The sequence below is a fragment of the Novosphingobium sp. AAP93 genome (assembly GCF_001296055.1).
Classification (GTDB): domain Bacteria; phylum Pseudomonadota; class Alphaproteobacteria; order Sphingomonadales; family Sphingomonadaceae; genus Novosphingobium.
In genome coordinates this window covers 1-94,256 of the sequence record NZ_LJHZ01000057.1, presented here as the reverse complement: position 1 = coordinate 94,256, position 94,256 = coordinate 1, and the positions used below count along the sequence as shown (strand labels likewise).

The 94,256-nt window shown below is 64.2% G+C and carries 93 protein-coding genes; 46 read left to right on the top strand and 47 right to left on the bottom strand.

What is annotated here, in order from left to right; genetic code table 11:
- Window positions 1–247 precede the first annotated feature (247 nt).
- The gene (locus tag IP83_RS09975; protein WP_054122061.1) at window positions 248–823 is read left to right on the top strand and encodes a malonic semialdehyde reductase; all 576 of its coding nucleotides are present in this window, start codon (window positions 248–250) and stop codon (window positions 821–823) included.
- A 16-nt stretch (window positions 824–839) separates the two neighbouring features.
- The gene (locus IP83_RS09970; RefSeq protein WP_054122060.1) at window positions 840–1,646 is read left to right on the top strand and encodes a dienelactone hydrolase family protein; all 807 of its coding nucleotides are present in this window, start codon (window positions 840–842) and stop codon (window positions 1,644–1,646) included.
- On the opposite strand, the gene IP83_RS09965 is transcribed toward IP83_RS09970, so the two are convergent.
- Genes IP83_RS09965 through IP83_RS09940 form a run of 6 tightly spaced genes read right to left on the bottom strand, consistent with a single transcriptional unit; the run spans window position 1,640 to window position 7,494 of the window.
- Entirely contained in the window at window positions 1,640–2,869 is a 1,230-nt protein-coding gene (locus IP83_RS09965) for an acyl-CoA dehydrogenase (protein WP_054122059.1), read from the bottom strand. The genes IP83_RS09970 and IP83_RS09965 overlap by 7 nt on opposite strands.
- A gap of 19 nt (window positions 2,870–2,888) precedes the next feature.
- Entirely contained in the window at window positions 2,889–3,509 is a 621-nt protein-coding gene (locus IP83_RS09960; protein WP_054122058.1) for a TetR/AcrR family transcriptional regulator, read from the bottom strand.
- Window positions 3,506–4,321: an SDR family NAD(P)-dependent oxidoreductase gene (locus IP83_RS09955; RefSeq protein WP_054122057.1), complete on the bottom strand. Its 816-nt coding sequence runs from the start codon at window positions 4,319–4,321 to the stop codon at window positions 3,506–3,508. The genes IP83_RS09960 and IP83_RS09955 overlap by 4 nt, the downstream gene beginning before the upstream one ends.
- Window positions 4,318–5,484 (bottom strand): FAD-dependent oxidoreductase, encoded by a 1,167-nt coding sequence (locus IP83_RS09950; protein WP_054122056.1) that lies wholly within the window; start codon window positions 5,482–5,484, stop codon window positions 4,318–4,320. The genes IP83_RS09955 and IP83_RS09950 overlap by 4 nt, the downstream gene beginning before the upstream one ends.
- Before the next feature lie 5 nt (window positions 5,485–5,489).
- Entirely contained in the window at window positions 5,490–6,071 is a 582-nt protein-coding gene (locus tag IP83_RS09945; RefSeq protein ID WP_054122055.1) for a 3-phenylpropionate/cinnamic acid dioxygenase subunit beta, read from the bottom strand.
- Window positions 6,072–6,105: 34 nt separating this feature from the next.
- On the bottom strand, window positions 6,106–7,494 hold the full coding sequence (locus tag IP83_RS09940) for an aromatic ring-hydroxylating dioxygenase subunit alpha (protein WP_054122054.1): 1,389 nt from the start codon (window positions 7,492–7,494) through the stop codon (window positions 6,106–6,108).
- Between the two features lie 108 nt (window positions 7,495–7,602).
- Here IP83_RS09940 and IP83_RS09935 point away from each other — a divergent pair, with 108 nt between their 5' ends.
- Window positions 7,603–7,815, top strand: a complete 213-nt coding sequence (locus tag IP83_RS09935) for a ferredoxin (RefSeq protein WP_054122072.1) — start codon at window positions 7,603–7,605, stop codon at window positions 7,813–7,815.
- A 108-nt stretch (window positions 7,816–7,923) separates the two neighbouring features.
- Window positions 7,924–9,069: a 12-oxophytodienoate reductase gene (locus IP83_RS09930; protein WP_054122053.1), complete on the top strand. Its 1,146-nt coding sequence runs from the start codon at window positions 7,924–7,926 to the stop codon at window positions 9,067–9,069.
- Here the strand turns inward: IP83_RS09930 and IP83_RS09925 are convergent, their stop codons facing one another.
- The gene (locus IP83_RS09925; RefSeq protein WP_231624996.1) at window positions 9,070–9,798 is read right to left on the bottom strand and encodes an SDR family oxidoreductase; all 729 of its coding nucleotides are present in this window, start codon (window positions 9,796–9,798) and stop codon (window positions 9,070–9,072) included. It abuts the gene before it with no gap.
- A gap of 46 nt (window positions 9,799–9,844) precedes the next feature.
- On the bottom strand, window positions 9,845–10,273 hold the full coding sequence (locus IP83_RS09920; RefSeq protein WP_054122052.1) for a nuclear transport factor 2 family protein: 429 nt from the start codon (window positions 10,271–10,273) through the stop codon (window positions 9,845–9,847).
- Window positions 10,274–10,397: 124 nt separating this feature from the next.
- Here IP83_RS09920 and IP83_RS09915 point away from each other — a divergent pair, with 124 nt between their 5' ends.
- The gene (locus IP83_RS09915; RefSeq protein ID WP_082364626.1) at window positions 10,398–11,429 is read left to right on the top strand and encodes an LLM class flavin-dependent oxidoreductase; all 1,032 of its coding nucleotides are present in this window, start codon (window positions 10,398–10,400) and stop codon (window positions 11,427–11,429) included.
- 13 nt (window positions 11,430–11,442) lie between these two features.
- On the opposite strand, the gene IP83_RS09910 is transcribed toward IP83_RS09915, so the two are convergent.
- The 3 genes from IP83_RS09910 to IP83_RS09900 are packed head-to-tail and all read right to left on the bottom strand — an operon-like array spanning window position 11,443 to window position 15,315.
- A complete protein-coding gene (locus IP83_RS09910; protein ID WP_054122050.1) occupies window positions 11,443–12,933 on the bottom strand; it encodes an aldehyde dehydrogenase family protein in 1,491 nt (496 codons plus the stop codon).
- Window positions 12,933–14,531: a GMC family oxidoreductase gene (locus IP83_RS09905; protein WP_054122049.1), complete on the bottom strand. Its 1,599-nt coding sequence runs from the start codon at window positions 14,529–14,531 to the stop codon at window positions 12,933–12,935. Before IP83_RS09905 ends, IP83_RS09910 begins: the two co-directional genes overlap by 1 nt.
- Before the next feature lie 10 nt (window positions 14,532–14,541).
- Window positions 14,542–15,315, bottom strand: a complete 774-nt coding sequence (locus tag IP83_RS09900; protein WP_054122048.1) for an SDR family NAD(P)-dependent oxidoreductase — start codon at window positions 15,313–15,315, stop codon at window positions 14,542–14,544.
- 97 nt (window positions 15,316–15,412) lie between these two features.
- Between IP83_RS09900 and IP83_RS09895 the strand changes: the two genes are divergently transcribed.
- Genes IP83_RS09895 through IP83_RS09885 form a run of 3 tightly spaced genes read left to right on the top strand, consistent with a single transcriptional unit; the run spans window position 15,413 to window position 18,970 of the window.
- Window positions 15,413–16,546, top strand: coding sequence for a sulfotransferase (locus IP83_RS09895; protein WP_054122047.1), 1,134 nt, complete (start codon window positions 15,413–15,415; stop codon window positions 16,544–16,546).
- Window positions 16,543–17,706: a hypothetical protein gene (locus IP83_RS09890; RefSeq protein WP_197274333.1), complete on the top strand. Its 1,164-nt coding sequence runs from the start codon at window positions 16,543–16,545 to the stop codon at window positions 17,704–17,706. Before IP83_RS09895 ends, IP83_RS09890 begins: the two co-directional genes overlap by 4 nt.
- 49 nt (window positions 17,707–17,755) lie before the next feature.
- Window positions 17,756–18,970, top strand: a complete 1,215-nt coding sequence (locus IP83_RS09885) for a cytochrome P450 (RefSeq protein ID WP_054122046.1) — start codon at window positions 17,756–17,758, stop codon at window positions 18,968–18,970.
- An 11-nt stretch (window positions 18,971–18,981) separates the two neighbouring features.
- Here the strand turns inward: IP83_RS09885 and IP83_RS09880 are convergent, their stop codons facing one another.
- From IP83_RS09880 to IP83_RS09865, 4 genes are read right to left on the bottom strand one after another with little or no spacing between them, the layout of a single operon-like run.
- Window positions 18,982–19,761 (bottom strand): hypothetical protein, encoded by a 780-nt coding sequence (locus IP83_RS09880; RefSeq protein WP_054122045.1) that lies wholly within the window; start codon window positions 19,759–19,761, stop codon window positions 18,982–18,984.
- Complete coding sequence (locus tag IP83_RS09875; protein WP_054122044.1) at window positions 19,758–20,600, bottom strand: SDR family NAD(P)-dependent oxidoreductase; 843 nt, start codon at window positions 20,598–20,600, stop codon at window positions 19,758–19,760. Before IP83_RS09875 ends, IP83_RS09880 begins: the two co-directional genes overlap by 4 nt.
- A gap of 11 nt (window positions 20,601–20,611) precedes the next feature.
- The gene (locus IP83_RS09870) at window positions 20,612–22,960 is read right to left on the bottom strand and encodes a membrane-bound PQQ-dependent dehydrogenase, glucose/quinate/shikimate family (RefSeq protein WP_054122043.1); all 2,349 of its coding nucleotides are present in this window, start codon (window positions 22,958–22,960) and stop codon (window positions 20,612–20,614) included.
- A gap of 31 nt (window positions 22,961–22,991) precedes the next feature.
- Complete coding sequence (locus tag IP83_RS09865) at window positions 22,992–23,447, bottom strand: nuclear transport factor 2 family protein (protein ID WP_054122042.1); 456 nt, start codon at window positions 23,445–23,447, stop codon at window positions 22,992–22,994.
- Window positions 23,448–23,634: 187 nt separating this feature from the next.
- Here IP83_RS09865 and IP83_RS09860 point away from each other — a divergent pair, with 187 nt between their 5' ends.
- Window positions 23,635–24,165, top strand: a complete 531-nt coding sequence (locus tag IP83_RS09860; protein WP_054122041.1) for an ester cyclase — start codon at window positions 23,635–23,637, stop codon at window positions 24,163–24,165.
- 57 nt (window positions 24,166–24,222) lie between these two features.
- Here the strand turns inward: IP83_RS09860 and IP83_RS09855 are convergent, their stop codons facing one another.
- The 17 genes from IP83_RS09855 to IP83_RS09775 all read right to left on the bottom strand — a co-directional run bounded on the left by IP83_RS09855 (window position 24,223) and on the right by IP83_RS09775 (window position 38,453).
- The gene (locus IP83_RS09855) at window positions 24,223–24,861 is read right to left on the bottom strand and encodes a glutathione S-transferase family protein (protein WP_054122040.1); all 639 of its coding nucleotides are present in this window, start codon (window positions 24,859–24,861) and stop codon (window positions 24,223–24,225) included.
- 4 nt (window positions 24,862–24,865) lie between these two features.
- Window positions 24,866–25,291: a limonene-1,2-epoxide hydrolase family protein gene (locus IP83_RS09850; RefSeq protein WP_054122039.1), complete on the bottom strand. Its 426-nt coding sequence runs from the start codon at window positions 25,289–25,291 to the stop codon at window positions 24,866–24,868.
- A complete protein-coding gene (locus IP83_RS09845) occupies window positions 25,288–26,064 on the bottom strand; it encodes an SDR family NAD(P)-dependent oxidoreductase (protein WP_231624995.1) in 777 nt (258 codons plus the stop codon). The genes IP83_RS09850 and IP83_RS09845 overlap by 4 nt, the downstream gene beginning before the upstream one ends.
- Window positions 26,061–26,909 carry an alpha/beta fold hydrolase gene (locus IP83_RS09840; protein ID WP_231624994.1) on the bottom strand — a complete coding sequence of 283 codons (849 nt, stop codon included), beginning with the start codon at window positions 26,907–26,909 and terminating at the stop codon, window positions 26,061–26,063. The genes IP83_RS09845 and IP83_RS09840 overlap by 4 nt, the downstream gene beginning before the upstream one ends.
- A gap of 1 nt (window position 26,910) precedes the next feature.
- Window positions 26,911–27,432: a VOC family protein gene (locus tag IP83_RS09835; protein ID WP_054122037.1), complete on the bottom strand. Its 522-nt coding sequence runs from the start codon at window positions 27,430–27,432 to the stop codon at window positions 26,911–26,913.
- 47 nt (window positions 27,433–27,479) lie between these two features.
- The gene (locus tag IP83_RS09830; RefSeq protein ID WP_054122036.1) at window positions 27,480–27,869 is read right to left on the bottom strand and encodes a MaoC family dehydratase; all 390 of its coding nucleotides are present in this window, start codon (window positions 27,867–27,869) and stop codon (window positions 27,480–27,482) included.
- Entirely contained in the window at window positions 27,866–28,318 is a 453-nt protein-coding gene (locus tag IP83_RS09825; protein WP_054122035.1) for a hypothetical protein, read from the bottom strand. The genes IP83_RS09830 and IP83_RS09825 overlap by 4 nt, the downstream gene beginning before the upstream one ends.
- A 14-nt stretch (window positions 28,319–28,332) precedes the next feature.
- Window positions 28,333–29,496 carry an acyl-CoA dehydrogenase family protein gene (locus IP83_RS09820; protein WP_054122034.1) on the bottom strand — a complete coding sequence of 388 codons (1,164 nt, stop codon included), beginning with the start codon at window positions 29,494–29,496 and terminating at the stop codon, window positions 28,333–28,335.
- 54 nt (window positions 29,497–29,550) lie between these two features.
- Entirely contained in the window at window positions 29,551–30,315 is a 765-nt protein-coding gene (locus IP83_RS09815; protein ID WP_054122033.1) for an SDR family oxidoreductase, read from the bottom strand.
- Window positions 30,315–31,040 (bottom strand): alpha/beta fold hydrolase, encoded by a 726-nt coding sequence (locus tag IP83_RS09810; protein ID WP_082364622.1) that lies wholly within the window; start codon window positions 31,038–31,040, stop codon window positions 30,315–30,317. The genes IP83_RS09815 and IP83_RS09810 overlap by 1 nt, the downstream gene beginning before the upstream one ends.
- 3 nt (window positions 31,041–31,043) lie before the next feature.
- Complete coding sequence (locus tag IP83_RS09805; protein ID WP_054122032.1) at window positions 31,044–31,979, bottom strand: VOC family protein; 936 nt, start codon at window positions 31,977–31,979, stop codon at window positions 31,044–31,046.
- Between the two features lie 51 nt (window positions 31,980–32,030).
- Complete coding sequence (locus IP83_RS09800; protein WP_054122031.1) at window positions 32,031–32,870, bottom strand: fumarylacetoacetate hydrolase family protein; 840 nt, start codon at window positions 32,868–32,870, stop codon at window positions 32,031–32,033.
- A 23-nt stretch (window positions 32,871–32,893) separates the two neighbouring features.
- Window positions 32,894–33,676 carry an SDR family NAD(P)-dependent oxidoreductase gene (locus tag IP83_RS09795; RefSeq protein WP_054122030.1) on the bottom strand — a complete coding sequence of 261 codons (783 nt, stop codon included), beginning with the start codon at window positions 33,674–33,676 and terminating at the stop codon, window positions 32,894–32,896.
- Window positions 33,677–33,686: 10 nt separating this feature from the next.
- On the bottom strand, window positions 33,687–35,348 hold the full coding sequence (locus tag IP83_RS09790) for a class I adenylate-forming enzyme family protein (RefSeq protein ID WP_054122029.1): 1,662 nt from the start codon (window positions 35,346–35,348) through the stop codon (window positions 33,687–33,689).
- A 118-nt stretch (window positions 35,349–35,466) separates the two neighbouring features.
- Window positions 35,467–36,246 (bottom strand): SDR family oxidoreductase, encoded by a 780-nt coding sequence (locus tag IP83_RS09785; protein WP_054122028.1) that lies wholly within the window; start codon window positions 36,244–36,246, stop codon window positions 35,467–35,469.
- The gene (locus IP83_RS09780) at window positions 36,243–37,244 is read right to left on the bottom strand and encodes a zinc-binding dehydrogenase (protein ID WP_054122027.1); all 1,002 of its coding nucleotides are present in this window, start codon (window positions 37,242–37,244) and stop codon (window positions 36,243–36,245) included. Before IP83_RS09780 ends, IP83_RS09785 begins: the two co-directional genes overlap by 4 nt.
- Before the next feature lie 36 nt (window positions 37,245–37,280).
- The gene (locus tag IP83_RS09775) at window positions 37,281–38,453 is read right to left on the bottom strand and encodes an acyl-CoA dehydrogenase family protein (RefSeq protein WP_231624993.1); all 1,173 of its coding nucleotides are present in this window, start codon (window positions 38,451–38,453) and stop codon (window positions 37,281–37,283) included.
- A 185-nt stretch (window positions 38,454–38,638) separates the two neighbouring features.
- On the opposite strand from IP83_RS09775, the gene IP83_RS09770 reads away from it, so the two are divergent.
- From IP83_RS09770 to IP83_RS09750, 5 genes are all read left to right on the top strand, one after another.
- Window positions 38,639–41,320: a LuxR C-terminal-related transcriptional regulator gene (locus IP83_RS09770; RefSeq protein ID WP_197274332.1), complete on the top strand. Its 2,682-nt coding sequence runs from the start codon at window positions 38,639–38,641 to the stop codon at window positions 41,318–41,320.
- An 82-nt stretch (window positions 41,321–41,402) separates the two neighbouring features.
- Window positions 41,403–42,332, top strand: a complete 930-nt coding sequence (locus tag IP83_RS09765) for a 3-keto-5-aminohexanoate cleavage protein (RefSeq protein WP_054122025.1) — start codon at window positions 41,403–41,405, stop codon at window positions 42,330–42,332.
- A gap of 59 nt (window positions 42,333–42,391) precedes the next feature.
- A complete protein-coding gene (gene cofH, locus IP83_RS09760) occupies window positions 42,392–44,704 on the top strand; it encodes a 5-amino-6-(D-ribitylamino)uracil--L-tyrosine 4-hydroxyphenyl transferase CofH (RefSeq protein ID WP_054122066.1) in 2,313 nt (770 codons plus the stop codon).
- A 12-nt stretch (window positions 44,705–44,716) separates the two neighbouring features.
- The gene (gene cofC, locus IP83_RS09755) at window positions 44,717–45,367 is read left to right on the top strand and encodes a 2-phospho-L-lactate guanylyltransferase (RefSeq protein WP_054122024.1); all 651 of its coding nucleotides are present in this window, start codon (window positions 44,717–44,719) and stop codon (window positions 45,365–45,367) included.
- Window positions 45,364–46,284 carry a TIGR03619 family F420-dependent LLM class oxidoreductase gene (locus IP83_RS09750; protein ID WP_054122023.1) on the top strand — a complete coding sequence of 307 codons (921 nt, stop codon included), beginning with the start codon at window positions 45,364–45,366 and terminating at the stop codon, window positions 46,282–46,284. The genes cofC and IP83_RS09750 overlap by 4 nt, the downstream gene beginning before the upstream one ends.
- Before the next feature lie 48 nt (window positions 46,285–46,332).
- Here the strand turns inward: IP83_RS09750 and IP83_RS09745 are convergent, their stop codons facing one another.
- From IP83_RS09745 to IP83_RS09735, 3 genes are read right to left on the bottom strand one after another with little or no spacing between them, the layout of a single operon-like run.
- Entirely contained in the window at window positions 46,333–47,127 is a 795-nt protein-coding gene (locus tag IP83_RS09745) for an SDR family NAD(P)-dependent oxidoreductase (RefSeq protein WP_231624992.1), read from the bottom strand.
- A gap of 32 nt (window positions 47,128–47,159) precedes the next feature.
- On the bottom strand, window positions 47,160–48,311 hold the full coding sequence (locus IP83_RS09740) for an oxidoreductase family protein (RefSeq protein WP_054122021.1): 1,152 nt from the start codon (window positions 48,309–48,311) through the stop codon (window positions 47,160–47,162).
- 2 nt (window positions 48,312–48,313) lie between these two features.
- Entirely contained in the window at window positions 48,314–49,597 is a 1,284-nt protein-coding gene (locus IP83_RS09735) for an MFS transporter (RefSeq protein WP_231624991.1), read from the bottom strand.
- A 127-nt stretch (window positions 49,598–49,724) separates the two neighbouring features.
- Between IP83_RS09735 and IP83_RS09730 the strand changes: the two genes are divergently transcribed.
- The 4 genes from IP83_RS09730 to IP83_RS09715 are packed head-to-tail and all read left to right on the top strand — an operon-like array spanning window position 49,725 to window position 53,040.
- A complete protein-coding gene (locus IP83_RS09730) occupies window positions 49,725–50,111 on the top strand; it encodes a nuclear transport factor 2 family protein (RefSeq protein ID WP_054122019.1) in 387 nt (128 codons plus the stop codon).
- 4 nt (window positions 50,112–50,115) lie between these two features.
- The gene (locus IP83_RS09725; RefSeq protein ID WP_054122018.1) at window positions 50,116–50,544 is read left to right on the top strand and encodes a limonene-1,2-epoxide hydrolase family protein; all 429 of its coding nucleotides are present in this window, start codon (window positions 50,116–50,118) and stop codon (window positions 50,542–50,544) included.
- A 4-nt stretch (window positions 50,545–50,548) separates the two neighbouring features.
- The gene (locus IP83_RS09720; RefSeq protein WP_054122017.1) at window positions 50,549–52,198 is read left to right on the top strand and encodes an FAD-dependent oxidoreductase; all 1,650 of its coding nucleotides are present in this window, start codon (window positions 50,549–50,551) and stop codon (window positions 52,196–52,198) included.
- Window positions 52,195–53,040, top strand: a complete 846-nt coding sequence (locus tag IP83_RS09715; protein ID WP_054122016.1) for an SDR family NAD(P)-dependent oxidoreductase — start codon at window positions 52,195–52,197, stop codon at window positions 53,038–53,040. The genes IP83_RS09720 and IP83_RS09715 overlap by 4 nt, the downstream gene beginning before the upstream one ends.
- A 57-nt stretch (window positions 53,041–53,097) precedes the next feature.
- On the opposite strand, the gene IP83_RS09710 is transcribed toward IP83_RS09715, so the two are convergent.
- The 7 genes from IP83_RS09710 to IP83_RS09680 are packed head-to-tail and all read right to left on the bottom strand — an operon-like array spanning window position 53,098 to window position 59,340.
- Window positions 53,098–54,162 carry an LLM class flavin-dependent oxidoreductase gene (locus IP83_RS09710; protein WP_054122015.1) on the bottom strand — a complete coding sequence of 355 codons (1,065 nt, stop codon included), beginning with the start codon at window positions 54,160–54,162 and terminating at the stop codon, window positions 53,098–53,100.
- On the bottom strand, window positions 54,159–55,232 hold the full coding sequence (locus IP83_RS09705; protein WP_231624990.1) for an aromatic ring-hydroxylating dioxygenase subunit alpha: 1,074 nt from the start codon (window positions 55,230–55,232) through the stop codon (window positions 54,159–54,161). The genes IP83_RS09710 and IP83_RS09705 overlap by 4 nt, the downstream gene beginning before the upstream one ends.
- A 30-nt stretch (window positions 55,233–55,262) precedes the next feature.
- Entirely contained in the window at window positions 55,263–56,186 is a 924-nt protein-coding gene (locus tag IP83_RS09700) for a Rieske (2Fe-2S) protein (RefSeq protein WP_054122014.1), read from the bottom strand.
- Entirely contained in the window at window positions 56,179–57,213 is a 1,035-nt protein-coding gene (locus IP83_RS09695) for an LLM class flavin-dependent oxidoreductase (RefSeq protein ID WP_054122013.1), read from the bottom strand. The genes IP83_RS09700 and IP83_RS09695 overlap by 8 nt, the downstream gene beginning before the upstream one ends.
- Window positions 57,214–57,215: 2 nt before the next feature.
- Entirely contained in the window at window positions 57,216–57,593 is a 378-nt protein-coding gene (locus tag IP83_RS09690; protein WP_054122012.1) for a limonene-1,2-epoxide hydrolase family protein, read from the bottom strand.
- A gap of 2 nt (window positions 57,594–57,595) precedes the next feature.
- On the bottom strand, window positions 57,596–57,913 hold the full coding sequence (locus IP83_RS09685; protein ID WP_054122011.1) for a 2Fe-2S iron-sulfur cluster-binding protein: 318 nt from the start codon (window positions 57,911–57,913) through the stop codon (window positions 57,596–57,598).
- A 20-nt stretch (window positions 57,914–57,933) separates the two neighbouring features.
- Entirely contained in the window at window positions 57,934–59,340 is a 1,407-nt protein-coding gene (locus tag IP83_RS09680; protein WP_231624989.1) for a sulfotransferase, read from the bottom strand.
- Window positions 59,341–59,345: 5 nt separating this feature from the next.
- Between IP83_RS09680 and IP83_RS09675 the strand changes: the two genes are divergently transcribed.
- From IP83_RS09675 to cofD, 15 genes are all read left to right on the top strand, one after another.
- Window positions 59,346–60,119, top strand: a complete 774-nt coding sequence (locus IP83_RS09675; RefSeq protein ID WP_054122009.1) for an SDR family NAD(P)-dependent oxidoreductase — start codon at window positions 59,346–59,348, stop codon at window positions 60,117–60,119.
- A gap of 33 nt (window positions 60,120–60,152) precedes the next feature.
- Window positions 60,153–60,926 carry a hypothetical protein gene (locus tag IP83_RS09670; protein ID WP_156309656.1) on the top strand — a complete coding sequence of 258 codons (774 nt, stop codon included), beginning with the start codon at window positions 60,153–60,155 and terminating at the stop codon, window positions 60,924–60,926.
- Between the two features lie 10 nt (window positions 60,927–60,936).
- Window positions 60,937–61,443, top strand: coding sequence for a VOC family protein (locus IP83_RS09665; protein WP_054122007.1), 507 nt, complete (start codon window positions 60,937–60,939; stop codon window positions 61,441–61,443).
- 4 nt (window positions 61,444–61,447) lie between these two features.
- Window positions 61,448–62,200: a tyrosine-protein phosphatase gene (locus IP83_RS09660; protein WP_054122006.1), complete on the top strand. Its 753-nt coding sequence runs from the start codon at window positions 61,448–61,450 to the stop codon at window positions 62,198–62,200.
- 27 nt (window positions 62,201–62,227) lie between these two features.
- Window positions 62,228–63,097, top strand: coding sequence for an NAD(P)-dependent oxidoreductase (locus tag IP83_RS09655; protein WP_231624988.1), 870 nt, complete (start codon window positions 62,228–62,230; stop codon window positions 63,095–63,097).
- A 24-nt stretch (window positions 63,098–63,121) separates the two neighbouring features.
- On the top strand, window positions 63,122–63,508 hold the full coding sequence (locus IP83_RS09650; protein WP_054122005.1) for a carboxymuconolactone decarboxylase family protein: 387 nt from the start codon (window positions 63,122–63,124) through the stop codon (window positions 63,506–63,508).
- A 2-nt stretch (window positions 63,509–63,510) separates the two neighbouring features.
- Complete coding sequence (locus IP83_RS09645) at window positions 63,511–64,365, top strand: SDR family oxidoreductase (RefSeq protein ID WP_054122004.1); 855 nt, start codon at window positions 63,511–63,513, stop codon at window positions 64,363–64,365.
- A gap of 5 nt (window positions 64,366–64,370) precedes the next feature.
- The gene (locus IP83_RS09640; protein WP_054122064.1) at window positions 64,371–65,174 is read left to right on the top strand and encodes an SDR family NAD(P)-dependent oxidoreductase; all 804 of its coding nucleotides are present in this window, start codon (window positions 64,371–64,373) and stop codon (window positions 65,172–65,174) included.
- A 13-nt stretch (window positions 65,175–65,187) separates the two neighbouring features.
- Complete coding sequence (locus IP83_RS09635) at window positions 65,188–66,372, top strand: sulfotransferase (protein ID WP_054122003.1); 1,185 nt, start codon at window positions 65,188–65,190, stop codon at window positions 66,370–66,372.
- Entirely contained in the window at window positions 66,369–67,145 is a 777-nt protein-coding gene (locus tag IP83_RS09630) for an SDR family NAD(P)-dependent oxidoreductase (protein ID WP_054122002.1), read from the top strand. The genes IP83_RS09635 and IP83_RS09630 overlap by 4 nt, the downstream gene beginning before the upstream one ends.
- Window positions 67,142–68,410: a hypothetical protein gene (locus IP83_RS09625; protein ID WP_054122001.1), complete on the top strand. Its 1,269-nt coding sequence runs from the start codon at window positions 67,142–67,144 to the stop codon at window positions 68,408–68,410. The genes IP83_RS09630 and IP83_RS09625 overlap by 4 nt, the downstream gene beginning before the upstream one ends.
- Window positions 68,411–68,574: 164 nt before the next feature.
- Window positions 68,575–69,237: an NADPH-dependent F420 reductase gene (gene npdG / locus IP83_RS09620; protein ID WP_054122000.1), complete on the top strand. Its 663-nt coding sequence runs from the start codon at window positions 68,575–68,577 to the stop codon at window positions 69,235–69,237.
- The gene (gene cofE, locus IP83_RS09615) at window positions 69,234–70,007 is read left to right on the top strand and encodes a coenzyme F420-0:L-glutamate ligase (RefSeq protein WP_197274331.1); all 774 of its coding nucleotides are present in this window, start codon (window positions 69,234–69,236) and stop codon (window positions 70,005–70,007) included. Before npdG ends, cofE begins: the two co-directional genes overlap by 4 nt.
- On the top strand, window positions 70,004–70,579 hold the full coding sequence (locus IP83_RS09610; protein WP_231624987.1) for a VOC family protein: 576 nt from the start codon (window positions 70,004–70,006) through the stop codon (window positions 70,577–70,579). The genes cofE and IP83_RS09610 overlap by 4 nt, the downstream gene beginning before the upstream one ends.
- Before the next feature lie 78 nt (window positions 70,580–70,657).
- The gene (gene cofD, locus IP83_RS09605) at window positions 70,658–71,593 is read left to right on the top strand and encodes a 2-phospho-L-lactate transferase (protein WP_054121998.1); all 936 of its coding nucleotides are present in this window, start codon (window positions 70,658–70,660) and stop codon (window positions 71,591–71,593) included.
- A 44-nt stretch (window positions 71,594–71,637) separates the two neighbouring features.
- Here the strand turns inward: cofD and IP83_RS09600 are convergent, their stop codons facing one another.
- Window positions 71,638–72,453: an SDR family NAD(P)-dependent oxidoreductase gene (locus IP83_RS09600; RefSeq protein ID WP_054121997.1), complete on the bottom strand. Its 816-nt coding sequence runs from the start codon at window positions 72,451–72,453 to the stop codon at window positions 71,638–71,640.
- Between the two features lie 189 nt (window positions 72,454–72,642).
- Between IP83_RS09600 and IP83_RS09595 the strand changes: the two genes are divergently transcribed.
- Complete coding sequence (locus IP83_RS09595; RefSeq protein ID WP_054121996.1) at window positions 72,643–73,974, top strand: MFS transporter; 1,332 nt, start codon at window positions 72,643–72,645, stop codon at window positions 73,972–73,974.
- On the opposite strand, the gene IP83_RS09590 is transcribed toward IP83_RS09595, so the two are convergent.
- Window positions 73,969–74,844: an alpha/beta hydrolase gene (locus IP83_RS09590; RefSeq protein ID WP_082364620.1), complete on the bottom strand. Its 876-nt coding sequence runs from the start codon at window positions 74,842–74,844 to the stop codon at window positions 73,969–73,971. The two genes, IP83_RS09595 and IP83_RS09590, sit on opposite strands and share 6 nt — an antisense overlap.
- A gap of 34 nt (window positions 74,845–74,878) precedes the next feature.
- Between IP83_RS09590 and IP83_RS09585 the strand changes: the two genes are divergently transcribed.
- Together IP83_RS09585 and IP83_RS09580 are read left to right on the top strand one after the other, a co-directional pair.
- Window positions 74,879–76,156 (top strand): DUF1214 domain-containing protein, encoded by a 1,278-nt coding sequence (locus tag IP83_RS09585; RefSeq protein ID WP_231624986.1) that lies wholly within the window; start codon window positions 74,879–74,881, stop codon window positions 76,154–76,156.
- A 12-nt stretch (window positions 76,157–76,168) separates the two neighbouring features.
- Complete coding sequence (locus IP83_RS09580) at window positions 76,169–77,383, top strand: cytochrome P450 (RefSeq protein WP_054121994.1); 1,215 nt, start codon at window positions 76,169–76,171, stop codon at window positions 77,381–77,383.
- 4 nt (window positions 77,384–77,387) lie between these two features.
- Here IP83_RS09580 and IP83_RS09575 read toward each other — a convergent pair whose 3' ends face one another.
- Window positions 77,388–77,834, bottom strand: coding sequence for a nuclear transport factor 2 family protein (locus IP83_RS09575; protein ID WP_054121993.1), 447 nt, complete (start codon window positions 77,832–77,834; stop codon window positions 77,388–77,390).
- 126 nt (window positions 77,835–77,960) lie between these two features.
- Here IP83_RS09575 and IP83_RS09570 point away from each other — a divergent pair, with 126 nt between their 5' ends.
- The gene (locus IP83_RS09570) at window positions 77,961–79,037 is read left to right on the top strand and encodes a TIGR03857 family LLM class F420-dependent oxidoreductase (protein ID WP_054121992.1); all 1,077 of its coding nucleotides are present in this window, start codon (window positions 77,961–77,963) and stop codon (window positions 79,035–79,037) included.
- A 1-nt stretch (window position 79,038) separates the two neighbouring features.
- Window positions 79,039–80,169, top strand: a complete 1,131-nt coding sequence (locus tag IP83_RS09565) for a phosphotransferase family protein (RefSeq protein ID WP_054121991.1) — start codon at window positions 79,039–79,041, stop codon at window positions 80,167–80,169.
- Between the two features lie 8 nt (window positions 80,170–80,177).
- On the opposite strand, the gene IP83_RS09560 is transcribed toward IP83_RS09565, so the two are convergent.
- Both IP83_RS09560 and IP83_RS09555 read right to left on the bottom strand, forming a co-directional pair.
- Entirely contained in the window at window positions 80,178–81,053 is an 876-nt protein-coding gene (locus IP83_RS09560; protein WP_054121990.1) for a MaoC family dehydratase, read from the bottom strand.
- Window positions 81,050–81,979 carry an alpha/beta hydrolase gene (locus tag IP83_RS09555; protein WP_054121989.1) on the bottom strand — a complete coding sequence of 310 codons (930 nt, stop codon included), beginning with the start codon at window positions 81,977–81,979 and terminating at the stop codon, window positions 81,050–81,052. The genes IP83_RS09560 and IP83_RS09555 overlap by 4 nt, the downstream gene beginning before the upstream one ends.
- Before the next feature lie 148 nt (window positions 81,980–82,127).
- On the opposite strand from IP83_RS09555, the gene IP83_RS09550 reads away from it, so the two are divergent.
- The 8 genes from IP83_RS09550 (at window position 82,128) to IP83_RS09515 (ending at window position 93,833) form a co-directional block, all read left to right on the top strand.
- Entirely contained in the window at window positions 82,128–82,775 is a 648-nt protein-coding gene (locus IP83_RS09550) for a TetR/AcrR family transcriptional regulator (protein ID WP_054121988.1), read from the top strand.
- A 79-nt stretch (window positions 82,776–82,854) separates the two neighbouring features.
- A complete protein-coding gene (locus tag IP83_RS09545; RefSeq protein ID WP_054121987.1) occupies window positions 82,855–83,139 on the top strand; it encodes a DUF1330 domain-containing protein in 285 nt (94 codons plus the stop codon).
- An 11-nt stretch (window positions 83,140–83,150) separates the two neighbouring features.
- Window positions 83,151–85,127, top strand: coding sequence for an FAD-dependent oxidoreductase (locus IP83_RS09540; RefSeq protein WP_054121986.1), 1,977 nt, complete (start codon window positions 83,151–83,153; stop codon window positions 85,125–85,127).
- A 222-nt stretch (window positions 85,128–85,349) separates the two neighbouring features.
- Entirely contained in the window at window positions 85,350–87,905 is a 2,556-nt protein-coding gene (locus IP83_RS09535) for a TonB-dependent receptor (RefSeq protein ID WP_082364618.1), read from the top strand.
- 121 nt (window positions 87,906–88,026) lie between these two features.
- Complete coding sequence (locus IP83_RS09530; RefSeq protein ID WP_054121984.1) at window positions 88,027–89,115, top strand: CaiB/BaiF CoA-transferase family protein; 1,089 nt, start codon at window positions 88,027–88,029, stop codon at window positions 89,113–89,115.
- A gap of 181 nt (window positions 89,116–89,296) precedes the next feature.
- A complete protein-coding gene (locus tag IP83_RS09525; RefSeq protein ID WP_054121983.1) occupies window positions 89,297–90,502 on the top strand; it encodes an acetyl-CoA C-acetyltransferase in 1,206 nt (401 codons plus the stop codon).
- A 5-nt stretch (window positions 90,503–90,507) separates the two neighbouring features.
- A complete protein-coding gene (locus tag IP83_RS09520; RefSeq protein WP_156309654.1) occupies window positions 90,508–92,679 on the top strand; it encodes a 3-hydroxyacyl-CoA dehydrogenase NAD-binding domain-containing protein in 2,172 nt (723 codons plus the stop codon).
- Complete coding sequence (locus tag IP83_RS09515; protein ID WP_054121981.1) at window positions 92,676–93,833, top strand: acyl-CoA dehydrogenase family protein; 1,158 nt, start codon at window positions 92,676–92,678, stop codon at window positions 93,831–93,833. The genes IP83_RS09520 and IP83_RS09515 overlap by 4 nt, the downstream gene beginning before the upstream one ends.
- The last annotated feature ends 423 nt before the right edge of the window (window positions 93,834–94,256 follow it).

Here is a 94,256-nt window from a genome sequence, read left to right as displayed (position 1 = left end):
CGGAATACACCATCGCCTACACCGGAAATTACACCACGAGCGCGGACGCTAGCTTCGTTTGACCCGTGTAAAGCGGCACCTGACCCAGCGGAGTAACCTATCCTTGAGCAGGTCAGCTCTGGGGGAGAGGCTTCTAATCTGGCATGGGCAGTGGTGAGTGGAGCGACGATGTTATGGCGAACATGCAGGTCAGTGAGGTTCCGGCGCAGGTTCTCGAAGACCTGGCGTTAGACCGGCTACCACCAGTATGGTGATCGAGATCGGCCGCCTGTTTGCTGGCGCGCGCACATATAACGGCTACGAGGACAGGCCGGTCGCGCCGGACCTGCTGCGCGAGCTTTATGATCACGTCAAATGGGGCCCGACAGCCGCCAACACCTGTCCGGCGCGGTTTGTCTTCGTGGCTTCGGATGAGGGCCGGGCCCGGCTTAGCGAATGCGTCAGTCCCGGCAATGTCGCCAAGGTTGGAGAAGCGCCGGTTACGGTGATTGTCGCCGGGGACAGCCGCTTTTATGAGGAAATGCCCAAACTCTTCCCCTCGCGCGATTATCAGTCGGTCTTTGCCGGCAATGATGCCCTGATCGCCGACATGCTGACGCGCAATGTGCCGCTGCAGGGGGCCTATCTGATCATTGCGGCGCGGGCGCTGGGGCTGGACTGTGGGCCGATGTCGGGCTTCGATTCGGCGAAGGTCAACGCAGCCTTTCTGCCCGACGGGCGCTGGCTGGCCAATTTCCTCTGCACTCTGGGCTATGGCCGCGAGGACAGCCTGTTTCCGCGCAACCCGCGTCTGGATTTCGACGATGCTTGTCGCATCGTCTGAGTGAGGGAAAGCCTGGATGGCCGTGATCGATCCTGCCTATCGTGACCGCCTTGATGATTTTGAGCCGCGGCAGATCACGTTGCTGGGTAAGACCAAGCGCGTGCACGTCTCTGGCGGTGGCCCGGCGGTGATCGTGATGTCCGAAATCCCCGGGATCAGCCCCTATGTGGCGCGTTTCGCACGCTGGGTGCGTGATGCCGGGTTCACCGTGTTCATGCCATCGCTGTTCGGTGAAGACGGGGTCCTGCCCGGCAAGGGCAAGGCCATGATGACCTTGGCGCGCGCTTGCATCAGCCAGGAATTCCGCGCCTTTGCCAGCAATGCCTCAAGCCCGGTGACCCAGTGGCTGCGGGCGCTGGCGGCGCAGGCGCACCAGGACTGTGGTGGGCAGGGCGTAGGCGCGATCGGGATGTGCTTCACCGGCAATTTTGCCCTGGCAATGATGCTGGAAAAGGCGGTGATTGCGCCAGTGCTGTCACAACCGTCGTTGCCGATGCACAACCCGGCGGGGCTGGCAATCGATCCGGTGGAATTGGAGCTGGTGAAGGCACGGATGGAGGCGGACGATTTGACCGTGCTAGCCTACCGCTTTGCCGGTGACAGCTACTGCCGGGCCGAACGCTTTGCCGCCTATAGCGAGGCGCTGGGGGATCGTTTCGTCGGCAAGGTGCTGCCCGATTCCGCCGCCAATCCCGATGCCCCGCTCAAGACCCCGCACAGCGTGGTCACGCTGCATCTGATCGATGAAGCCGGCCAGCCGACGGTGCAGGCGCGCGACGAAATCCTCGATTTCTTTCGCGCGCGCCTGCAGCCAGGTCAGTAAGCGCCCGGGGGCGAGATCATGTCGCCGCCTGCGATATTGCGGCCATAGATTTCATAGCCGATCGTCGGGATGTTCTGGATGTGGCGCAGCCCCATCGAGACGTCCTTCCAATAGCGGCTGATCGGCTTTTCAAGCGAGAACGCCGAAGACCCGGCCTGGAACATCAGCGATTCCGACGCCGTGTGGACCAGCTTGACCATCTGAGCACATTGCGCGCGATGCCGCGCCTTGTCCTCAATCGTCAGCTCGCCGTCGGTCAGCCCCACACGGTCAAACTCGCCAACCAGGTGGAACAGGATCAGCTTGGCGGTGTCGAGCATCGCCGCAGCTTCGCCCAGATCGCGCATATAGGCTCCAGAACTGGTGCGCGGGCCGATGATCGTGGTCAGGACCGGCTTCTTGCCGGACTCATCTCGCACGATTTCCAGCATCGCTTCCACTGCGCCGATCAGCTGGGCGATGCCGGTGGTGCGAACCACCGGAACCACGGGCAACAGATCGGACGGCGCGCCGAAGTGGCGCTTGGTCCGGTCGATCTGCCCGGCGCGCTCGTTCATCAGGACCATCTGGCCTTCGGGAATGAACACGTCCTTGGCCACGCTGGTGTCCGATCCGGTGCCCTGCATACCGGTGACGTACCAGCTGTCGGTGATCGTCAGGTCGCTGAAGGGGATATAGCACATCGAGATGCCGGGCACGACGGGGCCATCATAGCCTTCCAGCACCACGCCCTGCTGCGCCCACTTGGACTGGCGTGAACCCGAGGTGTAAGGCCAGGCGCCGTTGATGATCCAGCCGCCATCAACTTTGCGGGCTTTGCCCGGAGGATTGTAGGCTCCGCAAACCGTCGTCGGGCCATTGGCGAATACGGCATCCTGCACGCTATCGGGCGCAAGGCTCGTCACCCAGCTGGTGCCATTGATGATCTGCATGACCCAGCTGATCGCCGGGTCGCCCTTGGCGATCTCGATCTGCATCCGGCAGAAATCGGTGAACGAAAGCCCCACGCCGCCAAGCCGTTTGGGCAAGAGAGCGCTGAGCATCCGGTTATCGAACAGGGCCTTTTCGACCGCCTTGGTTGGCGAGCGTTGGGCCTCGCCGGCAGCCGCCTCGGCCATCAGCAAGGGGCGCATTTCTTTGGCCTTCGCGATCATCGCCTCGGCGGTTGCCTTGTCGGCAAAGCCCGAGAAGTCACTCGTGTCGATTACTGCCGCAGTGGCCATGATTATGTTCCTTTCCTGCTCAATTGCGCGCGGCAGCGATCACCAACGCCCACTTCTGGATGTTGTCTGCCGTATCGTTCCAAAGCTGCTTCCATTCGTCGCTGGCGGGCACCAGCAAGGTGCTGAGCTGATTGCGCACCAGGGTTTCGACAAACCCTTCGCGGTGCATCGGCTCGCCCAGCAGGCCGTCGAGATAGTCAAAGGTCGGCTCTAGGGCCTCGAGCACCGCCTGTTTGTACCGGGCGAAGCGGCTGCGAAAGAAGGCGAGGTGGAACGCGGGTTCCACTTCGAAGACCCGGCCGGGTGAATTCTCCGCAGTGTAACGGTCGTAGAACTGCATCACCGTCCTTAGGCGCAGGATCGGGTCGTCGATGCCCTTGCCGGACTCCCGGATACCGTTTTCAAAGCCGGTGCAGACAAATTCAGCCACGGCGGCCAGCACCTGATCCTTGTTCGAGAAATAGCGGTACAGCGTGCCGCGCGAAACGCCGCTGGCGTCGATGATATCGCTCATCGACAGGCGTTTCACACCCCGGGCCGCGATAGCATCGAGCGCTCCGCTGAGAATGCGGATCACGCTGGGCGAAAGCTCGACCTCGGGGAGGGGCGCTTCGTCGTTCTCGATGACCGCAAGGTTCATGCGGGGCCCTTTTCCATCTCGTCGAGATTGTGCGGAATGCTCACGTATCCCGGCAGGTTCTGCCCGCCATCGACGTTGATCATCTCGCCGGTGATGAACCGCGACATTTCCGAAGCGAGGAAGACCACCACCGGCCCGATATCCTTCTCGGGATCACCCGCCCGCTTGAGCGGGTTGGTCGACGTGGCCATGTCGAGGAATCCGGGCACGTCCTTGACCAGCTGGGCGAAGACCTGACCCATGCCGGTCGGGGCGATCGCGTTGACCCGGATGTTGAACCGGCCCCATTCCACTGCGGCGCTGCGGGTCAGGCCGAGCAGGCCCATCTTGTTGATGTTGTAGTCCGAATGGAGCCAGGCCCCGGTGTCGGCATCGATCGAGTAGAAATTGACGATCGTGCCGCCGCCGCGCTGCTTCATGTGCGGGAAGGCGGCGCGCATGGCCCACCAGGTTCCCCACACACCCATGGCCAAGGTATCGGCCAGCATCTCGTCGGTCTTGTGCTCGAGCAAAACGTTTGGCGAAAGCTGCGAGGCGTTGGTGATCAGGCTATCGAGCCCGCCGAATTCATCGACCGCGCGCTGGACCATGGCTTCGACCTGATCCTTGTCGCGCATGTCGGCGGCCATGCCGATTGCCCGCGTGCCGAACTCGGCCCGGATTTCAGCTGCAACCCGTTCGGTGGCAGCGCCGTCGCGGCCGGTGATCAGCAGGGCGGCGCCCTCTTTGGCCATCGCGCGCGAGATGCCATAGCCAAGCCCCTTGGCTCCGCCGGTGACGATCGCCACTATTCCTTCGAGCAGCTGGCTCATGCAAATTCTCCCACTTTGGCGTCCATTTCCATGCGTTGTTCGCACTTGTCGCGCGTCAACACATAGCCGCGCACGATTCCGTCAGTATCGATGAACTGGTGTTTCGAACCCTGCGCATCGTCGTCCAGGCACTGCCACTGACCCGCCAGACTGCGGGGCGGAGGCAGCAGGTTGATGGGCAGCAGGGTGGTCTTCACTTGCACCGACAGCGGCGGGAAACGGATTTCGGTGGGCGTGCCCAGCGCCGTCGCTGCAATCCCGCGGGCCGCAGCCATGATCGGGGTGACATAGGCGGACAGGCCATGCTCGTATTCGGCGCAATCGCCGATCGCGAACACATGCGGATCGCTGGTCTGCCCATAGGCGTTGACCTTGATGCCCAGGCCCACATCGAGCCCTGCCTCGGCAGCCAGTGCAACATTGGGGCGAAGGCCAACCGCTGAGAGCACCAGATCGGCTTCGATCACTGTGCCATCGTCCAGCGTGGCCACATAGCCGGGGGCAGGCACCTTGTAATCGATCGCGGTGATCCGGCGGCCCAGGTGCCATTCCACCCCTTCGGCGGCCAGGGCATCGCGCACCTTCTCGCCCACGGCGGCGGGCACCAGTTGCGCTAGCGGCAGTGGCAGCAGGTCAACCACCACCGGATGGTAGCCGGAGGAGATCAGGTCATTGGCGAACTCGGTCCCAACCAGTCCCGAGCCCATGATCAACACCCGCCCGCCATCGGGCAGCTCCTTGCGGAGCCGGGCATAGTGCTCCAGCTGGTTGACCGGGATCGCACGGTGCGCGGCTTCGCCATCAAGCGACGGGCGAACCGGCGTGGCCCCCGTTGCCAGCACGAGGGCATCATAAGGCACTGGCCCGCCCGTGGTGAGCAGGGCCTTGCTTGGGCAATCGATGGCCAGCGCCTCCCGGCCGATCCGGGCATCCAGCTTCAGCTGGGCGGCCATCTTTGCGGCGTTCGAGGTGATCAGCGTCTCGGCAGTCTTCCCCTTCGACAGCGCCGTGGACAGGGCCGGCTTCGAATAGAAGTGTCCGTCCTCCAGGGTCACCATCGTCAGCTTCGCATCCGGCGATAGCCGGCGCAGTTCGCGCAGCACGCCAAACCCGGCCAAGCCGCTGCCGACCACAACAATCGAAGAAGGAAGCGCGCTGGCCATGGCGCTTAGAGAAACACCGCGAGGTTCGACATGCCCAGCACGGACTGGTCGACGATGATCTCGCGCCGGGCCAGAACATAGGTCCCGTCCACGTCGCGCCAGACATCGCGCCGCTCGGCGGTCAGCTGCTCGTTGTGCGGATTATCGCCACGGCTGCGTTCGAGATAAAGATAGCTCACCACCTCGTATTCGGAGGCTGCATCGCACTCGGCCACACGGACATTGGTGATGAAGCGGCGGCAGCGTGATGGCGGATCTTCAGCCCAGGCGCTTTTCTGCAGACGGCCAGTGCGCATCAGGATCGAGCCATAGTCATCATCGAAGTGGAACATGGTCCGCATCACGTCGCGGTCCTTGTTCACTCCGGTGCGGGTCATGCGGATCGGTGCCTGGTACACCAGATCGGGCGCCAGCATCGCGACCCAATCATCGAACCGGCGCTCATCGAGCGCAGCGGCTTCGTCATACAGCGTTTCCAGCAGGCGGTTGTAGACTTCGCTGCCCAGCGGCACCCGCCGGCGCGAGACAAGGCCGCGCAGAATTGTGGTGGAATCGGGGGCGGCAGTCGATTTGGTTACCCAGGTCATGTCGTTATCCTCTCGGCGCAACTTGGTTCGCTCGTCAGGCTTGGCTCATCAGCTTGTGGTAGGCGAGCCACCAGTTCCACTGGGTGTCGTCCTTGGTGAAGCCCGGATAGAGCAGGCCGCCACCCTTCCAGCCTTCGGGGCGCTCGTGGCCATGCAGCGCCTGATACTTGAGCGTCATGCCCTTGCTGGCCGCACCGCGCGCATTGCGCATGATCACCGGCCAGACGTCGGCATCATCCTGCTCGATCGTTCCGGAGGTGCCGGTCTGCTGCACCGAGTTCTGCAGCATATCGCGCTTCATCTGCTCGGGCGCGTCCTTCTCAGCGAAGATGAAGTTGACGAACTCAACCTGGTTCGGTCCCTTGGGAACATAGGTGTGCAGCGCCAAAGCGCCTGACGATCCGCCATCGGTGCGCGGGGCGAAAATGAACGCTAGCAGGATGTTGGGGAACATGCCGCCGACCTGTGGCGGGATCGTGGCCAATTGTTCGACCTGATCGGCGGACAGGTTCTTGAACAGCTGCGGGATCATCTCCTTGGTGATCCCCGGCGGGGTCAGCAAATTGAGCCGTTCCTCCACCGACTTGCCCTCGAACGGCACGTCGGCGAACATCTTGAAGGTCTTTTCCGCTTCAAGGCAGCGCAGCGAATGGCCCTGCTCGCATGAGACATCGACGCCGTACATGCCCGGGGCCTGATCGTAGATGGTCTCTGCGGTACCACCCATCACACCGCCCTCCATCAGCGAGCGATGAAGGGTCAGCGTATGGAAGCCGTCCGAGCCCGATTGTTCGCCGGGAATTTTCCAGTTGCAGGGCAGGACAAAGCGCTGCGGCGGCCCCAGCAGCTCCAGGCCGCTGTCGGTCCGGCAGAACAGCTGGTCCATGTAATATTTGATGTCGCCCAGATAGTCGTCGAATGAGGGGCCATCCACGTTCCAGGTGGCGAAGATCAGCCCGCCATAAAGGTGCACGCGGGCCTTCTTCAGGTTCAGCGTCGCCTTGTCGACGTTGTTGCCGTGCATCTTTTCCTTTTCGATCGGCGCACCGATGAAGTCGCCGTTCGGCTTGAAGGCCCAGCCGTGATAAATGCATTGGTGGATCGGCTTGTTGCCGGCCTCGCCCAGACACACGCGCATGCCCCGGTGCGGGCAAACGTTCAGCGATACGTTCACGCTGCCATCACGGTCCCGCGCCACGATCACGTTGTCTTCCGCCATATCACGGACCACGAAGTCGCCGGCCTTTGGGATTTCGCTTTCATGCCCCAGCAGCAGCCAGGTCTTGGCGAAAATCCGCTCCATCTCATGGCTGTAAAGCTCTTCATCGGTCATCACACGGAGCGACACCTCGTTGGTGTCGCGCATGACCAGATCATCGAGGGTGGTGCCATCGCGCAGGGCCAGGCTTGCTTGTTGCAGCATGCTATCATCTCCTCAGCCGGTTTTTTCTCGTTGAATCGCGTTATACATATTGAATGAAAGATGTTCAATATGTAAGTTCGAACCGGAGACGGATGAAAGGAGATGCTGATGTCCGGAGAGGGCAAGCTCAAGGTCGTGATCAACAAGCCTGCATGCTGCGGCTACGGGGTCTGCGCCGACATCTGTCCCGACGTCTACAAGCTGGACGACAACGGCATCGTCTATGTCGAGGACGAGATCGTGCCGGCAGGCCTGGAGGATCTGGCGCGTGAGGGGGCCGAGGCCTGTCCGCAATCGGCGCTCAAGCTGGTGGCCGCCTGATCAACGCCAAGGCCCGGCCTTAGGGCAGAGGCTGTCCCCCTGTCGGGCGAGAGGTTATCGCGCCCGCCATCGCGCCGAAGCAGCAGGCTGCACCTGTGCGAGGACCTCATGCGCCACGATCTGGACCCCCTGTTCGCCCCGTTCCGCTGCGGCTCGCTGACCCTGGCGAATCGCTTCGTCATGTCGCCGATGACCCGCAATTTCAGCCCGAACGGGGTGCCGGTGCCAGGTGTGGCGGACTACTATGCGCGCCGTGCACACATGGGTCTGGTGATCACCGAAGGCGTCGGGCCGGATCACCCGGCAGCTTTGGGGGATGGCACGACCGGCGGGCCAGCTCTGCCTGTGCTTCATGGTGACGCGGCGCTGGCCAGTTGGCGGACCGTCGTCGACGCCGTTCATGCGGCCGGTGGCAAGATCGCCCCGCAGTTGTGGCACATGGGGCCGATCCGACTGGCCGGAACCGGCCCGCATCCGGATGCGCCATCGCTCAGCCCGTCGGGCCTGTGGGGTCCGTTCGATCGGGCGATGGTGCCACCCGACTATCTCGCGGCGGTAATGGCGCCCGGGCAGCCGATGACCGACGATGACATCAGCGCGGTGATCGCGGGCTATGCCCGCAGCGCAGCGAATGCGCATGCGCTGGGTTTCGATGCCATCGCGCTCCACGGCGGCCATGGCTATCTGCTCGACAGCTTCCTGTGGGCGGAGACCAACCAGCGGACCGACCAATGGGGCGGCGATCTGTTGCGGCGCACCGGGCTGGCGCGCGAAGTGGTGCGCGCGATCCGCCAGGTTATCCCGGCGGAAAAGCCGATCATCTATCGCCTCTCGCAGTGGAAGCTTCAGGACTATGGCGCTGCGCTGGCCCAAACGCCCGAGGAGCTAGGACTGATCGCGGGTGCGCTGGCGGATGCTGGGGTCGATATCTTTGACGTGTCGACCCGCCATTTCGATGCTCCTGCCTTCGCTGGATCGGACATGGGCTTGGCGGGCTGGGTAGGTAAGCTGACGGGCAAGCCGGTGATGACAGTCGGCGGCATCGGCTTTGACAAGGATCTGGCAAGCTCGTTCGTCGAGCCGACCACAACGTTCGACAATCTGGAAGAGGTGTCCCGCCGGTTCGCTGCCGGTGAATTCGATCTGGTCGCGATCGGCCGCGCCGCGCTGATGGATGCCGACTGGATCGGCAAGGCGCGCCGCGGCGAACCCTTCAACCCCTTCGATATGTCGGCCTATGGCCGGCTCGAGTGATCAGAAGGCTTCAGACGTGGCATAGAGGTGAATGCGCGCGGCATTGGCATTGCCGGTCTGCTCGCACATGAACAGCACGGCCTTGGCCAAGTCATCTGGCACCATTGGCGGCAGATATTCATCCCAGCCCGGCTGGCCCTTGCTTTTCATCTCGGCAAAGATCTCGGTGGTCGTGGTGCCCGGGGCAATCAGCCCGACGCGCACCCCGCTGCCGACCAGTTCGATCCGCAAGACATCGGTGAAGCGCTCCAGGGCGGCCTTCAGTCCGCCGTAAACACCGGTGCCGGCGGCGGTGAGGCTGGCCCCGATGCTCGAGAGATTGACGATCTGCCCGCTGCCCCGTGCTTTCATGTGGCGCGCGAACAGGATGCTGGCGCGGACCACGGCGGTGTAATTGATCGCGATCAGCGGCTCCAGTTCGGCCAGATCGAAGCTATCGACATGGCTGGTGCGCAGGATGCCGGCATTGTTGACCAGAATATCCACCGAGCCCATCCGCGCCGTAGCGGCGTCCAGCAGGGCCTCGGCGGCGCCAGCTTGACCAAGGTCGAGCGCCAGCGGCACGGCAGCGCCGCCCAGTTCTGCCGCCAGCCCGGTCAGACGGTCCAACCTTCGCGCCACCAGCATGACATTGGCACCAGCCGCGACCAGCCTGCGCGCAGTGGCGGCGCCGATGCCCGATGATGATCCGGTGACAATGGCGTTCTTTCCGCTGAGACTGGTCATCATGGTGCTTTCAGGCGAGGGGGACACGTTCAAGACAGCGTAACGCGCCTCATTCCAGTAGTACGGCATGAAACTGGCGGCGGGCGATCTGCCAACCATTGGCGGTGCGGGTCAGATGGTCGTCATAGTAGCCAATGCCGCGATGCAGCGGCCCGCCTTCATGAATCGGGCAGAGCAGGGCATCGACATAACAGCGCGACTGGACCCCGCCATCGACCGAACGGATCTCGATATTGCTGATCCGGTGAAGCGTGGCGCCGAGATCGGCATGGGCCTGCTTCATGTACTCGGTAATGGCATTGGCGCCGTGCCATTTGCCGAAGCTGCCATAGTCGGCGTCACAGTCAGGCGTGAACAGCGAATGGAACAAGGGCCAGTCGCGCTGGTCGATGCCGGTTGCGTAGGAGATCAGCACGGCCGAGATGGCGCGTTCATCGTGGGCGCTCAATCCCGTGCCGATCCGGATTGCCGTGTTCATTCCCGCACCCCTCGCCGTTCTTGCAATCAGTTCTAGATCGCCGGTCGTGTGGATGGCCCTTCTTTGGATAGGCGGTTTGATTGCGGGTTCGATTTAGTCCGCTGCTTTGGCGGGGGACCGGGCGATGCTGGTATCGAGTCTGTGCATGACGGGGTATGACGGGCCAGCCCCGGGCCTGGACATCTGGCCGGCTCGGCCCGCATTCTGCGATCGCGACATTGCCCGAGCGTCTTTCGCGCACAGCATCGCGATGGCGCGCCGCGCGGACGCCCTCGGGTTCGACTGGGTCAGCGTGTCCGAACACCATTACGCGCCCTATATCCTGACCCCCAATCCCTGCCTGATGGCCGCTGCGCTCAGCCAGGTGACGACCCGCGCGAAGATCGCCTTGCTCGGGCCGCTGGTGCCGCTGGTCAATCCAGTCCGCCTGGCCGAGGAAATTGCCATGCTGGATCAGCTCTCCGGCGGGCGCGTGGTGGTGCTGTTCCTGCGCGGCACGCCCAACGAGCACCGGACCTATGACAGCGATGGCGCCGCTACCCGCGGCATGACGCAGGAGGGGATAGACCTGATCCGCCAGGCCTGGAGCGAAACCGAGCCGATGTCGTGGTCGGGCGAGCATTACCAGTTCAGCACGGTTGCCGTCTGGCCGCGCACCCTGCAGGCGCCGCATCCGCCGATCTACGGCTCGGGCAACAGCGAGGAATCGGTGCGCTTTGCGGCTGAACGGCGGATGGGGATCGCCTTTTCCTTCGCGCCGGTGGAGGTCGTCGCCGACTGGGTCAGGCTGTACCATGCCGAAGCGGCGAAGGCGGGCTGGGAGCCCGGGCCGGAGCAGGTGATTTACCGCGGCATCGCCTATGCCGCCGCGAGCGATGCCGAGGCTCAGGCCGAGATGGGGGCGTTCTTCGGCCGGAAGGCGGCGGAACAGGCGCAGATCCAGCAGGAGACCCTCGGCGGACCGCCGGTGGTTCCGCTGATCACCGAGCCCTATTTCGTCGGCGGGCCCGAGACGTTGAAGGGCCGGTTCGAAGCCTTGCGCGATTGCGGGGTGGGCGTGGTCGATCTGGCCTGGGGCATCGGCGATCCGGCCCAGCGCGAAGCCACGATGGACCGGTTCGCCGCCGACGTCTTGCCCGCGGTGCAGGGGCTATAGGTCTGGCCCGGGCTTACCGCCCGATTGGATAGAACACCGATTTCTCGTGTTGATATTCGCGCAGCCAGTTCGGACCATATTCGCGGCCGATGCCTGACCGCTTGTAGCCGCCGATCGGGGCATAGGACATCGTGCCGGTGCCGCCATTGAGTGCGACACTGCCGGCACGGACCTTCAGCGCCATCGCATAGCCCACGGCCGCGTCGGCGGTTTCGATGGCGCCGTTGAGGCCGTACCGCGAGGCATTGGCAATCGCGATGGCTTCGTCGTCGGTATCGAAGCCGATGATGCAGCCCACAGGCCCAAAGATTTCATCCTGCGCGATGGCCATGTCGTTGGTGACATCGTCAAACAGCGTCATTTCGGTGAAGAAGCCCCCGTCCAGCCCCGCAGGCCGTCCCCCGCCGCACAGCAAGGTCGCCCCGGCCGCCTTGCCCAGAGCGATGTAGTGTTCGACCTTGGTGCGCTGGCTTTCGCGGATCAGCGGCCCCATCGTGACGGTCGGATCGGCAGCATTACCCACCTTGATTTGCGCCGCGATCGCCTTGGCGGTTGCGGCAAAGGCCGGGCGGATGCTGTTGTGCACCAACAGCCGGGTCGGGATCGCGCAGCCTTGCCCGGCGTTGACCGACAGGTAGCCCACCGCCATCGCTGCGGCGCGCTGCACATCGGCATCGTGGCGGACGATCATTGCCGACTTGCCGCCGAGTTCGAGGTGAACCTTTTTCAGCGTTGGTGCGGCCTGCGCCATGATCGCTGCGCCCACCCCTTCGGAACCGGTGAAGGTGACCAGATCGATGCGCGGATCGGTGCACAGCAATTGCCCCTCGGCGATGCCGCCGGTGACGATGTTGAGCACGCCCTTGGGCAGGCCGATCTCGTCGCAGACCTCACCCAGCAGCAGCGCCGAATAGGGGGTGAACTGCGAAGGCTTGAGCACCATCGTGCAGCCGGCGAGCAGGGCGGGCGTGATCTTCGCCAGATTGAGCAGGAACGGAAAGTTGTAGCCGGTGATCGCGCTGACGACGCCGAAGGGCTCACGCACCACGGTCGTGCCGCCGATCGCCTGCGGTCCGCCGGGGATGAACATGTTGGGGGTGATATCGATCGGCAGCCGCTCGTCTTCATCGCGGCGCGCCGATTTGATCGCCGCAACCAGGTGATTGATCGGATTGGCAACCTGCATCCCGTGGGTGATGTGCTGCGCGCAGCCGACTTCGGCCACAATCAGCGCTGCGATATCGGCCTGGCGGGCGCGCAAGGCATCGACCATGCGCTGCATCACGTCGGCACGCTCGTCCATGCTCAGGCCGGGCCACGGACCGTGATCGAACGCGTGCCGCGCGGCCGCGATGGCGGCTTCCACCTGGGCCGTGCTGGCGAGCGGAGCCTCACCGATCGGCGCACCGGTGGCGGGATTGATCACGGGCTCAAGCCCGGCCTCCGGGGCGATCCACTGGCCGTCGATATAAATGCGGTCGATATGCGTGAAGGGAACGGTCATCAGGAAGGCTCTTTCGCAAGGATCATGTCGGCCGCATTCATGGCGATCGCCATGGCCGGGGCATTGGTGTTGCCGGACACCAGCGTGGGCATGATCGAGGTGTCGCAAACCCGGAGGCCGGTGACGCCGCGGACGCGCAGCTGCGGATCGAGCACGCTGTCCTGACTGGCGCCCATCGCGGCGGTTCCGGCGATATGATAGCTGGTGCCGCCCAGCTTGAGCAGGTTGGCGAGGATGTCTTCGTCGCTCTGCATCGCGGCTCCCGTGCCCACTTCCTCGACGATCCACTTCGACAAGGCCGGCTGCTGGCCGATTTTGCGCAGCCATTTGAACAGGTCCAGCGCGGTTTGCCGATCAACCGCCTCGGCAAAATGGTTGGCGTTGATTTCGGGCATCCGCGCCGGATCGGCAGCAACGATGTGGCTCGATCCGCGGCTCTCGGGGCGGGAGAAATAGCCCAGCAGCCGCAGCCCGGGGAAGCTGTCGAGCACAACCTGGCCCTTGGCGTTGATGCCCATCGTCACCAGCATCGAGCCGATCTGGGCATCGGGCCGGTCCAGGTCCGCGCGCGTCTTGATAAAGCCGCCAACCTCGTGCGCGGCATCGGTCATCGGACCGCTGGAGAGCAGGAAATATTGCAGCACCGAGGCGAGCAGCCCGAGGCCCTGCAGCTTCTGGTTGGAGCTTTTGCCGGTCACCCGCCAGTCCAAGGCCACGTAGCGATGCTCGCGCAGGTTCTCGCCCACTTGTGGGCTGTTCACCAGCACCGCGATACCCAGCGCGGTGAGCCTGGCGGGATCGCCGATGCCGGACAGTTCCAGCAGCTTGGGGGATTCGACCGCACCCGCGCTCAGGATGATCTCGCCCCGGCAAAGGACATCGCGGTCGGCCAGCTGCACGCCGCTCGCCCGCTTGCCCTCGAACAGGATCTTCTCGGCCCGAATTCCGGTCAGGATCTTGAGATTGGGCCGCTGACGCGCCGGATCCAGGAAGGCGCGGGCGGCCGAAAAGCGTTTGCCCTTGAAGGTGGTGACCACCTGATAGCCCATGCCCTGGCTCGCCACGACATCGGTGTGGTTCACGTCCTCGACCTCGGGCACGCCCAGCTCACCGGCCGCATCGAGGATAGCCTGACACAGCGGATTGCCCTTGGGGGAGCGTGAAATCTTCAATGGCCCACCCGTGCCGCGCCATTCGTCCGCGCCCAGCACGTGATCTTCCAGCCTGAGGTACTGGGCCCCGATCCGGTCCCAGCCCCAGCCAGTGCAGCCCGCCCGGGCCCAGTCATCATAGTCCTGCGGGCTACCGCGCATATAGACCATGCCGTTGACCGAGCTTGAGCCGCCCACTGTCTGACCCTTGAGCCAGACCTCTTGTGGCTGGTTTCCGGCCGGGGTGACCGGATAGGCAAAGACGTGCGGGTTGGCCGGGTCGAGCAACTTCCCCAGGCCGCGCGGCATGGCGATCAGCGGGCTCTTGTCGTCGGGCCCGCTTTCCAGCAGCAACACCCGGTTGGCGGGGTCGGCGGAGAGACGGTTGGCCAGCACACAGCCGGCGGACCCGGCGCCGACGATGATGTAATCATAACTTTCCGGCACGCTGGTGTTCCTATCCGATCAGATGTCCGCCATCGGCGATCAGCGTCTGGCCCGTGATATAGCTTGCCGCATCCGATGCGAGAAACAGCACGGCGGCGGCGATCTCCTCGGGCCGTCCAGGCCGGCCCAGCGGCGGCATGAATTTGGCGATCACCTCGGGCGGAAAGCCTGGCCCGCTGGCCGTGCCCTGACCCGGCGTGGTGGTGTTGCCTGGGCACACCGCATTCACCCGGATGCCATCCTTGGCCACTTCCATCGCCGCGGACCGCGTGAGCGAGACCACCCCGGCCTTGCTCGCGGCATAGGCCATCAGACTGGGTGCCATCGGATGGAAAGCGCTGTTGGAGGCGATATTGACGATTGCCCCCCGAGTCCCATCCGCGCGCATCACCGCGACGGCTTCGCGGATCCCCAGCATCACCCCGCGCAGATTGATGTCATGGACATGGTCCCAATAGGCCAGATCAGTGTCTTCCAGCATCTTGCGGTGCTGGATGCCGGCGTTGTTGACCAGAATGTCGAGCCGCCCGAACCGGGCCCGTGCGGCCTTGACCAAGGCAACAACGCTGGCTTCGCTCGCCATGTCCACGCCCATCGCTGCAGCATCGCCACCGATGTCCTGGGCGACCGCTGCGGCCTGCTCAGTGCTGATATCGGCCAGCATCACCTTTGCGCCTGCGCCGGCAAAGGCGCGGGCCATGGCTTCGCCCATGCCTTGCGCCGCGCCGGTGACGACCACGGCTTTGCCGCGCAGGTTGTAGAGAGCGTTCAGATCAAGGTGCATCGCCAAATCTCCCGAACCTTGATTGGACCGGCAGGTCTGACCTGCGCGCCTATCCCAAGACGGGTGAGGTTGCATTTTGCCGGCTTAGCCTGCGGCCATGACCACCGCAGAACTCATGCTGGCCGAAGCCGGCCTTGTTGGCGACATCGCCGCTGGCACCATGCCCGGGCTGACGGCGGCACTGGCCGCACTGGATCAGGAAACCGGCATCTCCGCCGATGGCCGCACGCGCGCCCTGGCCCAGTTTCGCGACAATCTGTCGAGGCTGGCGGCCATCGTTGCCGATCGGGCAGCGCACCCGGAGATTGCCGAGATCGCAATCGACCGTCCGGTCTTCATCCTCGGCTTGCCACGCTGCGGCACGTCGATCCTCCATGCCTTGATCGGTGCCGACCCGCAGGTGCGCACGCCGCTGCAATGGGAGGTGGCCGAACCTTCGCCGCCACCCGAGGCGGCGACCTTCGACACCGATCCGCGCGCCGCCGGGTTCGATGCCTATGTCGCCGCCAACTTCACGGGGGCCTGGGCCGACATTCTCAAGGCCCATCCGATCGGTGCGCGGATCCCGCAGGAATGCGGCATGATCCTGGAGACGGCCTTTCAGGGGATCAACCCGACCATGCTGTTCAGCCTGCCGGGCTACTATGACTGGTACCACAAGGCCGATACCAGCTTCGGCTATCAGGTGCACAAGATGTGGCTGCAGCACCTGTCGTGGAGAAATCCGCGCCAGCGCTGGGTGCTCAAGGTCCAGGAACACGCCTATCATTTGGGCGAGCTGATGCGGACTTATCCCGATGCCGTGCTGGTCCAGCCGCATCGCGATCCGGTCACGGTGATGGCCTCGATCTCACGCCTGATCGAGGTGATCCGCTGCGTCAGCTTCACCAGCATCGATCGTGCTGCGCTGGGTCGGGAACTGCTCCACCTTTGGCACGACGGCCAGGTCGCCTCGATGGCCTGGCGCAAGGCCAATCCCCAGGTGCGCGTGCTCGATCTGCGGTTCAAGGACATCGTCGCCGATCCGGTCGCAGCGGTGCGCCAAGTCTATCACCACGCCGGCATGGACTTCACCGCGACAACTGAACAGGCGGTGAGCGACTGGTGGGTGGCAAACCCGTCGGACAAGCACGGCCAGCACCGTTATGAACTCGCGGATTACGGCCTGACCCGCGAACAGGTCGAGACCGTCTATGCCGATTACATACAGACCTACGGCGACTTCCTGTGAGCAGCTGGGATGAGCGGATCGCCGCCTTCGGCACAGCGGCAGAGTTGCTCCCGCTGCTGGCCGATCCGGCCGACCCTCAAGCCGCCGCAGAGGCGGAGCGACTGTTCTGGATGACCCTGGCTTCGGGCTGGTACACCGCCTTTGCCGACGCAGATTTTCCGGACTTCGTTCCGGCCGTCAGCACCCATCTGCATTGCGTCGGCACCAATCCGGACTTCATTTACGGGACCGCCACGATCGACGGCAGTGGCAGTTATGTCCTGCGCGGGGAGCGCGGCGACGGCCTGTTTCTGCTGATGGACATAACGGCTGGTAGCCTCGGTGTGATGGATAAGCCCGGGCGATCGCTGGGCTTGCTCGATTTTGATACTCTGCAGCTGGACGGGCAGGGCCGCTTTTCGCTGCTGCTGAGCGCCGCGCGCCCGGCGGACTGGACAGGCGATTGGCGCCAGCTCGACCCCTCGGCCCGCTCGTTGACGCTGCGCCAGGCAAGCTATGACTGGGGCCATGGCCGCGAGGCGCGCATTGCGATCGAGCGGATCGACCAGGCCCATCAGCCTCGCCGCCGTTCGGCAGAGGAGATCGCCGAACGCCTGTCTGCGCTGGCCGCCTATCCCAAGCGCCTGTCCGGCATGGCGCTGGGCTTCATCGCCGGGCAGCGCGCCAAGGACCTGTGGAACCGGCTGGAACACGATGACTGGGCCGGACAGGGCGGAGTCCAGGGGCAGCACTATTATCAGGGGCTGTTTCGGCTTGAACCGGGCAAGGCCCTGCTGCTCGAAACCGATCTGCCCGAGCAGGTGCGCTACTGGAATGTCCAGCTGTCTGACTTGCTTTGGAACAGCGTGGACTGGATGAACCGCCAGTCCAGCCTGAACGGGGGACAGGCGCGGATCGACCGCGACGGGCGGTTCCGTGCGGTGATCGCGCTCGACGATCCCGGCGTGCCCAACTGGCTGGATCCGGGCGGCAACAGCAAAGGCGCGGTCATGTTGCGCTGGACTGAAGCGAGCAGCGGGCCGCAGCCCAGCTTGCGGCTGGTCGACCTGGCGGATCTGCGGCGGGAATTGCCGGCAGACACGCCCACTATTTCCCAGGAACTGCGCGACAGCCAACTGCGGGCGCGGCGGCGCGGCGTGCAGTGGCGGCGGCGCTGGTAGCGCAGTCGCTGCCCTCAAATCATAACAACATTCGTGAAGGAGCAGAGCGATGCAGAGCCTTTTTCCCGCACCGGTGATCCCGGCTCACGTGCCCGAGGCGCTGGTTCGGCCGTTCCCCTATGTCTTCGGGATGACGACCCAGGAGGATCCCTTCACCCAGTGGGCCCCGGCCGTGCATGAAGGTCCGGCGATCTTTTACACGCCGCACGCCTATCCGGGCGGCACCGGGGCCTGGATCGTTCGCCGGGTAGAGGATCTGCGCAAGATTTATTTCGATACCGAGACCTTCTCCAGCAAGGATTTCTCGCCCTTTTCGAAGCTGGTCGGGGACACCTGGACGAACCTTCCAGTCGAAATCGATCCGCCGCAGCACGCCAAGTACCGCGCGTTCATCAACCCGCTGTTCACGCCCTCCGCCATGACCAAACTGGAAGCGCGCATCCGCGGGTATGCGGCCGATTACATCGAGGCGTTCCGTGAGAGTGGGTCGTGCGAATTCATGGCCGATTTCGCCTTTGAATTCCCGATCAAGGTGTTCCTCGAACTGATGGATTTCCCGCTCAGCAACACCCGGCAATTCCTGGAATGGGAAACCGGGCTGTTGCACGCGATGGACCTCGCCACGATTGCCGATGCCACGCGCAACGTGGTCGGCTTCCTGCGCGAGCAGATCGAGGATCGCCGCAAGAACCCGCGCAGCGATATCATCAGCTATGCGCTCGGTGTTGAGGTCGAAGGCCGCAAGCTCGATGATGATGAATTGGTCGGCTTTGCCTTCAACCTGTTCATCGGCGGGCTGGATACCGTTTCGACCAATATGGGGCACCAGTTCCTGCATCTCGCCCGCAATCCGCAGGATCAGCAGTTCCTCAAGGACAACCCCGCGCGCATTCCCCACGCGATTGATGAAATGATGCGCGGCTATGCGGCGGTCACCACCTTCCGGACCTGCACCAAGGACATCGAATTCGGCGGCGTGCGGATGATGCCGGGCGACAAGGTGGCCATGTCCACCACGCTGGCGGGACGCGATCCGGAGGAGTTCCCCAACCCGGAGCAGATCCGCTTCGATCGCAATCCCCGCCATGTGTCCTGGGGTTTCGGCCCGCACATGTGCGTGGGCATGCACCTGGCCAAGCGCGAGATGCGGATCGCGATCGAGGAGTTTCTGCAGCGCATCCCGACGTTTGGGCTGCAGCCCGGACACGAGATTTCCTATCACCTTGGGATGATCCAGACGGTCGCCCTGCCGCTGGTCTGGTAACAGGCGTTGCCCTAGGCGGCGCCGAGTTTCTCGGTGCCGGAGGTGACCACCCTGTCGCCCATCCGGAGGCGGGCGGCTTCTTCGGCAGCGAGGCCCGGCGAGGAGGGGTGCTGGACGTCGTCCTTGGTCAGCCGCGCGGTGAGCCAGTCCCAATGGGTGACCCGCAGGCTCGTCTGTTCCACGCAGGCGGCGCCGGTCAGAATCCGGCTGTCGCGCCAGGCCTGCCAGGCCGCCGGGTCGTTGACCTTGAAGACGCCCACGTAAGTGTGGCTCGGCGTGGTCGGGATCATCTGGCCATAGGTGCGGTACATCCCGAAGCTGGCGGTCTGCACGCCGGGGCGCCGGGCGGTGAGCGGCAGATAGTCATCGACGTACCAGTCACGGAACGCCGCATCCTGTCCGGGCGCGGCGTTCAGCTGTTCCAGGATCACGCCGCCGGTGTGAGGCACGCCGGGATCATTGTCGCGGAAGGCGAGGGGATAGTAGTGATAGTCCTCGAGCACGGTATCGTCGAAGGCGTCGGTCACCATCATGCGCGTGGTCAGCGCGTTCTCCCAGTGCTCGCGCGAGAACCGCTCGGCATCGAACACGTCGTAGAGCGCCAGGCACTGCCAATCGAAGCTGGCGGGCAGCGCCATCGGCTGGTCCGGGCTTCGGCTGAACCGCTGGGCCGCGATCGAGCCGCGGAAGCGCAGGGCATCGCGAATGTGGATGTTGGTGTACCAATCGTCCAGATCGGCCTCGCGGCCGGGATGGGCCTTGCTCAGCACCACCAGGACCGCCTCGATCATGCGGCTGATCCGGCAGCGCGAGTAAAGGGCAAGGCCGGTGCGCCCATGCTGTCGCGGTATGACATCGGCTGTTTGCCGTCGGTATCGATCACCCCCAGCCGCGCGCCCTGTTCGGCACCGATCAGGGCTTGACCAGTCAGCGCCATCAGGTCCGGATCGCGGTAGAGCGCATCGATCACCAGCCCGGTGAATTCGGGCGTCTCCCAGTGCGGGAGCATCGCCCGGAGGTCCTCCGGGATATGCTCGGGCGGCATCGCGCGCACGGCATCGGTCAGGATGAAGCCCGGCCACAGCGAAACCGCGGCCACGCCATGCGGAGCGAAGTCGATCGCCATATCAGCCATCATCTTGTCGGTGCCGGCCTTGGCCGCACCATAGGCGGGGCCGTGGAAATAGGACACGGCGCCATAGAACGAGATGCTGACGATCAGCCCCTTGCCGGCCTGCGCCATCAAGGGCGCGGCGTGCCAGGCCGCCACGTAGTTCGAGCGCAGACCGACATCGATCATGTCCACCAGCTTGAGCGGCTTTTCCCAGAAGGCCCCGGGCGCGATCAGGAACTCCGGGTAAACCGCTGCCGCATTGTTGACGAGGATATCGAGGCGGCCGAGATCACGCCCGATCTGGGCGAAGGCCGCGGCCACCTGGGCATCGTCGGCATGGTCGCAGGCGATCGCCAGCGGCGTTCCGCCAGCCGCCTCGATCTCGGCCGATACGGCGGCCAGTTCGGCCTTATCGCGCCCGGTGACGCAGACGGTTGCGCCGGTAGAGGCCAGACCTCTGGCCATGCCGCGCCCCAGTCCGCGCGTGGCGCCGGTGACCATTGCTATCGTGCTCATTCGCGGGATCCTCAGGGCTTGCTGCCCTGGGGCAGCGCATAGGCAATCAGCTGGTCGCTGTAGCCGGACAGGATACCGGCATGACCGCCGGCGGCGATGACGACGAACTGGCGACCAGACTTGCTGGACCAGTAGGTCATCGGATTGGCATTGCCTCCGGCCGGAAGCCGGCCCTTCCACAGCTCGCGGCCGGTGCGGACATCAAAAGCCCGGAACATGTGTTCCTGCGTTGCGCCGATGAACGCGAGGCCTGACGCCGTGATCACGGCCCCGCCGATGTTGGGCACGCCCATCGGGATCGGCAGGCCGGTGTGCAGCAACAGCGGCCCGCTGTCGCGCATCGTGCCGAAGGGTTTTTGCCAGAGCAGTTTGCGGGTGTTGAGGTCGACCGCGCTGATCATCCCGTAAGGCGGCTGGGTGCAGGGCGCGACCAGCGGGGAGAGGAACGGCGCAACCGACACTGCATAGGGCGTGCCCGCCTGCGCAACTGGCCCCGCCACATTCTCGAAGCTCGGTTTCGCCACGGGCTTCAGCCCCATGGCGTCCGCTTTGTCGCGCGGAATGAGCTGGCTGTAGGTGATGACATGCGAGGAATTGACGATGGCGATCCGGTTGACCGGATCGACCGCAACGCTGCCCCAGTTGTGCCCCCCCAGCGAACCGGGCCAGGTCACAGTCGGCCGGTCTGCTTCAACCGGGGTCATCGTGCCATCGAACCGGGCTTGCTTGAAGCGCAGGCGACACCAGGCCTGATCGAGCAGGGCCACGCCCCACATCGTTTTCTCGCTGGGCATAGTGCCGCGGAAATTGGGCAGGCCGGTGGAAAAGGGCTGCGTGGGGGATGAGCGCTCGCCGACCGCATTGCTGACCGCAACCTTCTGCTCGATCACTTCGGAGATCGGCTTGCCCGTGCGGCGGTCGAGCAGGAACAGCTCCCCGCGCTTGGTCGGCTGGAGCAGCGCCGGGCGGCCGTCGGCCAGATCGAACAGCACGGGCTGTGAGCCGACATCATAATCCCACAGGTCATGGTGCGTGGTCTGGAAGTGCCAGCGCGGCTTGCCGGTATTGGCATCCAGCGCCACGACAGCGCTGGAATAGCGGTCCATCTCGGGTGTGCGCTGGCCGCCGTAATAGTCCGGCGTGGCATTGCCCATCGGCACGTAGACCAGGCCAAGCGCCGGATCGGCACTCATCACGCTCCAGCTGTTGGGGGTGCCGGGGGTATAGGATTCCCCTGGCCCCGGTTCGCCCGAACGATCTGGCCGGCCAATATCCCAGGCCCAGGCCAGCTTGCCGGTGACCGCATCGTAGGCCCGGATGACACCTGAGGGCTCGCCCCGCATCTGTCCGTCGGTGACCCAGCCGCCCAGCACCAGCTTGCCGGCGATGATCGTGGGCGGGGAGGTGAGGTGGTAGTAGCCCTTTGGGGCCTGCGACATGCCGGTGAGCAGATTGACCGCGCCATCGGTGCCAAAGCTGCTGCAGGGCTGGCCCGTTGCGGCATCGACGGCGAGCAGGCGGCTGTCGATCGTCGCCGTATAGAGGCGCTCGGCGCAGAGCGCCCCCGAGGCAAGGGCGGGGACCCGGTAATGGGTTACGCCCCGGCAGGTTTGGCCGAATATGCCCTCGACATCGCTATGCGCGGCAAAGCGCCAGGCTTGTTTGCCGGTTTCGGCATCGAGTGCGATGATGTCGTTGTAGCCGGTGCAGACATAGACCTTGTCGCCCACTTTCAGGGGCGTGGCTTCGAACGGCGCGGCCTCGCCGCTGGGCTCCTTGCCCAGTGAATAGGTCCAGGCCGGAGCCAGGGCGCCGACATTGGCGGGCGAAATCTGCGCCAGCGCGGAGTAGCGATTACCGCCCGGCGCATTGCCCCAGTTGGTCCAATCGCCATCAGCGGCGTTGGCCGGAGCGGAGGCCAGCTGGGTCAGGTCGGTACCGCCGGTGATCCGGTCGTTCCAGAAGATCCATGCCGTGCCGCCGATCAATCCCGCAAAGGCCAGACTCAGCAAGATACGGCTGAGCCTTGAACTCCGCGGCTCACCCAGCGACCCGCGCACCCACGGGGTCAGCAGCCACAGGCCGATACCCGTCAGCAGGCCCAGCCTGCCGGCGAGCGCCCAACCATCCAGCCCAGCTTCCCACAGCGCCCACAGCAGTGTGCCCGCCCACAGAAAGCCGAACAGTCGCAGCGCGCGGCCAGACTGGCGCCAGAGCAGCCAGGCCGTGCCAATCAAGCAGAGGCCGGCGATCGTGTAATACGGTGATCCACCGGCCAGCCACAACCGGCTGCCCAGCCAGATCAGGCCTGCGGCCAGTGCCAGCAACAGCATGGCCAGCAGGCGGTTCAGCCATGTCATGGCAGGCTGTTCTCGCCGGTCGCGGCAGATGTCACGCCGTCATCGCCTTCACGTAGTCAGGCAGGTTGTGATTGTAGCACTTCTTTTCGTAGAGGCTGGCGATGCGCCAACCCTGCGCCGTGCGCCTGAAGGTGTGGATGTACCAAAGGCCAAAGAAGATCGTTTGCAAGGCGCCGTCATCGCCGGGCACCACCATCGGATTTTGGCAGACGGTGCGCGTTTCCGCCGTGTCCCCGGCAAATATGTACTGCGTCGTCATCACCGCATGCTGGGACATAGGGATGGGGCCAAGGCTAGCGTGCAGGAATTGCTTGATCTCGCTCAGCGAGCCTTTGACCCCGACCATCTCGCTGTAGTCGATGACCGCATCTTCGGTGAAAAACTGGTCGAGTCCGTCAAAATCCTTGTCGTCCACGGCATAGCAATAGCCCACCAGCAGATCCTGAATCTCGAAGCGGTCGGACATTTCCTGCAGCGAAAGGGTCATGGTTCTTGGTATCCTCGCCCGATTTTTCTGTTTCTTTCCTATCAGCGCGACCGACAGGATGGCCTGTCGATTGGTAGGTTGCACCCGGCGCCCCAGACCGGAAAAGCATGGTCGAACCCGGCCACTGGCCGGTGTCCGTTAGAATGCCCGTGCCGCATACCGTCGGCCCTAACTCTGGAGATCACTTATGGCCGGACGTATTCCGCCCTTCACGCTTGAAGACTTCAAACTGTCCTCGGCCAAGCGTGCCGAAATCACTGATGGTTTGACCGAGCGGCAGACGTTCATGGTCACCCAGTGGATGGACCTGCACGACAAGCTGAACGTGGGCGACTGGACCGGCTTCGACCAGTTCATGGACAAGTCTAAGATGACTTACGACAACCCGAACCGCCCTGATCTGGGCACGTTCGAGGAATGGTCAACCTCGCCGATGGCGCTGTTCACCACCTTCCCGCCCAGCGTCTACCGCACGCTGAAGGCCTGGGGCAAAGGGGACGACGAGATCTGCGTGCTGTGCCATCACCATGGCAAGCACACCGGCGGCCCCTACATGGGGGTCCAGCCGACCGGCAATCAGCTCGACGTGCTGTGGTTCAGCTGGATCAAGTTCGAAGGTGACAAGATCGTCCACATCTATTCGATCTCGGACGTTCTTTCGATGCTGATCGATCTTGAAGTGATCGCCGCGCCGCAGCCGGTCGATCCTTACAAGTAAGCTTCCGAGTCGGTTGAGTGGTAGTTGGGGGAAGGCTTGCGGGCCTTCCCCCTTTTTTCAGTCCAATGGGCTGGGAGCAAAAGCGTAAGCGCCGCCGCGCTCGATCGACCGGCGAAACGCCGGGCGGGCATAAAGCCGGGCTTGCCAGGCTTCGATCACCGGATGGCCTGAAAATGCCCCCACGGCCTTGGCCAGCTCGGGGATGAAACTCATCTGGATGTCGGCGGCCGTGAACAGATCGCCCATCAACCAGGTCCGCTCGCCCAGGAGCAGGTCGATAAAGCGCAGCGCGTGCTCGAGCTCGGCGGTGGCGGCCAGGTCGAGCGGTTCGCCGACGAGCTTGAAAGCTCGGGCATAGACTTTGAACATCACCGGGTTCATTCCGGCCGAGACCGCGAAATAGAGGCATTCGAGGAACCGCGTCGCGTCTGGGCCCGCCGGGTCTGGGGCCAGGCGGCCTTTGCCATAGCGCGTCAGCAGATACTGGGTGATGGCCCCGGATTCGCTCAGCAGCTGGCCGTCATCATCCAGCACGGGCGACTTGCCGAGCGGGTGGAGTGCCTTGAGCGCCGGCGGTCCCAGCAGGGTGACCGGATCGCGCTGATAGCAGACAAGCTCATAGGGCAGGCCCAGCTCTTCGAGCAGCCAGACGATCTTTTGCGAACGCGAGTTGTTGAGGTGGTGGAGGGTCAGCATGGCCTTACATCGCCGCCGCAAGAGCTTCGGCCGAAATGCCCATTTGCCGCATCACGTCACCCGTGTCCCAATATTCGCGCCAGCCCGCGATGTCGCCGTGATCGTTGAACTCGAAGACGGCGCAGACGCGCGAACCCACCTTGCGGTCGCCAGCATACAGGGTCACGTGATCGGTCCGCTCGGTGAAGACGAACCGGCCCATGGCGGCGGAGGCATGGATCTCGCAGGCGCACTCGTAATAGGTCTGGTACTGCTTCTCGAGGGCTGAGGCGATTGCGGCCCGCCCAACCATGCGTTCGGTTGCCGGCACCAGCGGCTGATAGTAGCCATCCTCGGCAAAATAGGCGGCGAGCCCAGCAAAATCGGGGGTTCCCGCAACGTGGAAGGCATCCAGAAAGGCCAGGACGCGGGCATGGTTGGCTTCGCTCACAGACTGAATCCTCCATCTACGATCAGGGTCTGGCCGGTAATGTAGCGGGCCCGGTCCGAGGCGAGGAAGGCGACCGCCTCACCGATGTCGTCGCCCGCGCCGAACGACTGTAGCGCAATCCGTTTGCGCTGTGCTTCCCATACTTCGGGCGTGAACAGATCGGCCATGAAGGCCGCACCGAGGCCGGCGGCGATGATCCCGGGAGCGACCATGTTGGCCCTGATCCCGAAGCGCCCTTCCTCCTTGGCCACTGCGCGCCCGAGCGCCGCCATGGCCGCTTTGGGCACTGAGGACAGCGCATCTCCGGGCGGAAACACCGTGTTGGCAACCGTGGTGAGAATGACGAAGTTTCCGCCGCCCTGTTCACGAAACACTGGCAGGGTTTCTGCGACCACGCGGGTCAGGCCGATCAGCTCGGCCTCGATGACTTCGCGCCATTGCGCCTCGCCAACCTTGCTCACAAAAGGCTGCTCGATTGCCACGCCCGAAGCAAACACCATTGTGCCGATCCGGCCGAAATGGGCCCGTGCCTGCTTGATTGCGGAGGCTACGGAGCCGGGATCGGTGACGTCGCAGGGAACGGGCAGGCCGTGGCAGTGTGGGCCTAGCTCCTCGGCTAGGATTGTAGCTTTGTCGGCGCTGGTGCGATAACCGAGCGCCACACCGTCCCATTCCCGCGCGAGCGCAAGCGCACAGGCGCGGCCGAGGCCGCCGGTCGCACCGACCACGAATGCGGCACGGCCATTCATCCGCTGCGCTGCACCCTCAGTCATGCTGCGACCCTCTCCGGCGTTTGCTCCAGCCAGTCCAGCAAGTCGGCAGCAAAGCCATCGTTACGGTCGGCCGTGAACATATGCCCGACTCCCTTTGCAACGACCACCTTCAGTTGTGGGGTCAGTTCGCGGAAGCGGTCAACGCCTTGGTCCGTCAGGAGGTGGCTCAATTCGGCGCGCACCAACACGATCGGTGACGTCATGCGGGCGGCAGCGGCCAGGATGGCCTCGCCCTCGCTGGGCGGATGCAGGAATTCGGCTCGCCCGGTGGCGGGATCCCAGCGCCAATGCCAGCGTCCTGCGGCGTCCTGGCGCATCGCGCGGGCGAGACGGGTGCTATCGCTCAAGCGGGGTTGATCGAGATGCCGGGCGAGGGAATCGGCAGCCTGATCGAGCGTGGGAAAGCCGGCCTCGCCTTCCGAAAAGAAAGCGCGAATGCCATCCACGCCCTGGTCGCGCATCAGCGGCGCAACATCGGCCAGCACAACCAGTCTGACCCGCGACGGATGACGTGATCCGCCGACCAATGAGGCCTGCCCGCCACGTGACGCGCCGACCAGCGTGACCGGGCGGCTGAACTGCCCGAGCAGGGCTTCGACGTCGCGTCCGAAGGCCTCCAGAAGATAGTCGCCATCGGCGGCCCAGGCGCTGTCACCATGGCCGCGCAGGTCGAAGGTCGCGCCGTAATAGCCACTGTCCCCCACGATCCGGGCCGATCCGCGCCAGGCGTTGCGGCTTTGCCCGCCGCCATGAAAAAAGAGGACAGGCGGAGCTGCCGGATCGCCAAAGGCTTCGCCGACCAGTTCCAGCCCGTCCCCTCTGAAACGAACGATCGTTCCGGACAAATCAGCCAGCCGTAATCGGTACGGTTTCAGCGTGGGATGGGTGCTCGCCCGGGCCCTTGTAAGCAAACTTGTTGGGGGCGTGGTGCCACAGACCATCGTCGCGGCTTTCATAAGGCGAAGCCACTTCGATCAGGCAGCCATGGGTGGACTGCGCGCCGACCCAGCTCCACTTCTGCCAGGTCATGTCCGGATCGTTGTACGTTACGCCGTCACCGGGCAGGCTGATCCCTTCGGCCTTCAGTTTCGCCATGGCCGCGGGGACATCGTCCGTGGTGAAGCACAGGTGGTGAACGTGCTCGCCGACCTTCTCCAGGCGGCGGCCCATCGGCGTGCCCGGAGCCGGCTGGATCAGCTGGATTTCCGTTGAATTCTCGTTGACGAAAGTGGCCCACTTCATGCCAACATCCGCCCCGCTGGAGAATTCGTCATAGCGAACGATGCGCTTTTCGAGCGATTCCGGGTCGAGCACGCGCAGGATCTTGGTCCAGTCCTCAACCGCCTTGTCGAGATCGCGAATAACCATGCATACATGGGCAAAAGGTCCGCTGGGCATCAAAGTTCTCCTTGGAATCAGATAATAAGGGTGGCCGTGCCGCTGTTGACCGTTCCGCGATCAGCGACATCGAGCTTGAATTCGCAAGACACGCGATTGCCATCGATGGCTGTTACCGTACCCGAGGCTGTCAGGTGATCGCCTTCATAAACGTTGTCCAGGAACCGGGAATCCATCGCCTCGATCCGGCAGCCCGGAAAAGCCGCCATCAGCATGTTCATCATGAAGGCAACGTTCATCGGACCCTGATTGATCCGCTTGTCACCCAGTCCCTTGGCTTTGACCACGGCCACATCAAGGTGGATTGGATTGGGATCAGCCAGAAACACCGCCCATTGCTTCATCGCATCGGGACTGGCGTTGGGAACGATAAACGAGGGTAGAGCGTCTCCGACCGCATAGCTCATGCCGCCAACTCCTTGCGCGGGAGGACCCAGACATTATCGGTTTCCAGCAGTGGATCTCCGCCAGCAGCCGGATGAAGGCGCAGGCGATAGGTCAACACGTCCATCACCCCGAGCTTGCGGCTCTGTTTTCGCACGAGACTGAGGATTTCACCGGAAACCTTGTAACTCTCACCGACCATCAGCGGTGCGGCAAAGCGCACACCGGACGATCCCATCATCGGGCCGTCCTCGACATCGAACTCGCAGGTCTCACAAACACCGGCGACTGTCTTGCCCATCGCCACCTGAGTGGCGAGGTAATAGTAGATCGGGTGCGCGCTGCCATCGGCGGCCGGCTCCACACCGGTCGAGCGGCACAGCGCGGCGTTCTCGTCCGCGCTGATCGTGAACACCTTGGTGCCGTCGAGCGAGACACCGGCCACGGCCGGGGCGGGGGGCAGTTCGTCCATCAGGTGCAGCCTCTTCAGAACGAGCGGGGCAGGCCGAGGTTTTCGGCAATGGAGTTGCGCACCATCTCATTCGAGATCGGCGTCATGCGCAGGATCCGGTGGTCGCGCCAATAGCGCTGCATGTCGGTTTCGGCCGAATAGCCCATCCCGCCCAGGATCTGGATGCCAAGGTCAGCCGCCTCGACCGCGCGTTCCGTGGCGACCATCTTGAGCATATTGGCCTCGTTGCCGCAGGGCATGCCCTTGGCCTGCATCCAGGCCACGTTGTAGAGCAGCAGCTCGACCAGCTTTTGCGACGTGGCGATATCCGCAACGTAGTGCTGGAGGATCTGGAACTGGCCGATCGGTTTGCCGAAGGCGTGGCGATGCTTCATGTAGTCGAGCGCGTCTTCCAGCACGCCATCGATGGCGCCAAGACACTGCGCGCCGACCATGATCCGTTCGTTGTTAAGGCTGGGCAGCATGGCGCCCCAGGCGTTATGCGGGGCACCCAGCACATCGCTATCCGGCACGAACACGTTGTCATAGCTGACCGAGCAGCTGCCCATCGCCCGCATGCCCAGTTTGGGCAGCAGGGTCGCCGTGATCCCAGGCGACTTCCCGTCAACGAAGAAAGCCGTCAGGCCATGGTGCTTCTTGGCCGCGTTGCGATCGGATCGGGCCAGGACCAGCAGGCGGTCTGCGACCCTGGCAGCCGTGGTCCACATCTTGGCGCCGTTGATCACCCAGCCGCCATCGACCTTATCGGCAAAGGTCTTCATCGCCCCCAGCACATCCGTGCCGCCATCGGGCTCGGTCATCGAGAGCGACACGCGCAGGTTCCCGGCGGCCATTTCGGGCAACCACTTGCGGCGCTGCTCTTCGGTCCCGGCAACGGTCAGCGTCTTGGCCCCGCCAAATGAGGTGAGGCCCCAGACCCACAGCAGTCCGCCTGCGGTGCGCGCCATCTCGCGCGCGAAGATCATCTGCATGACCACGTCGCCGCCCAGACCGCCATATTCTTCAGGGATACCGATCCCGAAGAAGCCTTGCTCCTTGAGCTTGTCCCAGATGACGAAGGGGTAGTTTTCCTCGTCAGCCTCAAGCTGGCGCATGAGGTCCTTGGGAAGTTCTGTGGTCACCCAGCGGCGCACGATGTCGCGAAAGGCTGACTGCTCTTCGGTAAGGTCAAAGTCCATTGTCTGGCCATGCCGCGTCAAAAGCCGCTTGCCACCTATCCAAAGTCGGGAAAATCAGATCGACAGCCCGCCTTCGACCGCAATCACCGAGCCGGTCACATAGGCGCCCGCGCGCGAAGCGAGGTAGATCGCGGCGCCCGCGACATCCTCTGGCGTACCCGTGCGGCCGCGCGGCACCGCTGATTCGACCATCCGGCGCATGGCATCGTCCGTGATCACCGTCATCTCGCTTTCGAAGAAGCCCGGGGCGATGGCATTGACCGTGACGTTCTCGCTCGCCAGCCGCTTGGCGAGCGACTTGGTCAACCAGTGGATCGCGCCTTTCGAGGCCTGATAGCTGTAAACTTCGCGCGGCCCGATCTTGAGTGCGCCGACCGAGCCGATGTTGATCACCGCCGATGGCCGCTCAGCCGTGCCGCCGGCGCGGAGCAGCGGCAGCAGCTTTTGCAACAGGAAGAACGGCGTTTTCAGGTTGAGCTCGAGCACATCATCCCACTGGTCCTCGCTGAAACTGTCCAGCGGGGCATCGCTCAGCGTACCGGCATTGTTGACCAGGATATGCAACGCCGCCTCGCGGGCGGTGATCTCGCCAACGAGCTTGCCGATGCCTTCCAGTGTCGAAACATCGCCGGCCAGCCCGATCACATCGCCCGGAATCGAGGCCGCTGCGCTGGCAACCTTTTCGGCATTGCGGGCGCAGATATAGACCCGCGCACCCGCTGCGCCGAGGCCGGTTGCGATCATCCGGCCGATGCCCGCGCTTCCTCCGGTTACCAAAGCCACGCGGCCCTTGACCGAGAACAGTCCCGAAATATCCATCAGCCGGCAATCGTCAGGATGATCTCGCAAACCCCCTCAGGGTCGCCGACATTGAAGGCGTGGTCACCCGGATGCTCGTGCATGGTCCAGCCCAGTGCCCGGGCGCGATCGTGCATGGCTGTCATGATCGTGTGCTCAGCGGCCACATAGTCGGCTGGATGCCGGACCGATTCCGCGCCCACCGCCATCGCACAGCTGGTCGCGCGCATCGGCTGGTCCGACAGGTGATCGAGCAGCCACTTTTCGCGATCGGGCGCCATCAGGTGAGGATGAGCCTTGGCCATCTCTCGCTGCTGGAGATGAACCCCCGAGCCGATCGGGCCTTCACCTGCTGAAAGCATCGCATCCAGCCCGGCGGCTTCGGCCTCGCTGGCAAAGCCCATCAGCGAGGCGATGCGTTCGCCGGCATGGGCGACGATCGCGTCGAGGAAAATGACCCGGGCAACCCGGTCACCCGCTTGCGCCAGCACGCCGGGCGCGACGGTTCCCGCATAGGAGTGTGCGACCAAAACCACGTCTTGCAGATCTTCGTACTTCAGCACGTTGACCACATCGAGCACGTGGACATCATTCCCCGCGCTACGGCTGATCAGGTGCTCACGCTCGCCGAAGCCGGTGAAGGTCGGGGTGAAGACCGTGTGGCCCTTGGCTTCGAGAATCTCGCGACAGAACTTCCAGGTCCAGCCACCCATGCCGCCACCGTGCATCAGAACAAAGGTCGTCATCGCTCAGTCTCCGGCCGGTTCGCTGTTGTCGATAAAGCCCTCGGGCAGGTTGGGGCCCCAGAGGTAGAAGCTGTCGCCGGGATCGTGGCCCGGGTTCGAAGGCCAGTCGCAATCGGCCGGGATATAATCGATATCGGCCGAAAACTCGGCATGGCTACCCCATGGGTCGCTGGCATAGTAGAAGTAATTGCCCCCCAGCACGTGGCGGCCGACGCCCCAGCCCCTGGTGTAGCCGGCGCGGAGCATCTGCGCCGAACCGAGGCCGACCTCCTGCACCGATCCCACATCCCAGCTGCTGTGGTGCAGCCCGCGATGGGTGGACGTGACCAGCGCCAGCAGATGATGGTCACTGCCGTGGGCCCCATGCAGGAAGGCAACCACCGGGCCACTGCCATCGGACAGGCGCAGGCCCAGTGTTTGTTCATACCAGGCGGTCGCGGCGATCACATCCGAGGTGTAGATCGCAAAGTGCGACAGGTGCCGCGGCAGCGTTTTCGGTGCAACCGAGTTGAACACCGCACCGCTCTCGCCGGCCGCGGTCGAATGGGTAACAAAGCTGCTCTTGGCCATCGGCGACACTTTGTCGGCCACCCGGATATTGAGCAGGAGACCATCGAAACCGGCAAACCAGATCCCTTCTTCAGTTGCGCCAGCGGGAGCAGCGATCCGCTTGACACCAGCAGCGTCCAGATGGGCAGCAAAGGCTGCTTCGTCTTCGGCATAGATGCCAAAGCAGATGTAGTGCAGCCGCATGGCTGCTGCCGGGTGCAGGCGTGCCCAGCAGTGAGGGTTGCCGAAGGTGTAAAGCGCCAAACCGCCCGCCTCATCGTGTACGTCCAGCCCGAACGCCTCATAAAAACGCCGTGCTTCGGCCAGATCGGGCACTTGCTGTGCGAAATGGTCAATCGAATGCACGGCCAGAACGTTCGGGCGCTTCATCACTCTCTCTCCTGCACGCTGGCCTCTCCATCAGGAGAGGCCATGTCATTGTTATTCAGCTACAATCGGATTGCGGAGCAGGCCGATCTGTTCGATCTCCACCTCGCAGACATCGCCCGCCTTCATGAACAGCGGGGGCGTGCGGGCCAGCCCGATCCCGCCCGGTGTACCCATGACCAGCACGTCGCCCGCCTCGAGCGTCATGAAGCCGGAGAGCAGGGATATCGTGCGTGCCACGTCAAAGATCAGTTCGCCGGTGTTCGAGCTCTGCATCACCTGCCCATTGACCCGGCATTCGATTTTGAGGCCGGCCGCGCCCGCCGGCAGTTCATCCGGGGTCACCAGCCAGGGGCCGAAAGCGCCGGTATCGTCAAAGTTCTTGCCGGCGGTCCACTGCGGCGTGCGCAGCTGATAATCGCGGATCGAGCCATCGTTGAACGCCGAGTAACCGGCCACGTGACTAAGGGCATCGGCCTCGGAGATGGCCTTGCCGCCCTTGCCGATCACAGCCACCATCTCAGCCTCCCAATCCAGCTGGGTGGAGACCTTGGGCAGAATGATCGGAGCGCCGTGACCGATCAGGCTGGACGGGAAGCGGGCGAACAGCACCGGGAAGTCCGGAATGCCAAGCCCCGATTCCAAGGCGTGATCGCGATAATTCAGGCCCAGGCAGATGATCTTGGACGGGCGGACGAGCGGGGGAAGAAAGGTCAGGTCCGCTTCGTTGACCGTCTCTCCTGCTGCGGCCTTGGCACCGGCATCGGCCAGGGTGCCAGCGGCGATATGATGATCGAGATCGGCCAGGTCAGCACCATAGGCGATCGTGACCTTGCCATCCGATTTTGCCGCGAGGCCGAGCGTTCCATTCAGGGTTACACGAGCGAGGCGCATGATAGTCTCCAAAATATCGGGGGTTAGGTGCTGGCCTTTTGACCGGTTCCGCCACCGGTGGCCGGCATCAGATTGTTGCTCATCCCGCCATCGACCAGAATATCGATGCCAGTGATGTGGCTGGCCTGGGGGCCGATCAGGAACAGGATGGCATTGGCCACATCGTCGGCCATGCCCAGCTTGCGCAGCGGGATCATCGCTTCGCGCGCCGCGCGGCGATCGGCGTCGGAATAACCGGCCTGGGTCATCGGCGTGTAGGTCGGACCGGGCGAGACGCTGTTGCAGCGGATGCCGTCTGGACCCCATTCGAGCGCCAACTGGCGGATCAGCATCAGGAGCGCCGCCTTGCTGGGCGAATAGAAGCCCAGACCCGGCGTCGGCTGGGTGGCCGACATCGAAGCCGTGGCGACAAAGGCGCCGCGGCTTGCGGCGAGATGTGGATGGGCCGCCTTGGCCAGCAGCCAGGCGGCGCGCACGTTGACCGCGAAGATACGGTCAAATTGCTCGGCGGTCTGGTCGACCAGCGCAGCGCCCGCTATGATCCCAGCATTGCTGACGACGGCATCGATCCCGCCCATGTGCGCCAGCGCGGCGGCGACCACAGCATCGCCGCAGTCAAGGTCGGACATGTCAGCCACGCAGGTTGCCGCGGCCGCACCAATGCCGGTGGCTACCGCCTGCAGACCATCCGGGTCGCGGTCCGTTAGCAGCAGCTGGTGCGGGCCGGGCATATTGCCCCCCGCTGCCAACAGTTCGGCGACGGCCTTGCCGATGCCACTGGCTGCGCCGGTTATGATCACACGCATCGTTCTGCCCTCAATCTGTTAGCCCAAGCTCTGCCATCAATTCCTGGCGCAGCTTGAACTTCTGAATCTTCGAGGCAGACATGGGCCATTCTTCGATGAACCGCACGTGGCGCGGCACCTTGAACGAAGCGATCCGCTCCTTGGCAAATTCGATCAGCTCTGCGGCCGTGGCGGCGCTCTCGCCGCTCAGCTTGACATAGGCGGCAGGCACTTCCTCGAGCCGGGGATCGGGAATGCCGATGACCTGGGCAAGCTCAACCGCGTGATGCGCCGACAGCACGGCCTCGACCTCAGCGGCGGCGACATTTTCCCCGCCCACCTTGAGCATGTCCTTGAAGCGACCGTGAAAACGCAGGTGGCCGTGCCCGTCGAGCGATCCAATGTCACCCGAATGGTACCAGCCGTCGGGATCGAGCGCTTCGGCGGTTTTCGCGGGATCGCGGTAATAACCATCGAGCAAGTTGTATCCCCGGACCCAGATCTCGCCGCGCGTGCCGACCGGGGCATCCTCGCCCGTCTCGCGATCGATGACGCGGACGGATACCCCTTTGAGCGGATAGCCCAGCGATTCAAAGCCCAGTTCCGGGTCCATGTCGAAGCCACCGGTCGAGACAATCCCGCTAGCTTCGGACATCCCGAAGGTACCGACCTGCAAGGCATTAGGCATCTTGGCGCGATAGGCATCGCCCACGCTCTTGGGCATCTGGCTGAAGCAACTGTTCATCAGCCGGACCGAGCGCATATCGGTCTTGTCCCAATCGGGATGGGCGATCATGGCCTGGTGGAAGGTCACGAACGGCAGGAACACCATCGTGGCGCGTTCGGCGGCGATCTGGCGTAGGCTTTCGCCGGGATCGAAATGCGGCTGACCGATGAAGGTGCCGCCCACCTCGATCGCGCCCAGCATCGCCAGCATGGCGGCAATGTGGAACAGCGGCATGGGCGACCAGACCCGTTCCTGGTCCGAAAACTCCCAGCGATTGCGGGCCAGGTTGCTCGCCTCGCGGCAGATCGCCTCATTGCTAAGCAGGCACCCCTTGGGGCGGTCCGACGTGCCCGAGGTATAGAGGATCATGCAGGTATCACGCAGGCGCACCGACAGCCGGGCTTCGTGAACCGCGGTGTCGCTGCTGGCTTGCGCCGCCCGGTCAAAGCCCGCCTGATCGACGAAACCCGGAGCGCTCTTGCCGCCGTGCAGAATGAGCCGGCGCAGCTTCGGAGCATCGGGCAGGCTGAGCTTCAGCGGATCGCCGACCGTGGCCAGCGCCGGGAAGGCTTCCGTCAGCCGACCAACGAAATCGACGAACTCATCGGATTCGCTGTTGGTGATGACGGCAATCAGATCGGCATTCTCAACAACGTAGCTGATCTCGGGCGCGCGGTAGCGGGCATTCATCAGCACCGAAACACCACCGACCATGGAAACGGCGAACAGCGTTTCGACGAACTCGGCGCCAGACGGCAACAGGATCCCGACATGGTCACCACGGCCGATGCCCAGAGCCATCAGTCCCCGCGCCCGCTGCAACACGGAGCGCACGATATCGTCATAGGTCCGCCTGCCCGACGGGAAGACAATGGCCTCCTTGTCCGGGAACTGGTCCCAGGACTTGAGCAGCATGTCGCCAAGCGGACTGACGCTGACGCGCATCCGGGCCGGATCTTCGCTCATCCCTGGCAAGGCAGTCTTCTCCCATGGCGGACTTTGCAAAGCCCTTGCCGCTGAAGCTTGGCCACAGGTTGCGGCCAAGTGCCCTTTCCTAGGATAGGTCGGAATGTTGCAGCGGAGTTCAGCCGCACCCGACGATACCCCCGTCGACGGGAATCTCTGCCCCGGTGATATAGCCGCTGGCGCGCGAGGCGAGGAACACCACGGCCCCTGCGATATCATCGGCCCGTCCCATCCGGCCCATCGGTATTTTGCCCAACAGCGCGGGGTCAACATGATCGTCATCGCGCATGTGGGCGGTCATCGCCGTCGGGAAGAAGCCTGGCAGCACGGCGTTGACGTTGATGTTACGGCCAGCCAGATCACCAGCCAGGTCGCGGCTGAGCATGTGGATCGCCGCCTTGCTGGCCGAATAGGAATAGGCGCTCAGACGCTGGGTCGTCGCTCCGGCCACCGATCCGATATTGATGATCCGGGCCGGATCGTCAGGGGTGCCGGCGGCTTCGAGTTGCGGCAGCAATTCCCGGATCAGCGTGAAGGGCGCCTGGACATTGACCATCAGCACGCCCGGCCAGCCCTTGTCCGGGAACTTGTCGACCGGGGCGCCCCAGGTCTTTCCGGCATTGTTGACCAGCACATGCAGCTTATCCCCGGCGGCCGCGCGGAACCGCTCAGCCAGATCGACCGCGGCTTCCGCCGATGACAGATCGCAGGGCAAGGGGATGCAGGGTCCGAGCGCTGCCATCTCGGCCGCCGCCGCGCTGCAGATGTCGGCCTTGCGCGAGGTGATCGCCACGGTGGCGCCGGCGCGAAGCAGGCCCTCGGCAATCATCCGCCCGAGCCCCTGGGCACCGCCCGTGACCAGGGCGGTCTTGCCGGTCAGGTCGAACAGGCCCGTCATACAGTGATCACCACCTTGCCGAACTTGTGCTGCTTTTCGAGATAGAGCAGCGCTTCTCGCGCTTCGGCGAGCGGGAATGACGTTTCGATCACGGGCTTGATCGCGTGCCGATCGACGAAGGCCAGCATATCCCGGAAATCCTGCGGGTCACCGACCTGGCTGCCGACGACGCTGGCGCTCTTGAGGAAGATGCCGGTCGCCGTCACCTCGAACTTATCACCCGCCGTTGATCCATAAATCACGATGCGCGCCCCCGGATTGATAGCGCGAACATAGTTGGCATAGCTGGGTGCCGGCGCGCCATCGAGAACGACGTCGATCCCGCCGGTGAGCTTGCCCACCTGTTTGCGCCATTCGGGATCGGTGTAAAGCAGGCCGCCCAAGGCGCCCATTTCGATCGCCCGGTCGAGCACGTCCTGGCTTTCGCCCGTGACGTAGACCTTGGCGCCCAGCGCAACCGCGAAGGCCAGCCCGAACGTCGCCACGCCGCCACCGACGCCGCTGATCAGCACTGTTTCGCCCGGCTGTAACTGGCCTTTGAACATCAGGGCCCGCCAGGCCGTAAGGCCGGTGAGGACCGTGGCGGCGGCTTCTTCCCAGCTCATGCCCTTCGGTTTGGGCGCGATGTTTTCGGCGGGGACACAGACATATTCGGCAATCGTCCCGGGGTGCGGCATGCCCAGCAGGCCGAAGGCCGGATGCGGGGCATGGCGGTTCGCACCCCAGTCACGCCCGGGGTAGATCACCACTTCATCGCCGACCGCCACGCCGCTGACGCCGTCGCCCACCTGATCGACCACTCCGGCGCCATCGCAGCCCATCGTCGAGGGCAGGGTCATGCCGGGATAGAGGCCGCGCGCGATCCACATCTCGCGGTGGTTCATAGACGCCGCCTTGATCGCCACGCGCACTTCACCGGCCTGTGCCTCAGGGGTTGGCACATCCGCAACGCGGACAGCTTCGGGGCCATCGGTGGTTTCGAGCAGCAGGGCTTTCATGGGCGTCACTTTCGTCTGTGCGGATAGGGTAGAACGTCAGAAGGAGCGTGGCAGGCCGAGCGATTCCGCGATGCCGTTTTTGACCATTTCATTGGTGATGGGTCCGATCCGCCACAGCCGGGAATCGCGCCAATAGCGCTGCATGTCGGTTTCGGCCGAGTAGCCCATGCCGCCCAGGATCTGGATGCCCAGATCAGCCGCCCTGCTGGCATTTTCGGAAGCGAACAGCTTGAGCATGTTGGCATCGGTGCCCACATTCTCGCCGCGGGCCTGCTTGTCGGCGCAACTGTGCAGCAGCAGCTCGGTGGTGCGCTGCATCGTCGCAATGTCCGCCACGTAATGCTGCAGGATCTGGAACTGTCCGATGACTTTGCCGAAGGCCTTGCGCTGTTTCATGTAGGCTAGGGCATCTTCCAGCACGCCGTCGATCACCCCGAGGCAGAACGCGCCGACCATGATCCGCTCGTTGTTCAGGGTGGGGAGCAGAGTGTACCAGGCGCGATTGGGCTCAGCGAGGACGTTTTCGTCAGCCACAAACACGTTGTCATAGACGACGCTGCAGCTGCCCATCGAGCGCATGCCCAACTTGGGCAGGCTGGTGATCGTCACGCCCTCGCTCTTGGCGGGAACCCAGAACAGGGTGAGCCCCTGGTGCTTCTTTTCGACATTGCGATCGGAGCGGGCGAGCACCAGCAGATAGTCGGCGACGTGGGCGGACGACGACCAGATCTTCTCGCCATTCAGCACCCAGCCGCCCTCTACCCGGTCCGCCATGGTGGCCATGCTACCCAGCACGTCGGTGCCGCCGCCCGGCTCGGTGAACGAGATCGCCGCCTTAAGCTCGCCGGCGGCGATCAGGGGCAGGTACTTCGCCTTCTGCTCGGGCGTGCCATAGAGCCCGATCGACTTGGATCCGGCGAACGAGGTGATGCCCCATATCCAGGCCAGTCCGCCGAGCGTCCGGGCGAGTTCGCGGGCAAGCAGCATCTGCATCAGCACATCGCCGCCCTGGCCGCCGAATTCCTCGGCTATGCCGATGCCGTGAAAGCCCGCTTCGCTGAATTTCTCCCACAGCGCGTGCGGGTAATTGTGCTCATCGGCTTCAAGTTTGCGCGCCCAGTCCTTGGGGCATTCGTTGTCGACCCAGCGCCGCACCATGTCGCGGAATGCGCGGTGCTCGTCGGGCAACTCGAAATCCATAGCGGGCATCACTCTCGTCACTGGCCACTTGCGCGGTGACCTTGGTCGGAGTCTGGACTTGCCTTGCCAGGCCGCGCTGACCACCTATCTCTCGGTAGGAGATGGTGCTTGCGCTTGCCGGATTCCTGTTCAATAGGATGCGCTGACAAGATGGCGGACGACCAGTCCCCACGGTCCTAGGGTAGAGGTCTGAGATGGGTGTTGTTCCGACAACCATTGTGCCGCCGCGAGCCGCGCACAAATATGTGACCCGTGAGACGATCGAACGGCTGGTCGGAGACGTGGGCGCTTCGCGCGTCGTCACCGTCAGCAGTCCAGCCGGCTTCGGCAAGACCACCGCAATGCTGCGCTGGGCCGAGCTGTTGCATGAGCAGGGCCGCCCGGTGTTGTGGATCGCGGCGCGCGCGGGCATCGATTCGCTGGCATCGTTCGATGTCGCGCTGCGGCAGGCTCTCGTTGCTGCCGGTCTGCCAGCCGTTGACGTGCCACTTGAGCGTGATCAGCGGGCATGGCTGGTCAGCCTTTCAACGGCCGGAGGACCAAAGCCGGTCCTGTTCATCGACGATATGCAACTGCTGTCGGCCGAAATCCGGACCTTCATCGAGCAGCTGATCGCCAGTGCGCGCGATGCACTGACCACGGTGATCGCCTCGCGCGGTGAATGCGGGATCAACCTGGCCCGCCTGCGTTCGCTGGGGCATCTGCTCGAAGTCCGCGTAAGGCACCTGAGCTTCGATGCCGACGAAGCCTCGCGGCTGATCCAGCAGCAGGTGGACGGAGCCTTGCCGGCCGGCGAACTCCAGCGGATTGTCGTGGACACGCAGGGATGGGCGGCCGGCCTGGTGCTGGCCGCCGGGGCCTGGAAGCGCGACATGACCGAAGGCTATCCGCCCGAAGGCGGGACCACCGGTCTGCGGCATGAGTTTGCCAGCTATTTCGCCGAGGAAGTGGTCGAAGGGCTGCCGCAGGACCTGCGCGATTTCATCATCGACACCTCGATCCTCGAAGAGCTGACCCCGTCAGCCTGCGCGGCTGTGGTCAACACCGAGAATGCCCGGCGCATGCTGGAGCAGGTGTTCGAGCGCGGCCTGTTCCTGGCCGAGCTGGACCGCGAACTCAGCCGCTATCGCTACTACACCCTGTTCCGCGACATGGTTCTGGGCCGCCTGATGATGCGGGCGCCCGAGCGCGCCGCCAAGCTGCACCGCCGCGCCAGCAATTTTTACGCCGACAACGGCGATCTGCAGCTGGCGCTCGATCACGCCGTGCTCAGCGGTGACCGCGAGTTTCTGGCAGACCAGTTCGAACGGCTGGCCGATCCGATGATCTATGGCGGGTTGCTCTACCGGCTGGATGAACTGGCGAACGACCTGTCCTGGGACCTGCTGCAAAGCCGGCCATCGCTGCTGCTCGCGATGTCATGGCGGCGCAGCCGCAGGCTGGCGTTCAAATCGTCCGAACGACTGATCGTGGCGGCCGAGGCTGCCCTGGCCGCCAAGGCCGAATCCGGCGAGCTGGACGACTATGCCGCCGAGCAAATGGCTTACCGCGTCCGCCATCGCCGGATCATGCTGGAAGCGGCCCGTGACAACATGGTCTATGTCGAACGCGAGTCGGAGGCCCTGCTGGCGGACTTGGGCGATGACCATGCCTACCTCAGCTGCACGCTTTTGGCGCAATTGCTCTCCGCCCGGCGCGAGTTGTACCATTTCCACGACATGCTCAGACTGGAAGGTGAACTGCGCAAGGCGCTGGGTCGCCCCGGGTCGGATTTCGCCTCGATCGCGCTGAAATCTTCGGTCGCGCCAACGCTGGTTGCCCAGGGCAAGACCACGGTCGCCCGGCAGTTCCTGACCGAGGCGCATACCCTTGCAATCGAACTGGACGGGCAGGTTTCGGGCCTCGCGGCCTTGCCGGCGCTGCCTCTGGCCGAGATTCACTACGAGTGCGGCGAATTGGAGGAGGCCGGCCGGCTGGTCGAGGCCCATCTGCCCTCGATCCGGCAATGGGGGTTTGTGGATCAGCTCGCCTCCGGTTACCTCGTTCGGGCTCGGCTGGCCGCCGCAGAAGGGGATTATGCCAGCGCCCTATCCGGCCTCGAAGAGGCTCATCTGGTGGCGATCGAATGCGGGCTCGACCGGCTGCGCGCCTTGGTGATCTCGGAACAGATTCGCATGCTGGTCAAGCTCGGTCACCTGGAGCAGGCTGAACAGCTGTTCTGGTCCAGCGATCTCAAGATCGAAGGCGAGCCGGTGCCGACGCTCAATCCCACCCGGCTTAACGAATGGATGGCCACGGCCTGGCTGCGTCTGGAGATGCAACGGTTCCGGCTGGTGCGGTCGCGCAAGATCGCCAAGCGCTGGCTGGAATTCGTCCGCAAACGCGGGGCAACCCGCTCCGCGGTGACCTTCGAACTGTTGTTGGCTGAAATCGCTGTGCTTTCGGGCAATCGCTCCGAAGCGCGGCGCTCGGTTCGCGCGGCGGTCGAACTGGCTGAACCGGGCGGCTGGGTTAGACCTTTCATCGACGAGGGCGAGGCGATCGGGGCGCTGTTGGTCGAGGCTTATGGTAGCGGTCCCGTGCTGGACACCCCGGTCGACAAATTTGCCGCACGGCTGGTTTCCGTGGTCAAGGGCAAGCCCCCGATCGAAGAGGTTGAGGACGATGATTATGGGCTGGGGAGCGGGCTCTCGCTGCGCGAGGTCGAGATTCTGACCTTTGTCAGTGGCGGATTGCGCAACCGTGAGATCGGCGACCGGCTGGGCCTGACCGAGGGCACGGTCAAATGGTACATGCAGCAGATCTACGACAAGCTCGGCGTCCGCCGCCGCCCCCAGGCCGTGATCCGTGCGCGGCAGTTCGGGATTTTGTCGTGACAGCCTATCTTCGGAAAGGCTGTTGCTGAACGCCCGGTCGTAAGCTGCGACCAAGATTTGCGAAAATGATCGGGAGCGGGACGTGGCCAAGGGCAAGGTAATCATCAGTTGTGCGGTGACCGGGGCGATCCATACCCCGAGCATGTCGCCCTACCTGCCGATCACCGCCGACGAGATTGCCGAGGCGGCAGTGGGTGCGGCCGAGGCGGGCGCGGCGATCATTCACCTCCACGCGCGCAATCCGGCCGATGGCCGACCCGACCAGAACCCCGATCTGTTCGAACCTTTCCTGAAGGTGATCAAGCAGCGCTGCGATGCGGTGATCAACCTGACGACCGGCGGTCACCCGTCGATGACGCTTGAGGAGCGCTTGCGTCCGGCCACGCGCTTCCAGCCAGAGGTGGCCAGCCTCAACATGGGGACCATGGGCTTCGGCCTTTTCCCCATGCTGAACCGCTACAAGGACTGGCAGCACGAATGGGAACCGGCGACGCTGGAAGCCTCGCGCGATCTGGTGTTCAAGAACACCTACAAGGATATCGAGGGCCTGCTGGCCCTGCTCACCCCGCTGGGCACGCAGTTCGAGTTCGAATGCTATGACACCAGCCACCTCTACAATCTTGCCCACTTCCTCGATCGCGGGCTGGTCAAGGCGCCGTTGTTTGTCCAGACCTGCTTCGGCATTCTGGGTGGTATCGGCAGTCACCCGGATGACGTGATGCACATGAAGCGCACCGCCGATCGGCTGTTTGGCGACCAGTACGAATGGTCGGTATTGGGCGCGGGCGCGAAGCAGATGAGCGTTGTCGCCATGGCGGCATCGATGGGCGGCAATGTTCGCGTGGGGCTGGAGGATTCGCTCTGGGCCGGGCCGGGCAAGCTGGCCGAAACCAACGCGCAGCAGGTGACGACGGCCCGGCAGATCATCGAAGGGATGGGCCTGTCCGTGGCGACGCCCGATGAGGCGCGCGAGATATTGGCCCTAAAGGGTGGGGACCGCACAGCGATTTGACGCGCTTATAGAACGAAGCGGCCGCGTGGCGGCAGAGAGGCTTGGCCAGGGCTATGCAGATGTGGTGGAATCCAGAAGACACGGACGATTGGCTCGAGCGACTGGAATCGCGCTCGCTGGCCCGATTGCTGGCTGAAGCCGAAGCGCTGAGCCTGGTCGGGCAAGGCACCGTGGTCTCCTATTCGCGCAAGGTGTTCATCCCGCTGACCAAGCTGTGCCGCGACGTCTGCCATTACTGCACCTTTGCCCGGCAGCCCGCGGAGCTGCCGTCGCCCTATCTAGAGCTGGACGAGGTGCTGGCGCTGGCTCGCGAGGGCGAACGGGCGGGCTGCCGCGAGGCGCTGTTCACGCTGGGGGACCGCCCTGAGGCGCGCTACTCCGCTGCGCGCAATTGGCTGGAACAGCGCGGCTATGCCAGCACGATGGAATACCTTGCCGCGGCTGCCGCGCTGGTGCTCAAGGAAACCAGCCTGCTGCCGCACCTCAATCCCGGCCTGATGTCGGCCGCGGACTATGCCGCGCTGCGGCCTCATGCCGCCTCGATGGGCTTGATGCTGGAAAGCGTGTCCGAGCGTCTCTGTGACAAGGGCATGCCGCACTACGGGTCGCCCGATAAGGCGCCGGAAGCCCGGCTGGAAACGGTGCGGCTGGCCGGTGAAGCCCGCGTGCCATTTACCACGGGGCTGCTGATTGGCATCGGCGAAACCCGCCGCGAACGCGTGGAAGGCTTGCTGGCGATCCGTGATCTGCACGGCCGCTACGGGCACATCCAGGAAGTGATAATCCAGAACTTCCGCGCCAAGGCCGATACCCTGATGCGCCACGCCGGGGACCTGTCGCTGGACGAGCATCTCTGGACCATCGCGGCGGCACGGCTGATCCTGGGCCCCGACATGACCCTGCAGGCCCCGCCCAATCTGCAGCCGGGCGAACTGGCCAGGCTGGTGCGCGCCGGGATCAACGACTGGGGCGGCGTCTCGCCCGTCACACCCGATCACGTCAATCCCGAAGCGCCCTGGCCGCACCTGGTCAAGCTGGAGACCGAAACCGAAGCGGCCGGGCGGCATCTGCGTCAGCGCCTGGCGATCGGTCCGGCCTTTGTCCGGGACGTCGCTCGCTGGGCCGATCCGGTGCTCCACACCCGGATCAGGCGCGCAGTCGATACGCGGGGTCTGCCGCGCGAGGTGGATTGGCATCCCGGAACGGGCGCGCCCGCGCCGGACATGCTGCCCTCGGTGGTGACCGGGCGCGATCCGCAGATTGCCGTGGCGCTCGGGCTGGCCGAACAGGGCGAGGAGCTGAGCCGGGGCCAGATCGCCCGACTGTTCACGGCCGAGGGGCGCGATTTCGACGCGGTCTGCCGGCTGGCGGATGAAATGCGCGCCGACCGGGTGGGTGAGACCGTCACGCATGTGATCAACCGCAATATCAACTACACCAACATCTGCCTCTATCGCTGCGGCTTCTGCGCCTTTTCCAAAGGCAGTACCAAAAGCGAACGCGGGCCGGCCTACAACATCGATCATGCCGAAATCGCCCGGCGGGTGGTCGAGGCGCGCGCGCGCGGTGCCACCGAAGTGTGCCTGCAGGGGGGAATTCATCCCACCTATGATGGCACCACCTATCGCGGCATTGTTGCTGCGGTGAAGGCGGCAGTACCCGAGATGCATGTTCATGCCTTTTCCCCTCTGGAGGTGCATCACGGCGCCACCACGCTGGGGCTGTCCTATGAGGACTATCTGGCCGATCTGAAGCGGGCCGGGCTGGCCACGCTCCCGGGCACGGCGGCAGAAATCCTCTCGGACGACGTGCGTCAGCTGATCTGCCCGGACAAGATCATGACCAACGACTGGCTGGCCGTGATGCGCGCGGCGCACCGGGTCGGGCTCAAGTCCACTGCCACGATCATGTTCGGCCATGTCGATACCTACGAGCACTGGGCCACGCATCTGCTGCGCATTCGCGCCCTGCAGCAGGAAACGGGGGGCTTCACCGAATTCGTGCCGCTGCCGTTCGTCCACATGGAAGCGCCCAACTGGCGCCGGGGCGAGACGCGGTCAGGCCCGAGCTGGCGCGAGGCGGTGTTGATGCATGCGGTTGCACGCATTGCCCTGGATGGCGCCATCGCCAATATCCAGGCCAGTTGGGTCAAGCTGGGGCCGGACGGCGCCGCGGTGATGCTTCAGGCCGGCGCGAACGATCTGGGCGGCGTCCTGATGGATGAATCCATCACCCGCGCGGCGGGCGGCGCTAACGGTCAAGTGTTTGATGTTCGCCAGATGCGGGCTTTGGCCCGCAGCATCGGCCGGCCGCTGCGCGAGCGCAGCACGGTCTATGCCACGCCGGCCCATCTGCTTGATTATGCCGACTGAGGTGCTGCTGCGGTGACCGGGTGGCACGCGCTTGTCCCGATCAAACAGGGCGCAGCGGGAAAATCCCGCCTGGCCGGGGTGCTGGATTACGCCGAACGGCTAGTGCTGGTGCGCGCGATGGCGGCCCGGGTGCTGGGGGCACTGGCCCGATGCGACGCGATCAGTTCCATCACGATCCTGTCCCCGGAGCGGGCCGACTGGTGGCATGGCGCATGGCTGCCCGACCACCATCGCGGCCTGAACCCTGAGCTTTCAGCCTGGCGCGCTGGCTTGCAGGGGGCACCCGCGCTGGTAGTCCACGCCGATGTTCCGCTCGTGTCTGCTGACGATCTGAGCGCGCTGTTGCAATTGGCCGATAGGCATGGAGCGGCGATGGCGACCGATCGCGCCGGCCAGGGAACAAACGCCCTCGCCATCAATCGCTCTGAACCGTTCAATTACTGTTTTGGCCCGAACAGCCGCGCGCAGCATGTGGCCCAGCATCCGGCCATGCCGGTGCTGCGACGGCTTGGGCTGATCGCCGATCTCGATACGCCCGATGATCTGGAATTTGTGCAGACCCGGGGTTTCGGGGTCAGACAGGCCTGCCATTGGGAAGGTCCGATGCCACGGGCCGATCGCCACAACCACCAGGATATAACCGGTGGGGAGTGTGTGCGATGAAGCTCAACGTGGGTGTGCCCAACAGCATGAAAGTCGCCGCCATGGTGCAGCCATGGGAAGGGGCGCTGAACGGCTCGGACGTTGGCCGGCTGATGGCGGCGGCCGATCGGCTGGGTTTCAACAAATGCATGCTGGGCGAGCACTTCATTATCCCCAAGGAGCATATCGCGCTGTCCGGTGACTGGTATTTCCACACCGTGGTCGCGCTCGGCTTCATCGGTGGGCAGACCAAGACCCTGCGCCTGTCCTCCTCGGTTTCGATCCTCCCGCTGCAAAACCCGATCGTGCAGGCCAAGGGCTGGTCGACCCTGGACTGGCTGACCGGGGGGCGGGCCGAGGCACTGTTCGGGGTCGGCTGGCTCAAGGAAGAATACGATATGCTTGGCGTGCCGTTCGAGAAGCGCGGGCGTATGGCGGATGAGTATGTGGCTGCCATCATCGAGCTGTGGACCAAGGACGATCCTGAGTTCTCGGGCGATTTCGTCAACTTCCGCAATTGCGGCTTCGGGCCCAAGCCGGTGCAGAAGCCGGGCGTCCCGATCTGGTTTGGCGGCGATGCGCCGGCGGTGCAGAAGCGCGTGGCGAAGTTCGGCAATGGCTGGTCGCCGTTCCGCACCCCGCCGGAAACCTTCCCGGCCTGTATCGACTTCATCAAGTCACAGCCCGAGTATGATGGCCGCCCGCTCGACGTGTTCTTCGCGCTGGAGATGCTCAATGTCGGCGCGCACCACGAGATCCTCGACGATCCGCGCGCGCCAGGCACGGCCGACAAGCAGAAGATCCTGGATCAGATCGGCTGGCTGAAGGACCTGGGCATCACCGAAACCATCGTGCCACTGCCGCCGGGCATCACCGGCGAGCAGGCCTGGCTCGATCGCCAGCAGTGGGTGGCCGAAGAGATCATGCCGGTGGTGTGATCATGGACCCCGGCCGGCGCGCTGCCGAGCCGGGGCTTTGCGCAACAGTCAGCCGGGCATAGCGGCCATCATGTCCAGCATATCGGCATAATGCGGCTGGTGGTGGCAGATGCCGCCATCCACCGAGATGATCTGTCCGGTCACGAAGGCGCCCAGATCCGATGCCAGCCACAGCACGGCCCCGGCGATGTCATCCGCCACGCTTTCACGCGGCAACAGCACATGCCGCTGGATCATCGCCAGCTGGGCTTCGGTCATCTGGGCGCGGGCGACCGGGCTGAGGACCAGCCCGGGCAGGATCGCGTTGCAGCGGATATTGGCCCGGCCAAGCTGGGTGGCGGTGTTGCGGGTCAGTGCGTTGACCGCCGCTTTCGACGCGCTGTAGGCCGGGTTGAGCACGTCACCCAGTAGCGACACGCCCGAGCTGGTGTTGATGATCGAGCCGCCCCCGCCGGCAATCATGTGCGGCACGACATGCTTGGTGACCAGCATCGTCCCGCGCGTGTTGATGGCAAAGGCAGCGTCCCACACTGCGGTATCCATCGCCGCCAGCGAGCCATCCTGCATCATCTGGCCGGCCCCGGTGTTGGCCGCGTTATTGTGGAGCACATCGATCCGGCCAAACCGCGCGACTGCGGTGGCGACCATGGTGGCGATGCTGGCCTCGTCTCCCAGATCGACAAAGTGCGCCATAGCCTTACCGCCAGCCGCCTCAATCTCTCCAGCGACCCGCTCGGCCCCGACCAGATTGATGTCGGCCACCACCACACTGGCGCCTTGAGCGGCCAGCATCTTGGCGCAAGCCTCACCAATGTTGGCGCCAGCACCGGTGACGATCGCCACCTTTCCCGCAACCAGTCCCCGTGCAACCATCGTCATTCTCCAAGCAGTTGCCACGTGCCGTAATCTTCGGCCGCGACGAAAAAGCGTTCGTTCATGGGGATGCCGTTCTGTCCCCAGGCATCGAGGTTCGCGACCCAGGCCTGGATCCCGTACATCACCCACAGCCGGGTTTCCTCCCACGCCTCTTCGAAGCTGGGCACGCCCTGCGCACCAGTGGCGATCAGATAGTCACGGTATTGCCGGACCATGTCCTTGTGGTGATGGCGGCGTTCCTCGATGCTGAGCGCGCCGATCACGAAGTAGGTCAGGTCGCGCCACGGGCGCCCGCGGCGCACCAGCTGCCAATCAAGCCACAGCCGCTCGCCGCTGGGGAGGATATAAGTGTTGCCCTGATGGCAATCGCCCAGCACGATACAATAGGGCGTGGTGCGCGACCGTTCGATCTCGCCCAGCCGGTCGAAGGCGCGTTCAACCTTGCGCGGATCGGCCAGGTAATGTTTGGGCGCAATCGCGCAGAAGCCCGGTTCTTCCAGGTTGAGAGCAATCCACTGCCACATGATCCGCACCTGATCGCTGTCGACCGGGGTATCCATCTGGGTCTGCAACCAGGGGGCCTGGGCGGGACTGATCTTGTCACTGCCCCACAGGCTGCCGTGCAGTTTGGCCAGCCCTTCGAGGTTGTCCATGATCATTTCGACGCCGTTGGCGTTGGTCGAATGACCGAACCGGCCGCCGCGCTGGACCAGGTCCTCGAGCACGATGAAGCCATGGCCGCTGCCATCGTCATCCCAGTCGGCGTAATAGCATTTGGCCGTGGGCACCTTCATTTCATGAACCATGAACTGATAGAACCGCGCCTCCAGCGCATGAATGTCGACATTGTCGAACGAGCCCGACCAGTTGGCTTTCATGCACAGATTGGCGGGCAGCCCGGCGGCCTTGCCTTCCTCGTTCCAGTCCACTTTCACGCGCCATTTGGTGGTGTGGCTGTTCAGCAATTCCACCGTTTCCATCGCCTGTGCGGCAACACCGGGATACTTGTGGGCCATCATCCGGCCGAGCCATTCCGCTGTCACATCGTCCATCGACGTCGGCAGGTGATCTGTCCGCGCCGGGTAGGGGCGGGGCACGCAGTTGGGATCGACGATCGGGTTGTGATATTGCGGTGGTGCTTGAGGATCCATCGTTAACTCCCTGAAACAATATGGGCAAGGCCTTGGGCGGCCTTGATCTGGCGGGCGGCGAGCAGCAGCAGCAGGGCGCCTGCCACGCAGAAGATCATCGCGGCGCCGATCCCCCAGGCCAGGCCTTCGCGTCCGCCGACGATGTCGCTGATCTTGCCGATCAGCCAGGCCCCCAGGCCCACGCCGATCAGGTTGGCACTGGTCTGGACCGTCGAGATCGCCAGCCCGCGCAGGTTGGGCCCGGCTTGGGTGACGATCATGGCGTTGACCGGGCCATTGTAGGATGAGCTGAACAGGCCCGCCGCCATGATGCAGCCGATCGCGAGGCGACTGTCACCCGCGGTCACGGCAGCCAGCCCGCTGATCGCGGTGAGCAAAGGGATGGCGGAGCCGATCAGGGCGGTGCGCGCCGGATCGAAGCCGCCGCGCCGGGCATTGATCCGGTCAACCCCCCAGCCGGCGGCAAGACCTCCCACCGAGCCGAGCAGACCATAAGCGATGGCGACGGTGGTGCCAGCCTGGGCCAGCGGCAATCCATGGCGGACAATCAGGAAGGTCGCCAGCCAGGTGCTCATGCCATAAATGCCCGTGGCGATGCAGGTGATCGCGGCGACCCCCAAAGCGATACCCGGCCGGGACATCAATTCTCGCAGGCGTGGCCACAGGCTGGCCCTGAGCACGGGCTCGGCCTGATCCAGCTGACCGCGCGCCGGCTCGCGCAGGGTCAACAGCAGGAGCGGCGCGAGGATTATCCCGGGCACGCCAGCCAGCAGAAAGGTCAGCCGCCAGCCATAAGCGGAAACGATCAGCCCACCGGCTAAAAAGGCCAAGGCAAAGCCGAGCCCGGCGCTCAGATACCAGATGCCGATCGCGGTCGCGCGCCGCTCGGTGCCGAAGTAATCAGACAGGATGGAAAGGCCAGTCGGTGAACCGCCGGCTTCCGCCGCCCCCACGGCCGCACGGCCGGCCAGCAAGCTCCAGTATCCGGTCGCAACGGCGCAGATCGCGGTTGCCGCACTCCACGCGGTCATGGCGCAGCTGAGCAGGACCTTGCGATTGGTCCGATCGACCGCATAGCCGAACGGGATTGCGGCCAGAGCGAACGGCAGGCCATAGGCCAGCCCCGCCAGCAGGCCGAGTTGCTGCCCCGACAGGTGGAACTCGTCGCCAATCGGCTTCAGCACCAGACCGATCACCGCGCGGTCCATGCCGTGGCAGGTCTGCGCCAGCGTCAGGATGGCGAGCACATACCAACGATAGCCCGAATGTGCGGACCCATTGGCCACGCCGCTCTCCCGTTTTGGTTCTGTTGGCCCAGCATTGCAGAGCGGCATGGCGTGCAACCTGCCGATGGAAAGGCGCGGCGCCGCTGGCCCATGTCAGACAGGAGCCACTTCAAGCGAAGGGCGGACGATGGACGACACTGAAACCAACAAGGCGATCGTGCGCCGCTTTCTGGGCGCTGTGGCCAGCGGCGACATTGCGGCGATCGAGGAATTGCAGGCGCCGGAGTGCACCTGGTGGGTGATCGGGCGTGGCGAAGTGTCGCGCAAATCCTACACGGATGACGTTCGCGGGATGCTGCTGGTGGCCAGTCCGCGCAAGGTCGAAATCATCGGAATGATCGCCGAGGGTGACACGGTGGCGGCAGAAATCCGCTCGGAATTCCATTTCGGTGAGCGCGTCTACGCCAACGCGTATCACGATCTGTTTGTGCTCCGCGCCGGCCAGATCATCCATGGCCGCGAATATTTTGACACCGGTGAAGTCGCGGCCTTTTTCGGGCCAGGAGAGGGTTGAAACCATGAACGCCGAACAGATCGTGCGCGACTTTCTCGCGCTGTTTCACACCGACAAGCTGGACGTTCCCGCCTTGCGGGCCTTGCTGGCCGATGATGCGCGCTATCACCCAATCGTGCCGATTGCCCCGGTGCGGCACGGGGCGGACGCGATCGTCGATGAACTTGAGCGGCAGTACCAGCTCTATGACGAATGCGCCTGCCAGATCCTGAACGTAGCGGTGTCCGGCCGCACAGTGTTTACCGAAAGGGTCGATACCGTTCGGCAGCTGGCCAATGGCCAGCGCACCACGACCCATCTCGTCGGTGTGTTCGACCTCGATGACAGCGGCCGGATCACGTTCTGGCGCGAATACTGGGATGCGCTCGATTGTGCTGGCCAGCTCGGGATCAACGATCAGACCATGCGCGCGATCATGTGTGCCGGAGAGTGATGCGATGAATTATGATGTTGTGATCATGGGTTCCGGCGCCGCGGGCCTGACCGCAGCGCTGGTGGCCGCCAAGGCCGGGCTCAAGGTGGCTGTGCTTGAGAAAGCGGATCACTTTGGCGGGACCACAGCGATTTCAGGCGGAGGGATCTGGATCCCGGACAGCCCCCAGGCGCGGGCCGCCGGGGTGCAGGATTCGGCCGAGAGTGCCCGATCCTATGTGCTGGGGGTGGTCGGCAACCGCGCGGAAACAGCCCTGATCGATGCCTATATCAACAATGGCCCTGCGATGGTCGAATGGCTGGCAGGCAACACCTCGGTCCACTTCCTGCTCTCTCCGCCCTCAAGCGACTGGTATCCCGAAGTCCCCGGGGCGGCCGATCACGGGCGTTTGCTCGCCCCGGCGGAATTCGACGGCAAGCAGCTTGGTGCCAACTTCAACCGGCTGTCGCGCCCGCGACATGAGTTCAATGCGCCGGGCGGGATGATGATCGACCTGTTCGATCTGCCCTATCTGGAACGCCTGCCCGCGCCGGGCGCGCTGTGGCATATGGCCAAGATTGCGCTGCGCTTCGCGATCGACAACAAGCGCCTGGGTCGCGGCTCGCGCCTGACCATGGGGACTGCGCTGGCGGGTCGCTTGTTCGACTCGGCTCTGGCGGCCGGGGTCGACCTGTTCGAGCAATCTCCGGTCGAGGGGCTGGTTGTCCAGGATGGGCATGTGTGCGGCGTGAGGGCCCGGATCAAAGGCGTTGAGACCGAAATCAAGGCCGCCAGGGGCGTCGTTCTCGCCTCCGGCGGGTTCTCGGCCAATGCCGAGATGCGCAAGGCCTATATTCCCTTTGCCGAGCAGCATCTCTCGATCCTGCCCTATGAAAACACCGGGGACGGGATCAATGCCGCCACGCAGGCCGGCGCAGCCATGGGCGCCGAAAATCACGTCAACGCAGTATGGGCTGTTGCCTCAAAGCGCACCCGACCGGACGGCTATGTCGAGCGGTTTGCCCATCTCATCGATATGTCGAAGCCTGGCTGCATCGCGGTGAACAAGCGCGGCGAGCGGTTCGGGAATGAAGCGAGCGTCCACTTTGTCGAGGCCATGCACGCCGCCGGCGCGGTCCCGGCGCATATCATCGCCAATGCTGCATTCGTGAAGAAGTACGGCATGGGGCTGGTGCTGCAGGGCGGCGGCAAGATCAAGGAGATGGTTGCCTGCGGCTACATGAAAACCGGCGCGACGCTGGCTGAACTCGCCGCGCAGATCGGGGTCGATCCAGCGGGCCTCGAAGCCACGGCAGCCAAAGTCGCGGCCGATGCGGTGACCGGCAAGGACACGATGTTCGGCAAAGGCGAAACCCGGATCGACATCGAGATCGGCGATCCCAAGCACCAGCCCAATGCCTGCTTCGGCGCGCTGGGCGAGGGGCCTTACTATGCCGTCGAGATTTTCCCGGGTGACGGCTCGACCACCGTGGGCGTCAAGATCGACGATCAGTGCCGCGTGATCGGTCAGGATGGAGCGCCGGTGCCCGGGCTGTGGGCGGCCGGGCTCGATGCCAATTCGATCTGGCAGGGCAAGTCTCCGGCGCATGGCTGCAACGTTGGGCCAGCCATGGTGACCGGCTACTTGGCGGGGAAAAGTCTAGCAGGCGCATGAAAACGGCGGTCGTCACCGGGGCCAGTTCGGGCATCGGCCTGGTTGTTGCCCGCGAACTGGCCAGGGCCGGATGGCGGGTTATTGCCCAGGGGCGTGATCCGGGGCGGACAGCGGCGGCGCTAGCCGCAATCAAGGCGGCGGTACCGGCTGCGCAGATCGAACTGATCGGTGCAGACTTGTCCGCCATGGCCAATGTCGCGGCCTTTGCCGATGCGGTCGCGACACGAACCAGCCGGCTTGATCTGCTCGTCAACAATGCTGGCTTCAGTCCGGCAAGAAGGGTCGAAACGGCCGATGGGCTGGAGCAATGCTTTGCCGTCAATCATCTCGCACCGTTTCTGCTGACCAACCGGCTGGTGCCTCTGCTCAAGGCCGCCGCGCCGGGCGCCCAGATCATCAATACGGCCTCGATCGCGCACACCTTCATCCGGGACATGAAGTGGGACGACCTGCAGCAAACCAAACGCTTCAGCTTGAACGATGCCTACACGCAGTCAAAGCTGGCCAATATTCTGCATGTCCGAGAGCTCGCCCGGCGGCTCCAGCCCCACGGTATTCGGGCCAATGCCGTGCATCCCGGGCTGGTGCAGACCAATTTTGACAGCCACGGCGGACTGATCGTCAAACTGATGTATGTGTTCGGCAAGCCCTTTTCGCTCACCCCCGAGCAGGGCGCCGACACGATCCTGTGGTTGGCGCAGGACGGTGCGCCGGGTGTAACCGGCGAATACTTCGCCAAGCGCGCCATCGCCAAAACCACCCCGGCAGCGCAGAGCGAGGCGGGTGCGCAACGCTTGTGGACCATCAGCGAAGCGCTACTTGCGGAAATCCTGGTGCCTTAGCCTCCAGAGGCTCCAGCCCGGGCAGCGACCATGATCGCCGCCCGGGGCTAAGCGGTTTCAGCCAGCCGCCTGGCGCCGCCTGGCTTCCGCTACCATGGCATAGAGGCCGCCGTTGTAACTGGTCAGCTGCTCCATCGTCAGGTTGCGGTAAGGGGTCATCGGGCAGAGCGAGTCGACCACGCCCCAGAAGGGCTCGATCTGGTCGAGCACCTCGTCGACCGGACCACATTTGACAAAGGCCTCGACCATAGCGTCGCTGACATTGTCGATCACGCTGTCGACGCTGCCATGCTCGCCGGTGGCGAGCTGGCAGGCCCGGGCCATATCGCCGAAACCGATGGCTTCGAAGAAGGGCTCATACTCCTTGTAGCCGGCATAGCCCGCGACCGTGGCGCGGCTGTCGTTGATCGCCTGTTGCTTGTCATCGTTGATGGCGATCCATGGCCAGGCATTGATCTCGATATCGCTGCGCGACCGGCCGAAGCGGGCCAGCTCGGCATCGATGAAGGCTTTTTTCTGGAGGGTGTAGTCCAGCGTCCATAGGGCATGGACCATCAGGCCATCGCCGACTTCCAGCGCCAGACTGGTCAGCTTGTCCTTCAGCGCCGCGATCCAGATCGGAATGGCCTCACGCACCGGCGGTGCGGTGAGCATCATTTCGGTCCACTCGGCGTTGAAATACTCGCCGTGGATCGGCTCCATCCCCTTGTGTGCATTGGCATTGATATAGCGCACAACCTTGACCACCTCGCGCAGATGCGTGAGCAACTTGCGCTTTGGCTCGCCGTAAATTCCGCAGATCGCGCTGTGCAGTGATGTGCCGAGGCCCAGCACGAAACGCCCCTGGCTGATCGTGTCGAGCTCCATCGCGGCGAAGGCGGTTTCCACCGGGCTGCGGGTTCCGGCAACGGCAATGCCGGTGGAGACCTTCAGCGTCTCGGTCATCGCCGCCACGGCCGCCATGGGCACGAACGGCGGGCCATAGATCTGGAGCGAAAAGCAGCCTTCGAAGCCCGCCGCTTCCATCTGCTTGGCCATTCCGCCCATTACGGGGGCGGGCAGGATGGGCATGACGCCCCACCAGCGGCGCTCGCCGCCGGTTGCGTTGGTCAATGTGCTCATGGCTTGTGGTATCCAATCATCTCGCTGCAATCGGCGCTGACATTATCGCGATAGGTGAAGTCTCCGCGCGCCTGCCGTTCGGCCAGGGCCATCATCAAGACGCGATATTTCTGCCCGGCCTCGTCCAGTGGGGAGTGCAGATCCTTGCGCCGCTCCGGCTGCATGTAGCGGGGGCTCTGCGGACTGGTCATGTAGCTGTCCTGGCGCGAGACCTTGTAGCTGGCCTTCGGCATCAGGTAGCGGAACAGGTTGGTTTTCTTCACGTTCGACGTGTTCATTGTATAGTCGAGCCGGGTGCGGTCGCGGGTTTCGGGCACGCAGGGGTGAAACAGCTGAACGTTGTCGCCCGGGCTGAACCGGCCATAGGCGATGGCCGCGTGGCTGCGCAGATAGATGCGGATGACCTGCCGGACCTGCTGCACATCGGACCGCACCCCGCCGAACAGCTTCATGATTGGCGCGACCGACTTGTTCACGCAGGTGCGCACCATTGTGATGGTTTCGCTGTCGTGGAACACCTCCACCGTTTCCTTGTCCATCTTCTCATCGCCGACGACATCGGCATGTAGAAAATCGGCGTGGGTCAGGTCGATCAGGTTCTCGAGGCTCAGCGGAGCCGTACAGTCGAAGCGCACGGTGCCGAGCATGTGGAGCGGCAGGCCGCCCTCCTCGGGCAGGTAAGGCAGGCTGGGAACGTGTTCGGGGGCGGCGTTGGCCGGGTTGCCGAACCAGCACCAGATATAGCCATATTTCTCGATCACGGGATAACGGCCGGCTGAGTTGGTGTAGGCACTCTTGCCGTCCGCTGGAGCTTCGGTCGGATGGAATTCCGCGGCCACGGCAAGGCCGCCCTCCCGCCACAGGAAGAAGGGCTGCGAATAGACCGCGCGGCGCACCGGCTTGGCGGTGACCGCAAAGCTGTGGGCGAGCGGAAACCACGCATCTTTCAGCATGATATCATGGGGCACCCAGGCATTGACCTTGGCCGCAAAGGCCTGCGGATCAGCGGTCATCGGATCGACATAGGGGTCTTCCGGTCCAGCGGGATGGGTGTGCTTGACGTCGAGCATGATCGTCTCCTCCGGGAATTCGGACAGGTCTCAGGTGGCGCCAGCCTGGGGCTGGGCAGATGCAATGGTCTCACGCAGGGCGGCGGCGTGGATCGAGGCCGATGGCTTGAGCACGCGCAGGGCCGCACCATCGATCGAGGGCCGAATGGTGAAAGGGGATCCTGCAGCCAGACCCATCAGGCCGGCCCGGAGGCCGGGCCGGCGCTCGGCCAAACGGGCCCGCCAGCGAACCTGCGTGACCCCGCGCGCCGCCGGGACCGGCGCCAGCGTGGCCTGCAACAGCGGATGGAAGGCATCGTCGCGCAGGAGCAGATCACACTCGCCGGTGACCGGATCGGTGGCGATGCGCAGCGTTATCGGGAAGTCCGAACTGAACGGGGAAGGCCAACGCGGCCCAGCCCATTGGCATGACCGTTCCAGCACCAGCTTGCCCTTCTGTTCGGCCAGTTCGGCCATCAGATAGGGCGTGAACCGTACCCCGCGGATCGCCATGACCAGTCCCGGATTGTCGAACAGTGCGGCAATGAAATGCTCATGGTCCAGCGCCACATCGACGCTGCCCGACAGCGGCAGGGTCACCGAAGCTGGCTCGGGCGCAGCTGACTTGGCATCGAGGCAGACCCGCACGAAGCCGCCGCTTTCCGCCACCCCGAAAGCCGCAGCGCGATAGATCGGGGGGAACTTGACCGTGCTTTTGAGGTTGGGAATGTCCTTGAGGTGGCCGGTCGCGCCGTCATAGGTCCAGCCGTGATAACCGCACTGGATCATGCCGTTGCCCAGCACGCAGCCCAGCGACAGCGGCGTGCGGCGGTGCGGGCAGCGGTCTTCCAGGGCGCGCGGCATGCCCTCATGATCGCGCCACAGCACCACCGGCTGGTCGCCGATATCGACGTTGATCGGCTTCGCCGAGGTCACCTCTTCGGACCGCGCGACGGCCCACCATGGGTCAGCCATAGAACACCTCCGCGATGCGTTGGCGGTAATGTGCAGCCTTGTCCGGGGCGATCCCGAATTGTGGCACCACGGGGGTGATCGAATCCGCCAATGCAGCCCGCTCAGCCACTTGCGCGAGCACCTCGTCGGCAGAGCCGACAATGGTGATCGCGCTGACCATGTCGTCGCTGCAGGCCTTGGCCATGGCCTCATAGTCTTGGGCGGCGAAAGCCGCCTGGATCGCCTTGGCCTCGGTCCCGAAGCCGATCTCGCTGAAGTAGCGCAGGTATTGCGGCGACTGGGTGTAGAACGCGATATTGGCGCGGGCATCGGAGATTGCCTCGGCCCGGTCCGGATTGATCACGGTGAACATCATCAGGTTGATGTCGATCGCGCTGCGGCTGCGGCCGGCCCTGTCGAGGCCCGCCTGAACCGACTGGCCCACCCGGTCGCGCAGCCAACCCGTGGTCCATAGCGGATGCCCCAGCAGGCCGTCCGCAAGCGCCCCGGCCTGTTCGCAGGCTTTTTCGAACACGGCGGGGAGATAGATCGGGATCGCGCTGCGCCGCGCGGGGCGGACCAGGCGGAAGTGGGACAGGTCGAGCGAGTGATATTCGCCTTCGAGACGCGCCAGTTCCCCGGTGTGGCCGCGCGCGATCACCTCGCGAACCTGCCCGACGATCTCGCGCATGTGCGCCAAGGGCTTGCCATAGGGCATGCCGAAACTGCCTTCGATCTGGCTTTCCGCGCTGGAGCCGAGGCCGAGGACCGCGCGGCCATCGCTGATATGGTCAAGATCGATCGCGCTGCACGCGGTCTCGAGCGGGCTGCGCGTAAAGGCCAGGGCGATGCCGGTGCCAAGCTTGATCCGGCTGGTCACCGCAGCGGCAGCGGCCAGCACGGTGAACGGCGCGCCGAAGATCTGTGGAGCCCAGACGCCTTCGACCCCGGCCGCCTCCCAGCCCTGGACCAGCGGCACCAGCTCGCCCGCGGGCAACACGGGCAGCTCGGCCCAAACTGCTTTGGCGTCGGGTTTGGCCGCTGGCATGGTCAGAAGCCCTTCGCGGTATCGAAGTAATCACGCCAGGCCATAATCCGCGGGCCCTCCATTTCGAACACGCCCATCAACTTGAGTGAAACGATCAGATTGCCGTCCTTGTCGAAGAAGTTGTCTGTCCGTTCGGTCAGCACCACGTTGCCGGTCGCGGAGGCGTGGTGCACGATCACCTCACCGCTTTCGATCGGCTTCATCTGGGCGAAGCCATCCATGAAGGCTCTGGCCTCGGCGAAGCCGACGGTGCGCGATACGCCCACGTTTTCCCACACCGTCTGATTGGTAAAGCGCCGCTCCATCGCCGCGAGCATGTCCCCCAGCGTGGGCTTCCATTCGTCAAAAAATGCGAGAACTTCGGCCAGCGCGTCGCTCATGGTCAGTCTTCCTTGGCGATGGTCACGGTCATCCCGTCCAGATCATCGGTAATCTGGATCTGGCAGGACAGCCGGCTGCCCGCCGTGCGATGATCGGAGCTATCGAGCAGGTCGTTCTCGTCGTCGCTCATCGCCGGCAGTTTGGTGGCGGCGGCATCGTCGACAATCACATGGCACGTCGCGCACGAGCAGCACCCGCCGCACAGGGCCAGCAGCTCATCGAACCCGGCATCGCGGATCAGCTCCATCAGCGACTGGCCGGGGGTCGCGGCGACGGCGCTGCTGACACCGGCACGATTGATCACATTGATGGTTGTCACGGTCGGTCTCCTCAGGTGGCTTACTTCACTTCCCGTTCGACGGGAAAGTGATTGAAATAGAAATCGAAATCCTTGCGAATATCTTCGGCTGTCAGGCCGAAATCGCGCTCCAGGTTGAACACCACCCGGCCTTTGACCCCGGGATCGTGATCCGCGTGATACTGGTGGAGCGTTGCCAAAGTTGCCGCGTCCAGGGGGATATCGGCCTTGGCATAGATTTCGCCCAGAATGCTGTCGGGGTTCTTGATCCACTGGTGGAAATAGACGTCCACCGTCTGCTCGGGGGGCAACAGGTGATGATCCCGCACGCAGCGCGCCAACAGGATGCGATAGCGATCGATCCAGTAGCCCTTCGGCTCTTCAGGATCACTTTTGGTGCGCAGGATGCGCGAGGCATAGAGCCACATCGACAGCGTGGAGCGGATCGAAGCGACCGGATCGCGGTGGGTGATCACATAAGTGGCATCAGGGAACGTGGCCCGCAGCGCCGGCAACTGCTCCATGTGCTGCGGGCACTTGATCACCCAGCGGCCACCTCCACGCAGGAAGGTGAGAACCTGCAGGCCCTTCTTGAGATAGGCGTAGGTTCCGCCCTGATCATGGCTGAGGTAGTAATCGCGCCACTTCGGCACGAGCGCCATCCACTCGAGCAGGTAGGACGAGAAATCCAGCGCCTGCAGTTCGATATCCTCGCTGATATGATCGGGCGAGAATTCGTGCATGTATTTGAACAGCGGCATCATCGCATCCTGCTGTTCCCAGCCGGCAGCCGCGCGGGTCCAGCGCGGATTGGGGTCATCGGCCGTCGGCGCATCCGCCGCCGCTGGCACCGGAGCGATGGCCTCCCACCAGGGCAGCGAACGCAGTCGCTGATCGGCCGAGAGCAGACCCAGCAGGTGAGTCGTCCCCGATCGGGGAGGGCCGGCTACGATGATCGGCCGATCGATCGCGATGTCCAGGATCTCTGGGTGGCGCTTGCAGATATCTTCCACGCGCAGGCGGTCGCAGGCATAGCGCAGGAACATCGTCCACAGCCCCGCGTGCGAAATCGGGCTGAGGAAACCGTCGTCCTTGACGCACTGACACCACAGTTCCAGCCGCTCGACAAAATCCATCGCGCCAAAATCGCTCAGCCCGGTCTGCGCCTGCGCCGCGCCCAGAATTGCGTCGGCCGAGAAATCGAAACGGGCCTGCGCGGCCCCGGCGAGGGCGGCTTGCTGCAGTTCGGTCAGCACGGGCGTGAGCATGTCGGTGATGTCGAACACCTCGCCCTTCGTTTGCCCGCCTGCCATGCCACTCTCCCATCGGTGTGAGGGCAATCTAAAGGGGGAGAAAAACGAACGTTGGCCTACCCAAAGATATGCGGGCTTGATCAGGTGTGGGGTTAGCCAGCGCATCAGAGCACCAGAATGCTTGAGGATGCGCACAACCGATGGCCCAGAATCTGTTCGACCTCACCGGCAAAGTGGCGCTTGTCACCGGAGCCAATTCTGGCCTGGGCTTCGGCTTTGCCGAAGGGCTCGCCCGGGCCGGCAGCGACCTGGTGATCTGGGGCCGCCGGGCCGACGCCAACGAGCGTGCGGCTGACAAGTTGCGGGCGCTGGGCGCGAAGGTTCATGCGCAATCGGTGGATGTCACCGACGAGGCGTCCATCGTCGCGGGTGTGGCAGAGGCCTTGGACATAATGGGCAAGATCGACACCGTGGTCGCGAATGCTGGCATTGCGAGCCAGAAGCCGTTCATCGAAATGGATGCGGAAACCTACCATGCGCTGATCAATGTCAACCAGCACGGGGTGGTCTTCACCCTGCGTGAAGTCGCCCGCCACATGGTCGAGCGCGGCGAGGGCGGTTCGCTGATCCTGTGCGGCAGCGGCTCGATCTTCCAGGGCGTGCCGACGATGACGCATTATGGCGCAGCCAAGGGCGCGCTAAATGCGCTGGCCAAGGGCATAGCGGCCGAACTGGGGCCGCATGGCATTCGCTGCAACGTGATCGCGCCGGGCTTCATCATCACCGAAATGACTATGGCCGATCCGGCCCTGGGCGAAATGATCGCCGGCATGGTTGCCGCGAAGGCCCCGATCGGGCGGGCTGGCCAGCCCGAGGACCTGTGGGGCGCGGTGGTCTATCTCGCCAGCGATCTGGCGCGGTACCACACGGGTGACACCTTGATCGTCGATGGCGGCAAGATCGCGAACAACTGACGTAGATCACCGAATTTTGGACACACAAGCGACATGGAACCAACCCAGATGACCGAGATGCCGCCGCCAGTGAACACATGGATGATGGAGACGGGCAGCTTCTATCTGTGGCCGCTGATCTTCGTGCCGTGTGTACTTTGGGCGCTGCGGACCCGGCGCCTGCCCGTGATGCTGTTGCTGCTGCTGGCCGCCTCATCGAGTTTCTGGCAGGAGTTCTTTGGCGACTGGGGCGCCTACCTCTCGTGGAACCCGGCCTTTGCCCGGCTGCCGTTCTGGGGTGAAATGGCCTATACCACGCCGATCAAGCCGGTCTTCATCCCGCTCAGCTGGGGCTGGTGGTTCGCACTGTCGCTCACCCCGCTGCTGATGCTCACGCGCTGGCTGTCTCGCCGGTTTCCGGGCCTGTCGATCAACGCATGGGCGTTTATCGCGGTTTTCCCGCTCTATTCTGCTTATGAATTGTGGGCCGAAGGCAGCGCGGTGGCGCAGAGTTGGTGGTCCTACAACGCGGTTATCGGGCCGCAGTGGACGGCGGCCAACGGCGCAGGGATGTCGATCCTCTGGCCAGTGATCCTGGCGCTGTGGGCGGCGTGGATTGTGGCCCTGCTTGCCACCACGGATGAAGCCGGGCTGTGGTGGCACGAGCGCAAGCTTGGCATTGTCCCGGGCGGGTCCGGCTGGGGCCATGAGGCCAAGCGGCTGGGGGCCTTCATCGTGATGTTCCAGGTCACCTTTCTGCTGGTGGTCACGCTGCCGCCGATCATCACCCGGCTGATGTTCGGCGGACAAAGCCAGCTGGTGCCTTGAGGAGAAAAGCATGTTTCCCCGCGCGAACGCCCGGCATAGCCAGATTGCCTATGTCACGACCGATCTGGAACAGGCGCTGGCCGTCTGGCGCGAGGACTTCGACGTGCCGGCGTTCCATGTCTTCACCAACGACATGCCGGGGCTGGAATCGTCGCATCCCTATCGCCTGAAGATTGCGCTGGCGAATGTCGGCGGCACCGAAATCGAGCTGATCGAGCCGCTGGACGGCAGCGCACCGCTGCACGCCGAACCCTTGCCCGCCGATGGCAGTTTCGCCCTGCGCTTCCATCATGTCGCCATGCGGATCGAAGGCACCCTGGCCGATTTCGAGGCCCATATGGCGTCGCTCGACCCCGTGCGGCATCCGGTGGTGTGGAGCGGCGCCTTTGCCGACATGATGCGCTTTGCCTATACCGATGAACGGAGCACACTTGGCCATTATGTTGAACATGTGTGGTTCGATGCCGGCTTCTACGCGCAGCTGGCAGCCGCCATTCCTGTCTATCCGGCCCTTTGACGCCATGCCGGTGACCACCCTCAACTTTCGTGATCTTGGCGGGCTCCCGGCTGCGGGCGGCCATACCCGCAGCGGCGTGCTGTTCCGCAGCGAGGGACCGCGCAATTTTGCGCCGGACCAGCTGGCGGCCTTGCGCCACCGGCGGTTCCGCTCGATCATTGACTTGCGCTCCGCCCGCGAACGTGAAGAAGTGCCGCACGACTGGCACGGGGCCGATTGCCTCTGGCTCGGGCTAGACGTGAATGCCGATCTCAGAGTGTTCGGCAACGAGGGCCGCGAGCGCCTGATCAAGGGGCCTGAACTCGACATCGCCGTTTCGACTATGGCCGAGACCTACCGCGAGATCGTGGGCGCCTTGCTGCCGCACTGGGCCACGGTTGCAGCGGCTTTGCAGGCAGGTGACGTGCCGATGTTGGTCAATTGCACGGCCGGCAAGGATCGGACCGGCGTAGCGATCGCCTTGCTGCTGGAACTGGTCGGAGTGCCGCGCGAGGCGATTGTCGCGGACTATCTGCGCTCGGCAATCTTTGCTGAAAACCTGGTCCGCGCCGGAGAGGTCGAGCCGGGGATGATGGCGAGTTTCGGCTTCATGCCAAGCCCCGATCAGATTGATGCCCTGATCGGCGTGCGCGAGGACTATCTGGAGGCCGCCTGGGCGGAAATCGCCCGCGTCTGGTCTGATGTGCCGGGCTATTTTGCCGCGGCCGGGATCGATGGTGCGGCGCAAAGCCATATTCGAACTGTCTTGGTGGATTGAACGGGCCTTCGGCCTGAAAAAGGGATCATGGATATGCATACGGGTGGAGTTATCGGGCTTGGCGGCATCGGCGGCGGGGTCGCCCAGTGTCTGCAGCGTTCAGGCCAACTCGCGGCGATTTATGATGTGCGGGCGGAAGCGGCGGCCAATGTGCCCGGCGCCCCGCCGATGTCGGCAACGCCGCGCGATCTGGCCGCAGCTTCGGATTGTGTGCTGATCGCGGTGCTTAACGGGGCCCAGACCATCGCGGTCTTGTCAGGGCCAGACGGGGTGCTGGCAGCAGGCAAGTCTGGCCAGACGGTGATCCTGCTCTCGACCATCGCCATGGCCGATCTGGAAAGTGCCCAGAAGCTCTGCGCCGATGTCGGTGTGACCCTGCTGGATTGCGGTGTCACCAACGGGCCGAAGTCGGGCCAGAACGGTCTGATCTGCATGGCGGGCGGCAGCGATGCCGATCTTGCCGCGGCCAAGCCGATCTTCGATGGTTTCGCGCAGCAGGTGATCCACATGGGCGGCCCGGGCGCCGGCATGGCCGCCAAGATCGCACGCAACACCACCTTCTTCGGCTGCATGCGCGCCGGCTACGAAGGCGCGGTCATCGCCCGCAATTATGGCGTCAACCTCGATCAGCTGACCATGGCCCTGGCAGGCGACCCCACCGCCGGCGGCGGCCTGGAGGGCGCCCTGGCGATGGTCAAGCGCCCCGAACCTGCCGGAGATCCGGCTGAAACCAAGATGCGCGAATACTTCCAGATGCTGATGATCAAGGATCTGGAAGTGGCCGTTGCCGAGGCCGCTCGATTTGGCGTGCGCTTGCCGATGGTTGAACTCATCATGGACAACGCCCTGTCGACCTCGGGGCTGGAGTATCCACTAGGCCAGCCGATTTCGGCCTAACGCAATGCATTCGGGAGAGACGCTATGAACGAAGAGAATTGGGCCAAGGGTCTGGAAATGTTCGATGCGGTTTACGGGCCGGGCACATCGGCAATGGTCACACCGTTCAAGGATTCCCCGTTCAATCAGGAAATCGTCGGCAATCAGTTCGCCAACCTGTGGGGCAACGGCGCGTTCAGCATTCGCGAGAAGCGGCTGATGGTTCTGGGCGCAACTGCCATGCTGGGCCGGCAGGATCTAGTCGAGATCCAGATGACGGGCGCACTGATCAACGATGAATTCACCGAGGAGCAGCTCGAGCAAATTCCACTGTTCCTGCTGTTCTATGCGGGTGCGGGCAATTGCACTGCGCTGTTCCGGGGAATCGAGGCGGCCAAGGCGCGGGTTGCCGCGATGAAGAAGGACGCCTGACGATGCGCCCGCTGGCCCGTCTGCCGCTCGACGAAGGGGCATTCCGCCAAAAATACGGGCCATGGGCGGTGATTGCCGGGGCCTCGGAGGGCACCGGCGAATGCTACGCGCGGGAACTGGCCGGGATGGGGATCAACCTTGTCCTGGTCTCGCGCCGCCAGGCCGCGCTGGAAGCCCTGGGCGAGGCGCTCAAGGCTGAATTCGGCATTGCCTATCTCGCGGTGTTGCAGGACCTGACCGAGGACGGCGCGGGCGAGCGGATTGTCGAAGCGGCGGCCGGTCTGGACGTTGGGCTCTATATCTCGAACGCCGGCGCGGACGGTTTCTCCAGCTTCTTTGAGGACAACACTGCTGCCGCGCACCGGCTGGTGCGGATGAATATCTCCACGCTGATCGATGCTGCGAATGGCTTCGGCAAGGGCTTTCTGGCGCGCGGCCAGGACGGGCAGGGCCAAGCTGCACACGGAAAGGGCGGGATCATCGTGATGGCATCAGGTGCCGGTCTGGGCGGGCAACCGAACCTCGCGCTCTATTCGGCCACCAAGGCGTTCGAGATCAACTTCGCGGAATCGCTGTGGGCGGAATATCACGAGCGCGGGATCGACGTGATCGGCATTGCCGCACCGATCATGCGGACCCCCACGCTGCTGCGCATGGTGCCCGAGGGTTTCGACGTGTCCGATGTCTACGACCCGGCCGATGTAACCCACAATGCGCTGGCCGGCCTGCTCGCGGGCGAACCGCTGCAGATCGTTCCTGACGGGCCCGGCCAGGAAAAGCAGCAGCAGGTGCAGGCAGACCGGAAAGCCCGGCTGATCGGGTTCGTTGAGTTCAACAAGATGTTTACCGGGGGATGACGGATATGGACCGACTGCAAGGCAAGGTCGCGATCGTGACGGGTGGCGGCGGCGGGATCGGATCCGCCGTGGTGCGCCGGTTCGTGGCGGAAGGCGCGCGCGTGGCGGTGGCGGACCTGTTCGCCGATCTGGCGCAGGCGGTCGCGGCCCCGCTGGGCGATGCCGCGCTGGCGGTGCAATTTGATGCCGCCGATCCGGCCTCGGTCGAGGCGATGGTGGAACAGACCGTCAGCCATTTCGGGCGGCTCGATATCCTCCACAACAATGCCGCCATGACCGATCCGGCCAAGCATCCGCTGGACACTGACGCCGTGACCATCCCGATCGAGATCTGGGACGAGATCATCGATGTCAATCTGCGGGGCTATCTGCTGGGCTGCAAATACGCGATCCCGCATATGCTCAAGGCTGGTGGCGGCTCGATCGTCAACACGGCTTCGAACAGCGGCACGGCCGGTGATCTCGCCCGCATTGCCTATGGCGCCTCCAAGGGGGCGATCATCACGATGACGAAGTACATCGCCACCCAGCACGGCCGCCAGAACATCCGCTGCAATTCCGTGGCCCCGGGCGTGGTCCTGACCGAAGCGCTCGACAAGACGGTCCCCGGGCTCAAGGAGCTGATCAAGCGCCATGTGCTGACCCCCGAATTCGGCACGCCGGACGATATCGCAGCGCTGGTCGCTTTCCTCGCTTCGGATGAGAGCCGCTACATCACGGGCGAAAACATCTCGATCTCGGGCGGCGGGCTGTCGCACCAGCCGCACTATGCCGACCTGCTGGAGATGATGGAGCAGCACCTGTCATGACGAGGCCGCTGCCATGACCGCGCCGCTCACGGTGGGCGCATTGGAGCAAGCGGCGCGCGACATGACAGGTCTCTGCGATTTCGGGCCCGACACCGGCTGGCGCGAGGGCTTCGTGCGGTTGGTCGCGGCGGTCGAGGCGATGGGGCCAAACGAGCAACTGCGGCATATGGCGGCTCACAATATCGTCGGGCAATTGGCCACCCGGCTGCGGTTTGTCGAAGACGACCGGCTGCACCCCGAGATCGCCGCGCAGGACGTGGGCGACCCGCTGATCGTGATCGGGCTGCCGCGCACCGGCACGACGATCAGTTACGACCTGCTGTGCCTCGATCCTGCTGCCCGCGCGCCGCGCGAATGGGAATGGTATATCCCCTGGCCACCGCCGGAAGCAGCCAGCTTCACCACCGACCCGCGCATCGCGCAGGTCAAGGCGATGTACGACAACTGGCTGAAGCATGCCCCGCAACTGCTTGATATCCAGCGCTTCGATTGCACCCAGCCGGGCGAGTGCAATCACGGGATGCAGTACCATTTCGGCAGCACCAATTTCGCGGCGGAACTGGGCGTGCCAGACTTCGCCCGGTGGCTGCGCGGAAATCCTGTGACCGGGCAATATGTCTCTCACAAACGCCTGTTGCAGAACTTCCAATGGAAGGGCCCCAAAGGCCGCTGGACGCTGAAATCGCCGCAGCACCTGTTCGATCTGCCGGCCCTGCTGGAAGCCTATCCCGGGGCCATGCTGGTGTGGACGCACCGCGATCCCGCGCTGACCTTTTCCTCGCTGTCGAGCATGATTGCGGGCTTCCTCGCCGCCTTCGGGGGCGACAAGGACAAGGCTGCGATCGGCCGCGATGTGGTCGAAACCTGGATCGCCGGAATGAACCGGGCCCTGGCCGCGCGCCGTGATCCGGCCATCGAGGGACGGATCATCGATTTGGCGCACAAGGATGTGGTGGCGGATCCGATGGGTGCGGTGCAGCGGATCTACGACCGGTTCGGCTTGACCTTTTCGGACGCGCACAAGGCCCAGATCGGCCGCTTTCTGGCCGACAACCCGGCAGCCAAACGGATGGGCAAGCATCGGCACTCGCCCGAGCAGTACGGCATCGACATCGCCGAAGTGCGCGCTCGCATGGCGGACTATTACGACCGCTTTGGCGATCTGCTTGGCCATCCGGCGAAAGGGGAAGCCCCATGAGTGTTCTGGACCGATTCCGTCTCGACGGCCGGACCGCCATCCTGACCGGCGTTGGCCCCGGCGTTGGGGAACACGTCGCCAAGGCCTATGCCGAACTGGGCGCGAACGTAGTCATTTCAGCTCGCTCGCAAGACCGGCTGGACCGCATAGCCGGCGAGATCAACGCGCTTTCAGGCGGGCGGGCTCTGGCGGTCACGGCAGATGCCGGCGAAAAGGCCGATCTGGAACATCTCGTCACCCGGGCTCGCGAAGCCTTCGGGCCAATCCATATCGTGTTCAACAACGCTGCCGCCGGCGTGGTCTATGCCCATGATGGCGGGCTGTGGGCCAACAGCGATGCGGTCTGGAAAACCGCGATGGACGTCAACGTGATGGCGACCTGGCGGCTGACCGAACTGACCGAGGCCGATATGCAAGCCCACGGCCATGGATCGATTATCGCGGTCCAGAGCTGCGGCGGTTTTACCCCCATTCCGCCGGCTGTCGCTTACGGAGTCAGCAAGGCGGCGCTGCTGTTCCTGGTGCGCGAACTGGCCAAGACCCAGGCTCCGCACACCCGGATCAACTGCCTGTGCGTCGGCTCGATGAGCCCTGACGGGCAAGAGGCGGAAATCCACCGGGGGCTGGGGCTGGCCGAACGCAATGCGATCAAGCGCTTCGGCGCGGCAGATGAGGCGGTTGGCGCAGCGATCCTGCTGGCTGGCGCTGGCTCGAGCTATACCACGGGCAGCACGGTCTTTGTCGAAGGTGGCAGGGTCGGCACCATTTCATGAGCAACCCGCTCTACACGCCTGATCAGGCTGCAACAGAAAAGCTGGCACTGACCCTGATCGAGCGCGCCGATGTGCGGGCAGCGCGGGAGGAGGCGCGGAACCAGATGCGCTGCGATCCGGCGGCGAGTGTCCCGGATGGCGCACTCAGCCTCGATCGCGCGCTGGACCAATGGGTGCTGGCGCTGGCCATGCGCAAGGCCAATGGCGATCCCGCTGCGCCCATGGTGGTGTGGAATGTGTCGAACCCGCCGCGCCACTGGTTTGGCCATAGCTATGGCGGTGCCGCGGTGGCGGTCGACAACCCGGACAATTTCAACCGCGAAATCCCAGTGGACGGTAGCGGACATTATGAGATCGAGATCGGCTTCTCGGACAATCCGCCGCAATTCAGCGTGGTGATCGAGATGGAGCCCGCGCACCATGCTGGGCTAGGCCGCAATATCGGCGCGCTGACCCTGCAGCAGCTCTTGCCGCACTGCGATGCCGACCGCCGCGTGACGGTCACCGTTGGGCCCGATCCCGGCGGCCCCCTCCACTTGCAGAGCGAGCCCGGGCGGATCCAGATCTACACGCGCGACAGTCAGGCGGACTGGAACCAGCGGCCGGCTGAAGTGACTGTGCGCAGGCTCGATCCGCCCGCCGACTGGCAGCCCCGCAGCGAAGCGGACATCGCGGCCGCCATCATCGCCGATATGCCGGCCTGGGTTCGGTTCTGGCGGGGCTTCAAGGACAGCTTCCTGGGGTTCCCAGCCCCGAACCAGCTGATCGGGCCCAATGGGCGCGACGGCAACTGGGGTTACCTCGCGGGTGGCCGGTTCGCGGTTGCGGATGACGAGGCTGTACTGGTGACGCTCGATCCGGTCGGCAGCTACTACACCGGGTTTCAGATCACCGATCCCTGGACGATTGCCCCCGACCCGATGCATCGGCTGGCCAGCCTCAACACGTCACAGGTCACCAACACCCCCGATGGCACCGTGACCTACGCGATCGCGCTGGTCGATCCGGGCTTGGCCAACTGGATCGACACCTGCGGACTGCACGAGGGCTGGATGCTCACCCGCTGGCAAGGCGTGCCGGGGGAGCCACAGCTCGAGCGGATGATTCGGGAGGTGAGCCTGGTGAAGCTGGCCGATATCCCGCATGACATTCCCCGGATCGATCTGGATGGCCGTCGCCGCCAGAACGCGACCCGGGCCCAGGCTTTTGCCCAGCGGACCAACCCTGAGGGATGGCGCAATTCCGGTGTCAGCCTCGATGTCTGACGCGTACCCGAGCGGCCGTCTTGTCGCCGGGCCGCTTTTGGTCTTGGGTGGTTCATGGCTGCGGAGGCCCTATCACCCCCGGGCCAGCCGGCGGCCGGCTCGACGATGCACTACACCCTATGGAACGGCGCCTTTGCCGGACCCGACACAGGCAGGAGCTTAACATGGCGAATTGGACCGGCGGTAGCGTTGCCGTAATCGGGGGCACCGGGGCCCTGGGATCGGCCATCGCCCGGCGATTGGGCCAGGCCGGGGTCACGGTAATCCTCGGGTCACGGGCCGCTGAGGGCGCTGCCGCAAAAGCGGCCGAGCTGGGCTTCGGGCTCACCGGGATGAGCAACGCCGATGCGGCCGCAGCCGCTGAGCTCGTGATCGTGACCGTGCCGTTCGCCGCGCAGGAGGGCACCCTGGCCGACATCGCCCCGCATGTTGCCGGGAAGCTGGTGGTCGATACGACCGTTCCGCTGGCTCCGCCCAAGGTCATGCGGGTCCAGCTTCCCGCCGAAGGCAGCGCCGCAGTGCGGGCCCAACGCTTGCTGGGCGAGCAGGTCAAGGTCGTCTCGGCGTTCCACAATGTCGCCGCCCACAAGCTGGCCACGGATGAGACCATCGCCTGCGACGTGCTGGTTTTCGGGGATGAAAAGGCCGAGCGCACCCGCGTTGCGGCCCTGGTGCGCGATTGCGGCCTGCGCCCGGTCCACGGCGGTGCCCTGGTCAATTCGGCGGCGGCGGAAGCCCTGACCTCGATCCTGATCTTCATCAACAAGACCTACGCGGTCGATGGCGCCGGGGTGCAGATCACCGGAACCCTGGTGGAGCCCGCTTGAAACAGGTCCCGCGCGCCTTGTCGATTGTCCCGCTCAGCGGGATCGGCGAGGTGCGTCCGGGCGACTCGCTGGTGACCATCCTGGCAGACGCATTGTCCGAGGCGGGTCTGGCCATCGAAGCCGGCGACATTCTGGTTGTCACCTCCAAGATCATGTCCAAGGCAGAGGGGCGGTTCGTCGATCTCCGAAAGGTCTCGGTATCGGAACGTGCGGCTGAGCTTGCAGAACAAACCCTCAAGGATCCGCGGCTGGTTGAGCTGGTGCTGGCGGAATCAACGCATATCGTGCGGGCCGTGCCCCATGTCCTCATCACCCGTCACCACCTAGGCCTGGTGATGGCCAATGCCGGAATTGACCAATCCAACCTGGGGCCGGACGGCAACGACCATGTGCTGCTTTTGCCCCAGTCGCCGGACCAGTCCGCGGCGGTCTTGCGCGCAGGCCTTGCCGATGCGTTGGGACAGGCACCGGCGATCGTTGTTTCCGACAGCTTTGGCCGGCCATGGCGGCACGGCGTGGTGAATGTCGGGATCGGGGCCAGTGGCTTGCCGGCGCTGGTCGATCGGCGCGGCGAGGCCGATCGCGATGGGCGGATTCTGGAAGTAACGCAGGTTGCGCTGGCCGACATGATTGCCACGGCGGCCGGACTCGTGACCGGCGAAGGCGGGGAAGGGGTGCCGGCTGCGCTGGTGCGCGGCTATCCGCTGCCTGCTGGCGAATGCCCGGCATCGGCCATTGTCCGTCCTCCGGCCCAGGATCTTTTCGCATGAGCGAGCTCATCAGCCATAAGGGCATATGGATGCAGCCCGAAGGCGCGATCATTGAACTGTGCCACGTCACGCGCGATCTGGATCGGGCTCTGCTCTACTGGACCCGGGATCTGGGTGCCGGGCCGTTCTTCGTCTTTGACGTCCCGGTGTTGCCGGGGCAGCTCTATTATGGCCAGCCGACCGAGGTTTCGATGCGAGTCGGCTTCGGCTTTTCCGGCGGGACGCTGATCGAACTGCTCGAACAGACCAATGCTGGCGCCTCCCCGTTCCGGGATTTTCTCGACCAGCACGGTGAGGGACTGCATCACATCATGCCGCGCTGCGATTTTGATGCCGGCTTCGCCCGGCTTTCGGCGGCGGGCCATCAGGTCGCTTTTGCCGGACGAATGCCGGCGGGCGAGCGGTTTTGCCTGTTCGATACGCGAAGCTCGAACGGCGCCTATGTCGAACTGATGGAACTCTCCGAGGCGATGCTCGGGTCGCTGAGCTTGATGGCGAAGGCTCAAGCCAGTTGGGATCGGGTCACAGATCCGGTTCGTCCGATGGCGCGGCTTGCCGAATATGCCTCCTAAAGGCTGGCAGAGCCCGTGTGGGCAAACTCGATACCCGGCGGCTGACATCGTCCGGCCTTTGACCCAGGATTTTTTCGCATGACCGGGCAGGTGGTTGTTTTGACCGGAGGAGTCGGGGGCGCCAAGCTGGTGCTGGGCCTGACGCAAGTGATGCCGGCCGATCAGATCGTGGCGATCGTCAACACCGGGGATGACTTTACCCATCTGGGTCTGGCCATTTCCCCCGACATCGACACCCTGCTTTACACCCTGAGCGGCAAGGCGAATGCCGCCCAGGGCTGGGGCCGCGCGGGCGAGACCTGGACCTTCATGGAGGTGGCGCGCTCGCTTGGCGGCGAGGACTGGTTTGCCCTCGGTGATGGCGATCTCGCCCTGCACATCCTGCGCACAATGCGGCTGGGCGGCGGCGAGACATTGTCCCGGATAACCGCTGACTTTGCCCGTTCGTGGGGGCTGGAGCACCGGATCCTGCCGATGAGTGACGATCCGGTGAGGACATATCTCGCGACCGCCGAGGGCGAGCTTGCGTTCCAAACCTACTTCGTGGGGCGGCGCTGCCAGCCGGTCGTGCACGGCATCGAGTTCCGGGGGGCGGCGTCTGCCGCAGCCGCTCCGGGGGTTCGCGAGGCGATCGTTTCACCGCAGACCACTGCAATCCTGATCGCGCCGTCAAATCCCTATCTCAGCGTGAACCCGATCCTGGCCGTGCCCGGGATCGCTGAAGCCCTGGCGGCAGCCCAAGCACCGATCGTCGCCATATCGCCGATTGTCGGCGGAGACGCAGTCAAGGGGCCGTCCGCGAAGTTGATGCGCGAACTTGGTGTGCCGGTGACGCCGTTGGCGATTGCCCAGCACTATGCGGGATTGATCGATGCGATGCTGGTGGACGAGCGGGATACGCCAGCGGACCTGGGCATAACGCAGGCTTCCTGCGACACACTGATGCTGTCCCTGGCCGACCGCGCCAGGGTCGCGAGCGCTGCGCTGGAACTGGCCCAAATGGTGCGCAAATAGTCGTTCGCTGATCCGGTACAGTGCGCGCTTGGAGCCGGGGTCAGCTAGAGCTTGGCGCTACCCATCTGGGCGAACAGCTTCTGGAAATCGGCGTAGCTGGGCTGATGGGCGGTCACACCGCCGTCGATCGGGATCGCCGCTCCGGTGATGAAGCGGCTCTCGTCGCTGGCCAGGAAGGCGACCAGGTTGGCGATGTCCTCTGGCTGCCCCAGTTGCGGGGTAAGATGATGGGACAGGAGGATATCCTTGATCACATCCGGCGTGGATTCCACCGCCAGCGGGGTCAGGACGAAGCCAATCACCATGCAGTTCGATCGCACGTTCTGCTTGCCATATTGGGTGGCGATCATGCGGTTGAGGTGAATGAGCGCCGCCTTGGACGAGCCATAGGCAGTCAGCGTCGCTTCCCCCTGAACGCCGAAGCCCGAGGCGCTGTGGATGATCGACCCGCCGCCGCCCGCAATCATGTGCGGGATCACATACTTGCACATCAGCATGGCCCCGCGGACATTCACCGCCATGGCCAGATCCCAGGCCGCGACATCGAGATTGACGACATCGAGATCCTTCTGGCGCTGGGCGTCGTTCTGGATCGCGGCGTTGTTGTGCAGGATATCGATCCGCCCAAAGCGCTCGACCACGGCCTCCACCAAGGCCGTGACCGAACCCTCGTCGGTCAGGTCGACCGCCATGGCAACCGCACCGGGGATCATTGCCGCAGCCCGCTGCGCGGCCTCCTCATCGATGTCCGCCAGCACGACGGTCGCACCGTCGGCAGCCAGCCGCCCGGCCGAGGCGGCGCCAATTCCTCCGCCTGCGCCTGTAACCACTGCGATCCTGCCTTCAAGCCGACCCGTCATGCGTCTGATCCTCTTCTGCTTGCGTCTGAGCGCCACAACGCTGGCCCGGCGTGACCTGCCAAAGGGAGGGTATCGGTTTGCACGCCCAACGTACAAGGGCGACGGCTAGGCAGAGCCAAAGCTTGCCTGCGGGCCTTAGGCCAGCCAGACCTCTCAGCAAAGATCATCAGTGCGGGCAGAACCAAGGGCATGAAGCGATTTTCGGGGCGGGACTGGTGGTTCATCGGACTGCTCAGCACGATTTACATGACCAACTTCATCGACCGGATGATCATCGCGGTGGTGGGCGAGCCGATCCGTCGCGAATTCGGGCTGAGCGATTTTCAGCTGGGGGTGATGGGCGGCGTGGCTTTCGCGCTGTTTTACGGCGGCATCGGCATCCCCATCGCGCGGCTGGCCGAACGGGTGAGCCGGGTCGGCATCGTTGCCGTGGCCACGGCAACATGGTCGGTCATGACCATGCTATCGGGGGCTGCGGCAGGCTACCCGCAGTTGTTGCTCGCCCGGATGGGGGTGGGGATCGGCGAGGCCGGCTTCACTCCGCCCGTGGTCTCGATGATCGCGGACCGGTTTGACGCCGACAAGCGGGCCACAGCCTTTTCGCTGATTGCCGTGGGCGTCTCGGTTGGCGGTGCAGTCGGGGCGATGGGCGGCGGCTGGATTGCCCAGGCCCACGGCTGGCGGATAGCCTTCCTGGTCATGGGGGGGCCGGGCTTGGTGCTGGCGGCCCTGTTGTGGTTGACGATCCGCGAGCCGGTCCGCCGCAATGGTGGTGATCTTGCTCCGCCTTTGGCCGAAGTGCTGCGACGGGTCGGACGTTCGCCGGCCTTCGTCAGTTTCACCGTCGGCAGCGGCATGGTGGCGCTGGTCGGGTTCGGGCTCAATCTGTTTCTGGTCCCGCTGCTGCTCCGCCGCTTCGGCTTCGATCTGAAGTCCGCAGCGCTCACCTTTGCGCTGACCTTCAGCCTGGCGACCGCGCTCGGGGGCGTGGTGGGCGGCATCCTGGCGGATCGCTTCGCTCCCCGGCATAACAAGCTCTATGGCCTGTTGCCGATGGGCGGCTCGGCGCTGGCCTTGCCGCTCTATTGGGCCGCGATCTATCAGGATGACTGGCGCAGCATGGCCGTGCTGCTATTCGGCGCGACCTTCAGTCTTTATGCATTCTTGCCGACGATCATGACGGTGACCCAGCGCCTGGTCGAGCCGCGCATGCGGGCCACCGCCGCCGCCATCCATGCCTTCGGGCAGACCGTGTTCGGTCTGGGGCTGGGATCGGCCTTCCTCGGCCTGTTGAGTGACTGGCTGGCCCGGCGGGCTTATGGCGGCGATTATGTTCAGGCCTGCGTGGTCGCAAAAGGTCAGATATCCAGCGCACTATGCCGGGCCGCCTCCGGCACCGGCCTGCAACAGGCGCTGCTGCTGCTAGGTCTGTTCCTGCTGCTGGCTATCGCCTGCTATTGGCTCGCGGCGCGTTCGATTGCCGAGGAAATCGCCCGGATCGAAGCGCCGCCAGCGTCATGAGGTCCGGTCGATCCACGCGTTGAGCCCCATCCAATGTTGTTCCCGGCTGCTGGCCAGGTTCTGGCAGTGGGCGGCATTTTCGAGACGGTGCAGTTCGACCGCCGGTGATCCGCTGAAATAGGCGGGCTCGTTCTCCGGACTGGGGCTGGTATCGATGGCGCTCTGCACCACGAGCACCGGCACGGCAATCCGGGCGGCTTGCTCGTGAACGATGCCCGGAGTCAGCGCGTCGCGGCCCAGGGTTACGGGCGTGGTCGAAGCCTGCGCCTCATCGGCCTCGATCAGCTCTTCCGGCACATCCGGCCAATAGAACAGCCTGCGCATCGGCAGGCGCGGGGTGGCAATATAGCCGCTGGGCGGCAGTGCGGCCTGAAGCTCAGCCACGGTGGCATCGCCCAGGTCCATCGGCTCGTTGGCCCAGCCCAGCACGGCCACGCGGTCCATTGCCGGGTGCGCCGCGGCCTGTGCGATGATCATCATGCCGCCCATCGAGTGGCCGACACCGATAACGCTCACGGGCCCGTCCCATTGTGCAACCACCTGGCGCAACGCATCGGCATGGGCCGCTGCAATGATCGCGCTGCTCAGCTGGCTCTCGGGCTCGGGGCGGCTGCTTTGGCCCATGCCCAGCATGTCGATCGTCAGCACGGCCTTGCCGCGATCGGTGAACCAGCGGCAGAAGCTGTAGCTGTCGTCGGCAAAGGGCAGGTGCCAATAGAACCGGCTATAGCCGCCGCCATGGATCGCGAAAATCAGCTGGCTGGGCTGGGCCGCCATGCCGTCCGGCAGGTGAAGCGTGGCGGCAATAAGGGTCTGCTCCGCTAGGCCGGTTGCCAGGGTGACATCGATCAGCATGTCTTGTGATTTCATATCGCGGCGGTCCCTCTTGCGCCTGGCAGCATGGGTGGGGATCGGCGCTGTCCACCTGCCGGGCGATAGGTTGCTTGGCGCCGCGATTGGCAAGAACGGCGTGAACGCAAAAGGGATGCCGAATATGGCCGGTGATGGCCTTGCATGGGAACATCTGATCGACGCCTTGCGCCCCTTGGGTGAGGCGATGCGCCGCCGCGTACCCGAACGGCTGCGCGGCGATCCGCAGGTGATGGCGGAATCGATGCGACTGTTGCTGTCCGGGGTGACCCGGGCAACCCACGATGCGCTGATCGGCGATCGGCGGCATCCGCTGTTCGTTCCCGAACTCAACATCAGCCAGAACATTTTTCAGCCGAACGCCGATACGATCTACAAGGCCTGCCTGATCGAAAAGGGGGGCTCTTATCTACTCAAAGGGGATCGCGGCACCGTCCGGATGATCATCCTGGCGCAGATGGGGCCCGATACGCTGCGTACCGGCAAACACCATCCCCTGCTGGACCAGATCGACTTCGATAGCCTGACGCTGGACGCCAATGGCCATTTCGAACTGGTGATCTCGCCTGCGCGCCCGGCCGGCTATGCGGGTGATTGGCGTCCGCTGGATCCGCAGTGTGAGAAGTTCATGGTCCGGATCGTGGCCTGTGATTGGGGGGTCGAGCGCGAGCCGCGCTTCGGCATTGCCCGGCTTGATGTGGATGAAGCCAAAGGCCGCGCTTCGGCAGAGTCGCTCCATCATGCCTACGGCGAAATTCCCGGAATTGTCGGTGTCTGCGCCCTCGCGTTCCCGACCCACGTTGAAGAGCTGCGTGCGCAAGGGCACCTGAACGCGCTCAAGATCTTCGATGTTTCGCAGATGTCCGGGCTGACCGGTCAGTTCTATTACGAGGGCGCTTACGAGCTTGCCGACGACGAAGCGCTGATCACCGAGGTCAAGGTGCCGGACCGCTATCGCTATTGGTCGATCATTCTGACCAACGCGCTTTACGAAACGACCGACTGGTACAACAACCAGTCGAGCCTGAACGACAAGCAGGGTGTGGTCGACAGCGATGGTGTGTTCCGCACGGTCATTTCAGCGGGTGACCCGGGTGTGCACAACTGGCTCGACACCGCTGGCTACCCGGCCGGCGCGATCCAGGGCCGCTGGTTCGAGGCGAGCGAGAAGCCGATGCCGTCGATCAAGAAGGTCAAACTGGCCGAGGTCGGGCAGCACCTGCCGGCCGATACCAAGCGGGTCAGCCCGCCAGAGCGGGCCACAGCCCTGCGTAACCGCCGAATTGCCGCCCAGATGCGCATCATCTGGTAACTGGAGCGTAAGATGACCCTTGAGACCCTTCCGCCGCACGTGCCTGCCGACAAGGCGATGCGTTTGCCCTTTTTCGCCCGCGAGGTGGTGAAGGCTTGCCCGCAGGAAACCCTGATCCCCGAGATGCACCGCACGCTCGGCCCGATCACTTATGTCACCAACATCTTCCCGGGGGACAAGCCGGGCTGGCTGCTGACCGGCTATGACGACACCATGACGATGCTGCGCGACCCCGACAACTTCACCAAGAACGGGATGGGCCAGTGGTCGCAGAGCATCGGCGAGAGCTGGCTGGTGGTGCCCACCGAAGTCGATCCGCCGATGCACAACTTCTATCGCAAGGCCCTGAACCCCTACTTCTCGCCGCAAAAGATGATGGCGATGAAGGCAGATCTGCGGCGCCGGGCGGTCGATCTGATTGGCAAGTTCCAGGACCGTCAGGGCTGCGACTTCATCAACGAGTTTTCCGAGCGGTATCCCATCTACATCGTGCTCGATCTGCTGGGGCTGCCGCAGGACCGGATGATGGAATTCCTCTCGTGGGAAAAGGCCATGCTGCATTCCAACGATTGGGCGGTGCGCAGCCAGGGCGTGCGCGATGCCGTCGGCTATCTGAAGGCCGAGATCGCCGAGCGCCGCCAGGCTCCGCGTGACGATTACATCTCAAAGATTTTCGAATTCGAGGCCGAGGATGGCCGCAAGTGGAACGACGAGGAAGTGCTGGGGCACTGCTTCAATCTGTTCCTGGGCGGTCTCGACACGGTGACCACGATGCTGGGCAACATTTTCGCCCATCTGGCCCGATATCCGGACCAGCAGCAGGAGCTGCGGGATCATCCCGAGCGGATCGTGCTCGCGGTGGAGGAATTCCTGCGGGTCTATGGTCCCGTCACGGCCTTCCGGATCGCCGTGCGCGAACTGGAAATCCACGGGCAGACCATCATGCAGGGTGAATACGTGTCGGTCAGCACGCCGGTGGTCAATCAGGACCCCAAGCTGCACGACAACCCCTCGGAAGTCCGCTTCGATCGCAAGGCAGCGCACGTGGCGCTGGGTGGCGGGATTCACAAATGCCTGGGCATGCACCTGGCGCGACTTGAGTTGCAGACGGCGCTGGAGGAGTTCCTCAAGGCCATTCCGCCGTTCCGGCTCAAGGACGACTTCGAACTCGGCTACTTCGTGGGCAACATCACCTTCGTGCCGCGGCTGGAGTTGCAGTGGGACTAGGCGTTCAACCCGAATGCACGTCCACATGGAAGCGCGACAGGCGCAGGGCGGCGATCTTCCAGGTCCCGCCCTCAAGCCGGTAGCTTTCATGGTACTGGCCATAGCCGGTGATCGAAACCGCACCCGGAATCGGCGATTTGCCCGGCTGCCACACCACCCTGTCCTGCATCGCCCATATCCCCCGCGCGCGCTCGGCGCTGTCCAGAACGATTTCCGGGGTATGGACCTGGTGACTGGTCGCCGCGTCATCGACCGCAAAGCGGACCTGTGCCACGATCTCCGGGATGCCGCTCAACGGTGGGTTGCCGGTATCCTCGCGCACGTCCATCACCGCGTCGGCCGTGAACAGGGCGGCAAACCCGTCCCAGTCCTTGGTATCGAGCAACCGGCAGTAGCGGGCCTTCACCTCGCGGATCGCTTCAATCGCGAGCAGGGTTTCAAGAGCATCCATTATTGTCTCCCTCCAGCTTGATGTGTCTCCCAAATCGCCCGATGGAACCCTGCCTTCGGGCAGGTTGCGTGCGGCCGCAGGTCTTGGATGACCGGCCTTCAGTGTTTTCAGACAAGGATACCAGACATGACGCATGAGCCCGGCGCACAGGCCCTGTTTGACAAGTTCGGTACCTATATCCTGCCCGGCCGGGTGGACGATCCGCGCCGCGGCATTGACGAGGCGCTCGAAGCCGAGCGGATCGGGCTTGGCGCGGTGTGGATTTCCGAACGGTTCGCCCTGAAGGAGCCGGCCGTGCTCGCCGGTGCGGTGAGCGAGGCGACCTCGCGCATTCGCATCAACGCCACGTTCTATGCCACGATGCGCCATCCGCTGGTCACGGCGAGCATCATCAACATGATGCAGGCGATGAGCGGCGACCGGTTCAGCGCGATGTTCGCCCGCGCCGTGCCGGCCTACATGAAAATGATCGGCGCGCCCGCGATCACGATGGAGCGGCTGGCTGACTATATCAGCATCTACAAGCGGCTCTGGCAGGGCGAAGAGGTCACTTACAACGGGGTGGTGGGCAACTACCCCAAGCTCAAGCTGACGGATTTCCACGCCGGCCCTCAGCCGCCTATCATCTTCACCGCGATCGGGCCCAAGAGCCTAGAATTTGCGGGCGAGCACTGCGATGGCGTGCTGCTCCACCCCTTCGTCTCGCCGACCGGGGTGAAGAACAGCACCAAGATCGTCCGTGACGCGGCCGAAAAGGCGGGCCGTGATCCGATGTCCGTGCGGATCTATCACAACATCATCGTCGCCCCGGACTTGCCCAAGGACGAGGAAGACGCCGTCGTCCGCGGGCGCGCCATCACCTATTTCGAACTCCCCGGGTTTGGCGACCTGATCGTCGAGATCAACGAATGGGACAAGAGCGTGCTGGATCAGATCCGGGCGCACCCCAAGATTGCCAACCTCAATGGCGTGCCGGCCGATCAGGCCTATACCCGCCAGGAACTGATCGACGTTGGCGAGCTGTTGCCACAGCAATGGATCGATGATGGTGCCGCCGTTGGCACGGCGGCGCGCTGCGCCGATCAGTTGATGGACTATCTCGATGCCGGGGCGGACGAAATCCTGCTCCATGGCGCGGCCCCGAAAGACATGGGGCCACTGACTGCCGAACTGAAACGCGCTCTTGCGGCAAAGGGCCTCTGACATGGCGCTGGCTGCGGATGATGTGCAGATCCGCCTGCGGGATTGGCTCGAGGCGCATGTCGAAGGCTGGCGCGATGTGCACTTGCGTCCACTCGAAGTGTCCTTGGGGTCGGGCTTTTCGGCGGAGATCTTCTTCGTCGATGTCGATTACCGAGACGCGGCGGGCGCGCAATCGCGCACGCTCGTCGTCCGCCGCCAGCCGACCGATCTGGAAGTGGTTCTAGGCTCAAGTCTGGAACTGCAGGGCCGGATGATGGCGGCGCTCGACCGGCTCAAGCTGGCCCCGGTCCCGGAGTGGATCGGCATGGAACTGGATCCGTCCGTGCTTGGCAATCCGTTCCTTGTCATGGGCCGGGTCGAGGGGCAGTCGGCCACGCAGAACCCCAATTACAACACCACTGGCTGGATCGCGGACATGACCCCGGCGCAGCGCGCGGTCACCTGGACGAATGCGATCGAAGCCTTTGCCCAGCTCAGCAAGATCGACTGGCAGGCAGACGGTTTTGCGTTCCTCGCCCGCGCCGAATGGGGCCAACCGGGGCTGGACCAGTATCTGGGCCATCTCGAAGCCTGGTACCATGGCTGCCGCAAGGGCCGGACAATGCCCTATGTCGATGCGGCCATGACCTATATCCGCGCCCATGAGCCCAAGGATACCGCGGTGAACGTGCTGTGGGGCGACAGCACTCCTTCCAACGTCATGTTCCGTGCGGACGGCAGCGTCAGCGGGTTGATCGATTGGGAGCTGGCGGCCTTGGGGCCGTCCGAACTCGATCTGGCCTGGTGGCTCTATTTCGATGATCTGTTCAGCCGCCGCTTCGGGGTGCCACGGCTGGAGGGACTGCCCACGCGCGATGAATCCATTGCGATCTGGGAGGCCGCGGCCGGCCGGACGGCGGAGCACCTCGCCTATTACGACGTTGTGGTGGCGCTGCGCATGGCGCTGGTCGTGGTCGGAGCGTTTGATCGGCAGGTCGGCGTGGGCAACATCCCGCCAGAGAACAAGTCGCTGCACGCCAACTTCATGACGCTTTATCTGGCCGAACGTCTTGGCATGGACCTGCCGGAGCTGGGCCCTGATTTCTATGCGTTCATGAGCAACATGACGCCGGTCGACCAGAAGGAAGACTAGCCTGCGCGCTAGGCCTGCCCGGCGGGGAGGCAGAGCGCGGTGCCGTTGTCGATCACACGGACCCCGCGCTCGATCGCCTCTGCGCGGAACTGGACGTGCTGGCCGTCCTGCCAGATCAGGGTGCGGATGGTATCCCCGGGCAGAACCGGCGCGGTGAACCGCACCGCGATTTCGCGCAGCCGGGAGGCATCGCTGGCGCAGCAGGCATGGATCACCGCGCGGGCGGTTACCCCCAGCGTGGAGAGGCCGTGCAGGATGGGCCGATCGAACCCCACGCCACGGGCAAATTCGGGATCAATGTGCAGCGGATTGCGATCGCCCGACAGCCGGTAGATCGCGGCCTGGTTCAGCGAGGTCGGCAGGTCCACCGACAGGTCCGGATCGCGGTCCGGCAGTTCTGGCAAGGGATCGCCGGGGAGTTCGCGGTTGCCCCCGAACCCCCCGCCGCCCCGCACAATCCAGGTCGAAACGGCTTCGGCAATCATCGTGCCGGACGGCGTATGAAGATCCTTGGTCGATCGGATCAGCGCCGATTTGCCGGGGCCCTTGTCGGCCAGATCCGTAACCCGCGAAGCCCCGACCAGGGTTCCGGACGGATCGAGCGGCTGCAGGATCCGGAGACGCTCTTCGGCGTAAAGTACATTGGCCCAGTCGATCCCGCAGGCGGGGTCCATCGCCCAGAAACCGGGCGTGCCGAGCACGACTGCCATCGTCGGGACGACCTGCAAGCGCCGCTCGAACAACAGGCTCGTCTCGTCAATGGCATCGCTCAATCCGGCGCCGATGCCCAGCGCGTAGAGGATCGCGTCGCGCGGATCATAGTCATCGGTGGCGGCCGGAACCCGATAGGCCAGCAGCTTTTCTGCGTCGAGCGGGCGGCTCATCGGGCGAAGGCCTTGCGCAGGGCATTCAGCCCGTCAGCATCCGCGCGTCTGGTCACCGAGGCTTCGAGAGCCATGCGGAACCCATGGAAACAACCGGGATAGACGATCAGCTCGACCGCGACGTCGGCCCGGATCAAGCGCCCGGCATATGCGAGACACTCATCGACGAACAGGTCAAGCGCGCCGACCATGATATAGGCCGGGGGCAGGTTTGCGAGGTCCGTGGCGCGCGCGGCTGATCCATAAGGGGAGGGGTCGCCGCGCAAATAGGCGGTCCGACAATACTCGCTGTTCTCGGCCCGCCAGATGAATTCTCCGGTGGCAGGGTTCGGCGGGTCGGGCAGGCGATCGTCCAGCCGCGGCATTTCCAGATGCTGGAAGGCGATGGAGTATTCGCCGCGATCACGGGCCATCAGGCACAGCGAAGCGGCCATGGCTCCCCCGGCGCTCTCCCCGCTGACGGCAATGCGGCGCGGGTCGATCCCCAGCTTTGCAGCATTCTGATGAAGCCAGCCAAGCGCTGCATAGGCGTCGTCCATCGGGCCGGGGAACGGCGTTTCGGGAGCGAGCCGATAGTCGACAGAGAGTACCAGGCAGCCGAGCTCTGCCGCCCAGGTCATCAGTTGCCGCCGGCTCATTTCCGGCTGCCCGATCACATGGCCGCCGCCATGGAAGTGCAGAATCGCCGGGGCATGGTCCTGACGCCCCAGGGGCTTTACCACGACGCAGCGGATCATCCGCTCGCCCTCGCCGGACGGGACCTGCACCTCGGTCCATTTGGCCGGTATGTCCAGCACCGGCTGAGCTTCCATCAGAGCCTTCATGCCAGCGCGGATGGCCGGAAGACTGGCGTCGGATAGCTCCATCGGTGGAAAGCCTTCGGCCAGGGCGAGGAGTTCAGGATCGACGAGGTGGCGGGTGGTCATAGGATGATTGCGCTCGTTGTGTGGTTAGCCGCTGGCCTAGCGATATCCTTGCCCGGGGCAGGCCTGCCATAGGATAGGCCACCGGCAGAGCCCGGCGCGCCAAAAGAAACGGCTTGCTGCTGAACGGGGGCCTAGCAAGGATGCCGGAATGACCCAGGATAAGCCGCGCCATTCCTCCGCGCAAACGCTGGATCGCATTCTGACCACCGCGCGTGACGCCTTTGCCGAGCACGGCTTCGATGGCGCCCGGCTGGACAACATCGCCAAGGCGGCCGGCGTGACCAAGCAGCTGGTCTATCATTATTTCAAGACCAAAGAGGAACTCTACGAGGTGGTGCTCGATCGTGTTTCGGATGAAGTTCTGGCGATGCTGGATAGTCCGGATTACGATCTCCTGCCCCCACAGCAGGCTGTGCTCAGCCTGATCGAACGGATCATCCAGGCCTATATCGAACGGCCCTACATTGTCGGCATGACGGTCGACCAGGCTCTCCACAAAGGCGAGCACATATCGCGGCGGTCAAAATACATGCCATCGGTGCGCAGCTTTATAAGTGATCGGGTCGCCCCGATGCTGGAGCGCGGCGCTGCCCAGGGTCTGTTTCGCCCTGCGCTCGATCCCCGGCTGTTCTACTGGTCCATTTTCGCGCTGGCATCGGCTGTGTTCACCCAGAACTGGGCGATGTCGCAAAGCACGCGGATCGATTTCGCCAGCGACGATGGCATCGCCCGGTGGCGAGAACATGTCAGCCGTTTCGTCCTGAATGCGATCCTGGCTCCCACTTTACCGCGTTAAAAAGTCCGCGCTTCACCTTCCGCGCCGCCACCCTAGCGTCCGGAGTAAGCCGCAAACGGCACTGAAGGAGAGGACGGATATGGCATCCTACATCGTCGGGGTGGTCAGCAAGCATGATCTGGAGCGGTACCAGGACTATGCCATGGCCGGATTTCGCCTGATCGACGGGGTCGCCGTCGAGGTAGGAATGGCCGAACACCCGGAGGTACTGGAGGGTGAGTTCCCGGCAACCTCGATCATCATCATGAAGTTCGCCGACAATGACGCTGCGCGCAAGTGGTACGACAGCGAAGGCTATCAGGAGGTCATCCCGATCCGCCAGGCTTCTGCCGAAACGCACTTCGTCATCACCTTCCAGTCCTGAGGAGGCCGCCCATGGCCAAGTTCAAGCACCTGTTCAGCCCGTTCAAAATCGGCAGCCTGGACATCCCCAACCGTGTTTTCATGTCGCCGCATGGAATGGTCGGTCTGGGCATCGGCACCGATGCGCAGGTGGGCTATTTCGAAGCCCGCGCCAAAGGCGGATGCGGCTTCATGGGGATCGCCAGTTGCCAGGTCGTGCCCGCGCCGCAGGTGCCGCCCGGCTGGTTCATCGAGGCTTACAACCGCGAGCACATTCCGGCGATCCGCCGCATTGTCGATGCGGTCCACCGCCACGGGGCGAAGATTTTCGTGCAGGGCGTGTGGATGCAGGCCGATCCGACGACCGGACAGGCCTCGGGCATGGCACCGCACACCGTGTTGAGCGACAGCCAGCCGCGCTCGATGACCGCCACCGAAATCGAGGCGCTAGTCGAAGCGCATGTCGTCGCTGCGCAGCATGCTGAGGAGGCCGGCGCCGACGGTTTCGAATTCCCCATCGGCGGCGGCGCGGGCCTGCAGAGCTTTACCTCCTCGCTCTACAACAACCGCGCCGACGAATACGGCGGCAATCTGGAAAACCGGATGCGGATGGTGATGGCCATCATTGCCGGGATCCGGACCCGCTGCCGCCCCGACTTTGTGCTAGGGCTGGCGGTCAACGCCGATGATGTCACGCTTGGCGGTGAGGGTTTGGGCGAGGGGCTGGCGATTTGCCGGCTGCTCTCCGACAGCGGCCAGGTCGATTGGCTGCGTATCACCGCACGCGGTCAGAAGCCGCAGATGACGCACTTCCATTATCCGTCGTCCTACATGGGCGAGGGCACCCACGTTTACGCCGCGGCCGAAGTGAGGAAGGTGGTCAACATCCCGGTGGTCAGCGGCGGACGCATCCTGTCGGCAGCCTATGGCGATCAGCTGATCGATGAGGGCAAGGTCGACATGATCTTCGTCGCCCGCTCGGTCATCGCCGATGCCGAATGGCCCAACAAGTCGCGCGACGGCAAGAACAGCGAAATCCGCGCCTGCATCGGCGATCTGGAGGGATGCTTCCTGCGCTCGTGCATCGGGCATCCGGTGGGCTGCACGGTCAATCCCGAGATCGGCAGCGAGCACTTGCCGCCGCTGGCGCCGGCGCCCGTGTCCAAGCGTGTGGTGATCGCCGGTGGTGGCCCGGCCGGCCTGCAGGCGGCACTGGTGGCCGCGCAGCGCGGGCACAGGGTGACCCTGCTGGAAAAGTCCGGCACTCTGGGTGGGCATGTGACCCTGCAGGCAAAACTGCCGGGGCTTGAAGACCGCAGCGATATCATCCGCTGGCTGGAGCTGCAGCTGGGCAAGCAGGGCATCGACATCCGGCTTGATACCGAGGCGACACCCGCGCTGATCGCCGAGCTTGGGGCAGAGGCCGTCGTGGTCGCAACCGGCGCACGCTATGCCCGAAACGGGGTGAGCAAGAACCAACTCGCCGGCGTTCCCGGGAGCGATCTCCCCCACGTCCTGACGCCGGAGGACGTACTGCTCGACAACACCCGCACCGGCGAGCGGATCGTCGTTTACGACAACACCTCCTACGAGGTTGGCCCGGGCCTGGCCGAATGGCTCGCTGATCAAGGCAAGGAGGTGATCTTCGTTACCGCCGACAGCGGGCTGGCGATGTCGGTGACCGACATCGGCATCAACAAGGTGATCAGCAAACGCCTCTTGCCCAAAGTCACCTTTGCGCCGCAGACCGTGATCAGCGCGATTGATCCGGCCAATGTTACCCTGGTTCACCTTTATACAGGGCAGGTCACGGTACTCGAAAACGTCGAGAACACCATCCTGGTCACGTCAAAGCCGCCCGAGGAAGCGCTTTATCACAGTCTGGTCGGCACATCAGGCAGCGGGGCAGCCGAGGTCCACTTGATCGGTGATGCAAGAGAGGCACGGTGGAGCGTTTTTGCCACCGATGAGGCAATCAAGGATGGGAGACGGGTCGGGCTTTTGTTGTGACGTAAATCAATAAAAGGAAGCATATATCAATAATATAGAATGTCGATTTGGCCTTTGACGAACAAAATTTGTCCCTACCGCTAGATAGGTGTGGATAGGGGGGCGAACAGGCCAGCTAACAATCAAGCAGGGTAGTCGTGCCACAGGCGCGAGATTCACCTGTGCCGACACGGCCACGGCAGAGCCAATTTGCCTGGTCAGAACCAATCGGGAGGTAACTGAATGGACATTCTTCGTACACGCAAGGCTTTGCTCGCCACCACGGTTCTCTCGCTGGGAATGGTGATCAGCGCACCGGCCTTTGCCGCGGCTGAAGCGGCGGCCGCAGCCGATGCAACCAGCAACGATCAGAGCGGCATTGCCGATATCGTGGTGACCGCGCGCAAGGTTTCGGAAAACCTGCAGTCGGTTCCGGTCGCGGTTACCGCGCTGAACGCCGCCACGCTGCAGAACCGGCAGGTTTTTGAAGTAACCGACCTCGCCCGGACCGCTCCCAGCCTCACCATCGCAACGGGCGGCACCGGCCCGGCGTCGATTGTCTATCTGGCCATTCGCGGTCAGGCCCAGAACAGCCCGAACTCGCTGTCAGACTCCTCGGTCGGGATCTACGTGGATGGCGTTTACGTGGCGCGTCCGATCGTCGGCAACCTTGGCTTCCTTGACGCGGCCAGCGCCGAAGTGCTGCGCGGCCCGCAGGGCACGCTGTTTGGCCGTAACACCACCGGTGGCGCGCTGAACCTCACCTCCAATCAGCCCAAAGATATCCTGGAAGGCAGCCTCAAGGCCGGACTCGGCAACTATGCCCAGCGCATGGTCGAAGGCATCCTCAACGTCCCGGTCGGCGAAGAGCTCGCCGTTCGTTTTGCCGGCCGTTATAGTGAGCACAGTGGCTATTTCCGCAATACGCTGGCTGGCTATCCTCAGGGCAGCGTGAATGGCGAAACTGTCCTGCGCGGCACTATGAAGTGGTCGCCCAAGTCACTGCCGATCACGCTGACAATCACCGGTGAATATGTCGATTACGACGACAACGGCAACGCTACGGCCGTCGCCGCCATCAACCCGGCAGTGCTGACCCAGGCCAGCAACGGCGCCTATATCAACCCGGCCTTCGCTGAATTCGTCACCGCTGCGCAACTGCCGTCGTTCACGGCCGCCCAGTCCAAGTGGACCGACACGTTCTCGCAGCCGCGCACCGGTGACCCGGAAATCGACAAGCTGCATAACACCAACCGGGTCAAGTCAACCTCGGCGACCTTCACCTGGGATATGGGCGGCGCCAAGCTGAAGTCGATCACGGCTTATCGCACGTCCTACACGCAGGACAGCCTTGATCTTCAGGGTGTGCCGTCCACGGCCGTTGCCGGCCGCCCGCCGATTGCCTTTGCCCAGGGCTGCCTTGCCGGCGTTGCGGCGCTGGTGCCAGCTTGTACCGGTGCTTTCGGTCCGAACTATGCCGTGGTGATCCCGGCTGCCTTCGGCCCCTACGTACCCGGACTGGTTGATGCCCGCTCGGCCTTCGTCAGCACCTATAACCAGTCGCAGTTCAGCCAGGAGCTGCAGCTCTCCGGTAATCTCGGCAAGCTCGATTGGCAGACCGGACTCTACTACTTCCGCGAAAGCGGTGACGAGCAGTCGCGGTCGTGGGTCTTTGGTGGCCTCGCTCGGGCCCGCACGCTGAGCGGCTTCACTTCGACCTCGTTCGGTGCCTTTGCCCAGCTGAACTACCACGTCACCGACGCGCTGCGTCTGACCGGCGGGTTCCGCTACACCTGGGACAAGCGCAGCATCGATCGTCGCAGCACCAATGACTGGTCTCTGGCTGATTCACTGGAAAAGTGCACTGTCGGCGCCAACACGGGCCTGACCGCCGCGGCCGCACCTTGCACCGATCCGCGCAGCGCCAAGTTCAGCTATCCGGCCTGGACCGTTGGTGTTGACTACCGCGTCAATGACGAGGTGTTCCTCTATGCCAAGTCGAGCGGGGCATCGATGTCGGGCGGGTTCAATTCCCGCACCGTTTTCGCGCCCTATACCCAGCAGTTCCTGCCTGAAACCGTGCGTGACGTCGAACTGGGCATCAAGGGCGACTTCCTCGATCGCCGCTTGCGCACCAACCTTTCGGTGTTCACCTCGTGGCAGGGCAACGTTCAGCGCATCGTGAACGCGCTGGTCGGAACCACGCTGACCCAGTTTGTCGCCAATGCCGGCAAGGTCCGCGCCAGTGGCGGTGAAATCGAACTGACGGCCGTGCCCTGGGAAGGAATGGAGCTGAGCAGCAGCGCAGCCTATCTCGATGCCAAGTACGTGGCCGGCAGCCGGATCGAAAACCAGGGCACCGCTGCGGCGCCCATTCTGGTGGACCGTTCGGGTGAACCGGTGACCCAGGCACCGAAGTGGACCCTGAACTTTGGCGCCACCCAGAAGGTGCCGACCTCGATGGGCGAGCTCACCCTCCACCTCGACTATGCCTACACCTCGGACAAGGCGATGGACTCGGCGACCGCCAAGACCCTCGCCCAGGGCGGCACCCAGGCAGCGATCGATGCCACCGCGATCGCCAATCGCGCCTCGATCATCAAGGGCTACGGCCTGCTGAATGGCCGGATCGCGTTCAATCTCGAAAATCCCAAGGTCGAGATCAGCGTGTGGGGTCGCAACCTCGCCAACAAGGCCTGGTTCACCAACGTCTTCCAGAACTATTCTGGTCTGGGTGCGGTACTGCAGTTCCAGGGCACGCCGCGTACCTTCGGCGGGACGATTGCCTACAAGTTCTGATCCACACACGATCAGGATTGAAGATACGGGAATGGCCGCTCCACGTTTGGGGCGGCCATTCTCTTTCGGTGACAGAGTGTGATTTTGCCAGCTGACACAGCATTTTGATCGGGAGTGAGTGATGACCGCAGGGCCATTGTCGGGCATTCGACTGCTGGAAATGGATGCGATCGGCCCTGTGCCGCTGTGCGGCATGATCCTGTCAGGCCTGGGCGCCGAAATCGTGCGGATTTGTCGGCCAGGTGGTCAGCAGGCTTGGAGCGATGTCGGTGATGCCGTGCTCCTGCGCGGCCGTACCAACGTAGAGCTGAACCTCAAATCGGAGGCCGACCGGGCGACGCTGCTCGACCTGGTCGAACGGGCTGACGGGCTGATCGAAGGTGCGCGGCCCGGTGTGATGGAGCGGCTCGGGCTTGGGCCAGAAGACTGTTTCGCCCGCAACCCCCGCCTCGTCTATGGCCGGGCCACCGGCTGGGGGCAGGAGGGTCCGCTGCGGCTAACCGCCGGGCATGACATCAACTATATCGCCATGACCGGGGCGCTGCATGCGATCGCGCAGGCCGACCAGCCCCCCACGGTCCCGCTCAATCTGGTCGGCGACTATGCCGGCGGCACCATGTTTCTTGCGCTGGGCATGGTGTCGGCCCTTCTTTCGGCCAAGACGACGGGGAAGGGCCAGGTCGTGGACGCCGCCATGGTGGACGGGGTGAGCAACCTGCTGAGCCTGTTTCACGCCTTCACCGCGACCGGCCTGTGGCTGGATCGGCCGGCATCCAACCTGCTCGATGGCGCCGCCCCGTTCTATCGCTGCTATGCCTGCAAGGACGGGGGTCACGTCGCGGTCGGCGCGCTGGAGCCGCAGTTCTTTGCCCAGTTGCTCGCCGGGATGGGCATCGCGGCGGAGCGCTATGACCAGAATGACCGCATGCAGTGGCCGGCCATGATTGCAGAATTCACCACGGTGTTTCTGTCCCGCACCCGCGATGAATGGGAAGCTCAGTTTGCGGACACCGATGCCTGCCTGTCGCCGGTCCTGTCGATGGGTGAGGCGATGGACCACCCGGCCAATCGCGCGCGGGCCATGTTCATCGAACACAACGGAGTCAAGCAGGCGGCGCCAGCCCCCCGGTTCTCGGCAACCCCCGGCGAAGTGAGGGTGAGTGCTGCGCTATCAGCCGCCGAGGTGCTGGAGGCCTGGTCCAAAGTCTGAGCTTTCGCAAGGCTCGCTCTGGCTGACTTGACCAACCGGCACGGGCAGCGATGGCATCCTATCTCGGGGCCTAGCTCCGGGCCTATCTCAGGGCAGGTGTGATTTTCGCGCCGGACCAGGAAGGGGATGCTGAAATGCAGGCCCTTCGCTGGCTCGTGCACGTTCCAGGAGACGCAGACCCATGCGCGACGTTTACATCTACGATCATGTCCGGACGCCCCGCGGACGGGGCCGGCCCGATGGTTCGCTGCACGAGATTCCGGCCATCCAGCTGGTAACCCAACTGCTCGAGGCGGTGCGCGATCGCAATGGTCTGGATACGGCTTTGCTGGACGATGTTGTGATCGGCTGTGCCCAGCCCGTGGGTGAGCAGGGCGGCGTCCTCGCGCGCGGAGCCGTGCTCAATGCCGGATATGCCGATACGGTCGGCGGGCAGCAGGTCCACCGGTTCTGCGGCTCCGGGCTCGAAGCCGTGAACAATGTTGCGGGGCAGGTCGCCTCGGGGATGGCGATGGGCGGGATCGGCGGCGGGGTCGAATCGATGAGCCGCACCATCATGGGTTATGACAGCGGGGCCTGGGCCGCCGACCCGCGTGTGGCGCTGCACAACTATTACACGCCGCAGGGCATCGGGGCCGATCTCATCGCCACACTGGAAGGCTTCAGCCGCAGTGATGTCGATGGTTATGCCGCCGAAAGCCAGCGCCGCGCCGCCACCGCCTGGGACGAGGGCCGCTTTGCCCGGTCGATCGTGCCGGTCCGCGATGTGATGGGCGAAGTGGTTCTCGACAACGATGAATTCCGCCGCCCGGGGACGACGGTGGAGTCGCTCGGGGCGCTCAAGCCTGCTTTCGCCGGGATGGCCGCGATGGGCTTTGGCCGCGTGGTGCGCGAACGCTACCCGCAGGTCGACGAGATCAACCACGTTCACACTGGTGGCAACTCAAGCGGGATCGTCGACGGATCAGGCGTGGTCCTGCTGGGCAATGCCGAATTCGGCAAGGCAACCGGGCTGAAGCCGCGCGCGCGGATGCGGTCGTGGGCGTCGATCGGATCGGAACAGACGATCATGCTCACCGCGCCGGTGGCAGTGGCGCACAAGGCGCTGAAGAACGCCGGCATGACCGCCGATCAGATTGACCTGTGGGAACTGAACGAGGCCTTCGCCAGCGTTGTGCTGCGGTTTATGGCCCACATGGAGCTCGACCACGCCAAGGTGAACGTCAACGGCGGGGCGATCGCGCTGGGGCACCCGCTGGGGGCGACGGGCGCCATGATCCTCGGCACCGTGCTCGACGAACTGGAACGCCGCGATCTCAACACCGCCATGACGCTGCTGTGCGTCGGCAATGGCATGGGCACTGCAGCCATCATTGAACGGGTTTGATCTCCATGAGTGTAACTTTGCGCCATATCGCGATTGAAACCGGCGCTGACGGCGTCGCGATCCTCACCCTGAACAATGCCGACGAAAGCATGAATGTCGTCTCCGACGACTGGCTCGGCGAGATGATGACCGCCATCGCGCGACTGCGCGACGATCCGGCCGTTACCGGCGTGATCATCACATCGGGCAAGAAGGCCTTCATGGCCGGGGCTGATCTCAAGCTGATGGCCGCGGCCTATGGCGAGCTTTCGATGCGGCAGGCCTATGACTTCAGCCAGAAAGCCACGGCGATGCACCGGGCGCTGGAAACCATGGGCAAGCCCGTGGCCTGTGCGATCAATGGACTGGCGCTGGGTGGCGGTTTTGAGCTGGCCCTAGCGTGCCATTACCGGGTGCTGGCCGACGATCCCAAGGCGGTCGTGGGCTTGCCCGAAGTCAACGTCGGACTGTTGCCGGGATCGGGCGGCACCCAGCGCATGGCCCGGATGATCGGCGTGCAGGCTGCGCTCGATCTGTTGCTGACCGGGCGCTCGCTCGCTCCGGCCGAGGCGCTGAAGGCAAAAGTGGTCGACGCGCTCGCGCCCGCCAGTGAGATTGTCGCTGCTGCCAAAGCCTGGCTGGCCACCGCGCCGAGCCCAGTCCGTAAGTGGGACGTGAAGGGCTATGCCGCGCCCGAACAGCGCATGATGATGATCCCCGAAGTGGCTATGGGCTTTTCGGTCGCAGCGGCCAAGGTGGCGGACAAGGCGGGTTACAACCTGCCCGCCGCACCGGCTATACTCTCGGCCGTGTTCGAAGGTATCCAGTTGCCGATCGACAAGGCGCTCTCGGTTGAGAGCAAGTATTTCGCCCGGTTACTGACTGACCCGGTCGCCCGCAACATCATCCGCACCACGTTCATTTCCAAGCAGGCCGCCGAAAAGGGCGCCCGCCGGCCTGCCGGGGTCCCTAAGGCCACGTTCACCAAGGTGGGCGTGCTCGGGGCCGGCATGATGGGCGCGGGCATTGCTCTGGTCTCGGCCAAGGCCGGGATCGACGTGATCCTGATCGATCGCGACCTCGCTACGGCCGAGAAGGGCAAGGGCTACAGCGAGAAGGTGTTCGGCAAACTGGTGGCCAAGGGCACGATGTCGCAGGATCAGGCCGACGCGATCCTCGCGCGGATCACACCGACCGACGATTTCGCCAAGCTCGAAGGCTGCCAGATGGTGATCGAGGCGGTGTTCGAGGATCTTGGCATCAAGGCCGAGACGACCAGAAAGGCCGAGGCGGTCATCCCCGCCGATGCGATCTTTGCCAGCAACACCTCGACCCTGCCGATCAGCCAGCTGGCCGAGGCGTCCGCTCGACCCGATCAGTTTATCGGCACGCACTTTTTCTCGCCCGTCGACCGGATGGGGCTGGTCGAAGTGATCATGGGCCACCAGACATCGCCCGACACGCTGGCGCGCACGCTCGATTTCGTCGCGCAGGTGCGCAAGACGCCGATCGTCGTGAATGACAGCCGCGGCTTCTACACCAGCCGCGTGTTCCGCATGATGATCTTCGAAGGCGTCGCCATGCTGGAAGAGGGGGTCGAGCCGGCCCGCATCGAAAACGCGGCGAAGTCGGCGGGCTTCCCGGTCGGGCCGCTGGCGCTGCTCGATGAAGTGACGATGGAGCTGCCGGTCAAGATCGTCGAGGATGCCGCCGGCGAAGCGGGCAACACCTACACGATAGAAAAGGGCATGACCGTGCTCAAGCGGATGATCGCCCTGGGGCGCGGCAGCCGCAAGGCGGGTGGCGGCTTCTATGACTACCCGGACGGCGCCGGCAAGCGCCTGTGGGCAGGTCTGGCGGTCGAGTTCCCGGTGGCCGAGCAGCAGCCTGGTCAGGACGATCTCAAGGCGCGCTTCCTCTATGCCCAGGCCATCGAAACCGCGCGCTGCTTCGAGGAAGGCGTGATCGAGACCGCCGAAGACGGTGATCTTGGGTCCGTTTTCGGCTGGGGCTTCCCGGCGTGGACCGGCGGGACACTGAGTTACATCGACACGGTAGGCATCGCCGAATTCGTGACAGAGGCGGACCGGCTTGCGCAGCTCTATGGTGCGCGCTTTGCGCCCTCGGCCTGGTTGCGTGACCGTGCTGCCCGCGGCATCGGCTTCTATCCGGCGCCAGCGCAGGAGCAGACGCCATGAAGCGGATGATCTTCGAACCCGAACACGAACAGTTTCGCGACAGTGTGCGCCGGTTCATGCAGACCGAGGTCGGCCCCCACGCCGAGCGTTGGCGCGAGGCCGGCATGGTCGACCGGGAAACCTACACCAAGGCCGGCGCGCAAGGCCTGCTCTGCGTGTTCGGCGACGAGCGATTTGGCGGGGCGGGGATCGAGGATTTCCGGTTCAACCAGATCATCATCGAAGAGAACATGCGCCACGGCGACATCGGTTTCTACATCAACCTGCACAACGATCTGGTCGCCCCCTACATCCACAAGCTGGGCAACGAAGAGCAGAAGGCCCGCTTCATGCCCGGGGTGATCTCGGGCGAAACGATCCTGGCCGTGGCCATGACCGAGCCCGCCGCCGGCAGCGATCTCGCCGGGATGAAGACCCGTGCGGTCAAGCAGGGCGAACACTGGGTGATCAACGGCGCGAAGACCTACATCTCCAACGGGATCCTCGGCGATCTCATCGTGGTGGCGGCCCGCACCGATCCCGAGCGTCCGCACGGGATCAGCCTGTTCCTGGTCGAGCGCGGCATGCCCGGCTTCGAGCGGGGCCGCAAACTCGCGAAAATGGGGATGAAGAGCCAGGATACGGCGGAACTGTTCTTCAACGATGTCCGCGTGCCGGAGAGCAATCTGCTGGGCGAGGCGGGGCAGGGCTTTCGCTATCTGGCCCAGATGCTGGCACAGGAACGCCTCGTCGCCGCCATCGGCTTCGTCGCCACGGCGCAGACGGCGTTCGATCTGACCCTCGATTACGTCAAAGAGCGACGCGCCTTCGGCAAGCCGATCGGGGCGTTCCAGAACACCCGCTTCAAGATGGCGCAGCTGCGTGCGGAACTCGACATGGCGCAGACCTACGTCGACCAGGGCGTGATATTGCTCAACGCCGGCGAACTGACCGCCGAGGACGCATCCGCTGCAAAGCTCCTGACCAGCGAGCTCGAGGGCCGAGTCATGGACCAATGCGTCCAGTTCCACGGCGGTGCCGGCTACATGGACGAATATCGCATCAGCCGCATGTACACCGATGCCCGGATCAGCCGCATTTTTGCCGGTACCAGCGAGATCATGCTCGAGATCATCGGCCGGGGTCTGGGGCTGGACGAGCGCAAGATGAACTGACTGGTTTAGACTAAGCGGGAAAGCGCCGGCTCAATCACCACTGGCGCCGACAGCTCCCAAGAAAACAGCCGTACAGATGCCTTAGAACGATGCGCAATCAAGGCCGGTCCGAGCCTCACAGCTGAGTACAGTTTAGGGCACACCGTACCCGGGAGCCCGGTGTTGGGAAATGGTGCAAATCCGGCCCTTGCAGAGGCACCAAGCGCCAAGCCCCCGCCTGATGTCATCTGATGTCAGGCCTGCCGGCGCAAGTCAGATCTGACTTGGATCGCGCCAAGGCATTGATAATGCGCCGCTAAAAACAGCTTTCCTACAGACTGGCACTGACCTTAGCCTGATGTCTCGTCCGGAGGGGTTTCTGGCCGATGGGGTTGTGTCCCACGGGGTGGTGTAGGAAGGCTTCCCTGAGTGGGTAGCCACCGT

Excerpts from the sequence above, each read along its gene's own strand:
- IP83_RS09975 (WP_054122061.1), top strand. The coding sequence starts at position 248 with ATGGTGATCGAGATCGGCCGCCTGTTTGCTGGCGCGCGCACATATAAC.
- IP83_RS09970 (WP_054122060.1), top strand. The coding sequence starts at position 840 with ATGGCCGTGATCGATCCTGCCTATCGTGACCGCCTTGATGATTTTGAG.
- IP83_RS09965 (WP_054122059.1), bottom strand. The coding sequence starts at position 2,869 with ATGGCCACTGCGGCAGTAATCGACACGAGTGACTTCTCGGGCTTTGCC.
- IP83_RS09960 (WP_054122058.1), bottom strand. The coding sequence starts at position 3,509 with ATGAACCTTGCGGTCATCGAGAACGACGAAGCGCCCCTCCCCGAGGTC.
- IP83_RS09955 (WP_054122057.1), bottom strand. The coding sequence starts at position 4,321 with ATGAGCCAGCTGCTCGAAGGAATAGTGGCGATCGTCACCGGCGGAGCC.
- IP83_RS09950 (WP_054122056.1), bottom strand. The coding sequence starts at position 5,484 with ATGGCCAGCGCGCTTCCTTCTTCGATTGTTGTGGTCGGCAGCGGCTTG.
- IP83_RS09945 (WP_054122055.1), bottom strand. The coding sequence starts at position 6,071 with ATGACCTGGGTAACCAAATCGACTGCCGCCCCCGATTCCACCACAATT.
- IP83_RS09940 (WP_054122054.1), bottom strand. The coding sequence starts at position 7,494 with ATGCTGCAACAAGCAAGCCTGGCCCTGCGCGATGGCACCACCCTCGAT.
- IP83_RS09935 (WP_054122072.1), top strand. The coding sequence starts at position 7,603 with ATGTCCGGAGAGGGCAAGCTCAAGGTCGTGATCAACAAGCCTGCATGC.
- IP83_RS09930 (WP_054122053.1), top strand. The coding sequence starts at position 7,924 with ATGCGCCACGATCTGGACCCCCTGTTCGCCCCGTTCCGCTGCGGCTCG.
- IP83_RS09925 (WP_231624996.1), bottom strand. The coding sequence starts at position 9,798 with ATGATGACCAGTCTCAGCGGAAAGAACGCCATTGTCACCGGATCATCA.
- IP83_RS09920 (WP_054122052.1), bottom strand. The coding sequence starts at position 10,273 with ATGAACACGGCAATCCGGATCGGCACGGGATTGAGCGCCCACGATGAA.
- IP83_RS09915 (WP_082364626.1), top strand. The coding sequence starts at position 10,398 with ATGCTGGTATCGAGTCTGTGCATGACGGGGTATGACGGGCCAGCCCCG.
- IP83_RS09910 (WP_054122050.1), bottom strand. The coding sequence starts at position 12,933 with ATGACCGTTCCCTTCACGCATATCGACCGCATTTATATCGACGGCCAG.
- IP83_RS09900 (WP_054122048.1), bottom strand. The coding sequence starts at position 15,315 with ATGCACCTTGATCTGAACGCTCTCTACAACCTGCGCGGCAAAGCCGTG.
- IP83_RS09895 (WP_054122047.1), top strand. The coding sequence starts at position 15,413 with ATGACCACCGCAGAACTCATGCTGGCCGAAGCCGGCCTTGTTGGCGAC.
- IP83_RS09885 (WP_054122046.1), top strand. The coding sequence starts at position 17,756 with ATGCAGAGCCTTTTTCCCGCACCGGTGATCCCGGCTCACGTGCCCGAG.
- IP83_RS09880 (WP_054122045.1), bottom strand. The coding sequence starts at position 19,761 with ATGATCGAGGCGGTCCTGGTGGTGCTGAGCAAGGCCCATCCCGGCCGC.
- IP83_RS09875 (WP_054122044.1), bottom strand. The coding sequence starts at position 20,600 with ATGAGCACGATAGCAATGGTCACCGGCGCCACGCGCGGACTGGGGCGC.
- IP83_RS09870 (WP_054122043.1), bottom strand. The coding sequence starts at position 22,960 with ATGACATGGCTGAACCGCCTGCTGGCCATGCTGTTGCTGGCACTGGCC.
- IP83_RS09865 (WP_054122042.1), bottom strand. The coding sequence starts at position 23,447 with ATGACCCTTTCGCTGCAGGAAATGTCCGACCGCTTCGAGATTCAGGAT.
- IP83_RS09860 (WP_054122041.1), top strand. The coding sequence starts at position 23,635 with ATGGCCGGACGTATTCCGCCCTTCACGCTTGAAGACTTCAAACTGTCC.
- IP83_RS09855 (WP_054122040.1), bottom strand. The coding sequence starts at position 24,861 with ATGCTGACCCTCCACCACCTCAACAACTCGCGTTCGCAAAAGATCGTC.
- IP83_RS09845 (WP_231624995.1), bottom strand. The coding sequence starts at position 26,064 with ATGACTGAGGGTGCAGCGCAGCGGATGAATGGCCGTGCCGCATTCGTG.
- IP83_RS09835 (WP_054122037.1), bottom strand. The coding sequence starts at position 27,432 with ATGGTTATTCGCGATCTCGACAAGGCGGTTGAGGACTGGACCAAGATC.
- IP83_RS09830 (WP_054122036.1), bottom strand. The coding sequence starts at position 27,869 with ATGAGCTATGCGGTCGGAGACGCTCTACCCTCGTTTATCGTTCCCAAC.
- IP83_RS09825 (WP_054122035.1), bottom strand. The coding sequence starts at position 28,318 with ATGGACGAACTGCCCCCCGCCCCGGCCGTGGCCGGTGTCTCGCTCGAC.
- IP83_RS09820 (WP_054122034.1), bottom strand. The coding sequence starts at position 29,496 with ATGGACTTTGACCTTACCGAAGAGCAGTCAGCCTTTCGCGACATCGTG.
- IP83_RS09815 (WP_054122033.1), bottom strand. The coding sequence starts at position 30,315 with ATGGATATTTCGGGACTGTTCTCGGTCAAGGGCCGCGTGGCTTTGGTA.
- IP83_RS09810 (WP_082364622.1), bottom strand. The coding sequence starts at position 31,040 with ATGACGACCTTTGTTCTGATGCACGGTGGCGGCATGGGTGGCTGGACC.
- IP83_RS09805 (WP_054122032.1), bottom strand. The coding sequence starts at position 31,979 with ATGAAGCGCCCGAACGTTCTGGCCGTGCATTCGATTGACCATTTCGCA.
- IP83_RS09800 (WP_054122031.1), bottom strand. The coding sequence starts at position 32,870 with ATGCGCCTCGCTCGTGTAACCCTGAATGGAACGCTCGGCCTCGCGGCA.
- IP83_RS09795 (WP_054122030.1), bottom strand. The coding sequence starts at position 33,676 with ATGCGTGTGATCATAACCGGCGCAGCCAGTGGCATCGGCAAGGCCGTC.
- IP83_RS09790 (WP_054122029.1), bottom strand. The coding sequence starts at position 35,348 with ATGAGCGAAGATCCGGCCCGGATGCGCGTCAGCGTCAGTCCGCTTGGC.
- IP83_RS09785 (WP_054122028.1), bottom strand. The coding sequence starts at position 36,246 with ATGACGGGCCTGTTCGACCTGACCGGCAAGACCGCCCTGGTCACGGGC.
- IP83_RS09780 (WP_054122027.1), bottom strand. The coding sequence starts at position 37,244 with ATGAAAGCCCTGCTGCTCGAAACCACCGATGGCCCCGAAGCTGTCCGC.
- IP83_RS09775 (WP_231624993.1), bottom strand. The coding sequence starts at position 38,453 with ATGCCCGCTATGGATTTCGAGTTGCCCGACGAGCACCGCGCATTCCGC.
- IP83_RS09770 (WP_197274332.1), top strand. The coding sequence starts at position 38,639 with ATGGGTGTTGTTCCGACAACCATTGTGCCGCCGCGAGCCGCGCACAAA.
- cofH (WP_054122066.1), top strand. The coding sequence starts at position 42,392 with ATGTGGTGGAATCCAGAAGACACGGACGATTGGCTCGAGCGACTGGAA.
- IP83_RS09750 (WP_054122023.1), top strand. The coding sequence starts at position 45,364 with ATGAAGCTCAACGTGGGTGTGCCCAACAGCATGAAAGTCGCCGCCATG.
- IP83_RS09740 (WP_054122021.1), bottom strand. The coding sequence starts at position 48,311 with ATGGATCCTCAAGCACCACCGCAATATCACAACCCGATCGTCGATCCC.
- IP83_RS09730 (WP_054122019.1), top strand. The coding sequence starts at position 49,725 with ATGGACGACACTGAAACCAACAAGGCGATCGTGCGCCGCTTTCTGGGC.
- IP83_RS09725 (WP_054122018.1), top strand. The coding sequence starts at position 50,116 with ATGAACGCCGAACAGATCGTGCGCGACTTTCTCGCGCTGTTTCACACC.
- IP83_RS09720 (WP_054122017.1), top strand. The coding sequence starts at position 50,549 with ATGAATTATGATGTTGTGATCATGGGTTCCGGCGCCGCGGGCCTGACC.
- IP83_RS09715 (WP_054122016.1), top strand. The coding sequence starts at position 52,195 with ATGAAAACGGCGGTCGTCACCGGGGCCAGTTCGGGCATCGGCCTGGTT.
- IP83_RS09710 (WP_054122015.1), bottom strand. The coding sequence starts at position 54,162 with ATGAGCACATTGACCAACGCAACCGGCGGCGAGCGCCGCTGGTGGGGC.
- IP83_RS09705 (WP_231624990.1), bottom strand. The coding sequence starts at position 55,232 with ATGCTCGACGTCAAGCACACCCATCCCGCTGGACCGGAAGACCCCTAT.
- IP83_RS09700 (WP_054122014.1), bottom strand. The coding sequence starts at position 56,186 with ATGGCTGACCCATGGTGGGCCGTCGCGCGGTCCGAAGAGGTGACCTCG.
- IP83_RS09695 (WP_054122013.1), bottom strand. The coding sequence starts at position 57,213 with ATGCCAGCGGCCAAACCCGACGCCAAAGCAGTTTGGGCCGAGCTGCCC.
- IP83_RS09690 (WP_054122012.1), bottom strand. The coding sequence starts at position 57,593 with ATGAGCGACGCGCTGGCCGAAGTTCTCGCATTTTTTGACGAATGGAAG.
- IP83_RS09675 (WP_054122009.1), top strand. The coding sequence starts at position 59,346 with ATGGCCCAGAATCTGTTCGACCTCACCGGCAAAGTGGCGCTTGTCACC.
- IP83_RS09670 (WP_156309656.1), top strand. The coding sequence starts at position 60,153 with ATGGAACCAACCCAGATGACCGAGATGCCGCCGCCAGTGAACACATGG.
- IP83_RS09665 (WP_054122007.1), top strand. The coding sequence starts at position 60,937 with ATGTTTCCCCGCGCGAACGCCCGGCATAGCCAGATTGCCTATGTCACG.
- IP83_RS09660 (WP_054122006.1), top strand. The coding sequence starts at position 61,448 with ATGCCGGTGACCACCCTCAACTTTCGTGATCTTGGCGGGCTCCCGGCT.
- IP83_RS09655 (WP_231624988.1), top strand. The coding sequence starts at position 62,228 with ATGGATATGCATACGGGTGGAGTTATCGGGCTTGGCGGCATCGGCGGC.
- IP83_RS09650 (WP_054122005.1), top strand. The coding sequence starts at position 63,122 with ATGAACGAAGAGAATTGGGCCAAGGGTCTGGAAATGTTCGATGCGGTT.
- IP83_RS09645 (WP_054122004.1), top strand. The coding sequence starts at position 63,511 with ATGCGCCCGCTGGCCCGTCTGCCGCTCGACGAAGGGGCATTCCGCCAA.
- IP83_RS09640 (WP_054122064.1), top strand. The coding sequence starts at position 64,371 with ATGGACCGACTGCAAGGCAAGGTCGCGATCGTGACGGGTGGCGGCGGC.
- IP83_RS09635 (WP_054122003.1), top strand. The coding sequence starts at position 65,188 with ATGACCGCGCCGCTCACGGTGGGCGCATTGGAGCAAGCGGCGCGCGAC.
- IP83_RS09630 (WP_054122002.1), top strand. The coding sequence starts at position 66,369 with ATGAGTGTTCTGGACCGATTCCGTCTCGACGGCCGGACCGCCATCCTG.
- IP83_RS09625 (WP_054122001.1), top strand. The coding sequence starts at position 67,142 with ATGAGCAACCCGCTCTACACGCCTGATCAGGCTGCAACAGAAAAGCTG.
- npdG (WP_054122000.1), top strand. The coding sequence starts at position 68,575 with ATGGCGAATTGGACCGGCGGTAGCGTTGCCGTAATCGGGGGCACCGGG.
- IP83_RS09610 (WP_231624987.1), top strand. The coding sequence starts at position 70,004 with ATGAGCGAGCTCATCAGCCATAAGGGCATATGGATGCAGCCCGAAGGC.
- cofD (WP_054121998.1), top strand. The coding sequence starts at position 70,658 with ATGACCGGGCAGGTGGTTGTTTTGACCGGAGGAGTCGGGGGCGCCAAG.
- IP83_RS09600 (WP_054121997.1), bottom strand. The coding sequence starts at position 72,453 with ATGACGGGTCGGCTTGAAGGCAGGATCGCAGTGGTTACAGGCGCAGGC.
- IP83_RS09595 (WP_054121996.1), top strand. The coding sequence starts at position 72,643 with ATGAAGCGATTTTCGGGGCGGGACTGGTGGTTCATCGGACTGCTCAGC.
- IP83_RS09590 (WP_082364620.1), bottom strand. The coding sequence starts at position 74,844 with ATGAAATCACAAGACATGCTGATCGATGTCACCCTGGCAACCGGCCTA.
- IP83_RS09580 (WP_054121994.1), top strand. The coding sequence starts at position 76,169 with ATGACCCTTGAGACCCTTCCGCCGCACGTGCCTGCCGACAAGGCGATG.
- IP83_RS09575 (WP_054121993.1), bottom strand. The coding sequence starts at position 77,834 with ATGGATGCTCTTGAAACCCTGCTCGCGATTGAAGCGATCCGCGAGGTG.
- IP83_RS09570 (WP_054121992.1), top strand. The coding sequence starts at position 77,961 with ATGACGCATGAGCCCGGCGCACAGGCCCTGTTTGACAAGTTCGGTACC.
- IP83_RS09565 (WP_054121991.1), top strand. The coding sequence starts at position 79,039 with ATGGCGCTGGCTGCGGATGATGTGCAGATCCGCCTGCGGGATTGGCTC.
- IP83_RS09560 (WP_054121990.1), bottom strand. The coding sequence starts at position 81,053 with ATGAGCCGCCCGCTCGACGCAGAAAAGCTGCTGGCCTATCGGGTTCCG.
- IP83_RS09555 (WP_054121989.1), bottom strand. The coding sequence starts at position 81,979 with ATGACCACCCGCCACCTCGTCGATCCTGAACTCCTCGCCCTGGCCGAA.
- IP83_RS09550 (WP_054121988.1), top strand. The coding sequence starts at position 82,128 with ATGACCCAGGATAAGCCGCGCCATTCCTCCGCGCAAACGCTGGATCGC.
- IP83_RS09545 (WP_054121987.1), top strand. The coding sequence starts at position 82,855 with ATGGCATCCTACATCGTCGGGGTGGTCAGCAAGCATGATCTGGAGCGG.
- IP83_RS09540 (WP_054121986.1), top strand. The coding sequence starts at position 83,151 with ATGGCCAAGTTCAAGCACCTGTTCAGCCCGTTCAAAATCGGCAGCCTG.
- IP83_RS09535 (WP_082364618.1), top strand. The coding sequence starts at position 85,350 with ATGGACATTCTTCGTACACGCAAGGCTTTGCTCGCCACCACGGTTCTC.
- IP83_RS09530 (WP_054121984.1), top strand. The coding sequence starts at position 88,027 with ATGACCGCAGGGCCATTGTCGGGCATTCGACTGCTGGAAATGGATGCG.
- IP83_RS09525 (WP_054121983.1), top strand. The coding sequence starts at position 89,297 with ATGCGCGACGTTTACATCTACGATCATGTCCGGACGCCCCGCGGACGG.
- IP83_RS09520 (WP_156309654.1), top strand. The coding sequence starts at position 90,508 with ATGAGTGTAACTTTGCGCCATATCGCGATTGAAACCGGCGCTGACGGC.
- IP83_RS09515 (WP_054121981.1), top strand. The coding sequence starts at position 92,676 with ATGAAGCGGATGATCTTCGAACCCGAACACGAACAGTTTCGCGACAGT.